Source organism: Pseudomonas subflava (genome assembly GCF_023823685.1).
GTDB lineage: Bacteria > Pseudomonadota > Gammaproteobacteria > Pseudomonadales > Pseudomonadaceae > Aquipseudomonas > Aquipseudomonas subflava.
In genome coordinates this window covers 281,383-396,725 of sequence record NZ_JAMXBF010000005.1, presented here as the reverse complement: position 1 = coordinate 396,725, position 115,343 = coordinate 281,383, and the positions used below count along the sequence as shown (strand labels likewise).

The following is a 115,343-nucleotide window of genomic DNA, read 5'->3' as shown; positions in this document are numbered from 1 at the left end:
CCTTGAATTTCTCTTCCGCGGCCTTGTCATCTGGATTGCGGTCGGGGTGGTACTTCATCGCCAGGCGGCGATAGGCCTTCTTCAGGTCCGCCTCGCTGGCGCCGCGCTCCACACCGAGCACTTCGTAAAAGTCACGTTTGGCCATAAATCCTCAACACCTTTGATTCACAGGCTCCAGACACGCCAACGCGGGAGCAAGCCCCCGCGCGGAGAATCGCCGACCGCGCGAAGCGGCCGGCTGGCACCTCAGTAAGCGGGAGCTTACTTGTTGTCCTTGACCTCTTCGAACTCGGCGTCGACCACGTCGTCACCGGCGTCCTTGGCCTCATCCGCGCCCTGGGCGGCAGCGCCCGGTTGCGGCTGCTCGGCGTACATCTTCTGCGCCAGCGGGGTGGTGGCCTCGGACAGGGCATTGATCTTGGCCTCGATCTCGGCCTTGTCGTCGCCCTTCAGCGCGGTTTCCAGATCGCCGATGGCCTTCTCGATGGCCGCCTTCTCGTCGGCCGTGGCCTTGTCACCGGCCTCGGTGACCATCTTGCGAGTGGCGTGGACCAGACCGTCGCCCTGGTTGCGGGCCGCGGCCAGCTCCTCGAACTTGCGGTCTTCCTCGGCGTTGGCCTCGGCGTCACGCACCATGCGCTCGATCTCGTCGTCGGACAGGCCAGAGTTGGCCTTGATCACGATCGACTGCTGCTTGCCGGTGGCCTTGTCTTTGGCGCCGACGTGCAGGATGCCGTTGGCGTCGATGTCGAAAGTCACCTCGATCTGCGGCACGCCACGCGGCGCCGGCGGGATCTCGGCCAGGTCGAACTTGCCCAGCGACTTGTTCTGTGCGGCCTGCTTGCGCTCGCCCTGCAGCACGTGGATGGTCACGGCGCTCTGGTTGTCGTCGGCGGTGGAGAACACCTGCGACTTCTTGGTCGGGATGGTGGTGTTCTTCTCGATCAGCGGGGTCATCACGCCGCCCATGGTCTCGATGCCCAGGGTCAGCGGGGACACGTCGAGCAGCAGCACGTCCTTGACGTCACCGGCCAGCACGGCGCCCTGGATGGCGGCACCGATGGCCACCGCTTCGTCCGGGTTGACGTCCTTGCGCGCCTCCTTGCCGAAGAACTCGGCGACCTTCTGCTGCACCAGCGGCATGCGAGTCTGGCCACCGACCAGGATCACCTCGTCGATGCTGCCCACGTCCAGACCGGCGTCTTTCAGCGCGATGCGGCACGGCTCGATGGTGCGGGACACCAGTTCCTCGACCAGGGCTTCCAGCTTGGCGCGGGAAATCTTCACGTTGAGGTGCTTCGGACCGGTCGCATCGGCGGTGATGTACGGCAGGTTGACGTCGGTCTGCTGAGCGGACGACAGCTCGATCTTGGCCTTCTCGGCGGCTTCCTTCAGGCGCTGCATGGCCAGGGGATCGCCCTTCAGGTCAATGCCGGATTCCTTCTTGAATTCGTCGGCGAGGTAGTCGATCAGACGGATGTCGAAGTCTTCGCCGCCGAGGAAGGTGTCACCGTTAGTGGCCAGCACCTCGAACTGGTGCTCGCCGTCGACTTCGGCGATCTCGATCACCGACACGTCGAAGGTACCGCCGCCCAGGTCGTAGACGATCACGGTGTGGTCGCCCTTGGCCTTGTCCATGCCATAGGCCAGCGCGGCCGCGGTCGGCTCGTTGATGATGCGTTTGACGTCCAGACCGGCGATGCGACCGGCATCCTTGGTGGCCTGGCGCTGGCTGTCGTTGAAGTAGGCCGGCACGGTGATCACCGCTTCGGTTACGGTCTCGCCCAGGTAATCCTCGGCGGTCTTCTTCATCTTCTTCAGCACTTCGGCGCTGATCTGCGGCGGCGCCATCTTCTGGCCCTTCACTTCCACCCAGGCGTCACCGTTGTCGGCCTTGGCGATCTTGTAGGGGACCATCTTGATGTCTTTCTGCACCACGTCTTCCTCGAAGCGGCGGCCGATCAGGCGCTTAACCGCGTAGAGGGTGTTGTGCGGGTTGGTCACGGCCTGGCGCTTGGCGCTCTGGCCGACCAGGGTCTCGCCGTCGTTGGTGTAGGCGATGATCGACGGGGTGGTACGCGCACCCTCGGCGTTCTCGATGACCTTGACGCTGCCGTTTTCCAGGATGGCGACGCAGGAGTTGGTGGTCCCCAGGTCGATACCGATGATTTTGCCCATGTTCACTGTCTCCGAAACTCTGTCTTTAACCTTGAGTACGTCGCGCCTTGTCGCGCGCCGTCAGCTAATGAATCGCTTGCCTTGTAGATGGGGCCGTTACCGACTATTTCAAGCCTGCTCGTCGATCGAAGGCTGCGGTGCCAGCGGCGCCTTGCTCACGACCACCATGGCCGGACGCAACAGACGGCCGCTGAGCAGGTAGCCCTTCTGGAACACCTTGAGCACGGTGTTCGGCTCGACGTGGGTGCTCTCCTCCATCGCCATGGCCTGGTGATGCTCGGGATTGAACGGTGTGCCGTGCGGGTCGACCGCCTCCAGCTGATGCCGCTTGAGGGTGTCCTGGAACAGCTTGAGGGTCAGTTCCATGCCCTCGCGCATGGCCTTGCTCGCCTCGTCGGCGGCGCTGGTCATCTCCAGCCCGCGCTCTAGGCTGTCGACCACCGGCAGCAGGTCGTTGGCGAACTTCTCCAGCGCGAATTTGTGCGCCTTCTCCACATCCTGCTCGGCGCGGCGACGCACGTTCTGCAGGTCGGCCGCCATGCGCAGGGACTGATCCTGGGCCGCTGCCAGTTGCTCCTCGAGGGCCTGCACGCGTGCCGCCGCCTCGTCGCCGACGGCCGCTTCGGGCGCCAGTTGCTCTTCCGGGGTCGGGTTGTCCAGGTTCTGCTCGTCTGCCATTGGGTCCTCCTGTGATTGCTCGGCGGGTTCTGACCCGCGCTTCTTGCCGCCTATATGGGGGCCACGCACAAGGTTTCAAGGGTTATTGCCGCGGCAAAACAAAACACTGTATAAATACCCAGCACAAATTATCGAGGTCGCTCTCCATGCTGGTGCACCTGTCCATCCACAATTACGCTATCGTCGAACACCTGGATCTGGAGCTGGAACGCGGCATGTCCGTGATCACCGGCGAGACCGGCGCCGGCAAGTCGATCATGCTCGATGCCCTCGGCCTGGCCCTGGGCGACCGCGCCGACAGCGGCGTAGTGCGCCCCGGCGCGGACAAGGCCGACATTCTCGCCAGCTTCGATCTTGAGGACATCGCCGAGGCCCGCGCCTGGCTCGCCGAACGCGACCTGGACAACGACGGCCCATGCATCTTGCGCCGCGTCATCACCAGCGAGGGCCGCTCGCGCGGCTACATCAACGGCGCGCCCTGCCCGCTCGGCGACCTCAAGGCCCTGGGCGAGCTGCTGATCGATATCCACAGCCAGCACGAGCACCAGTCGCTGCTCAAGCCCGACACCCATCGCCGCCTGCTCGACGAATATGCCGGCAGCCAGGAGCTGGCGCGCCAGGTGCAGCTGGCCGCCCAGCGCTGGCGCCAGACCCGCCAGGAGCTGCAGCGCCTGTCCTCGACCGGCGACGAGCAGCGCGCCCGTCACCAATTGCTCAGCTACCAACTGGAAGAGCTGGAGAACCTGGCCCTGGGCGACAACGAACTGGAACAGCTGGAGCAGGACCACAAGACCCTGAGCAGCGCCGAACAACTGCTCGGCGCCTGTCGCCAGGTCCTCGAGCTGTGCAGCGAGAGCGACGCCGGCAACGTGCTGTCGGCACTCACCGCCAGCCTCAACCGGCTCAGCGGTTTCACCAGCCAGCCGAGCGCGCTGGGCGAGGCGACCAACCTGCTGGCCAGCGCACAGATCCAGGTCGAGGAAGCGGTCGGCGAACTGAATCGTTTCGTCGATCACTTCGACGCCGATCCCCAGCGCCAGCAGCAGATCGAGGAACGCCTGGACGCCATTTACAGCTTGGCGCGCAAACACCGCGTACAGCCCTTCGAACTGGCCGAACTGCAGCAGCGCCTGCTGGAAGAACTCGAGAGCCTCAATGCCGACGACGAGGCGGTCGAGCGACTCGGCGAAGAGCTGGCCGCCTACGCGCGTCACTATCAGGAGAAGGCCGCCGAACTGAGCACCCTGCGCCATCAGGCCGCCGAACGCCTGGCGAGCGCCGTGCAGGTGGAAATGCAGGATCTTGGCATGCCCGGCGGCCGCTTCAACATCGAGCTGTCGACCGCCGGCAGCGACGAGCCGCAGCCGCATGGCCTCGAACAGGTCGAGTTCCTGGTCAGCGCCAACCCCGGCCAGCCAATCAAGTCGCTGGCCAAGGTCGCCTCGGGTGGCGAGCTGTCGCGCATCAGCCTGGCCATCCAGGTGATCACCGCGCAGACCTCACGCGTGCCGACCCTGGTATTCGACGAGGTGGACGTCGGCATCGGCGGCCCCACCGCCGAGGTGGTCGGCCAGTTGCTGCGCCGCCTCGGCGAGCGCGGTCAGGTGCTGACCGTGACCCACCTGCCGCAGGTGGCGGCGCAGGGTCACCAGCATCTGTTCGTGCACAAGGCGCGCGGCAAGGACAGCACGCAGACGGCAGTGGCCAACCTGACGCCGGAAGGCCGAATCGAAGAGATCGCGCGCATGCTCGGCGGCGTCGACCTCACCGAGGAATCCCTGGCCCACGCCCGCAAGATGGTGACCAAGGCCCAGGCCTGAGCCACAGCCACAAAAAAAGGCGCCCCGCAGGGCGCCTTTTTATTCGGTTGAACCTGCGCTTATTTCTTCTTGCGCACGTACAGCACCAGATTGTGGTCGACCAGCTCGAAACCGTGCTGCTTGACGATCTCTTTCTGCAGCTTCTCGATCTCCGGATCGAAGAACTCGATCACCTCACCGGAATCCACGCAGACCATATGGTCGTGGTGGCCACTGTCGGCGAGCTCGAACACGGCGTGACCGCCGTCGAAATTGTGGCGTTCGACCAGGCCGGCGGCCTCGAACTGGGTGAGTACCCGGTAGACGGTGGCGAGGCCCACGTCTTCGCCGGCCTCCATCAGCGCCTTGTACACATCCTCGGCGCTCATGTGGCGCTGGCCGGAGGTGGCCGAGTCGAGCATTTGCAGAATTTTCACACGCGGCAGGGTGACCTTGAGGCCAGCTTTGCGCAGTTCGTTGTTTTCAACCATGGTCGGCTTTCTCGTGGTTGCTGCTTCGCAGCTCCCGTTTATGCGGGTATGATCGGGGTTTAATTTGCCCAGCCAAGATAGTGGAAGTCACCCACCGATGCAAAACACCAAGCTCTTGCTGCCCAGCCTCACCCTCGTGGGTCTGTTCGCACTCGCCGGCTGTTCGTTTCCCGGGGTCTACAAGATCGATATCCAGCAGGGCAACGTCGTTACGCAGGACATGATAGACCAGTTGAAGCCCGGAATGACCCAACGCCAAGTGCGGTTTATCATGGGCAACCCGCTGATCACCGATACCTTCCATGCCAAGCGCTGGGATTACCTGTACAGCATCCAGCCGGGCGGTCGTCAGCGCTATCAGGAGCGCGTGAGCCTGATGTTCGACGGCAACGACCAGTTGATCGGCCTGGCCGGCGACTTCATGCCCGGCGTCAGCCGCGACCAGGAAATCATGGGCGAAGGCAGCGACACCAACGTGCAGCAGCCGCAGACCGAACAACCGACGGAAGAACCGGCCAAGCCGGGTTCCCTGCTGGAGCAGATCCAGGACGAAGTGGACGCCGCCGAGCCCATCCCGGTGCCGATCCCCGAGCCGCTCGACCCGCAGCCGCAGTAAGCGCGGCGCCCAGAAAAAAGCCCGGCCAGTGCCGGGCTTTTTCATGCCTGCCGATTCATTCACCCTGCTGCGCCGCCCGGGCCCGCGCGGCCCTCGCCTTGCGCACTTCCTTGGGGTCGGCCAGCAATGGCCGGTAGATCTCCACCCGGTCGCCCGCCTCGAGCAGCCGCTCCTCCGGCTTGGCGACGAGCTTGCCGAATATGCCCAGCGGCGCGGCAGCCAGATCCAGGCCGGGGAAATGACCATCCAGCCCCGAGCGCAACGCCGCCTCGCGCACCGTGGTGCCTACGGGCACGCTCAGGCGCAGCAGCACCTGCTCACCGGCCAAGGCATGCGCAACCTCGACTTCGATATCAGCCATGCAGCTGCTTGGCCCGCTGACAGAAGGCGTCGACCATGGTGTTGGCGGCCTGGGTGAAGAGCGGGCCGAGGGTCGCCTTGACCAACGGGCCGGCGTAGTCGAAGGTCAGATCGAGGCTGATCTTGCAGGCCTTGTCGCCGAGCGCCTTGAATTCCCACAGACCATGCAGTTGAGAGAACGGGCCCTCGACCAGACGCATCTCGATGGACTTGCCCGGCACCAGGCGGTTGTGGGTGCTGAACTGCTGGCTGATGCCACCCTTGGCCACCGTCAGGGTGGCGCGCATCTCGCTCTCGCTGGCCTCCAGCACCTCGGCCGCCGCGCACCAGGGTAGGAACTGCGGATAGCTGGCCACATCGTTGACCAGGTCGAAGAGGGCCTGCGCCGGATAGGGCAACAGGGCCGAGCGTTGGATGCGGGTGCTCATCAGCCTTGGATTCCTGAAACTGCTGCGCCGCACTGCCGACGCCACGGAGCGCGCATTGTGCGGAATTCGACCTGCCCCCTCAAGCGCACCTGTCGCCAGGTTCGCGCCGACTCCCTATAATGCGCGCCCTATGGCTAAACAGAAAAAGCATCCCACCGGGACCATCGCGCTGAACAAGAAGGCGCTGCACGACTACTTCATCGAACACAAGTTCGAGGCCGGCCTGGTCCTGTCCGGCTGGGAAGTGAAGAGCCTGCGCGCCGGCAAGGCGCAGCTGGTAGACAGCTACATCCTGCTCAAGGATGACGAAGCCTGGCTGATGGGCTGCCACATCACCCCGCTGAAGACCGCCAGCACCCACGTCATCGCCGATCCGATCCGCACCCGCAAGCTGCTGCTTAACAAGCGCGAGCTGGACAAGCTGTTCGGCTCGGTGCAGCAGAAGGGCTACACCTGCGTAGCCCTGTCGATCTACTGGAAAGCCCACCTGATCAAGTGCGAGATCGCGCTGGCCAAGGGCAAGAAGGACTTCGACAAGCGCCATACCGAGAAAGAGCGCGACGCCAATCGCGAAGTCCAGCGCGCCATGCGCAGCAAGGGCAAGGACGAATAAGACAAAGGGCGGATCATCCGCCCTTTTTTTCTGGCCCGCATCTCCGATGCAAACGGCCATGCCGCGAGCGTTCGAGCCCGCCCTTACAATCCCTGCCGACGCTGCGACCGCTCCAGCCGCTTGGCCTCCTGCTGCGCCTCGGCCAGCACCTCCTGCACATAGTGGATGTGGTGATTGGACAGCTCGCGGGCTTCGCCCGCGCGGCGCTCGATGATCGCCTCGTACAGCGCCCGGTGCTGCTCGCGCAGCCGCTCGCGGGTCTCGCTGCGCTGCAGGTACATGCCGCCGATGTTGGTCACCACGTTGTGCTTGAGCAGGTCGAACAGGCCGCGGATGGTGTGCAGCAGCACGGCGTTGTGGCTGGCCTCGGCAATGGCCAGGTGAAAGCGCGCATCCGCCGCGCCCTCCTCGGCCCGGCTGGCCTTGCTGTCCGGTGCGTAGCAGCGCTGCAGTTCGTCGTAGGCGGCGCGCAGGCGCTCATGATCGACCGGCGTGGCGCGCTGGGCCGCATAGAAGGCGCAGGAGCCCTCCAGCGTGTGGCGGAACTCCAGTAGGTCGCGCTGGGCGTCCGGATTGCTCTCCAGCAGGTGCAGCAGCGGGTCGCTGAAGGTCGAGCCCAGCCCTGCCGCCACATAGTTGCCGCCACCCTGGCGGCTGACCAGCAAGCCCTTGGCCACCAGCTTCTGGATCGCCTCGCGCAGCGATGGCCGCGACACGCCGAAGCGCTCGGCCAGTAGCCGTTCCGCCGGCAGGCGTTCACCGGCCTTGAGGGCCCCCTCGAGAATCATCGTTTCCAGCCGTTCGACGATGTCGTCCGACAGGCGGCGCTGCCGCACCTGACCGAATGTCATACCACTTTCACCTTAAATTCCCAGCACGCCGCAGCTTGTGCCACGGCATTTGCCGGGCAGCCTAACCAGCCCCGCCCGGCGCCACAAGCAGCGCGGCGCGAGCACCCTACTCGACCAAAGTCGCAGACAGACAAATTGACACGACCGAAGTCAGGCTTTTACCCTGAGCGCCTGACTTTGTAAATTGGTATTACCAATTATCCCAAAGTCATCGAGTCGCTCGATCTGCCGCCGCCGGGCCAGAAGCCTGAGGACCACCGAGCGCGAGGCACCTCCAAAAACAATTAGGGAGCCACCCGCAATGCAAACCTGGCAACAGCTCTATACCCCGCTCGGCAGCCTCGGCCTGTCGGCGCTCGCCGCACTGATTCCGATCATCTTCTTCTTCCTCGCCCTGGCCGTGTTCCGCCTCAAGGGCCACATCGCCGGCACCATTACCCTGGCGCTGTCGCTGCTGGTGGCGATCTTCGCCTTCGGCATGCCCGCCGAGAAAGCCTTCGCCGCCGCCGGCTACGGCTTCGCCTACGGCCTTTGGCCAATCGCCTGGATCATCGTCGCGGCGGTGTTCCTCTACAAACTCGCGGTCAAGAGCGGCCAGTTCGAGGTGATCCGCAGCTCGGTGCTGTCGATCACCGATGACCAGCGCCTGCAGGTGCTGCTGATCGGCTTCTCCTTCGGCGCCTTCCTCGAAGGCGCGGCCGGCTTCGGCGCACCGGTGGCGATCACCGCCGCCCTGCTCGTCGGCCTCGGCTTCAACCCGCTGTACGCCGCCGGCCTGTGCCTGATCGCCAACACCGCGCCGGTGGCCTTCGGCGCCCTGGGCATCCCGATTACCGTGGCCGGCCAGGTCACCGGCATCGACCCGTTCAAGATCGGCGCCATGACCGGCCGCCAGCTGCCGCTGCTGTCGATCATCGTGCCGTTCTGGCTGGTAGCGATGATGGATGGCTGGAAAGGTATCAAGGAAACCTGGCCAGCCGCGCTGGTCGCCGGTGGCAGCTTCGCCGTCACCCAGTACTTCACTTCCAACTTCATCGGCCCGGAACTGCCGGACATCACCTCGGCCCTGGTCAGCCTGATCAGCCTGACCCTGTTCCTCAAGGTCTGGAGCCCGCGTCGCGCCGAAGACAGCGAAGTAGTCAGCGTCTCCGGCGGTGCCGCCACCCTGGGCGGCTTCGGCGGCCAGAGCGGCGCCACCCCGTCGCCGTACAGCTTCGGCGAGATCCTCAAGGCCTGGTCGCCCTTCCTGGTGCTGACCGTGCTGGTCACCATCTGGACCCTCAAGCCGTTCAAGGCCATGTTCGCCCCGGGCGGCGCGCTGGAGAGCTTCGTCTTCCTGTTCGCCATCCCGCACCTGGACCAGCTGGTACTGAAAGTCGCGCCAATCGTCGCCAACCCCACGCCGATCCCGGCCGTGTTCAAGCTGGACCCGATCTCCGCCACCGGTACCGCGATCTTTTTCTCGGCACTGATCTCCATGCTGATCCTGAAGATCGACCTCAAAACTGGTCTTACCACTTTTAAGGAAACCTTCATCGAGCTGAAGTGGCCGATCCTGTCCATCGGCATGGTGCTGGCCTTCGCCTTCGTCACCAACTTCTCCGGCATGTCCACCACTATGGCCCTGGTCCTGGCTGGCACCGGCTCGCTGTTCCCGTTCTTCTCGCCGTTCCTCGGCTGGCTGGGCGTGTTCCTGACCGGCTCGGACACCTCGTCCAACGCCCTGTTCGGCTCGCTGCAAGCCACCACCGCGCACCAGATCGGGGTCAACGACACCCTGCTGGTAGCGGCCAACACCAGCGGCGGCGTGACCGGCAAGATGATCTCGCCGCAATCCATCGCCGTGGCCTGCGCTGCCACCGGCATGGTCGGCAAGGAATCCGACCTGTTCCGCTTCACTCTCAAGCACAGCCTGATCTTCGCCACCTTCGTTGGCCTGATCACCCTGGTTCAGGCCTACTGGCTGACCGGCATGCTCGTGCACTGAGGACATTCGGATCTGCTGCGCGTCGGCGATACAGCGTTAGACATGGCCTCGGGCTGCTCATTTACAGCTCGTAAACTCCGCGCCCTCGGCCATGTCTGCCTTGTCTCGCTCTAGCTCGCGAGATCCGTCCGCAACATCGTTGTTCCCATTTTCCAATGGATGAGAAGCCAATGATCATCTCCGCCTCCACCGACTACCGCGCCGCCGCCCAACGCCGGCTGCCGCCGTTCCTGTTCCACTACATCGACGGCGGCGCCTACGCCGAGTACACGATGCGGCGCAACGTCGAGGACCTGGCCGGTATCGCCCTGCGGCAGCGCGTGCTGAAGAACATGTCCGAGCTGAGCCTGGAAACCGAGCTGTTCGGCGAGAAGCTGGCCATGCCGCTGGCCCTGGCCCCGGTCGGCCTGACCGGCATGTACGCCCGCCGCGGCGAGGTGCAGGCAGCCAAGGCGGCGGCGGCCAAGGGCATCCCCTTCACCCTGTCCACTGTCTCGGTCTGCCCGATCGAGGAAGTGGCGCCGGCCATCGACCGGCCGATGTGGTTCCAGCTCTACGTGCTGAAGGACCGCGGTTTCATGCGCAACGCCCTGGAGCGGGCCAAGGCCGCCGGCGTCACCACCCTGGTGTTCACCGTCGACATGCCCACTCCTGGCGCGCGCTACCGCGACGCCCATTCCGGCATGAGCGGCCCGAATGCAGCCGCACGGCGCATGCTGCAAGCCGTCACCCACCCGGCCTGGGCCTGGGACGTGGGCGTACTGGGCAAGCCGCACGACCTCGGCAACATCTCCACCTACCGTGGCAATCCCACCGGCCTTGCCGACTACATCGGCTGGCTGGGGGCCAATTTCGATCCGTCGATCTCCTGGAAGGACCTGGAGTGGATCCGTGAATTCTGGGACGGCCCGATGGTGATCAAGGGCATCCTCGACCCCGAGGACGCCCGCGACGCCGTGAAATTCGGCGCCGACGGCATCGTCGTGTCCAACCACGGCGGCCGCCAGCTCGACGGCGTGCTGTCCAGCGCCCGCGCCCTGCCGGCCATCGCCGACGCGGTGAAGGGCGAGCTGAAGATCCTCGCCGACTCCGGCATCCGCACCGGCCTCGACGTGGTGCGCATGCTCGCCCTCGGCGCCGACGGCGTGATGCTCGGCCGCGCCTTCGTCTACGCCCTGGCCGCCGCCGGCGGTGCGGGTGTGAGCAACCTGCTCGAGCTGTTCGAAAAGGAAATGCGCGTGGCCATGGTCCTCACCGGCGCCAAGTCGATCGCCGATATCAGCCGCGACTCGCTGGTGCGTGAACTGGGCGTCTGACGCCCAGCCCTCCACGCCCTATCAGGGCGTGGAAACACTGCGAGTGCACACCAGCGCCGCAGTGCAGCCAGGCGGGCATGCCCGTCCGGTGTAGCCGACAATAACAAGCAGGGCCGCCACAAGCGGCCCGCACCTACCGTGATACATGGAGCACGCATGAGCCTGCCCGCCGCCTTCCTCGCCGAAGTCCACCGCCTGATCCCGCGCGAGCGCCTGTTCGACGACCCGCTGTCGACCCTGGCCTTTGGCACCGACGCCAGCTTCTACCGGCTGATTCCCAAGCTAGTAGTGCGCGTCGAGTCCGAGGCTGAAGTGGTGCACCTATTGGAGCTGGCCAGCGCCGAGCGCGTGCCGGTGACCTTCCGCGCCGCCGGCACCAGCCTCTCCGGCCAGGCCATCAGCGACTCGGTGCTGATCGTCCTCGGCGACAGCTGGAACGGCCGCGACATTCGCGCGGGCGGCGCGCAGATCCGCCTGCAGCCCGGCGTCATCGGCGCCCAGGCCAACGCCTGGCTTGCCCCGCTGGGGCGCAAGATCGGCCCCGACCCGGCCTCGATCAACGCGGCGAAGATCGGCGGCATCGTCGCCAACAACTCCAGCGGCATGTGCTGCGGCACAGCGCAGAACACCTACAAGACCCTCGCCGGCCTGCGCGTGGTGCTGGCCGACGGCAGCGTGCTGGACAGCGAGGACGCCGCCAGCATCGCAGCCTTCCGCGCTCGCCACGGTGCCCTGCTCGATCAGCTGGCCCAGCTAGGTCGAGAAACCCGCGCCAACATCGCGCTGGCCGACAAGATCCGCCACAAGTACCGGCTGAAGAACACCACCGGCTTCTCGCTCAACGCGCTGGTCGACTTCGACGAGCCGCTCGACATCCTCAACCACCTGATGGTCGGGTCGGAGGGCACATTGGGCTTCATCAGCGCGGTGACCTACGACACCGTGCCGGAGCACCCCCACAAGGCCAGCGCGCTGATCGTCTTCCCCGATGTGGAGAGCTGCTGCCAGGCCGTGCCGCTGCTCAAACAGCAGCCGGTCTCTGCGGTTGAGCTGCTCGACCGCCGCAGCCTGCGCTCGGTGGAGAACATGCAGGGCATGCCCGAATGGGTGAAGCGCCTGTCGGCCGGCGCCTGCGCCCTGCTCATCGAGTCGCGCGCCGCCAGCCAGTCACTGCTGCACGAGCAGATCGACCGGATCATGGCCGCCATCGCCCACTTCCCGGTGGAGAAGCGGGTCGACTTCAGCGAGGACCCGCTGGTCTACAACCAGCTGTGGAAGATTCGCAAGGAGACCTTCCCCGCCGTCGGCGCGGTGCGCCAGACCGGCACCACGGTGATCATCGAGGACGTCACCTTCCCGGTGGAGCGCCTGGCCGAGGGCGTCAACCGCCTGATCGCGCTGCTGGAGAAGCACCGCTACGACGAGGCCATCCTGTTCGGCCACGCCCTGGAGGGCAACCTGCACTTCGTCTTCACCCAGGGCTTCGACGATCCGCTGCAGGTCGCGCGTTACGAGGCCTTCATGCAGGACGTGGCGCAGCTGGTGGCGGTGGAGTTCGGCGGCGCGCTCAAGGCCGAGCACGGCACCGGGCGCAACATGGCGCCCTTCGTCGAACTGGAGTGGGGCGGCGAGGCTTACCAGCTGATGTGGACCATCAAGCGCCTGTTCGACCCGCTGGGCATCCTCAACCCGGACGTGGTGCTGTCGGATGATCCGCAGATCCACTTGAAGAACCTCAAGCCCCTGCCGGCCGCCGACGAGATCGTCGACAAGTGCATCGAGTGTGGCTTCTGCGAGCCGGTGTGCCCGTCCAAGGGGCTGACCCTGACGCCGCGTCAGCGCATCGTGATCTGGCGCGATATCCAGGCGCGCAAGCGTGCCGGCATCGACACCACCGAGCTGGAAGCGGCCTACCACTACCAGGGCGTGGACACCTGCGCCGCCACCGGCCTGTGCTCGCAGCGCTGCCCGGTGGGCATCAACACTGGCGACCTGGTGCGCAAGCTGCGCGCCCGCGACGCCGGGCATGCCGGCGCGGCCACCTGGCTGGCCGGCCATTTCGCCACGACCCTGCGCGGCGCGCGCCTGACCCTGCGCCTGGCCGACGGCGCACGACGCCTGCTCGGCGCACCGCTGCTGGGCAAGACGGCGCGGGCCCTGCACGACAAGGCAGGGCTGCCACTGTGGACGCCGGCCATGCCGCAGGCGGTGCAGCCGATCCGCTTCACCGCGCCGAGCCGCGACGAGCGACCGCGGGTGGTGTACCTCGCCGCCTGCGTGTCACGCGCCATGGGCCCGGCGTTCGGCGATGCAGAGCAGACGCCGCTGATCGACAAGACCCGCGCCCTGCTGGAGAAGGCTGGTTACCAGGTGGTGTTCCCGGACGATCAGGACAACCTGTGCTGCGGCCAGCCGTTCGCCTCCAAGGGCTACGCCGAGCAGGCCGCCGCCAAGCAGCGGGAACTGGTCGACGCCCTGCTCGCCGCCAGCCGCGGCGGGCTCGATCCGATCTACTGCGATACCAGCCCCTGCATCCTGCGGCTGGTGCAGGAAGGCCTGGATGAGCGCCTGCGGCTGTACGACCCGGTAAGGTTCATCCGCGAATACCTGCTGGAGCGTCTGGTCTTCACGCCGCAGGACAAGCCGGTGGCCGTGCATGTGACCTGTTCCACCCAGCATCTGGGCGAGGCCCAGGGGCTGATCGATATCGCCAGGCGCTGCGCCCGAGAAGTGGTGATCCCGGAGGGCATCCACTGCTGCGGATTCGCCGGCGACAAGGGCTTCACCACGCCGGAACTGAACGCCCACTCGCTGCGCAGCCTCAAGGACGCGGTGCAGCTCTGCGAGGAAGGCATCTCCACCAGCCGCACCTGCGAGATCGGCCTGTCGACCCACAGCGGCATCGACTACCACGGCCTGGTCTATCTGGTGGACCGGGTGACCCGGGCAAAAAACTCTGAACCGAGCCCGCACTAGCTCAGTCGACTGCATACGGGCCCGCTACGGGCTCGCTTCGACGACTGAAGAGGAGAACCTCGATGAAGCGTACTGCCCTGATTTTCGCCTGTGCCCTGGCCGCCTCGCCGGCATTCGCCAACGACGACCTGTGCACCACCAACCTGCAGAAAATCGATGACAAGATGGCGTCCGAGACCGCTCTGGGCGAAGCCATGAAGCAGCAGATCACCGACCTGCACAAGCAGGCCAAAGACGCGCAGCAGGCTGGCGACGTAGAAGGCTGCGCCGGCTACGCCGGGCAAGCCGTGACCCTGCTGGAGAAGTCGTCCAAAGGCGACGGCCCGGCTCAGTAACGGTCGCAGAGCCGGCGACAAAGCGGGCGCCACGCCCGCTTCTATACTGAGTCCACCTTCCCAGGAGGACTCACCATGCGCCGGCTCTTTCTTGTCTGCTCCACCCTGCTGCTCAGCACATCTCTGTGGGCCATGCACTGCCCGCAGGACATGGCCAAAATCGACGAAATGCTCAAGACCGACCCGCCGGCCGACGCCGAGGTGCTGGCCGAAGTGCAACGCCTGCGCGCCGAGGGCGAGCAGTTGCACAAGGATGGCAATCACAGCGAGTCGGTGAAGGTGCTGGACGAGGCGCTGAACCTGCTGCAGGCCAGCGAGTAGTCAGCCCCGCTCGCCCAGCAGCGTCAGCGCGAGCTGGCGCAACTGCTGCAGATCCACCGGTTTCAGCAGGCTTGCACGGGCGCCTCTGGCCCGGGTTTCCGCCAGCAATTCCTCATCGGCCGCGGCGCTGACCACCAGCACCGGCACGCCGGCCAGTCGCGGTTCGCCGCGCATGTATTCCAGCACCTCCAGTCCGCTGCCGTCCGGCAGATCGAGGTCCAGCAGCACCAGCGCCGGCGTTTCTTCGGCCAGCTGCAGCAGCGCCCGGCGCACCGAGCCCGCTCCGCCCACCACGGCGATGTCGCGCAACCCTTCCTGCAGCACCCGCAGACAGGCCGGGTGGTCCTCGACGCACAACACGCGCGCCAGCGGCTGGCGCCTGGGCTGTTCGGCCGGCGGCAGGCTCTCGTCCGCCGCATGCGGCTCGGCGGCGCTGGGCAGTTCGATCCAGAAGCGGCTGCCCAGGCCGACATTGCTGGAAAAGCCCATCTCGCCGCCCATCAGCTCGGCCAGCTCGCGGCACAGCACCAGGCCGATGCCGGTACCGGGAATGTTGGAGTTTTCCCGCCCCAGACGCTGGAACGGCTGGAACAGCTGGGCCTGCTGCTCCGGGCTGAGCCCCGGGCCGCTGTCGTCCACCCACAGGCGCACGCCACCGGCACGCACTTCGTAGCCCAGGCGCAGCAGTCCCTGCGGGCTGTTGTACTTGATCGCGTTGGACAGCAAGTTGAGCAGCACCTGGCGCAGGCGCCGCGGGTCGGCCAGCACGAACAGCGGCGGGTGCGCCTCGGCCTGCACCTGCAGCTGCAAGCGACGCTGCTGCACCTCGGGCTGGATCAGCTCGGCGCAGCCGCGCAGAAGCGGACCGATGTCCACCGGCTGCAGTTGCAGCTGCTGCTGACGGCTCTCGATGCTGGAGAGGTCGAGGATGTCGTCCACCAACGAGGTCAGGTGGCGGCTGGCGAGCACGATCTCCCGCGCGTATTCGGCCTCCTGGCGCCGCTCGTTGTGGTCCTGGGCTTCCAGCTCGATCAGCTGGGCGAAGCCGTGGATGGCGTTGAGCGGCGTGCGCAGCTCGTGGCTCATGCTGGACAGGAAGCGGCTCTTCGCCTGGCTGGCCGCCTGGGCCTCCAGGCTGGCGCGGCGCAGCTCCTCCTGCGCCTGCTTGAGGCGGGTGATGTCGACGTGGGTGCCGGCGGCGCGTATCGCCCGGCCCAGCTCGTCACGCTCGATCACCTTGCCGCGGCTGAGCAGCCAGGCGTATTGCCCGCGAGCGTCGGCGTAGCGGTATTCGGCCTCGAAGAAGTCCTCGGCGCTGTCGTCGGCCATGCTCAGGCGCAGGTGGCGTACCCGCGGCAGGTCGTCCGGATGCACGCGCTGGTTGAATTCGGCGAATGGCATGCAGTCGCCCGGCAGCCCGAAGCGCCGCACGAAGCGCTCGCTGATGCGAATGGTCAGGCTCGCGGCGTCCACTTCCCAGAGGCTCTCGGTGGTGCTTTCCAGCACCAGCTCCAAGGTGCGCTGCACATTCAGCCGGCTCTCGTCGCTGTCCTGCAGCTGCTGACCGGCGTGCTGCACCTCGACGGCCATCTCGGCCATTTCGGCGATCACCGTCGGTGGCGCCGCCGGCCTGCGCTCACCAGCCACCAGGCGGCGCATCATGCCGACGATGCCGGTGATCGGCTCGGCCAGTTCACGGCTCAGGCGCCGCGAGCGCAGCCACATCCAGGTGCCGAACAGCAGGTAGAACAGCACCAGCCCGGCGATCAGCAGGTAGCCGATGATTTGGTACTGCTCGGCCAGGCGATTGGTCTCGCGGAAGATGTTGGCCTCGTCCACCACCAGCAGCAGACGCCAGCCCGTCTGCGGAATCTCGCTCCAGGCCATCAGCTGGCCGCGGCCGCCCAGCTGCACCTCGACCACGCCGTGGGGCTTGGCCGCCATGCCGTCGAGCAGCGGGCGCAGCCCCTGCTGGCGATCCAGCTTGAAGTCGGCCGGCTTGAGCACCTCGCGGCTCACCGCCTCGGCGTAGGAATAGCTGGTCAGCTCGCGCAGGCCGAAATCCTTCTCCCCCGCCTCCGGCAGGGCCATGATCGCGTTGTCGCGGCCCACCAGCAGCGCGTAGCCCTGCCACGGCACTTGCAGGCTGCCGATTTCGGCGAGCATCCGGCCCACGGTCACGTCCAGGCCGGCGACACCCTCGAGGAAGTCGCCGAGGTACACCGGGGCAATCGCCGACATCATCCAACCCTGCCCGGCCGGGTCGAGGTAGACCTCGGTCCACACCGTGCTCCGCTCGGGGTTGTGCTTGCCGTCGGCCAGGTAATAGAAGTTGTACTGCGGGATGACCATGTCGTGCGGGTACTGCTGCAGCACGTCGAAGTACGGGTAGATGCGGTTGTAGCTGTCCCAGCTGTTGAAATAGACCGCCGCCACCAGCGGGTCGGCCTGGCGGATCGAGCGCATCAGCGGGTCTACCCGCGACAGGCGCAGGGCCTTGTCGCGGTCCTGCGCGACTGTGGCGGAGGAATAGAAGGAAGCGGCGCGGCCATCGTCGCTGCGGCTGTGGAACACCCCTTGCGCTGTGAGGGCGTGGCGCTGGCGCTCCTGCTCGTCCGGCTCGAAGCGACGGTCGCCGAGAGCCTCGGCCACGGCGTCGCGATAGACGCCGACCTGCGCCTCGATCGCGCGCAGGCGGCTGTCGATCACCTGGCCCTCGCGCCGCACGGCGCTGTCCAGATCCTGCAGCGCGCTGGTCTGCAGGTAACCGATCTGGGACTCGCGTATCGACTCGTTGGTGTAGAGGTAGACGCCGATCAGCACCGACTCCACCAACACCAGCGGGATCAGCGCACTCCTCAGGAAAGCTCGCCAGATCCAGCGGCGCAGGGGCTTGAGCGGTGCGGGCGGCATCCAGTGCTCCTCGAATTCTACTCTGCAGAGAATGGCACACGGCCAGCGAACGGCCAGCCTGGCCGGGCATTGTAAGGGCAGAACGGCGGTCGACGCAGATGAACCTTTGCCGTACACTGCGCGTCCAACCTCGCAAGACCCGTTCTGGGGCCGATTAGGATTCGACGCCGGTAACAAAACTTGAGGGGCATGCCGAGTAGGTGACAGTTCTCGTAAATCCGCTGCCACAACTTCATAGTTGCCAACGACGACAACTACGCTCTGGCCGCCTAAGGGCGCCAGCAGACCCTAGGGGATGCCTGTAAACCCGAAGATTTGGTCTGTCAGATAGAACAGGATCGCCGCCAAGTTCGCTGTAGACGTAACGGCTAAAACTCATACAGCTCGCTCCAAGCGCCCTGCCACTCGGGCCGCGAGGAGTTAACTCAATAGAGATGGCTAAGCATGTAGAACCGATAGCGGAGTCCTGGCGGACGGGGGTTCAAATCCCCCCGGCTCCACCAAACAAGCCCCTGAAAAGCCTAGTGTTTTTCAGGGGTTTTTCTTTGGATGTCGAAAATTAGTCGAAGCTAAGGGAGGATCAGGAACCAGCGCTACGGCGCCAAATGGGCTCAAAGAAGCTCTTGATGGCCGGCTCGGTATGCCTGGAGTTCAGCACTCCTTCGCAGATCCTTGCGAAAACGCCTCCATCCATTGCCTCTCTCGGAACAAGAATCTGGCCTTGGACACCACGCTCGATCTTTACAGCCTCTTCAATCCGAGCCTTCCGATACACCACATAACTGTTCTGAGTGATGAAGGGATGATCGCCCGGATAAAGCAGACAGGCAGGATCATGGGGTCTCCCCTGCTTTACCCTTGAGATGCTAACGAGCAGCACCAATCGCGCCAAGGTGACGGGATCGTTAAGAAGTATGAATAAATGCTTTAAATCTGGCTGTTGCGGCGTTCCGGAAGGCACTAAAACAGTCGCCCGGCGAGTAACAAAGAACATTAAAGCCTCGCGAATAGCTGATCCATGCTGTGGTGACTTTCGAGCTCTTCTTGAACGGCATAAGCCTCATCTGGAGCACGCCCCAAAGCCTCGAGCACATCTTTGTACTCAATGGGATACGACGAGCCGCTCGGATCCTTCCACTCAGCACAGCGATCATGCGTGTAATCGCGGAGAGCCCACTGATCCATCTGACCAAACTGGGCTTGGACCTCAGCCAAAATCTCCAGATCAGCCTCACTAAGGCGATCCAGTCCAGAGGCTTCACAGTCTTTCAATGAAAGCATGTGGCCGGCACGATCAGCGACCCAGCAATCCCATCCGCCTTCCTGCGAACGAATAGCGCCGTTCATTAATTCCAAGGTTCTAGAGAGTACCGGTCCATGCGGCATCGAAACCATACGATCACCTGACATAGGCATTTCATATAGATCCAAGGCACGCCGGTCAGCCAAATAAAGCAGCTTCATCAGCTTGATGATGGGCAGAGGCCCGCCATTCCTTGACAGAAAAAAGGCAGCCATCTGAGCAACCTTTTGCTCATTGAACGCCATCATTAACTCCTCTCACTGGGGCAGCAGTTGCTGCTTGCCCACAAGCTATGCACAGAGATATCCACAGCTTAGACCACATTGGGGCGCGATTATCCATGTAGTAATCGACTGATTCAATCGTCAGTTGAGTCATGTATAACGTTTTTTCGCCAACGGTCTAAAAAGCAGCCAAGGGGCCAAATCTCAAAGCATCTGCTAAATGATCAGGCGCCAGATGCGCATAGCGCATAGTCATCGCTAGGCTGGAGTGACCCAGGATTTTCTGCAGGGTGAGAATATTTCCGCCGTTCTGAATGAAGTGGCTGGCAAAGGTGTGCCGCAGAGAGTGTGCGGCCTGCCCTTTCGGTAACTGTATGGTGGTTCTGGCCAGAGCCCTGCGGAACGAAGTAATGGCCGAGTTAGGCTGGCCATGCTGTTTCCAATGGCGAATTACCTTGGCCTCCAACTCGGCCGTGATCGGTACCGACCGCACCTTGCCACTCTTAGTCCCGCTGAAGGTGATCACTGCATTACGCAGCCCGGTCGGCCTCAGTTTCTCAGCCTCAGACCAACGCGCACCAGTGGCCAGACAGATCAGAGTGATGATTTCGACGTGTGGGTTATCGCAGCCGCTGCGGATAGTCTCCAGCAGCTCGGCAATCTGATCATTCGTCAGCCAGGAAAGCTCTCGCTCCTGAATCTTGAGGGGCTTCACCAGGGCGAGCGGATTGGCGTAGTCGATAACGCCCAAGCCCCGCAGTTCGTTGTAGACCGAACGCAGATACCCCAGCTCATTGTTGAGGGTCTTGGGCGACGTGCCCTCCCATAGCCTTAGGCGCCGATCATGGGCATACGCCTGCGGGTCCAGCTTGGCGGCTTGGGGGTTGCGCAGGCGCTTGGCGACCAAATCCAACTTGGAACGGCGGCGCTCCCCATCCCGCAACGAATGCCCGTGCAGATCGAACCATGCAGCTACCAGCTCGGTTAAGCGGCGGGTGTCGGTCGGTTTGGGGGACCAGCTCGGGTTATCCACTACCTTGGCGCGGCAAGTAGCCTCGAAGCGCTGAGCCTCTGCCTTGGTCTTGAGCGTCTTGCGGAAGCGCTTTCCCTTGATGGGCTCTACATCGACCTTCCAACGGCCGTCCGGTAGTTGCTCAATGGCCATCTAGACGGCTCTCCCCCAGCGGACATGGCGCTCTTCCAAGAGGTCGCGGATGTGGTGATAGATGTCGAGCGTGGTCATATGCTTGGCGGCGTAGTGGTCGCGGATCACCGGCCAGCATTCCCATTCGGTGAGCCGCTTAAACGCCTTTTTTGCGCCCACCCTTTCCCTTGCCAGCAAGCTGACGAAGTTGCCCAAGAACAGCTCGACGTTCTTGCCGGAGAAGCCGCGAGCGGTCTTGTAATGGCGCTTGTAGAAGGTGTCTTCCAGCAGCGAATCGGCGGCGATATCGACTCGCACATCGTGACGCAGCAGGGTCCAGATGGCCTCATAGCGGCCGGGGCGGGCTTGTAGGCGGAACTGGCTCAGACCGTAGCGCCATAGGCCGTCGAGGTGACCAGCGAAGGCGGAGAAAGAGCGTGTGTCGATCAGCACGCCGGAATGAACGTCGACGGAGCCGGAAGCAAATTGCTGGATGATCGAGTGGTGATAGCGCAGCTCGATGCGCCAAACGTCTTGCTCCGGGTTGTAATTATCGGGGTCGCCCTCGTCGAAGCTGTCGCGGCGCTTCCAGACGCCTTCCCAGTAATCAAGCTTGTCGGTGGCGCGGGCTTGCTCGGTCTTGTTGTAGATACAGAGCTGGATGCCACCAGCGGAGCCAAACATAGAGGTTTCACCACGGCCGTACACGCTGGCCTTGGTCGCCCAGGAAATCTCATTGATGCCCGAAATATCCCGGTGCGCGCGCGCTTTGCAGTGCATACGCGCCATCAGATCGGACGGCGGTTGCCAGCCTTGCAGGTCTAGCGCCAGGTGCACCGCGCATTGGTTAACTTCGAGGTGAGTCAGTACCTCTTGGGCGTAGAAATCCATCCGAGCTTGCAGGCGCTCGGGACTTAGGGCGTCGATGGCATGGGGTGACACCTCGATTTTGAGGTGAGGGCCGATGGCGTCTTGCTTGGCGTTGAAGTTCTTCACCAGCAGGACGAAGCCGAGGTCTGCATTCTGGAGCTTGTATTGGTAGCCAGAATCACGGCCGACGCGACCGGAGTGCCAGCGCTGGCCAGCAAAGTCGACAATGACGCCGGGGGTCTCGAATAGCGCCATGATCTCCGGGCGGATCAGCCCCCGGTACAGCTGGCGGACCGTATCCACCCCGCAACGCAGCAGGCGGACTTTCGAAAGGTCGGTGAGGATGGCAGTGTGGTCATCGAAAAAGAGCCTGCCGGTGGCAGATTCTTGGAATTGCTGATCGACTCGCAGTTGATCCTTAACGCTCATCTCTTTTCACTCCAAAACGGCACGAATTGAAACTCGGTAATTGGGTTTATCTGACGTGTTACAGGGGCGTCCCCGCGCGCCCTTTAGCGCGCATGCGCCCAGCGCATTGCGCGCTTAAAGGGCCACTCGCTATGCGCTCCCCTATCACCACAGGAAGCGTTCCTTTTCATAGGGCACGACCACCACAGACGAACCCTTGGGAGCGCCTTCCAGGGAGCTGGCAATGGTTTGCTCGAGCTGTTTGGGTGGCGGCTGCCTACCGGTGAGCGCGGGGTTTTCGAGCTGCTGCGGGTCGGGTTTGGCGGGGTCGAAGTAACCCTGTTGAACCACGTTTTTGCAGAAGGAGAACGACGTTTTGTGCCACGTACCCTGCTGGGTGTAGCACTCGCAGATATAGGCTTTCTCTGCCGCCCTAACGACCCTGTACCGCTTGCTGTTGCGCTCGATGTAGCCCTCGTCGGAACTCATGACGCAGGAAAGCTTGGGGTAGGTCTTGGGCTTGGTTAACTCGTCATAGATCGGTGCCGAGCTGGGCACATCGGGTATGCGCGGGGTGCGATCAGCGAGGTACTTTTCTAGGGTGTTGGCCTTCTTGTCGCCGGAGGCGGTGGCCGGGGTGATGAGGGAACCTACCGTATCCTTGACCTGCTGTACGGCGCTGGGCGCGCTTTCGGCGGGCTGCGCCTGCTGGGCTTTGCCTTCCTCATAGCGGTCATAGGCGCGGTACACCATGAAGGCAGCAGCAAGCATGGCAGCCACGGCAAACAGCATCTTTTTCGGGGCCTTGAACTGGAAGTGATGCTTGGCCTGGGTGCTGGTGTAGACGCCGAAGTACTTCTTATCGAGCCGCACGGTGCGCTTGTCGGCGTCCTTGAAGCTGCTTTTCAGCTCGACCTTTTCGATCACCGCTTCGGACTCGAAGCGGAGCAGCTGCTGGGACTTGAAGACGCGCCAGTAATGCACGTGGCCGTTGCACAGGCGGCGCAGGTGGACGTCGAGGTAACGCGGGTCCTGGGTGATCAGATGCACCTCGAAACCATGGTGACGCATGGTTTCGAAGCGGGTGATGTGCTCGGGCGGCCGGTTGCGAGGATCACGCACGCCGAACCACCCTTGCGCCTCGTCGATCACGGCGATGGAATCCTTGGGCAGATCGAACCACTTGTGCGGATCGTCGAAGGGAAACCAGCTGGCTTTGAGCAGTTCGGGTTTAAGGCCGGTGATGTTGAAGAAGTAGACCGTGCGGCCTTCTTCTAAGGCCTTCTTATCCACCTCGCGGATGGTGTTCAGGGTCTTACCGTGGCCGGGCTTACCAGTGCGGATGTAGAGCATCGGGCGGCCTCCTTAAGCTTCGATGGAGGTGCCGCCCGGCTTGCGCCAGACCTGAGCACGGCGACGGTCCTGAGCCTTGTTGATGCCGGCCAGAACGAGGCGGGTAGTCACCGCGGCGAAGTAAAGATTGATAGCGATATCAATCTTGGCCAGCCCCAGAATCTGCTGAATCTCCAGGGAAGAACCGCTGAGCTTGGAGGTGACGTAGTTCATCGCCACCTCAAGCAACGCGTTGTAGCCGACATAAGACACAAAGCCGATGCCGATCACTCGGAACAGCCAGCCCACAAGCGGCTGAACCATCATGAAGACCAGTTGCGCAGCCCATAGCCAAAACGCTGGCATCACTCACCCCCTGCGGCACGGCCGATGTAGATGGCGAAGAACACCCCAGCCGCCGCGACGATCAGGTAACTGAGGTCCGAGGCGAACTGACAGATGGATTCGTAGGAAAACTGGAAGGTGCGGCCGCCACCCGTGGTGAGGTGGAAGGTCTTAGGAGGCGGACAGCTCGACGGAAGAAAGCGGGTGCCCTCGTCGAAATAGCTAGCGATATCAACCTCTTCGTCCTCTTCCATCTTGTAATCAGGGTTGTCGAGGAAGTCGGCGATATCGTCTTTCTGCCCAGGGAAGTTAGTAGCCGCCTCGCCGTTGCACTTCATTTCCTTTTCAAGGCGCAGCTGAGCGCAGGCAATGGCATCGCCCTCGCAGATCAACGGCTGATCGCAGCCGAGGCCACCGGCGGAGCCGTTATCACCGCCACCGCCGTCACCGCCGTCGCCTGGATCGGTTCCACCATCACCGCCATCACCACCACCGGGATCAGTGGGATCAGTGGGGTCAGTGGGGTCAGTGGGATCAGTCGGGTCCGTGGGGTCGGTAGGGTCCGTTGGGTCAGTGGGATCAGTTGGGTCTGTGCAGCCCTCTGCGCTCGGATCAGCCTCGCAAGGATCAGGATTGTCCTCCGGCGGAGGCGGAATCTCCGGCATAGGCTCCATATCGGCGGTACTGCAAGCTTGCCCCGTCAGAACATATGCCAGATTGGCGAAGATGATTTCGTACTTGGGGTCCGTGTCTGGCTGCCCGAAGAAGTCATCACCTGTGCCACCGGGGTCAGCATCGCCGATACACCCGGAGAAGCAGTAGTTCAGAGGCTGGGCATAGCCGAAGGAGGAGAATGTTGAATCATTATTTGTTTCTTGCCGGCCCAGGGGCCAAGTCAGGGACGTAGACGTACCAACCTCGCAATCTTTTGAGATCACCCGAGGGGACACGCCACCTACAACGAAACCGTTAACGCGAGTCCCACCAAATTGCGAAGGGTCTGAATAGCGGTAGAAGCAAGACATGTTGCCGTCTGCATATACACCCTCAACCACGCCATTGGGGCCGACTAAGGGGTAGTCAGACTCTGGCGCCAGAGAGGCACAAGCGTCATTGGCGTTGAGGTGGAAGACCTCGGGATGAATGTTGGTTGAATACGTCGCTGCACCCCAGGACATTGGCGACAGCAGCAACAGAAAGAGGCAAGCCTGACGCGGTGACATAGCTACACCCGCCCGAAGAACAGCGCCCACAAGGCGGCCACTGTGACGATGAGAACGAACCATTCTTGAGACATGGCAGTTACTTCCAGCTGGATAAGAAAACCCCGCCGGAGCGGGGTTGTTCTTGCCCGGCACGGGACCGTGACGAGCTCGCTTACAGGGCGCGACGCATGTAGCCGAAGGCGGCAGCCGCGACGATGACGGCGAACACCGCCCAGCCGATGGTGTTCACGTCGGTCTTGGCGGTATCGAGGGCCTCGGTGGCTTCGGCCGGGACGGCGGCGTACACGGCATTACCGAAGGCCAGGGCGCCGGTAGCGATGGAGCCCACCAGCAGGCGGGAGCGGGATACAGCGTTTTTGGCTTGTTGCATGGTCATTACCTCTTGAGTGCTTTTTTCAGGACTAGGAAGCCGAACACCACGGCAAACAGAGCAATTGCTTCGCCTTGCAGCTCGGCCACGTCGTCCCAGGTCAGGGCAGACCCGTAGAGGGCCTGCATTTCCTCTTGGGTCAGGCTGACCAGAGTCCCGGTGCAGAGGGGTTCACCCGCCGCTCCGACACTCCAGTCGCCTTCACACGCGAGGAAATTCATAGGGGGCTCAGGCAGCGCGGGCAGGCTTTAATCAGCTGCCAGTTACGCTCAGGGGCGCAGCGCTGGCAGTGATTGCAGAAGATCCGAACCATCTGAGCCGCCCCTTAATCAGGACTTGGCCGGATCAGCCGAAGGGGCCGGCTTGTTGGGCTGCGGAGAAACTGCCGCAGTGGTGCGGGCCTTCACTGGCTCGATATGTAGGGCGAGATTTTTGCCCTTGTTCTGGCCGCCGCGATCCACCTCGAAGGTGATGCGGACCAGCTCCAGGGGCTGGAAGTGAGCGCCAGCGGCGAAGACCTCGTCGGCCTGATCGTCAGCGACGGCCATGCCGATGATGGAGAGGCCGTGTTCGGTCTTGCCATCCGGCTCATCGCCATAGAAGACCTTCACGTATTTAGCGTCTTCCATTTCGGTCTTTTGGGTGCCCAGGAATGCGACTTCCATAGTGGAACGTGCCATGTGTGTTACCTCGCTTGTGGTGCGCCTGATTGCGCGGTTTGCCTTTCAGCAGGCCGAGCGGGTCCACACGGGCGAACTTTTCAGTTTTTCGCCCGAGGGGTTTTCTCGGTATGCCGGGGGTTTACAACTCGGCCGATGCGCGGGCCGTTATCGCGTCAAACACCAAGGGCCACGGCCCTTGTCATCCCGTGTCGCCACCGTCTCCCGCGACTGGCGGGCCAGTCACGGAAGCCAGCGGCGATGGCTTGTCGGTGAGCTCGCGATACGAGGCGAGCAGGTCATTGAACTCGCGGACTTGCTGGGTCAGCAGAAAATGCCGGTGCAAGACATAGCGGACCACTTGCAGCATCAGCACAGTCCAGATGATCAGCACGCCCGCATAGAGAATTCCGACATAGGCGCTCATTGGCTCAGCTCTCCAACTCGAACGGCTTGCGGATTGGAACGAAGGGCGTTGGATTGCCCGAGTCGTAAATAACGTTCCAGTACTGCGGGGGCCGGCGCGGTGGCGTGTGTTTCGCGCAAGTAAAAGCCGGTGTCGCCTTCCAGATTCCATCGACCTTGGCCACAGATGCGGGGCGGCATTGGTCGCAGGGTATGGATGGGGAGCGCTCGGGTTCCGGTGCGCGACGGGACCAGCAGACAGAGCAGTCGCAGGTTTCGGCATGCGGTAGCCGCTGGTAGCTGTTGAGAGAGGGCATTCAAGCGGTCCACTCCTGTTCCAACAGCCAGGAGCGAAGCAGGGCGCTGTTCACCATGCGCAGCTTGCCGAGCTTCACCGAGGGGAGAACGCCGCGATACACCCAGGCGCGAGCAGTGCCAAAGGTGATGCCGTTGCGGTCGGCCCACTTCTCTATGGTTTCTACATCCTGTTGCGGCCCTGCGATCTTGCTGGGCTCCAGCTCTTCCAGTTCCATGCTCGTTCCGTCACTATTCGTTGCAGAAATCAGGCTCTTCATATGGCCATAGTCCATATGGACATTATCCATATCAGTGCGCCTATGGCAATAGTCCATAACGAGTTTTTTTCATGCCGGAAGGAATGGCCGAGAGGGCCCACCTATTGCTGAGCCAAACCAGCCTCAAAGAGCTGGCAGAGGTGAATAGTAAGGACTACGTTCGCTGGCAGAGCATCAAACGGGGCAAGGCTAGGTTTGGGGCGGAGGAACTAGAGGTGCTAGGGAAAAGATACCCTCAGTACCGATGGTGGCTTATGACCGGTGAGGTCATGCCTGACAAAGGCCAGCTGAGCCCGCAGTACGAGCAGGCCAATTCAAACTTGCCCAATCAAAACGCGGGATAGCGATTACTCAGGAAATAGCTAGGCGCTGGTATTCCCGAAGGACGGGCGGCGAAAAGGACTGAATCATGCGAGTGGATGACGAGGACGTTTACATTCCACCCAGGCCCAAGGAGCGGAGCAGCTTCGAATGGCTTGGCATCATCACCCTAGCTATTGTGCTGGGTACCTTCATAACTGATGGCATCCGACTCTTGGCAGCAAATGCCTGGATGAACTACCAGTTTGAGCAATTGGCAGAAGAACTTCGAAGCAGCAGGGCTGAGGCACGGCAACAGGCCGAAGTCAGACGAGAAGAGCTACGTGCTCAAGAGTCTGAGAGGAAAATGCAGTCGTACGAATGCCGGTTCTGGTGGGAACAACATCAGGCCAATCCTAATGCCAAAAATAACGCGAAGAAAATGCAAAGTTGCGGCGAATAAGGAGCATGTATGAGCGAAGTTAAGAGCCCAAAGGTTTTTATCTCCTACAGCTGGAGCGGGATAGATCACCAAGAATTTGTTAAGGAATGTGCTGAGCGTTTGGTATCTGACGGCATAGAGGTTGTCCTAGATATTTTTGATCTCCGAGAAGGAGACGACAAATACGCCTTCATGGAGTCAATGGTTACTGATGATACTGTAACCCATGTGCTGATCATGAGCGATAAAGCTTATGCAGAAAAAGCTGATGCGCGCAAAGCAGGCGTCGGAACTGAAAGCCAGATCATATCTAAACATGTATATGAGAAAGTAGCGCAATCAAAATTCATTCCTATCATATGCGAGCGTGATAGTGAGGGGAGAGCCATTACCCCTACATTCCTTCAGTCTAGAATTTCGATTGATTTTAGCTCGCCAGAAAAGGTTAATGAAAATTGGGAGAGGCTTGTGCGACTTCTGTTTGGTCGCCCAGAGCATACAAAACCTCAACTAGGCAAGCCGCCAGCATACATAACCGGCGAAGCGCCGGTTTCCGCAGCTGCCATCAGCGCCAAATTCAATACATTGAAGCAGGCGATACTCCAAGAAAAGAAGCGAATAAGTCATTATCGTCGAGATCTCATAGATGAATGCGTGAAGCATGCAGACAAGTTTAGAATAAGAGAGCAAAAACAAATTACAGGCGAAATGGTGCTTGGAGATTTGCGGGCGTTGAAGCCGGTTAGAGATTACTTGCTGGAATGGGTTCTGCTTGAAAGCGATTATGACGCCTCCAACGAATTCAACGAGGCACTAACCAGTACCCTGGAAAAGCTACTAGAACTAAAATCGCGACCCGAAGAGATAACTCAATGGAATGACAACATGCTTGAGGCGCAGCGTGTTTTCGTTTATGAGACATTCCTATACATAGTTGCCGCTCTCATTAAGACCAAATCTTTTGAAAGCTTACATGAAGTATTCTTTACATCTTATTTGTTACCAGACACAGAAGGATACGGCGAAAATAGATTCGATGATTTCACTCGATTTTATGGCTATTCTGAAACACTTCAAATACTAGCAGAGCCCGGTAGAAAGCTGAGCAGTCCGGCTGCTGCATATATAAAACAATCAGCAGACAGGGAATCAATTTCGTTTCGCTCGATAATGGAAGCAGAAACCCTTATTCTAATGATTGCCTTCATGAAACAGATTCGTTGGTTCCCTCAAACTCTTTACTACGCTGGATATCACGGTAAATTTGAGCTTTTTAACAGGGCTCAATTCAAAAAGCATTACAAAAATATTGCTACGATTACTGGCTATGAGGACCCTCGTGCACTTGAGCTAGAGGTTCGACTTGGGCATGATCAAGCTCGCCCGAATAACTGGAATAATTTTTATATGATTAATTTCCTCGAGCTCATGAACATTCAAGAGCTAGGGAAGTATTAATGTGTTTTGGCATTCCAGCTCTGACATATGGCTTACGATTTTATGGAGGAGGCGTAAGTGTCGAAAATGTGTCGAAATTACTGTGCCAGATAGTGAGGATTCGAGACGATGTCCGTCTGCAGAGCCGCGTATTGAGCGAATTTGAGACGTAACGGAACGGCAAAAACAGGGTTCAAATCCCCCCGGCTCCACCAAATCAGAACACCAGAAGCCCTTGATCGTCAGATCAGGGGCTTTTGCTTTCCAGCTTCCGCGTTTGCCAACGGCCGCCACCGCCCCCAGAAGCGGCGGTTGTCGAGCGCCTCGGCCTGCCATACACGCGATCTCTAGCCCTGCTCGGCCATCGACTCGACGATGCGGCTGCGCAGCCAGCGCTCTGCCGGGTCGCCGTCCGTGCCCTCGCCCCAGACCATCGACAGGTCGGAGGTCACGGTGGGGAATGGCGGGTCGTCGGCGCGTAGCTGGGTGCCTTCGATGAGGGCGGCGGCGGCGTAGTCCGGCACCGAGGCGAGCAGGTCGGTGCCGGGCAGTATCGAGCGCAGGCCGCCGAACTGGGGCACGGCCATCACCACGTGGCGCGAAGCGCCGACCCGCGCCAGGTCGTTGTCGATGTTGCCGCTGAGATCGCCGGAGAACGACACCAGCACGTGGGGCCGCGCGCAGAACTCGTCCAGGGTCAGCGGGCCCGGGCGGTCGTCGCCGCGCAGCACCTTGACCTTCATCTCGCGCAGCCGGCGGCGCTTGGCGTTGGCCGGCAAATCGGTGGTGTAGCTGACGCCAACGGAGATTTCCCCGGACGTCAGCATCGGCGTCATCAGCAGGAAGTGCACGCGGCGCACCACCAGCACCACGTTCGGCGCCTCTGCGCGCAGCTGGCGGACCAGCTTCGGGAACAGGCCGAACTCGGCGTCGTCGGAGAGGCCGATGCGGAACGTGGCGCGGTCGATGCCGGGGGTGAACTCCCGCGCGCGGCTGACCGCGCAGGAGATGGTGTCCATCGCCGGCTGCAGCTCACGGAGGATCACCAGGGCCCGCGCGGTCGGCTCCAGATGGCGGCCGTTGCGCACCAGCAGCGGGTCGTTGAACAGCTCGCGCAGGCGCGCCAGCGCCGCGCTGACGGCCGGCTGGCCGAGGAACAGCTTCTCCGCGGCGCGGGTCAGGTTGCGCTCGAACATGAGGGTCTCGAAGACCACCAGCAGGTTCATGTCGACGCGGCGCAATTCGTTTCGGTTCATCGCAAGGCCTCCCTGTGCATCCAGTTAAGCAGCCGCCATCGCTGCGCGTCACGGCAGTCAACCCCGCTGCCCGGCCGCGCGGCGATTTTCCACATACGGTTGCCCAGCGAAACATCATTCGTTTTGAGAGCAGCTATCACGCGGATTGAGTTCTGCCGCCGCTGGGCACGGCCGGAACATCGGCTCCAGGGCCTGCTCGGCCCGGACCAGAGGACCAACGAATGAACAATAAACCTCAACCCCGCCCCATCGCCTACGGCCCCCGCTCCGTGGCAGCCGCGCCGCACGGGCGTCGACGAACACCCCGCCAGCAGCCGCCGACGCCCCCGCGGGCCATCGCCCGGCCCACGACCTTCGCTCTGTCATGACTTCGGGAGAATTCACCATGAAACAGCACATTCTGATCATCGGCGCCGGCTTCGCCGGCCTGTGGAGCGCGCTCAGCGCCGCCCGCCTGCTGGACCTGAACGGCCGCCGCGATGTGGACATCACCCTGCTCGCCCCCCAGGCCGAACTGCGCATCCGCCCGCGTTTCTACGAGCCCGAGGTGCACACCATGTTCGCCCCGCTGGACGCCCTGCTGGACGTCGTCGGCGTGCGCTTCGTCCAGGGCAGCGCGACGCTGATCGACGAGCAGGAGAACAGCGTCGGCTACACCGACGCCGCCGGCGTCGCACGGAGCCTGCGCTACGACCGCCTCGTCCTCGCCACCGGCAGCCACCTGAGCCGGCCGGCCGTGCCGGGTCTCGACCGGCACGCCTTCGATGTCGACCAGATCGAATCGGCCACCCAGCTGGAGCGTCACCTGCAGTCGCTCAAGGACCGCCCCGCCAGCGCCGCGCGCAACACCGTGGTGGTGGCCGGCGGCGGCTTCACCGGCATCGAGACCGCGACCGAGATGCCGCAGCGCCTGCGCGCGGTACTGGGTGAGGATACGGACATCCGCGTGATCGTCGTCGACCGCGGCCCGCAGATCGCGGCGGTGATGGGCGACCAGATCCGCGTGCCGATCATCGACGCCTCCAAGCACCTGGGCATCGAGTGGATCGTCGGCACCGGCGTGGCCTCGCTCGACGACAAGGGGGTCAACCTCTCCGACGGCTCGCGCATCGACGCACAGACGGTGATCTGGACGGTCGGCTTCCGCGCCAGCGCGCTGACCGAGCAGCTGAGCAGCGTGCGCGACGCCCAGGGCCGGCTGCACGTGGACGCCAACCTCAAGGTCTTCGGCCAGGCCAACGTCTTCGCCGCCGGCGATGTGGCCTACGCGGCCACGGATGACCTGGGCAACTTCGCGGCGATGAGCTGCCAGCACGCCATCGCCCTCGGCCGCCACGCCGGCAACAACGTCGCGGCCGACCTGCTGGGCCTGGCGCCGACGCCCTATCGCCAGCCCAAGTACGTGACCTGCCTGGATTTGGGCGCCTGGGGCGCGGTGTACAGCGAGGGCTGGGATCGCCAGGTCAAGCTGGTGCGCCAGCCGGCCAAGGAACTCAAGACGCAGATCAACACGCAGTGGATCTATCCGCCGGTGGCCGACCGCGCGACGGCGCTGGCGGCGGCCGACCCGATGATCCCGGTCGCCTGATCGCCGATCCGGCCGGTGCCGTTGGCGCCGGCCAAACCGCTCCCTGTGACTTCCCCGCGGCCGCTCCGCTGGCCGGGGGACGCCATTGCCTGTCGTAACGACCCGAGAATGGAGAACGACCATGACCGCTCACCTCACCACCTTCAGCTCGCACGACGAAACCACCCGCTCCGCCCCCGTCGAGGAACTGGTGCCCTCCCGCTATGCCCTGCGCCTGGGCGACATCGACGTGATGGTCATCAGCGACGGCGTGCTGCCGCTGCCGACCGAGACCATGTCCACCAACGCCGACCCGGCTGCGCGCGCCGCCTGGTTCAAGGACATGCACCTCGGCCCGGACATGTTCGACTGGGCCCTCAACGTGCTGGTCGTCCGCAGCGGCGAGCAGATCGTGCTGGTCGACGCCGGGCTCGGCGGCCAGTTCCCCGGCTTCCCCGCGCCGGCCAGTTTCCCAAGCGCCTGGAAGCCGCGGGCATCGACCTCGGCGAGGTCACCGACGTGATCATCACCCACATGCACATGGACCATATCGGCGGCCTGCTCGTCGACGCGGTGAAGCAGCGGCTGCGCCCGGACGTGCGCATCCATGTCACGGCCACCGAAGTGGCGTTCTGGGACACCCCCGATTTCGCCCAAACCGCCATGCCGGCGCCGGTGCCCGACGTGCTGCGCGCCACCGCCCAGCAGTTCATCGCGCATTACCGCGGCAACCTGCACATCTTCGACGACGAGCATGAGGTGGCGCCCGGCGTGGTCGCCAAGCTCACCGGCGGCCATACCCCGGGGCACTGTATCGTCTACGTGAATTCGGGCGGCGAGCGCCTGACGTTCGCCGGCGACGCGCTGTTCCCGGTGGCCTTCGACCACCCGGACTGGCACAACGGCTTCGAGCACGACCCTGAGGAATCGGTGCACGTGCGCGTGCGCCTGCTGCGCGAGGCGGCGGCCAGCGGCGAGCTGTTCGTCGCCACCCACCTGCCCTTCCCGTCCGTGGGCCGGGTGGCGGTCGAAGGCGACGCCTTCCGCTGGATCGCGGCGTTCTGGGACTACTGATCGGGCGCCGCCCCGGGGCCATGGCCCGGCCCGGGGCGGCGCGGCCGTCAGTACTTGCCGACCGCGTTGAAGAACCAGCCCTGGCTGCGGTACGACAGGTCGGTGAGGTCGTCGCTGAAGTCGCTGAAGTTGTAGCCCACGCCCGCCTTGAAGTGATTGCCGAAGTGGCGGTAGACGCCGACCAGCATGCCGGTGCGGCTGTCCTTGGCGGCGAACTCGTCGCGGCGGCGGATCTCGGCCATCAGGTCCCACTTCTTCACCACGTGCCAGTCGACGCGCGCGGCGATCAATTGGCCGCGGCTGTCGAACCAGTCCGCCGAACTGTCGCGGCTCATGCGCAGCTCGCTGAGGCGGTAGGCATACTTGCCGCCGACGCTCCAGCGCTCGCTGAGGTCGTAGATACCGTCGATGGCGAACACATGGCTGCGCTGGGCGTAGTCGACCGTGCTGCCGGTGGCGTTGGACACCTGGTCTGGCGGCGGCAGGTCCGCCAGGTAGGTGTACTTGGCCAGCAGGTTGAGGCGGTCGTTGAACACCGGCCGGTAGGCGTAGCCGAGCGAGGCCTCGACGAAGTCGCCGTCGAAGTAGTCGCCGCGGTCGGAATCGCCCACGGAAAAGTCCAGCTTGCCGATGAAGCGCCAGTCCGGGTTGACCTTGTAGCTGAGGTTGTTGCGCATCAGCCACACGCTCAGGTCCTGCACATCGCTGCTGTCCTCGCGGTATTCCAGACGGCTGGCGTAACGCAGGTCGCCATTGCTGTAGCCGACCTTGCCGCCGATGGCGCGACGTTTCAGGGCGTAGTCGGTCTCCTCGTTGAAGGTGCCGAATTCGGTGGTGACGCCGTAGCTCCAGTGGTCATCGGGGGCGAAATCCAGGCCGTAGCCCTGGATCAGGCCAGCCTGATCGCCATGCTGCACGCGCTGCTCGGCATACACGCTGGTGCTGTCGGTCCAGCGCGAGCGGGCGCCGGAGACGAACTGCCCGGTGCGGCCGCTGCCCTCCAGGCCGCTGCGGCTGGCGAAGCCGTCGTCGCTGCGGTCGCTGTCCAGCTCGTAGTTGAGGTAGACGTTGGTGCGGTCCGAGGCGTCGTAGCCGACGCCGGCCTTGGCGCCGACACCGAGGTTGCCACCGGACAGCTCGCCGTTCAGCGAGGTGCGCTCGTTGAGGCGATAGTCGCCGCCGACGCCCAGGCGGTTGTTGGCCTGGCGGCCGCCGTCGCGGCTGACCGTGCCCTGGCCGAAGCCGTACACCGACCAGTCTTCCTCGGCGTGGTACAGCGCCTGGACCAGCGCGTCGTTGCGTTCGCCCTCGTCGTAGTTGCCGCTGTCGTAGCCGGCGTAGGTGCCGGTGTAGAAGTTGCGGTACGAGCCGCCGTAGGTCTGCCGGTCGTTGCGCAGGCCGGCGGACAGGCGCCAGGCGTCGCTCAGGTCGTAGGCGACGATACCCTCGGCGGCGCGGCGCGAGCGGCCGCCGTCCTCCTCGGTCTGGTCGGCCTTCAGGGTCAGCTCCGTCTTCTCGCCCAGGGGCGCGGTATAGCTGCCGCCGACCTGATCGCTGGCCAGTTCGGACAGCCGCCCCGGCGCCGAGAAGCCGGCGTCGCGGCTCTCGTAGTAGAAGGTGCCGCGGCCTTCGGCGTCCTCGACCACGTCCTTCAGGTCGAAGGCGGTCTCGATGCGATTGGCGCGCGCGCGCGAGTCGGTACCGGCGACTTCCTGGCCGAAGCCGAAACCGCCGTCGTAGGAGAATCGCTGGTCGAGGCTGTCGCCTTCGCTCTGCGCCGACTCCAGCTTCATCCAGGTGCCTTCGCTGTGGCGCAGCAGCAGGTCGCCGCCGCCCAGGGTCTGGTCTTCGCGCCCGGTCTGCTCCTGCATGCTGCCGGTAACGCCGACGCGCACCTTGTCGTTGACCCAGTAGGCCGCGCGACCGCCATAGGCGAGGTCGTCGAGCTGTTCCAGGCCCGGCGAGTATTCGTAGCCGACCACCAGGAACGCCGGGTTGCCGGACAGGCTGCCGCCGGAGCGGATCAGCGTGCTGCCGTCGGCGCTGGCCGACAGCGGCTGGGTGAGCATCACCCGCCCCTGCAGCGAGTTGATCTCGTAGTCGATGCCGGCGACCAGGTCCTCGCTGTGCAGCACCAGGCCGGAGTCCTTGTCGCGCACCTCGATGCGCACGCGCTCGCTGCCCTCGGTGATGTCCTGGTGGCGCAGGTAGTAGAGCGAGCCGCCGGTGCCGCGGAAGTCCTCGCGGGCCGAGGCGGTGCCGGGTTCGGCGGCGAAGCCCTCGACCTGCAGGCGGCGTTCGCCGAAGGCGGTGAAGGCGTCGTCGCGGTAGCGCACCTGGGCGCCGTACAGGCTGCGGTCGATCTGGGTCAGCTCGGTCTCGCGGATCTGCTCACGGAAGTTGCCCCACATGGCGTGGGACTTCTCGTCCTCGACCTTGACGTAGAACTTGCCGCGGGTCGGCGCGTCCTCGACCAGGGTCGAGTCATCGCCGAAGGTCGCCCAGCCCTTGTCCGAGTCGGAGCTCATGCGCCGCAGGAACTCGCGAGGGTCCTTGTCGTTGAAGTTGCTGAACAGGCTGTCCGCCGGTTCCTCGCCGGTGTCGACGCTGCCGGTGATGGTGTATTTGCCGTCGACCTTGCCCTTGGTATAGAAGGCCAGGCGCCCGTCGGCGTAGAGCGCGTCGTCGTAGTAGCGATCTTCCTGGGTGACCAGGCGCGCCGGGCCGCTGGTGTCCTGCTGGCCGACGGTGAAGTCGGCGATGGCCACGGTGAACCAGTCGTTCTGCGGCAGGCGCAGGTCGCGGCGATAGATGCGGCCCTTGCCCTGCCCGTCGAGCACGGCCACTTCCACGGTGTGCAGGCCGCGCGGGATGATCTGCGCGGCAGCGAAGGTGCCGCTGCCGTCCACCGGCACCGGGCGGCCCATGACGAACACGTGCTGGCCGTCCTTCACCTGCTTGCCGTTGACGGTCACCGTGCCGCCGGCCACCGGGATGCTGTGGCGCTGCAGGCGGTTGCCGCCGTAGCCGGCGAGCAGGTCGGCCGCGATGTCCGCATCGCTTTCCTCGGGCAGCTCGCCGCGCGCCACATTGAGCACTTGCACGCTGGTCTCGTCGTAGCGCCCTTCCTTGTCGTACACGCGCAGCTGGTAGTAGACCCGCTCCGGCGTGTCGGCCGGCGGCGTCCAGCTTGCGCCGAGCCGCTCATCGAGGGCGATGGTGTGCAGCACCTGCGGCTCGCCGAACACGCGCTTCTTGCCGAGGATGCGCACCTCGGCGCGGTCGATCCAGTGCAGGTAGTTGCTGTAGCCGCTGAAGGTCAGCGGCTCGCCGATGCGCGCCACGCGAGCGCCAGACACCAGATTCAGACGCGGCTGCGCCGACAGGTTGTCGAAGCGCACCTGCAGCAGGTCCTGGGCCAGCGCCACGTCGACGCAGCGCTGGGCGTCGGCGCTGCCCGCGGCGTTGGTGGCATCCTGCGGCTGGCCGTCGACGCTGATGCGGAACGGTGCCATGCCCTGCTCGGCGACGCTGCCCGGTGCGCAGGCCGGCGCCTTGGCCGGCGTGCGGACCACTGCCTCGTCATACCAAATTTCCACTTCCACCCGGCGGTTCAGCGCCCAGGCCTCGGGGCTGTCGCCGGGCACCAGCGGCTCGCGGGGGCCGCGGCTGTCCAGCAGGATCTGCTCGGGCTTGAGGTTCAGACGCTGGCGGAATATCTCGCCCACTTCCTTGGCGCGCTGCAGGCCGAGGCCCTGGTTGTCGTCGTAGATCGCCTGGCTGCGTGGCGACAGGCGCTGCGGGTCGGTATGACCGATCAGGCGCAGGCGCAGGTTGCGCTTGCCGGCCATGCGCTCGACCAGTTTCGCCAGGGCATCGCTGTCGCGCGTCGGCACGGCCGAGCGGCCGGAGGCGAAGCGCACCACCGGCAGGCCGTCGCGCAGCATCACGGCGCTGACCTCTTCGTCGCCGACGGCGACCAGCTGGTCGCGCTCGCCGAGGGCGCCGTCGAGTTGCCAGAGGATCAGCCGCTCGCGCGGCAGCTCGCGCTCGGCGTTGGCCGGCAGCGCCGGCAGGCCGCCCGCGGTGAAGGGTCGGCGCTGCAGCAGCGACTCGTCCTCCATCGCTCCGCGCGGGCCCTGCAGGCCGCAGCCCTTGCCCGCTTCGCAATGTTCGGCGGCGATCGATACGGCGACGGCCAGGGGGTTCAGGGTCAGCGCGGCGATGCCGCACGCCAACAGGTTACGCATGCTCATCGGATCACCTCCACGCTATCGGTCGCCGGTACGATTTCTTCCTCCAGTTGCAGGTCGTAGCAGCAGTCGTGGGGCTCCCAGTGCTCCTTGATCCAGTCCTTCACATGGCCGACACGCTCGCGCGCATCGCTCACCTCGCTGTCCACCGGCATGCGGTAGGCGATGCGCAGGATCGACGGCTCGGCGTACAGCAGCACCAGCACCTCGTCGAGGCGCGCCTGGTACTGCGCGGTCAGCGCGTTGTGGGCATCGAAGGCCTCGCCGCTCAGGTCCAGCCGCACCACGCGGTGGATGCTGGCGCCGAAGTTGGCCTTGACCAGGCGACCCTGGGTCATGCGCACCACGCGCGGGTTCTCGGTGACGATGCGGTAGCCGCTCGGCAGCGTGCGTTCGTCGACCTTGAGGATGAAGTTGCTGCCGCGCATCTCGCTGGGCACGTCGGCACAGGCGATGTGGTAGCGGCCGTACTCGTCGGTGGTCACCAGCCAGCCGCGCGGCGTGGCCAGGCGCACGCCGGGCAGGCCGGGCTCGCCCTGGTCCTGGTAGCCATTGCGGTTCTGGTCGTCGAAGACCTTGCCGATCAGGTCCGAGCAGTCGAACGTCGGGTCGGCGACCACGCGCACGCTGGCGGTGGCGACGTTGGACACGCGCGCGTCGGCGATCATGTTCAGCGCCCAGGTCTGGTTGACGTACTCGTTGAAGCCGACGCCGGAGCCCACCACCAGCAGCAGCTTGACGGTCAGCACCTGGCCGCCGCCGAGCGTGCGGTCCGGCCAGCGCAGGCGCCGGCCCTCCACCTGCGGCTCAACCGGCACGCCCTCGATCTGCGCGGAGTTCTTCACGTACTTGAAGCCCGGCGGCATCTGGTCCTCGATGGCGATATTGGCCAGCGAGGTGGACAGGGTGTTGCGCGCGGTCAGTACGTAGGGCACCAGCTCGCCGCGGGTCACGTTGACCTTCGGCGTGTTCTTGGTCATGACGATGGCGCCGCCGAGGATCGGGTCGATCGGGATGTGGTTGTTGACCACGTCGGCCGAGGCCGCGCCGAGTACGAAGCTGTAGTAGTACTGGGTGCTGCCGTGGCCCGCGGCGAGCCCGGCCGAACTCACCGGGCAGGTGGCCGCGTCGTGCGGGTCCACCGCCTCGGCCGGCGGCTGGTTGCTGGTCTGCACCAGCGCGGGGTCGGGAATGGCGGTGACGTTCAGCGTGTTGTTGCACGCCGGGATCAGCGCGGACGGCCCCTGCACGTAGCCCGCCGGCACCGTGACGCTGAGTGTGTAGGTACCGGCCGGGGCGCTGGAGAGCAGGAGGAACTGGTACAGGCCGTCGGCACCGGTGGTCTGCTGCAGCGAGCCGCCCAGCACCTGGGAGGCATCGAAGCCGGCCGGACCGCTGATGTTGACCACGGCGCCGCGCACCGGCTGGCGGCTGATGGCGTCATACACCACGCCGGCCGGGTCGATCGGCAGGCTCTGTTCGACGACGTTGTGCCCGGCGCTGATGGTGATGTTCTTCAGCGTGCCGTCGCGGTTGTCCGCACCCGCCGGGTTGCCCGGCCCGGCTGTGCCCGGGGTGTGCGCGGCGCCCTGCTCGTTGGGCACCGGGCGACCGAACAGCGTGCCGGTTTCCGGGTGACGGAAGCGCACTTCGTAGCCGTTGCCCGGGGTCAGGTCGGAGAAGGCGTAGGCGCCGTTGGCGTCGGACTGGGTGGTGGCGACCACGCTGCCGCCGCGCAGCAGCTCGACGGTCCAGCCCGGCAGGCGGGTCTCGCCCGGATCGAGCACGCGGTCGTGGTTGCCGTCGAACCACACGGTGCCGGACAGCCCCGGAATGGTGACCTCGGCGAACCAGTTGTCGACCGACAGGTTGTTGCCGGTCAGGTCGATGCCGGCGATCCGGCTCGGCCCTTCGCTGACCGTGCCGCCGGCGCTGCCTGCGGTGGTTGAGCCGTTGATCAGCCCGCTCGGCTGGTTCGGCTGCAGCAGCTCGTAGTTGCCCGCCGGCAGGCCGACGAAGCTGAAGGTGCCGTCGCTGGCGGTGACGGTGCTGCGGTTCACCGGGTTGCCGTTGATGTCCACGCCGCTGAGCACCACGGTCTGCCCGCCCAGGCCGCGGTCGTTGCTGCCCGGCTCGCCGTCGGTGTCGCGGTCGTGGAAGACCTGGCCATAGATGCTGCGGCCATTGACGATCTCGGCGAAGTCGTTGCCCTCCGAGGCGTAGCCCGGGGTCAGGACGATGCCGCCGATGGCGCTGGGCACGTTGCCCGGCGGGGTGGCGCTGGGCGTGCCGCTGGCGCTGTTGCCGGGCACGGTCTGGCCGTTGGCGGTGCCGGCCGGCTGGGTCGGCTCGGTGACGCTGTAGGTACCCGGCTGCAGGCCCTCGAAACGGTACTGGCCGGCGCTATTGGTGGTGGTGGTCGCGGTCACCGGGCGGTTCTGCCAGTCGGTGCCACTGAGGGTGACGGTCACGCCGGCCAGGCCGGCATCGCCGCCCTGGCGAACGCCGTCGTTGTTCTGGTCGATGAACACGCTGCCGGCGATGCTGGCCGGCAGCACTTCGGGAAAGTCGTTGCGCTGCGAGCCGCTGATCTCGCCCGCAGCGCCATCGTCGTTGAGGACGATGCCCTCGATCTGGCTGCTGGTGGCCGTGGCGTTGCCGGCGCTGCCCGGCGTGCCGCTGCTGCCGTTGGCCGGGGTGATGACGCCGGATACCGGCTGGGCATTCAGCGTGCCGGCCGGCTGCGTGGCCTGGCACACCGAATAGGTACCCGCCGGCAGGCCGGCGAACAGGTAGTTGCCCGCCGAGTCGGTCGTCGCCGGGTTGAGCAGGCCGTTGATGCCGCTGACCGGCGTGCCGCCGGCGCAGGTGGCACCGCTGCGCAGCTCGATGGCGACGCCACGCAGCGGGTCGTCGGTACCGGCCTGGTAGGTGCCGTTCTGATCGTTGTCCAGGTACACCCGGCCGGAGACGAAGCCCTGGGTGCTGACGCGTAGCGTGGCGTAGGCCGGCTGCGGGTTGTCGCCCAGGTCGGTCTGCAGCGCGCCCGCGGGGATCTCGTTGGTGTGCTCGCCGGCGGTGTCGGCGGTGACGTCCACCTCGATGGTGCAGCCGCCACTCGGCACCACGGTGCCGTTGGCCAGGCGCACCAGGGTGGCGCCGGCGCTGGCGGTGACGCTACCCGTCGGGCAGCTGCCGGCGACATTGGGCAGCGCGGCGACGCGTACCTGGCCGGGGGAGTCCGGCAGGTTGTCGGTCAGCGCGGCCGTCAGGGTCATGGCCGCCGCGTTCGGGTTGTTGACGAAGATCGTCAGGCGGGAGATGCCGTTCTGCGCGATCACCGCCGGGGCGAACTGCTTGCTCACGGTCGGCGGGCTGGTGATCACCAGGCGCGCGCGGGTCGGCTCGGCGTTGCTCACGCCCTCGAAGCTGGTCACGCCGCCGGCCTCGATGGTGTTGGTGTAGGTACCGGCGATGTTGCTCAGCACCGCCACGCTGACGGTGCAGTTGCCGTTGCCCGCCAGGTTGCCGCCGGCCAGGCGCACCGAGGTGCCGGACGGCGAGGCACTGACGCTGCCGCCGCAGGTGTTGCCGATGGCGGGGATCTGCGCCACCACCAGGCCGGTGGGCAGGCTATCGAGGTAGGCCACGCCAGTGAGCGGCGAGCTGTTCGGGTTGTCCAGGCGAATGCTCAGGGTGTACGGCGTGCTGGCGGTACCACTGGCGGTGCCGGTGGTGAAACCGGTCGGGTCGCCGGCATCCAGGGTGCGCTGGGCGATGGCCTTGTGCACGACGATGGGCGCCTTGACCCGCAGGGTATCGCTGGTCGGGTCGTTGTTGCTGATCGGGCTGCCGCCCGCGGTGGCGGACACGCTGCTGGCCGGGATCAGGTTGAGGTAGTCGCCCTGGGTGTTCGACAGCACGTCGATTTCCACGAAGCAGCTGGCCGGCGCGGCGCTGCTGCCCGCGGCGATGCTGCCGCCGCTGATGGTCACCTGGCCGGCGCCGCTGCTGACGCTGCCCTGGCAGGTGGTCAGCGCGTTGGCCGGGCTGGCGGTGGTCAGGCCCGCCGGGAAGGTGTCGGTCAGCGCCAGGTTGGCGATCGGCTGCGACGTCGGGTTGTAGAAGGTGATGCGCAGGCGCGAGCGCTCGTTGGGCTGCACCACCTTGGGGGTGAACTGCTTGGTCACGCCCAGGCCGGTGCTGGTCTGCAGGCTGCTGGAGGCCGGCGCGGCATTGGTCACGCCCTGGTCGGTGGTGATCGCCCCGGCCGGAACGGTGTCGGTCACCGTGCCGGTGCTGACCATGGTGACGTCGACGGTGACGGTACAGGTCTGGCCAGCCGCCAGGCTGACGTCGCTGAGGCTGAACGAGGTGGCGTTCGGGTTGGCGCTGACCACGCCGCCCGGGCAGGTGGTCACGGCGTTGGGCACGCTGGCGATGCGCTCGCCGGTGGGCGTGCCGCCGGCCAGGCCATTGCCGGTGAAGTAGTTGCTCAGGTCGAGGTTGGTCAGGTCCAGGCTGCCACTGTTGAACAGGGTCAGGGTCAGCTGGGTGACCGCGCCCGGCGCGGCGACGCTGGCGCTGGCGTGGTTGACGCCGACGGTGACGCCGCCGCCGCTGGCGTTCTGCAGCGTGGCGCCGAAGGGGGTGACGTTCTGCACACCGCCGGCGGCGGTGAGCTGGCCGGGGGCGATGCTGTTGACCCAGTCGCCGCCGCCGCTGGCGGTGACGTCGAAGATCAGCTCACAGGTGCTGTTGCCACCGATCTGCGCACCCGTCATGCCCACCACCGAGGCGCCCGGCGCGGCGTTGACCAACGGCGAGCCGGCACAGGTGGAATAGGCATTGGCGGGAGTGGCCACGGTCATGCCGGCCGGCAGGTTGTCGGTGATGGCCACGTCGTTGAGCACGCCCGCCTGGCCGTTGCTCAGGCTGAGAGCAACGGTGGAGCGGCCGCCGGGCTGGATGCGGTTGGGGGTGAAGGACTTGGCACCGCTCAGCGCCGAGAGGAAGTTGATGGTGGCAACCACCTCGGGGCTGGTCAGGGTGTCGGTGGTGCCATCGGCGTAAGTCTGCGTGGCGCTGGCCGAAACGCGATTGTCGTACTGGCCGGCGGCGCCGCTGACGTTGACCCGCAGGCGGCAGCGACCAGCATCGTCCAGACCGCCACCGGCACGGGCCGGGACGGTGGCGCCGGTGAGCGTCACCTGGTTGCTGCCGGGCACCGCGGTAATGGTGCCGCCGCAGGTGCTGGAGGCGCTGTTCGGCGAAGCGACCAGCATCGGCGTGCCGTTGCTGCCGGTCGGCAGGTTGTCGGTGAGGCTGACGCTGGTCAGCGGCTGGGCGGACAGGTTGACCAGCTCGATGGTCATGGTCGCCGCGGTTCCCTCGGGCTTGGAGCTGGCGTCGAACCTCTTCTCCACGGTCAGCACGCTGCTGCTGACGCTGAACTGCGACTCGCTGGAAGTGTGGTTGCAGATGGTGCCGCCCGGGGCGCACACGCCACCGGCGGGGATCTCGTTGACGATGGCGCCGGCGGGCGCGCCGGCCGGCACCATGGCCCAGAAGGTCACGGCGCAGCTCGCCGGGTTGCCGGACGTACCTGCCGGCATGTCGAAGGTGAACACCGGGTCGCTGGCGCTGCCGCCGAGCGCGAGCCCGGTGCAATTGCTGCCGCTCAGCAGCGGCGCCGGCTTCTGCGGCAGGTTGAGCAGCAGCATGCCGTTGGGCAGGTTGTCGGTGAGCGCCACGCCCGCCTGCGGGCTGGTCGAGTAGTTGCGCGTGGTGACGACGAAGCGCACCGGGTTGCCGGGGGTGACGATGGACGGACGGCTGGTCTTCTCCACCAGGAACTGGTCGACCACGTTGACCGAGGCGCTCACGCCCTGGCTCACCACGTCTGCCGGGCTGATCACGCTCACGTCCCCGACGGCGATGGTGTTGGTGAAGGACTGCGGCGTGCCGGCCACCGCCAGGTCGGCGGTGTAGGGCACGGTGATCACGCAGTCGCCGCCGGCGGCCAAGGTGCCGCCGCTCATCTGCAGGGTGGAGGTGCCGACGCCGCCCAGGCCGGTCAGGCTCGAGCCGGCGCTGCAGTTGGCGGTCGGCGTGCTGGTGATCTCCAGCAGGCCCACGCCGCCGTCGATGGCGTCGCTGAAGCTGCCCAGGGTCATGCTGCTCAGTGGGCTGGCGTTTCTCAGGGTGATGCTCAGCTCCGCTTCCTGGCCCTTGGCCACGGTGGCCGGAACGAATTCCTTGGACACCCGCAGCGGCGCGGTGACGGTCAGGCTGGCCGTGGCGTTGCTCGGTGGCACCAGGCCGCGACGGTTGGCGAAGTCGGTGTTGCGGTTGACCAGGTTGTTGACGCTGGTCGAGTAGGCGCTGTCGGAGCCGTCCGCCACCACCAGCACGCTCAGGGTGCAGGCACTGTTGGCGGCGATCACGCCACCGACGGCGCTGATCTCGGTGTCGCCTGCCACGGGAGCGAAGGTCGGCGGCGTGGCGCCGCAGCTGACCTGCGCATCGGGCCCGTCCGGGTTGCTGGCGGTCACCGAGGCGACGCGCAGGCCGAAGTCGCCGAGGCGGTCGCGAATGGCGAAGGCCGGCGTGTCGCCGGCGCCGTTCAGCGGCAGCGGCTGCGAGGCATTGTTGGTGATGGTGAGGGTCAGCCGGGTCGGCTGGTCGTCTTTGACGATGGTGCTGGGCGAGAAGCTCTTGCTGATGCTCGGCGCGGACAGTGTGTTGAAGTTCAGCGACTGCTGCGCCGGGTCGGCGTTGCTCACCGGGTTGCCGGCATGCTCGCCGGTCACCGAGCCGGCGGGGATCACGTTGGTACCGTTACCGCTGAGGCTGGTGACTTCCACGACGATGTCGCAGTAGCCGGCCTCGGTGCCGCCGTTCACGGCGGGGATGACACCGCCGCTGAGCGAGAAGCTGCTGCTGCCCATGGGCGCGTTGAGGATGCCCTGGAACGGCACGGTGGCGCCGGCGCCGTCGCGGCATTCGGTGGAGACCACGCCGTTGCCGGCCACGCGAAAGCCCGCGGGCATGTTGTCGGTGAAGCTGACATTGGTGATGTCGCCGCTGGCGAAGCTGTTGGTCAGGTGGATCAGGAAGCCATCCACGTCACCGACGAACTTGGGATCGGCGAAACCCGCCGCGCGGGTCTTGCTCACCCCGAGGTCGGCATTGGCCGCCAGCGGCAGCAGGCTCAGACCTACCCAGACACTTCCCACCAGCACCTGTAACAGGCGCTTCCTGCGAACGGAACCAGACACCACGACGCCCCCTGCGGTTGCGCAGTGCGCCTGTCGTGACTCCGCCGCCGCGCCTACCCCGCCATGGCGGGTACGCAGCATCGAAGCATTCCAAGACACGTCCCCGGCTGCGGACGCTCCCTGTCTGTGGACGACAAGCTCACTGACGTCAAAGAAAGGGCGGCAGATTGGGGATGGCGGGAAACGGCAACAAGCCGGGCCGGTGGGAACCAGCGTTGCACTCAGCGATGCGTGCATCCGCCCGGGCAAAGCCGCGGAATCAGGAATGCGCAGCGGATCGAACGGAGCGGCGTGCGCAGCCTGGCCGGGCGCCGGACCGCGCCGGGGGAGCGACCTTTGCCGCAGCGGACGCGTTGCGCGGGCGCCGCCGCCCCGCGCCGGCGGCAACCGACGGGCGGCAGGAAACTACCAGCGGGTGCGCAGGGTCATGCCGACGCTGCGCGGGTCGCCGGTCAGCACGCCGTAGTCGCCGGCGCCGAGCTGGGCGTAGACGGCGGTGATGTACCCCTCGTCGAACAGGTTGCGCGCCCACAGCTCGGCCTCCCAGCGGCGGTCGGCCTGGCGCAGCCCCAGCCGCAGGTTGGTCAGGGTATAGGTCGGCTGGTAGCTGCCGGCGCCGCCTTCCAGGCTGCCGTAGTAGCCGGTGCGCAGGCTGTGGTCGACGGCGCCGAACAACTCCAGGCCGTGCTCCAGCGGGTGGCGATAATCGACGCCCGCCGTGGCGCTCCACTCCGGCGCGTTGAACAGGCGCTCGCCGCTCAGGTCGCACGACCACTGCGCGCTCTCCGGTGAACAGGGCGCGTTATCGAAGTCGCGGTAGCGCGCATCGCTCCAGGCCACGCCCAGGCGCAGGTCGACCCGCTCGCTGGCGCGCAGCAGACCGTCCAGCTCGATGCCGCGCAGGCGCACCTTGCCAACGTTGATCAGGTTGTCGCGGATCGGCGGCGCGTACTCGTTGACCGGCGCGCGGTTGGTCAGCGCCTGGTAGTCGTCGACATCGGCCTGGTACAGCGCCAGGTCGAGCATGAGACGGTCGCCCCACAGCGTGCTCTTCAGGCCGACCTCGATGGAGGTCACCCGCTCGGCATCGAAGGTCGGCTCGACGTTCGGCCCGACCACGTCTAGGTTGATGCCGCCGGCCTTGTAGCCGCGCGACCAGCTGGCATAGCCGAACAGGTCGTCGCGGAACTCGTAGCCGAGCGCCAGCTGCCCCGAGAGATTGCTCTCCTCAATGGAGTCGCGCCGGTAGTACTCGCCGCCCAGCGTGGTGTCGCGCAGCAGCGCACCGCCGATCTGCGAGACCAGGTCCGGCCCCAGCGGCGCCAGCCCGGAAACGCTACGCGACAGCCAGCCCTGCTTGCGCTCGCGGGTATAGCGCAGCCCCGGGGTGATCGACAGGCGCTCGGTGGCATGCCAGGTGACCTGGCCGAACGCCGCGCGGCTGTCGGTGCGCTGCTCGCCATCGAAGGCCTGATGGGCGCCTTCCAGCAGCGAGGGCGGGATCATGCCGGGGGTGATGCCGAGCAGGTCGATCTCCGGGCGGTCGCCGAGGAAGAACGCCGCCGCGTCGTCGCCGAAACGCACGCCGACCTCGCGGTTCAGCTGCTGGCGCAGGTAGTAGAGGCCCACCACATAGTCGAGGTGTTCGTTGGGCGAGTCGGCCAGGCGCAGTTCCTGGCTGAACTGGTGGTGGTCGAGCTGCACGGCGACGTTCTCGGCGATGGACAGCGCGGTGCCGTCGCCGTCCTGGTCGGCATCGTAGGTCCAGTCGCGGTAGCCGGTGACGCTGGTCAGGGTGGCGCCACTGTCGAGGATGCGGTTGAGCTCCAGGGTGACGCCGGTCTGCAGGGTCTTGATGGTGTTCGGCTGGTCCTGCTGCACGCGCCGCGCATAGGGGTCGATTGGCAGCTGGCGGTAGCCGACGAAGGCCGCCCGCTCGCGGGTCGCCTGGCTGAAGTTGCTGGCGGTGAAGACGTTGGTCTGCTCGTCCTGCCAGGCGTACTCGCCGATCAGGCGCGCGCTGAACGCCTCGCTGGGCGTCCACAGCAACTGGCCGCGCAGACCCTGGCGGTTCTGCTCGCGCAGCTCGCTGCCGTCGTAGAGGTTGTCGACGATGCCGTCGCGCTCGGCGTCGTAGGCGGTCAGGCGGCCAGCCAGCACGCCATCGACCAGCGGCCCGGACAGCGTGCCGCGGTACTGGCGCAGGCCGTCCTGGCCCAGCGACACCTCGCCGCTGCCCTCCGGCGCGAAGGTCGGCATGCGGCTGCTGATGTTGACGGTGCCGGCCGAGGTGTTCTTGCCGTACAGGGTGCCCTGGGGCCCGCGCAGCACCTCCACGCGTTCGATGTCGACCAGGTCGGAAAGCGACATGCCCTGGCGCCCCAGGTACACGCCATCGAGAAACACGCCGACGCTGCCGTCGATGCCGTCGTTGTAGGTGCTGGAGCCGAGCCCGCGGATGCCGTAGCTGGTGTAGCGGGCGTTGGGCACCGACACCAGCAGGCTGGGCACGCGCTGCTGCAGGTCCTCGGTGCGGAACAGGCCGGCCTCGGACAGCGCCTCGCCGTCCAGCGCGTTGAGGGCGATGGGCACGGTGCGCGCCGGCTCCTCGCGATGGCGGGCGTTGACCGTCACCTCGTCGAGCGTCAGCGCCGCGTCCGGCTCGGCTCCCTCCGCGGCCGCCGGCGCCGCAGCGAGTGCGAGCAGCCAGCACAGGGGACGGGAATAGCGCGCGGAGCCGTGGGCGAACGACAAGGTCATACCTCGGAAGATGGGTCGGTGGCCGCCTGGCGGGCCGGTGAAGGCGACAGCCGCTCGACCAGGGCGAGCAGCTCGGCGGCGCTGGAGGGTTTGAGCAGCACGGCGTCGAAGTGCAGATCGTCGGGCTGGTCCGCGGGCCGCTGCGGCGGCGCGGAAGAATAGAGTAGCACCGGCAGCGCCGGCCAGCGCCGACGCACCGCCGCCAGCAGCCACCAGCCGTCCTCGCCGGGCATCACCTGGTCGCTGATCAGCAGGTCGCAACCGCCGCTCTCCAGCAGCTGCAACGCGTGGCGCGCATCGGCGGCCGCGGTCACGTCGAAGCCGTAGCCGCCGAGCAGGTCGGCCAGCCATTCGCGGTTCTGCTCCACGTCGTCCACCAGCAGGATGTGGCGACCCTCGCCGTCGACCCGCAGCGCCTCGCCCTCGCCGAAGGCCAGGTCCAGATCCTCCTTGCCGGCCAGGGCGAAGGTCGCCTCGAAGCTGAAGCGGCTGCCGCGGGTGCGCGCCTCGTCGAGGGCCAGGGCACTGCCCATCTGCTGCAGCAGCTCGTTGACGATGGACAGCCCCAGGCCGCTGCCGACGTAGCGCTCGGCATCGCGCCCGCGCCAGAACGGCTGCAGCAACTGCTTGCGCTCCTCGGCGGGAATGCCGATGCCGGTATCGCTGACACTGAAGCGCAGGCGCACGCTCTCGGCGTCACCGTCGACGCGCTGCACCTCGAACAGCACCTGACCATCGCGGGTGAACTTGGCGGCATTGGCCAGCAGGTTGACCAGCACCCGCCGCAGGCGCCGGAAGTCGGCCTGCACCAGCGCCGGCAGCGCAGCGTCGAGGCGACATTCGAAGGCGTTGTTCTGTTGCGCGGCGAGGAAGCCCGCCTCCTCTTCGATTTCGCGCAGGAAGCCGTAGAGATAACCGGGCGCCAGGATGATCTCGAGCTGGTGCAGCTCGGTGCGGGAGAACTCCAGCAACTCGTCGATTAGCTCCAGCTGCTGGCGCGCGTTGCGCTCGATCTTGCGTGGCACGTCCTGCGCCGCTTCGCCGGGCATCAGCCTCGCGTAGTTGACGATGCTGACCAGAGGCGAACGCAGGTCGTGGCTGATGCGCGCCATCAGCAGGCTGCGTGCCTTGAGCGAATCGCGCAGCTGCCGGGTACGGGTCGCCACCGTGCTCTCCAGCCGCTCGTGCTCGGCCTTCTGCTGGTTGTCCAGGTCGACCAGGGCGCGGCGCTCGCGCTCGCGGCTGCGGCCGACCTCCAGCACCAGAGTGCAGGCCAGCAGGAACAGGCCCGGCAGGGTCGACGACAGGCTCAGCTTGTCGCCCACCGACTGCCAGGGCACGCCCGCCACCGCCAGCAGGCGGATCAGCCCCTGCAGCATGAGCAGGCCGCAGACCAGGTACACCAGCCAGTTGTAGGACAGGCCGCGACGCCAGCCCGCCAGCAGCGTCGCCGGCACGAGCAAATATGCCACCGGGCGCACCTGCTCGAACAGCGCCCGCCCCTGGATATTGTCGACCAGCATCCACAGGTGGCAGGCGATGATCGCCAGCAGGAACATCCCATACGCGACGCCCAGCGCCCGCGGCAACCGGCGCACCTCGAGCAGCACCCACAGGTACAGGACGAACAGGCCGTACTGCACCAGGCCCAGCAGCCACATCAGTTCGGTGGACACCGGCAACAGCGAGGGGAAATAGACGAGGTAGCCGTTGACCATGCTGACCAGCAGCGCGTAGGTCAGCACCGACGTGGCATGCACCACCAGCAGGCGCGAGCGCAGCATCCAGCCGACCACGAAGCTGAAGGGCACCAGCAGCAGAGTCATGCCCAGCGTCAGGCCGTCCACCAGATAGGCGTGCTGGCGGTGTTCGAGAAGGCCCAGCTCGGAATGCAGCTGCGGCTCGATGATCACCGTCGAGGTGCTGGCGATGCGCACCAGTACCTCGAGGGTCGCGCTCGCCTCCAGCTGCAGCGGGAAGGTGGGCTGGCGCGCGGGCGCCGGCCACTGCTCCAGCGGATAGCGGCTGCCGGCGCGCAGGCTCTGCCAACCCTCGCCCTGGTGCAGGAACACCTGGGTGTCGGTCAGACGCGGGTCGCCCAGGGTCAGCCAGCGCTCGCAGCCCCGCGCCCCGCCGTCCAGCTGCAGGCGCAACCAGAACGCGGAACGGCTGTAGCGGCGCGGCAGGTTTTCGCGGGTGGCCGCAACGAACGCGCTGCCGGGCAGCGCGGCGACTTCATCGACCGTCAGCGCGGCACCTGGGTCTTCCAGCAACTGCGCGCGGCCGGCCAGGTCCAGGCGCTCGGCCTCGCAGGCCGGTTCGGCCCGGGCCAGACCGACGGCCAGCAGGCAAAGCAGGCCGAACAGCCATTGCGCGTACCGCATCAGTCCGCGTCGCCCCGGGCCTGCTGGCGATACTGGCTGGGCGTCACACCCTGGCGCTCGCGGAACGCAGTGGTGAAGTTGCAGGCACTGCGAAAGCCGATCAGGTCGGCGATGTCCTGCACGCTGAGCGCGCTGTCGGCGAGCAGCTCCTGGGCCTTGCGCAGGCGCGCCTCGCGCGCGTAGGCGAAGACGGTGAGGCCGAGGTTGTCGCGGAAGATGCCGGACAGCCGCTTGTCGTGGGTGCCGACGCGCCGGGCGATCTCCGCCAGCGATGGCAGCTCGGCCAGGTTCTGCGCGATGAGGCGCATCGCCGCGCGCAGGATGACCTGATCGGCCTCCTGCGACTGCCCGCCCGCCTCGACCGGGGCGGCAACCTCTTCCCGCCAGGCCAGCTGCAGGTGAATGCGGATGCGCGCCAGCACTTCCTCGACGGCGAACGGCTTGAGCACGTAGTCGACGCCGCCCAGGCTCAGGCCTTCCACCCGTTCTTCGAGGGCACCGGCCGAGGTCAGGAAGATCACCGGCACGCGCTGGGTGGCCGGCGCCTCGCGCAGCAGCCGGCAGAGGGTGAAGCCGTCCATGCCGGGCATGCGCACGTCGAGAATGATCAGGTCCGGCTGCAACGCCAGCGCCCGCTGGTAGCCCTGGCGCGCATCATGGGCGATGGTCAGCCGCCAGGACTCGGCGCGCAGCGCGACCAGCAGGGTGCGGATGTCTTCCGGCGTGTCGTCGATGACCAGGATGTGCGGAACGGGGTTACGGGGCGTATCGACCTTCATGTCCAGTACGGCCTTGCTGCGGTGTGCCTTCGCGCCACCGACTCCGCCTGGGCAAAGCCATTGTCCGCTCGAGCAAAGTCACCACTGAAAAAGGGGGCATAAGATAGCGCAACAAGCCCCGGCGCGGCACGGACAGTCCGTCGCATGGCGGCAACCCAGCTTCCCATTTGACGGTATGCACATGCTCCAGGCCCACCTGCTCAGCGATCTGTACTGGTTCACCTGCGTGATCGAGGCCGGCAGTTTCTCCGCCGCAGCGCAGCGCACCGGCAGTGCCAAATCCAGCCTGAGCCGGCGCCTGGCCCAGCTCGAGCAGCAGCTGGGTGTGCAGCTGGTGAACCGCTCGAGCCGCGCCTTCTCGCTGACCTCGGTGGGCGAGGAGGTCTACCGCCACGCGCTGGACATGCTGGCCGCCGCCGACGCCGCCGCGCACAGCGCGCAGAAGACGCTCGCCGGCCCCAGCGGCCTGCTGCGCCTGGCCGCGCCCGGCATTCTCTCTGCCTGGCTGTTCGACGGCCTGGCGGATTTTCGTGCCCGCCATCCGCAGGTGAGCTACGCGCTGACCCAGGCCGACGGCCAGCTCGAGCTGCGCGCCCAGCGCCTCGATCTCTCCCTCAGCCTGGGCAGCGTGCCGCAGGACAGCAGCGACGTGGTGGCCCGGCCGATGGCGCAGCTGCGCAACCTCATCGTCGGCAGCCCGGCCCTGGTCGAACGGCTGGGGCATCCTTCCCGCTGCGCGGCGCTGGACGACGAGGCGCTGCTGACCCTCGGCTCCCTCGCCGCACCGCTGGCGTGGCCGCTGGAACACGGCCCACGGACCATCGCCAACCCGGCCTTCTGCGCCGATCACCTGGGCGCCGTGCGCGACGCGGCCCGAGCCGGCCTGGGCCTGGCGTGCCTGCCCGCCTTCGCCTGCCGCGACGACCTGGCCGCCGGCACGCTGGCGCTCGCCTGCCCGGAGGATCGCCCGGCGCCGACCACGCTCTATGCGCTGACGCCCTCCCACCGCAGCATCACCCAGACCACGCGTTATTTTCTGGAACATCTGCGCCTGCGCCTGTCGAACTCCGAGCAAGACGACATGCAGCCGGCCGGAGCATCCGCCGCTCGGCCGTGACCCCGGAGACGACGCCCGGCGGCATGGCCGGGCCGCACTGGCCGGCTGACCCGATACCGCCACGGGACCGCAGCCATGAGCGACCTCGACAAACTGCTCGAAGCCCTGGACGACCTGGCCGCGAAGGCCGAGGACGCGGTGCTCGCCACCGTGGTGAAGGTGGAAGGCTCGGCCTACCGGCGGCCCGGCGCGCGCATGCTCATTCCGCAGTTCGGCGGCGCCGTCGGCACCGTCAGCGGCGGCTGTCTGGAGAGCGATCTGGCGAAGAAGGCCTGGTGGCTCACCGAAGGCGGCCAGCCGATCGTGCGCACCTACAGCACCGGCATGGCCGATGACGAAGTCGGCGAGGAAGAGGAACTGACTTTCGGCCTGGGCTGCAACGGCACCGTGCATATCCTGCTGGAGCGGGTGCGCGCCAGCGGCCCGCTGCTGCCGGCGAGCCTGCTGCGCCGAGTGCGCACGGAGGGACGCCCCGCCGCGCTGGCGACGGTGATCGGCGGCGCCGATGCGCTGATCGGCGCGCGGGTCGCGCTTTCACCGGCGGGCGAGCTCCAACTGGGCGCTGGCCGCGCCGCCCTCGCCGAGTTGCTGACCGACGACCTGCACGCCGCCTTCGAACGGCGCCGCACCACCCTGCACCGCTATGCCTCGGACGAGGGCGAGATCGAAGTGCTGATCGAATACCTGGCGCCGCCGCGCAAGCTCGTCGTGTTCGGCGCCGGACACGACGCCCAGCCGCTGGTGGCAATGGCCCGCCAGCAGGGCTGGCAGGTGACGGTGATCGACGCACGCAGCCACTTCGCCCGGCGCGAGCGCTTCGCCGGCGCCGACCAGGTCCTCCACCTGGCGCTGCCCGCGTCGCCACCCGCCGAGCTGATCGCCGGTGCCGCGGTGATCGTCATGTCGCACAGCTACGCGCAGGATCGCCACTGGCTGGCCCAGACTCTGAATCTCGACCCCGCCTACATCGGCCAGCTCGGCCCCCGCAGCCGCACCGAGCGCCTGCTCGACGAGATCGACGGCAGCCGCGTGACGCCTGCGTTCGCGCGCCTGCACTACCCGATGGGTCTGGACATCGGCGGCGACACGCCGGAGAACGTGGCGCTGTCGGTATTGGCAGAAGTCACCGCGCACTTCAACGGCCGCAGCGGCGGAGGGCTGAAGGAGCGCGCCGCGCCCATCCATGACACGGAGCCGATGCTGGCGCACGGGGCGTCGAGCATGGCCGGTGCCTGAGTCCCTGCTGCGGGCGGGCGAGCGGCGCGCAGACGTCATGCGCCACACCGACGACAGGATGCGGAGGCGCCGAACATGAGTGAGCCAGTCGCGCTTACCCCAACCGCCGCTCTGATGCTCGCCGCGGGTTATGGCCGGCGTTTCGGCAGCGACAAGCGCACGGCCGATCTCGGCGGCGCCAGCCTGCTCGGCGCCAGCCTGGCGCTGCCCTGTTCGATGCTCGACGAGGTGTGGATCGTCCTTCGCCCGGACGACCACTCCTCGGAGCTGGGCTTGCCCGAGCACGTCAATGTCGTGCAGCACGCCGACACCGCGCTGGGCATGGGTCACAGCCTCGCCGCCGGCGCGCGCCGGTTGAGCCGCGAGTCCAGCGCGGACTGCCTGGCGCTGTTCCTCGCCGACATGCCGCAGATCAGGCGCGCCACCCTGGCCACGCTGCTCGCGCTCGCCTCGCCGACGCGCATCGTCGTGCCGACCTGCGCACAGCGCCGCGGCCACCCGGTGCTGTTCGGGCGCGCATTCTGGGCGCCGCTGTGCGAGCTGTCCGGCGACCAGGGCGCCAGGAGCGTGCTGGCGCGCTACGCCGACGCCGTGGAGCTGGTCGAAACCGGCGACCCCGGCGTGCTGCTCGATGTCGATCTGCCGCAGGATCTGCAGCACCTTCGCGGTGCTGATTCGATGGGTTGAACGGCCGGCACGGCCCGCCCCTCCAAAGCAGGGACCGCCCGGTCCCGCCACCAGGGAGCACGCACATGAGCAGACCCACCGAACCGAAGGACAAGACCCCGCAGACCCACGAGCCGCCGGCCGAAAACGAGCAGCCGGACGAGGACATTCCCGGCGAGCAGCCGCGCAGTCGCTCGAACGAAGGCGACCCGCTGAACGCGCCCAACTGAGCCTTTTCGCCGCCGCCGCGAGCGACGCGCCGGCGGCGCAACTCCACCGCGCCCGGAACTGGCGCGCAGGCGGCAGCGCCGTCGCAACAAGGCTGGAGCCTATGGCGATCACCCGAATCCTCGTGTCTTCCATGCTGCTGGGCGGGCTGCCGCTGACGGCCCAGGGCTTCGAATTCGCCGGTTACGCCCGCGGCGGCTGGGGTGGCTCGGAAGGCGGCGGCACGCAATCCTGCTTCCAGCTGCCCGGTGCGCCGGCGAAGTACCGCCTGGGCAACGAATGCGAGCAGTACGCCGAGCTGGAAGGCAGCCAGGCGCTGTACGAAGGCGTCGACGGCACGCGCCTCAAGCTCGACGGCATGGTCTCGCTGTACAACGCCTACGGGCATGCGCCGACCTTCACCGGCGAACACGGCGACGCACGCCTGCCGCAGCTGTGGATGAGCCTCTCGCTGCCCGCGCTGCAGGGCGGCTCGCTATGGGCCGGGCGGCGCTACTACAAGCGCCACGACATCCACATCAACGACTTCTACTACTGGAACCCGAGCGGCACCGGCTTCGGCCTCGAGGACTACCGCCTGGGCGGGTACACCCTGAGCTACGCGTTCTCCCGCGAGGACAACATCCACCAGCCGGACAAGGCCAATCGCCACGACTTCAACGTCGGCAACATCGTCACCAACCCCGGTGGCGCGCTGGAATTCGGCCTCGGCTACATCCAGCGCGGCCAGGTGGAGAACGCCCACAGCGGCTGGTCGCTGTCCGTGGAGCACAAGCAGAAGGACTTTCTCGGCGGCGAGAACCGCCTGGTCGCCCAGTACGGCGTCGGCCCGGGCATCGGCCTCGGCGGCACCGGCGATCTGCGCGCCGACCGCGACGTGCGCAGCTGGCGTCTGCTGGAGTCGCCGCGCTGGCAGCTCACCCCGCGCTTCGGCGGCATGCTGCTGGTGGCCCTGCAGCGCGACGAACGCGCGAACGGCGGCGACCAGACTTGGTATTCCGCCGGCGTGCGGATGAGCTACGCCTTCAGCCAGCACTTCAAGCTAGTCGGCGAGATCGGCCACGACCGCGTCGAGACCGAAACGGATGGCACGCGCAGGCTGAGCAAGTTCACCATCGCCCCGACCCTCTCGGTGGGTCCGGGCTTCATGCAGCGCCCCGAGGTTCGCCTGTACTACACCTATGCCCGCTGGAACCGCGCCGCCCAGCGCGCGGCACCGGCTGGCAGCGCGCTGTCCGCCAGCGGCGCGTTCGACGATGCGCTGCACGGCTCGAACGTCGGCGTGCAGGTCGAGACCTGGTGGGGCGGCTGAGGCCCTGCACGGGTCCGACGAGGCAATCCGCGAACACAATTCGCTAGCCCGCTGCATCGCCCACGCGCCATCGTCGGAAGCGCCCGCCGCGTCGATCCCTGGGGCGCGCAGCGGCCCCAACATCGTGCCGCCCCGCTGAGTGCCTTCGCCGGAGCCCTGGCCAGCCTGCTAACCGACGAACGAACCGTCGATTTGCTGAATCGTTCTGCGTCCGACCTGCTCATAAGTTCTAAGCAGACACCGGAGCGAACTATGAACTTGGAGCCGGATGAACTCGCTGCATGGGATCTGTATGCGGCCGCAGCGGTTGGCGCTGTGCACGCGCTCGTGGCCAACGACTCGTCTCTCGCGCCGCCTTCCATCGACCCACCCATGCCGATTGCGGACGTCGCCGCCAGCGCCGCCGCCATCGCCGATGCCCTGATCGCCGAGCGCCGGCGGCGCCTCGGCAAACACCCCATCGACCGACAACCTTGAGGTGCCTCATGCAACCGGACAGCCAACTCGAAGCCATGCGCGAACAGCGCAACCAGGCCCAGGCGGAACTGGAGCGCTTCCTGCTCGAGCAGTACCCCATCGACAACCCGGAGAAGGCCCTGGGCGTGGCCGCCCGCACCCGCGCGGTGACGCAGATCGAGGACCACATGCGCGACCACGCGCTGCATCACGATCAATAGGCGGCGACGCTCACAGCCCCATCAGCGACAGCATCAGGAAGGTGGCGAACAGCACGAAGTGGGTCATGCCCTCGATGGCGTTGGTCTTTCCGTCGTAGAGATTGAGCCCGGCCACCACCAGGGTGATGAACATCATGCCGGTCTGCAGCGGCGTCATGGCCATGCGGAACGGCTGGCCCTGATACAGCGCCAGCGCCTCGATCACCGGCACCGTGAGGATGACGGTGGACAGCGAGGCGCCGAGGGCGATGTTGATCGCCGACTGCATGCGGTTGCTCAGCGCGGCGCGCAACGCGGTGAGGATCTCCGGGCTGGCGGAGATGGCCGCCACCAGCAGCGCCGGCAGCATGGCCGGCACACCGCTGCCCTCCAGACCGACATCCAGCGCCTTGGACATCACCTCCGCCAGCGTGCCGATCAGCACCACGCCGCACACCAGCAGTGCGATGGCGCCGCGCGTGCTGCCGGGCGCCGTCTCCTCGGCCGCCTGTGGCTGCTGCCGGCGCACCGCGTAGTTGTAGCTGAAGAAGTAGCTGTGCTGGCCGGTCTGCATGCGCAGGAACAGGGCGTAGAGGGTGACCATGCAGCCGATGGTGAACAGCGAATACACGCGCCACTGCTCGGCCGGGATCAGCTCCGGGATGACCATGGAGATGCCCACCGCGGTGAGGATCATGGTCACGTAGGTCTTGCCCGAGTCGTCGTTGTACTGCTGCTCGCCGTGCTTCAGACCGCCGAGCAGCGCGGCCAGGCCGAGGATGCCGTTGAGGTCGAGCATCACCGCCGCGTAGATGGTGTCGCGGGCCAGGGTCGGTGAATGGTTGTGGCTGATCATGATGGCCAGGATCACCACCTCGACCAGCACCGCGGACAGCGTCAGGATCATGGTGCCGTAGGGCTCGCCGACCTTCTCGGCGAGCACCTCGGCGTGGTGCGCCACGCGCAGCGAGACGCTGACGATGGAGAGCAGGAGCACCAGCACGGTCGCCCCGGCGAGCGCCCGGCCGCCGCTCAGCAGAAGGTGTTCCAGCGGGTACACCAGCAGCGCCAGGAGCAGGGCGATGAGCAGGAATTTCTCGTCTTTGAGCAGGCGCATGGCGGCATCCGTTTCAGGCGGGCGACCGAGCGGCGGCCCACCCTGTGCCTGACAGCGCAGGCTCCGCGGGTGTTCCCGCTGCCGCCGGCGCGCAGGCGGCGAATGGCGCCCAACTTTATGCCGGTCGGGGCGGTCAAGCCTTCATGGAGGGCGCGACATGCCGCTCCGATGGTCGGACGGTGGACCGCGCGAGGAGAACGAGATGATCGACGACGAGCAGATCCGCGCACGCGCCTACGCGCTGTGGGAACAGGCCGGACGCCCCGAGCGCCCGGCCGAGGACTTCTGGCACCAGGCCCGCGAGCAGCTGCGCGGCGAACGCGACACGGGCGACGACGATGCCGAGTCGTTCAGCGGCGGCATCGAGAGCAGCGTGGCGCCGCCCGGGCCGAACCGCGCCGCGGACTAGGGCGCCGGCATCATCCGTAGCAGCGGCGCGTACTCGGCATGGCTGACCGGCGCCAGGCCGGTGGCGCCCTGGGAGGCGAAGAAATCGGCGAGGCCTTCCTGGTTCTCGAGCATGGCGCGGCGAATGCGCGCCTTGTACTCGTCGCACAGGCCGCCGCTGAACACGTAGGGGTCGTAGTAGATGCGCTCGGAGCGCCACAGCACGTTGAAGGTGTCGCGGCTGATGCGGCCGCTGTCGAGGTAGGCGTCGGCGCGTACGCTGGCGACGAACGCGGCGTCCACCCGGCCCTCCAGCAATGCGTCCAGCGATTTGTCGTGGGAGCCGGAGTAGACCACCGAGCCGAAGAACTTCGACAGCGGCATGCCGACCTGCGCGGAGAACTCGGCGTTGGGCACCACGCTGCCGGAGGTGCTGGCCGGGTCGCTCAGCGCGCCGCGCTTGCCGCGCAGCGCCTGCAGGTCGGCGGCGACGGCGCGGGGCGCCAGCAGCAGCGCCTGGTAGTGGTGCCCGGCCGGGGTGAAGTGGCCCTGGCCGATGGACAGGCTGGCGAAGGGTTCGACGCGCGGGTCGCGCCGGTGGGCCAGCATGTAGGAGGCCGGGCCGAGCCAGGCGATGTCCACGCCGCCCGAGACGATGGCATCGATCACGCTCTCGTAGGACGACGCCGGCACGATGTGCGCCGGTATGTCCAGCGCCGTGCCCAGGCGCTGCAGCAGCGGCCGGTATTCGCGCATCAGCACGTCCATGCTCTTCTTCGGGATCACGGCGATGCGCAGGCTGCTCTGGGTGCATTGGGCCTGGGCCGCGCCGGTGATGCCGAGGGCCAGCAGCGCGCCGGCCAGTAGCTTCATTGCTCGCATGCGATGGTTACCGAATCGATGAAGGGAGGGTATTCGCGCAGCTGCGCCGCGGGCAGCGGGCGGCTGAAGTGGTAGCCCTGGGCGAAGTCGCAGCCGGCCAGGCGCAGGTAGACGACCTGCTCGCGGGTCTCCACGCCCTCGGCCACCACCTCCAGGCCCAGGCGCTTGGCCAGGATGATGGTGGACGAGACGATGGGGCTGTCGTCGTGGCTGTTGGACAGCTGGGCGATCAGCGAGCGGTCGATCTTCAGGCGGTTGAGCGGCAGCGACTGCAGGTGCGAGAAGCCGGCGTAGCCCTGGCCGAAGTCGTCGAGGCCGACGCCCAGGCCGGCCTCGCGCAGCCGGCGCAGGTGCTCGATGCCCTGCCCCTCGTGGTCCAGCACCGTGGTCTCGGTGATCTCCAGCTCCAGGCGCCGCGGCTCCACGCCATGGCGGCGCAGTTCGTCGAGCAGGCGCTCGCTGAAGTCGGCCTGGCGCAGCTGCAGTGGCGACACGTTCACCGCCAGGCAGGCCTGCACGCCCTGCACCTGCCAGCGCGCCAGTTCCTCGCAGGCCAGGCGCAGCACCTCCCAGCCGAGGGCGACGATGAAACCGCTGCGCTCGGCCAGGGAAATGAAGCGGTCCGGGTAGAGCAGGCCGAACTCCGGGTGGTGCCAGCGCACCAGCGCCTCGTAACCTTCCACACGCATCGAGTCGAGGCGGATCTGTGGCTGGTAGTGAAGGACGAACTGGCGCTCCTTGAGGGCCACGCCGAAGGCCTGCTCGAGGGCGAACTCGGCGATGTCCACGGTGTTCAGCGAGGGGTCGAAGAAGCGGTACTGGCCTCGCCCGGCCTGCTTGGCCGAGTACATGGCGGCGTCGGCGCAGCGGATCAGCTCGTCCACCGCCTGGCCGTCGCGCGGGCAGATGCTCACGCCCACGCTGGGGCTGGTGTTCAGCTCGTGCTCGTCGAGCGCGTAGGGCGCCGAGAGTTTCTTCACCAGCGCACGCACCCAGGCGTCGATCTGCTCCTCGCTGCGCTCGCCGGCCAGCAGCACGACGAACTCGTCGCCGCCGAAACGCGCCGCCTCGTCGCCCGGCTCCAGCGCGCGGCTGATGCGCCCGGCCACGGCCTGCAGGAGCAGGTCGCCGACCTTGTGGCCGAGGGAGTCGTTGATCGACTTGAAGCGGTCCATGTCGATGAACAGGATCGCCATCAGCCGACGCCGGCCACGCTGCTCCGCCAGCGCCCGCCCGGCCACTTCCATGAACTGGCGGCGGTTGTGCAGGCCGCTCAAATGGTCGGTGGCGGCCGCATGGCTGCTGCGCCGGTGCTCTTCCTCCAGGCGCTGGATCAGCTGCTGGTTGACCTGCTGCGCCTGCTCGAGGGCGCTGAAGGCCTCCTGGCGCTTGCCCAGCACGCGCCAGGTCCAGACCAGGCCGCAGAGGATCAGCAGGGTCATGCTCAGGTTCAGCCACAGCTGGCGGCCGTAGGTGAGCCGCGACGAGCTCAGGATCTCCTCCGCCCGCTGGCTCACGGTGACGCTGAAGCCGCGCGGCGCCACTCGGCGGAACAGGCTCTGGTATTCGCCGCCCTCGGCGCCGAACTGGCTGAGCCGGCCGGACACCTCGGCGTTGTCCGGCAGCGGCGGGTGCAGCTCCGCGCCGGCCACCACCACGCCGCTGCGGCTGATCCGCAGGCGCTCGTGACCGCCGCCGTCGAGCAGGCGCATCAGACCGCTGCCACCCAGGTCGATGTGCTGGAACAGCACCGCGAGATAACCGATGTCCAGCTGCACCAGCAGGATGCCCTCCAGCTCGCGCATCGCCGGGTCGCCCAGCGGCAGCAGGAACGGCAGGCGCCAGTCCGGCCGGCCCGGTTCCTGCGTGCCGGGCAGCACGCGCGGCAGGAAGGGTTTGAAGCCGTAGCGGTGGATGTGCTCGTCGAGCTGCGCCAGCCACGGCGCCGGCAGCCGCAGTGGCTCGTCGGGATGGCTGGCGGTGAGCACGCTGCCGTCGCGGTCGTACAGGCTCATGCGCTTGAGCACCGGGTCCTCGGCGAGCATGCGCACCAGGGTCCAGTTGCCCTCGTCCTGGTCGCGGCGGGCCACCCGGCCGATGGCCTGGGCACGATCCACCAGTTGGCTGAGGTTTTCCGCGGTGATGGTCGCCAGGTTGAGGTGCTCGGCGGCCTTGGCGGCGAGCGCTTCCTGGCGGGACACGGCCTTCTGCTGAAAGTACAGGCCCCACAGGAACATCAGGGTGACCGCGCTTAGCGAGAGGAGCAGGAACTGCAGAAAATTGAGAGAGGAGAAGAACCGGCGGATCACTGCTTTTTCATTCCAGCCGCGGAGTGATGGCAAATTACTACCACCAGATGACACTTATGTGACCGAAAAGACCGCCCGGTCCGCCTCCGCGCACTGTCCGACCGGCGGCTGGCCGGCGGCGCGCAAGGCGCAGCCGGCCGTCGCGTCTAGGGCTTGGAATACGGCGGGTACTGCTCGCCCGGCGCCCGGCGCTGGTCGTCGACTTCCGGGGCGTCGGGGACCCGCGGCGCGCCCGGCGGGTCGATCTGCGGGTCGGCGAGGTCCGGGGAGTCGGGGTCGAACCCCAGCTCCGGGTCCACCTTGCCCTGCTCCTTGGCGCCGTCGCGGTCGCGGTCGCCGTCGCCGTCGCGCGGATAACCCGGCAGCCCGCGGCTGTCGCCGGGGGTGTCGCGTTTCGGCCATTGCCTCTCGTCGCCGACGGGGTCGGTCGCGCTGCTGTGATGCGGCTTCATGAATCACCTCCGGTTCAGCGTGCGTTCACTGTTGTGGACGACCCGCCGGCCGCCAAGGTTCACCCACTCGGGCGTACGGCATGGCGGCGGCGCGAACCAAGCGGCGGCCGCGCCGGTCTGTACAACATACCCTCCAGGCAAGCGAATCCATGACCGGCACCCTGTTATCCCTGGGCAGCATCAACGCCGACTTCCAGGTACGCGTCGACGCCCCGCCCGGCGACGCGGAAACCCTCCAGGCCCACCAGTTCTCGCGACTGCCGGGCGGCAAGGCCGGCAACACCGCCTACCTGGGCGCGCTGTTCGGCATGAACAGCCACCTGCTCGGCCGGGTCGGCGACGACGAGCTGGCGCGCCAGGCCCTGGCGCCGCTGCGCGAGGCCGGCGTGATGCTGGACGGGGTGACTTGTTCGCGCAACGAGTCCACCGCCGTGTCGATGATCACCGTGCCGCCGGACGGCAAGAAGCAGATCGTGCTGGCCGGCAACGCCAACGAGGACTGGGACGAGGACGCCATCGCCCGCATGCTCTCGCGCATCGTCGAGGCACCGCGGCCCTGCTACCTGGTGGCGGACTACGAAATCCCCCGCGAGGTGGTCGACCGCGCGCTGGCCTGCGCCCTCGAGCACCAGGTGCCGGTGGTGCTCGATCCCTCGTTCGCCGCACGCATTGACCTGGCTCGCCTAGAAGGCATCGCCGCCATCACCCCGAATGTCGAGGAGGCCAGCACGCTGGTCGGCAGCAAGGTGGAGACCCCGGAGCAGGCGGCCGACGCCGCGCTGCGGCTGCGCCGCCACGGCGTGGGCCTGGCCTGCATCAAGCTGAGCGACGGAGGTGCGGTGGTGGCCGGCGCGGACGGCGTATTCCACGTACCGTCGGCGAAGATGGAGGTGGTCGACAGCACCGGCGCCGGCGATGCCTTCACCGGCGTGCTGGCTATCGCCCTGCTCAAGGGCCTGGCGCCGCTGGACGCGGTGGCCTGGGCGGTGGCGGCCTCGGACCTGGCCGTCACCGGCTACGGCTCGCAGCCGGCCTACGCGGCGCCGGAGCGCGTCGAGGAGCACGCCCGCCAGCGCCGCGCCCAGGCGAGACCGCTGCGTGACTGAGCTGGTCTTCGAGCACTTCGACCCGCGCGACGAGCGCCGCCGCGAGGCCCTGTTCGCGCTGGGCAACGGCGTGCTGTCGTGGCGCGCCAGTGCTCCCGAGGCCGCCTTCCGGCCGCGCGGCGGCCAGCATTACGCGGGGCTGTACCGGGCCGGCTGGTATGACGATGCGCTGCGTCTGGTCAACGGCGAGGCCGTGCGGCTCGAGGCGCTGGTCAACCTGCCCGACCCGTTCGGCCTGAGCGTTTCCATCGATGGCCGCCAGTGGTTCGAGGGCGCCTGCGACAGCTACCGGCAGGCCCTCGACCTGGACCACGCGGTGCTGCGCCGGGAGCTGCAAACGAGCCTCGGCGGACAGCGCCTGCGCCTGCGCGAGGAGCGCTTCCTCAGCCTCTGCGACCCAACCCTGGCGGTGCTGCGCTGGACCCTGGAGGTGCCTTCGTCGGTGTCCGGTCTGCACCTGCGCTCGCGGCTCGACGCCTCGGTGGGCAACGAGCTGGTCGAGCGCGACCGCCCCTACGAGGGACGCCGCCTGGAGGTGCAGGCCTTCGAGCACGACGCGAGCGGCCGGGCGGCGGTCCTCGCGCACCTGCCGGCCTGCGGCGCACGCGTCGGCGTGGCCTGCCGCCTGAGCGCATCGGCCGCGTTGCACTGGCAGACGTCGGTGGAAAGCGAACGGCTGCAGCAGGAGGCCTACTGGCAGGCCGACGGCGAGGTGCTGGTGCTGGAGAAGCGCGTGCGGGTGAAGGTCGACGACGAACTGCCGCCTTCGCTCGCAGAGCTGATGGACGACTTCGCGCAGGAGCCTTACGAGTCGTTGCTGGCGCAACACGCCCAAGCCTGGGAGGAACGCTGGGCCACGTCCGACACCGCCTTCGCCGACTCCTCGCTGGCCACGCCGTTGCGCCTGAACATCCTCCACGTGCTGCAGACCATGCCGCCGCTCGGGCGCGACTGCGACCAGGGCTTTCCGCCGCGCGGCTGGCACGAGGGCTACTTCGGCCAGATCTTCTGGGACGAGATGTTCGCCTTTCCCTTCCTTGCCAGCCGCTTCCCCGAGGCCAGCCGCCAGCTGCTGCACTACCGCCACCGGCGGCTCGGCGCCGCGCGCCAGGCGGCCCGCGAGGCGGGTCGGCGCGGCGCGATGTTCCCCTGGCGCAGCGCCCGCAGCGGCACCGAGCAGACGCCGCCGTACCGCAAGAACCCGCTCTCCGGCCGCTGGATGGCCGACCCCACCTGCCTGCAGCGGCACATCGGCGCGGCGGTGGTCTATGACGTCTGGCAGCACTACCAGATGACCGGAGAGTTGGCCGTGCTGGCCGGGGAAGGCGGCGAGCTGATGATCGAGATCGCGCGCTTCTGGGCCAGCGCCGCGACCTTCGACGACGCCCTCGGGCGCTACGCGATCCGCGGCGTCATCGGCCCGGACGAATACCACAACGCCTACCCCGGCAATCCGCGGCCCGGGCTGGACAACAACGCCTACACCAACCTGATGGCCGCCTGGGTGCTGTGCCGCGCCGTCGACCTGCTCGAGCGCCTGCCGGACGACCACGCCCAGGCGCTGCGCCGACGCCTGCAGCTGGACGCCGCCGAGCCCGGGCACTGGGACGAGATATCGCGGCGCCTATACCTGCCCTTTCTCGCCGACGGCGTGCTCAACCAGTTCGACGGCTACGAACGCCTGCTGCCCGCCCCCGACGACTGGCTGAACGGCGAGCACGAGCGCCTCGACTGGTGGCTGGAGGCCCGCGGCGACTGTTGCGACCGCTACCAGCCGACCAAGCAGGCCGACGTGCTGACGCTGCTGCACCTGTTCCCCCCGCACGAGTTGCGCGAGCTGTGCGCGCACCTGGGCTACCGCTTCGACGAGACGGCCATGCGGCGCACGGCGGATTACCACATGGCGCGCATCGCCCACGAGTCGAGCCTGTCGAAGATGGTCTGCGCCGGCGCCCTCGCCCACCTCGACCCCGAGGCCTCCTGGCAGCAGTACTGCGGCTGCCTGCGCACCGACCTGGAGTCGCCGCCGGACGGCGGCACCCAGGAAGGCGTGCACCTGGGCGCCATGGCCGGCGCGCTCGACGTGCTGCAGCGCCACTACCTGGGCATCTACCCGGGCCCCGACGCACTGCACCTGCGCCCCGCCGCTCCGCCCGCGCTGGACGACGTCACCCTCGGCTTCCTGTTCCACGGCCAGCGCATGCTCGTGCACCTGCGCGATCGCCGCCTGACCCTGGAGCTGGCTGCCGGCGCCGCGCCCGTCGAGGTGTGCCACGCCGGCGGGCGCGTGCGCCTCACCGCCGGCGAACGGCTGACGCTGGACTGCCCGGCGGTGAAACGCATCGATCCATAGCCGGGCCGCAACGGCTTTGGTTTTCCGGATGTTGCACGGCGGCAATCTCCGCTGGTCCTGACGGCCGCGCCGCGGCATCCTCCCGCTCGCCGATTCGCCTGGTCACGGCAGACCGAACACAGCAAGGATCCATCGCCCCGCAGCACCCCGGTGCCGTGCAGGGCGCGGCGGCCGCCCCCGCGCGCCGCTGGCGATTCTTTCCGTCATACAACTTTCGCGCCCGCCTGCTACAAGAGGCGCCGGTATCGACTCCGCCCATGGCGCGGGTCATTCACCCGGCCCCGCTTGTTGTCGCGAGCCGCCCCAGGCCTCCGCTGGAGGCCAGACCAGGAGAAGCACCCATGCTCGCATTGGCGAAGCACTTCATGATCCGAGGCATCCGCGTGCCCTACCAGGCGGCACTGCTGTGCGTCCTCGTCGTCTGGAGCCTGTATTTCATCCGGACGGAGCATCTGGACGACCGACTGTACTTCTGGATGAAGACCCACTGGAACAGTGCGCAGTGGCACGACAAGTCCGTGTGGCTGCCGGCCTATCGCGTCGAGGTGGACGCCAAGGTGGTGCCGGGCATCGCCAACAACCTCTCCGGGCTCAGCTTCGACCCGGACCGCGACCTGCTCTGGGCCGTGACCAACGGCCCCAACCTGCTGCTGGCCATGAGCCTGGATGGCGACGTGGTCGGGCGCTACCCGCTGGAAGGTTTCCACGATGTCGAGGCGGTGTCCTACCTGGGCGACGGCATGGTCGCGGTGGTCGAGGAGCGGCGCCAGAACATCGTGCCGATCCGTCTGCCGCTGACCGACGCCGGTCGCCTGGCCGGCGACCGCACGCTGCATCGCCATCACTACCAGGGTTTGCAGCTGGCGCTCGGCAAGGAGGACAACAAGGGCTTCGAGGGCCTGGCCTACGACCTCAAAGGCGATCGCCTCTACGTGGCCAAGGAACGCGACCCGCGCCAGCTGCTGGAGATCACCGGCATCCGCCAGAGCCTCGACAGCGCCTTCTCGCTGCAGGTGAAGGACCTCTCCGAGGCGGTGCGCGACAAGGTGTTCGCCACCGATCTGTCATCGGTGGTGTTCGATCAGCGCAGCGGCCACCTGGTGCTGCTCAGCGACGAGTCGAAGCTGCTGATCGAGATGACCGACCAGGGCCAGGTGGTCAGCTTCCGCTCGCTGCACGGCGGCTCCGCCGGCCTGCACGAGGGCATTCCCCAGGCCGAGGGCGTGACCCTGGACGACCAGGGCCGCCTGTACCTGATCAGCGAACCCAACCTGTTCTACCGCTTCGACCGTTCCTGACGGTCGAGCGCGACGGCGCCCTGCGCGCGTCGTGCTCAGCGCAGCAGCAGCAACGGTCCGGTCGAGGTGCGCAGCATGCTGGTGGTGGTGCTACCCACCAGGAACTGGCGAATGCGCGAGTGCCCGTAGGCCCCCATCACCAGCAGATCGATGCCGTGCTCGGCCTGGTAGGTGTGCAGCGCGGGTTCCACATCGCCGGCGCGGATGGCCGTGTGCACGCGGTGGCCGGCACTCGCCAGCACCGCGCAGGCGGCCTCCAGCTGCGCCCAGTGGTCGCCGGTGTCGGCACCGACCATGACCAGGTGGATCGGCAGGTCGCGGGTCAGCGGGCTCGCCGCCAGCATCTCTACGCCCTTGCGCGCCGTCGCGCTGCCGTCGAAGGCCAGCATGACGCTCTGCGGCGGGCGGAACGTGCCGCTGGTGACCAGCACCGGGCGGTGCATGATGCGGATCACGCTCTCCAGCTGGCTGCCCACGTGCTGGCCGAGGCCGCCGCTGGACTCGCCCTGGCGGCCGATCACCAGCAGGCGGGTTTCGCTTTCCAGGTCGCGCAGGTTGCCCAGCAAATCGCCATGGCGCTGCCGACAATCGGGCTGCGCCACACCGGCGGCCACGGCGCGCTCCCTGGCGGCCGCCAGCATGATCCGGCCCTGCTCCAGCAGCAGCTTGCTACGCCGCTCGTCGAGGCTGACCAGTTCTTCCAGCAGATGCTCGCGGCTGCCCAGGCCGATGCTGCCACTGAGGTCGGCCGCGGCCGGGTAGCGCTGTTCCAGGACATGCAGGAAAGCCAGCGGCGCCGCGAGGCGCAGGCTGGCCCAGGCGGCGTAGTCGCACACCGCCGGTGCGCAGGCGGAACCGTCGATGCAGGCGATGACGTGGGTCATGGCGTTCTCCTTGTCAGTGGTCCATGAGCCGGTCGATGGCGTCGGGTTTGTCGTGCACGCCGAAGCGGTCGACGAGGGTGGCGCTGGCCTCGTTGAGCCCCAGCACTTCCACCTCGGCGCCCTCGCGGCGCAGCTTGATCACCGCCTTATCCAGCGCGGCGACGGCGGTGATGTCCCAGAAATGCGCGCGGCTCAGGTCGATGGTGACCTTGCGCACCGCCTCGCGGAAGTCGAAGGCGGCGACGAACTTCTCGGCGGAGCTGAAGAACACCTGGCCGGTCACCCGGTAGGTGCGGTGCTCGCCGGAGGCGTCGAGCTCGGAGCCGACGTGAAGGTAGTGACCGATCTTGTTGGCGAAGAACAGCGCCGCCAGCAGCACGCCGACCAGCACACCGTAGGCCAGGTTATGGGTGAAGACCACCACCACCACGGTGGCGATCATCACGATGTTGGTGGACAGGGGATAGCTGCGCAGGTTGCGCAGCGAGTCCCAGCTGAAGGTGCCGATGGACACCATGATCATCACCGCCACCAGCGCGGCCATGGGGATCTGCCCGACCCAGTCGCTGAGGAACACCACCATCAGCAGCAGCACGGCGCCGGCGATGAAGGTGGACAGGCGGGTGCGACCGCCGGATTTCACGTTGATGATCGACTGGCCGATCATCGCGCAGCCGGCCATGCCGCCCATCAGGCCGGCGGCGATGTTCGCCACGCCCTGGCCCTTGCACTCGCGGTTCTTGTCGCTGGGGGTGTCGGTGAGGTCGTCGACGATGGTCGCGGTCATCATCGACTCGAGCAGGCCGACCACGGCCAGCGCGGCCGAATACGGGAAGATGATCGCCAGCGTCTCGAAGGTCAGCGGCACCTCGGGCCACAGGAACACCGGCAGGGTGTCCGGCAGCTGGCCCATGTCGCCGACGGTGCGGATGTCCAGGCCTAGCACCATGGCCACGGCGGTCAGTGTGAGGATGCACACCAACGGCGAGGGGATCACCTTGCCCAGCTTGGGCACGTAGGGGAACAGGTAGATGATGCCGAGGCCCGCCGCCGTCATGGCGTAGACGTGCCAGGTGACGTTGGTCAGTTCGGGCAGCTGGGCCATGAAGATCAGGATCGCCAGGGCGTTGACGAAGCCGGTGACCACCGAGCGCGAGACGAAGCGCATCAGCTCGCCCAGCCTGAGGAAGCCGGCGAGGATCTGCAGCACGCCGCACAGCAGGGTCGCCGCCAGCAGGTATTCCAGGCCGTGGTTCTTCACCAGCGTGATCATCAGCAGGGCCATGGCGCCGGTGGCGGCGGAGATCATCCCCGGCCGGCCGCCGACGAAGGCGATGACCACGGCGATGCAGAAGGAGGCGTAGAGGCCGACCTTCGGATCGACCCCGGCGATGATGGAGAAGGCGATGGCCTCCGGGATCAGCGCGAGGGCCACCACGAGCCCCGCCAGCACATCGCCGCGCAGGTTCGAGAACCAGTTCTGTTTGATTGTCTGCAACATCGGACTATCCAAGGCAAAGGACGCGCCGGCACCAGGCCTCAGCGGAGGCGTGCCGGGATACGTCGGTTCGAGTTGTGGGTATTACGGATCAGGTGTGGTGACGGCAGCCGGGCTGCGGACACGCAGGCGCGAGTCCGCAGGCAGGAGCGCGGGCTCGGCAGGAGGGGGGCGGTGCGCTATGGCGGCGTGGGCAGCCAGGCGGAGTGCTGAAGGATCATGCTGTCGACGGGGTCGGTAAGCGGAAGTCGGCGGGCAAGGTACCACAGCGCTCCGCCGCGTGCGACCGCGAATTGCCCGACGTTCGGTGCACAGTTGTAAATTTTCCCTGAACGCTTCGCTTGTAAGGCTATCTGACACCGCGTGTCGCCCTGCGACGCACAGGAAGCCACTACTCATACGTTCGGGAGCCTCGCATGAAAGCCGCAGCCTTCGCTTCGCTCGTCCCCGCTCTGCTGTTGACCGGCGTCTGCCACGCCGATGTGTTGTCGTTCAAGGTGGAGAACGATGTCTTCTCCGGCGGCCGGGATGGCCACTACACCAACGGCATCGAGGGCTTCCGCGCCTTCGAGCCGGAGGCCGGGCACTGGACCCGCAACCTGGCCGGCGTGGTACCCGGCTGGACGGCCGAGGACCTGACCTTCTCGGCCTACCGCTTCGGCCACCAGATGTACACGCCCGAGGAAATCGAGCGCGAAGAACTGCAGGAAGACGACCGCCCCTACGCCGGCCTGCTGTTCGGCGGCGTCACCCTGTTCGCCGCCCGGCAGCTGGACGGCCACCGGGAGACCGACACCCTCACCGTCGACGTCGGCCTGGTGGGCCAGGGCGCCGGCGGCAAGCGCCTGCAGCGCGCCGTGCACGACGTGACCGGCAGCGACGCCCCGGAAGGCTGGGACCACCAGCTGGAGAACGAGCTGTTCCTCAACGTCGGCTACGAGAAGCGCTGGTGGCAGCAGCACCGCCTCGGCGGCCTGGAGCTGGAATACGGCCCCAGCGTCGGCGGCGCCCTCGGCAATCTCTACAGCTACCTGTCGACCGGCGCCGGCGTGCGCCTGGGTCACGGTCTGTCGCGCAGCCTCAGCCAGCCGCTGGTCACGCCCTCGCCCACCGGCGTGCCCTACTTCAAGCCCGATGCCGGCTTCGGCTGGTTCGTCTTCGCCAACCTCGAGGGCCGCTACATGGCCCACAACATGCTGCTGGACGGCAACACCTTCCGCGACAGCCACTCGGTCGACCGCGAGCCCCTGGTCGGCGACGCCCAGCTGGGCCTGGCACTGACCTGGGACCGCTGGCAGCTGTCGTTCGCCAACGTCTGGCGCAGCAAGGAGTTCGAGGGCCAGAACGAGCACGACCAGTTCGGTTCGCTGAGCCTTTCCACCTGGCTGTGACCCTCACGCCCGGTCGATCCAGAGTGCGCCTGCGGGCGCACTCTTCGTTTCGGCGCCAGCCATTCCATAACGGCATGGCCCGCATCGTACTGTTGTATTACTTGCGTCCGGAGGGCCGCGGATAGCATCGGCGCACTTGTCCTGCCGATGAGAACAATAAAGTGAACCTAGGAAAGATCATCAGCCGCAGCGCGCTGTACTGGCCCGAGCACGAAGCTCTGGTCGACGCCCGCCAGCGCATCACCTTCGCTCAGCTCGAGCGCCGCACCAACCGCCTGGCCTCCGGCCTGCAGGCCCTCGGCCTGGCGGAGGGGTCCCACGTGGCGATCCTCGCCCTCAACCGCGTGGAACTGGCCGAGGCGGAAATCGCCTTCTACAAGTCGGCCATGGTCAAGGTGCCGATCAACGCGCGCCTGTCCCTGGACGAGATCATCCAGGTGCTCAACGACTCCCACAGCCAGGCGGTGATCGCCGACGGCCGCTTCGCCGCCGCCCTGCATGCGCGCCGCGGCGAGACTCCGCGCCTGCGCTGGATCGTCTCCCTCGACGACGATGCCGGCGACGCCAGCTACGCCGCCGTGCTGGAACGCGGCAGCGAGGCGCCGGTACAGGCCGACCCGGCCGACGACGCCCTCGCGGTGCTGCACTACACCTCCGGCAGCTCCGGCGTGCTCAAGGCCGCCATGCTCAGCTTCGGCAACCGCAAGGCGCTGATCCGCAAGAGCATCGCCAGCCCGACCCGCCGCGCCGCCCCCTGCGACGTGATGGCCCACGTCGGCCCGATCACCCACGCCAGCGGCATGCAGATCATGCCGCTGCTGGCCGTCGGCGCCTGCAACCTGCTGCTGGAGCGCTACGACGACCAGTTGCTGCTGGAGACCATCGAGCGCGAGCGCGTCACCCGCCTGTTCCTGGTGCCGGCGATGATCAACCGCCTGGTGAACGTGGCCGACGTGGAGCGCTTCGACCTCTCCAGCCTGCGCCTGGTGATGTACGGCGCCGCGCCCATGGCGCCGGCCCTGGTCAAGCGCGCCATCGCCGTGTTCGGCCCGATCCTGGCCCAGGGCTACGGCGCCGGCGAGACCTGCTCGCTGGTCACCGTGCTCACCGAGCAGGACCACCTGATCGAGGGCGAGGACCAGGGCCGCCTGGCCTCCTGCGGCCGCTGCTATTTCGAGACCGACCTGCGCGTGGTCAACGACGCCTTCGAGGACGTGAAGCCCGGCGAGATCGGCGAGATCGTGGTCAAGGGCCCGGACATCATGCAGGGCTACTGGCAGGCGCCGGAGCTGACCGCCGAGGTGATGCGCGACGGCTACTACCTCACCGGTGACCTGGCCACGGTGGACGAGCGCGGCTACGTGTTCATCGTCGACCGCAAGAAGGAGATGATCATTTCCGGCGGCTTCAACGTGTACCCCACCGAGGTGGAGCAGGTGCTCTACACCCTGCCGCAGGTCTTCGAGGCGGCGGTGGTCGGGGTGCCCGACGAGCAGTGGGGCGAGGCGATCCGCGCGGTGGTGGTGCTCAAGCCGGGCGAGACGCTCAGCGCCGAGGACATCATCGAGCATTGCGGGCGCTCCCTGGCCGGCTTCAAGAAGCCGCGCGCGGTGGACTTCGTCCAGGAGCTGCCGAAGAACCCCAATGGCAAGGTCGTGCGTCGCCTGATCCGCGAAGCGTACTGGCAGAACAGCGAACGCCGCATCTGAGGAGACGGACATGATCCAGCCAAGTGAAAAAGCCGCCCGCCTGATCGAGGGCATCAACGCCTTCGCCCGCGACGAACTGGCCCCGCTGGCCGAACGCGAGGGCATCACCTGGGGCGAGCCGGTGGCCAAGCCGCTGCTGCGCGACATCTGGCGCCGCTCCTGCGAGCTCGGCTTCTACAACGCCATGCTGCCGGAGGCCCTCGGCGGCGCCGGCCTGGGCGTGGCCGACCTGTGCGCGCTGAAGGAGGCGGCGGTGCTCACCGGCTCGCCGCTGGCGCCGCACATCCTCGGCGAGCTGTCCGGCCCTCCGCGGGTCGGCCACCTGTTCAAGGTCGCCAACGACTACCAGGTGGAGAACTTCCTGAAGCCGATCTGCCGCGCCGAGAAGGCCGTGTGCTTCGCCCTCACCGAGGCCGAGGCCGGCTCCGACGCCGCCGCCCTCGGCACCGAGGCGCGCCTGGACGGCGACCACTACGTGCTCAACGGCGCCAAGCGCTACATCTCCGGCGCGCCCTATGCCGACCTCGCCGTGCTGCTCGCGGTCACCACCCCCGGCCGCGGCCCGCAGGGCATCTCGGCGTTCTTCGTCGACCTGCACGCCGAGGGCGTCAGCGTCGACAGCGACTACTCGGTGATGTCCGGCGGCGGCGCCCACGGCAATATCCTGCTCAAGGACGTGCGCGTACCGGTACAGAGCCGTATCGGCGACGAGGGCCAGGGCTTCAAGCTGGCCATGGGGCGCATCACCCTCAACCGCCTGCTGCATTGCCCGACCATGCTCGGCATGGCCGGCCTGGCGCTGAACCTGTCGCTGGATTACGCCCGCACGCGCAAGCAGTTCGGCCAGCCGATCGCCATGTTCCAGTCGATCAACCACATGCTCGCCGACATGGCCACCGAGCTGTACGCGGCGCGCAGCATGATGTACGCCACCGCGGCCAACAACGACGCCGGCGGCGACATCAAGGTGCAGGCGCCGATGTGCAAGCTGTACGCCTCGGAGACCGCCTTCCGCATCATCGACCGCGCCGTGCAGATCCACGGCGGCGCCGGTCTGATCAAGGGTCATCCGGTCGAATGGCTGTTCCGCGCCAGCCGCATGATGCGCATCCTGACCGGCACCAGCGAGATCCAGCGCAACACCATCGCCAAGGGCATCCTGATGCCCGCCTGAGGCATTGCCGTACCCCGTCCGCCAGGGAAGCCGGACGGGGCGTTCACAACAACAAGAGAGCATTCCCCATGACCCGAGAAGAAACGGGCTTCCGTCCGCGCAGCGCCTGGACCATCGCCTTCCTGCTGGCCTTCATGATGCTGGTCAACTTCCTCGACAAGGTGGTGATCGGCCTGGTCGGCGTGCCCATGACCCAGGAACTGGGCCTGACCCCGACCGAGTTCGGCCTGATCGGCGGCGCCCTGCACTGGCTGTTCGCCGTGTCCGCGGTGGTCGGCGGTTTCCTCGCCAACCGCCGCCCGACCCGCACGCTGTTGCTGGGCATGGGCCTGTTCTGGGCGCTGATCCAGCTGCCCATGCTGTTCGCCAGCTCGCTGTGGATGATCGTCGCATGCCGCGTGCTGCTCGGCATCGGCGAAGGTCCGGCCTCGCCGGTAGCCGCCCACGCCCTGTACAAGTGGTTCCCCGATGACCGCCGCAGCCTGCCGGTGGCCCTGCTGCACTCCGGCAGCGCCATGGGCCTGCTGGTGGCCGGCGCGATGATCCCGTGGATCAGCCTGAACTACGGCTGGCGCACCAACTTCGCCGTGCTCGCCGTGATCGGCCTGATCTGGTGCGCGCTGTGGCTGCTGCTGGGCCGCGAAGGCACGCTGGACAACCTGCGCGCCGGCCAGGTGGCGACCGACACCCGCCGCGTGCCCTACCGCCGCCTGCTCGGCGACGGCAGCGTGCTCGGCAACTACGCCTGCCACTTCGCCGCCAACTGGTCGCTGGCGCTGACCCTGACCTGGGTGCCGAGCTACCTGGAGATCGGCCTGGGCATCGACCCGCTGGAGACCGGCCACATGTTCGTCATGTTCGTGCTGGTGACCACGCCGCTGAGCCTGTTCATGGCCTGGCTGTCGCAGCGCCTGATGCGCCGCGGCGTGCCCTCGCGCCTGGCGCGCGGCGCGTTCGTCTCGGCCTGCCTGATCGCCGGCGGGCTGTTCTCCGCCTCGCTGATGCTCACCGAGCTGTCGGTGACCACGCGCATCATCGCCCTCACCCTGAGCGGCGGCCTGGCCCTGGTGATGTATTCGGTGGGGCCGGCGATGCTCGCCGAGTTCACCCCCAGCAGCCAGCGCGGCGGCATCCTCGCCATCGGCAACGCCGTGGCCTCGCTGGCCGGCCTGTCGGCGCCGGTGATCACCGGCCTGCTGGTGCACGGCGCCGGCGCCACTCACCCGGACGGCTACGCCCAGGGCTTCATGGTCTGCGGCATCGTGATGATCGTGGCCGGGCTGATCGGCCTGGTGGCGATGAACCCGCAGCGCTCCCTCGAGCGCCTGGCTCAGGACGACGCGCCGGCACTCGCCTCGCGCGCCTGATCCTCGTCGGCGCCACGCTCGATCAGGCTGCCGCGCCAGCGCCCGGTGCGCACCGCATCCAGCAGGATGCCGCGCACCAGGTCGCGCATGCACGACGCGGCGAACGACAGCGGCTTGTGCACCGAATGGGCGATGGACACGGTGCGAGTGATGCGCGGCTCGACGATCAGCCGCGCCGCCGTGGGCTGGAACAGCTCCTCCAGCGGCGGCCAGTTGCTGATGGTCGCCGCCAGGCCGCTGCGCACCAGGCTGGCGATACCCGGCGCCGACTGCTGCTCGTAGGCCACGTTGAGCACCACTCCCGTCTCCATCGCCGCCTGTTCGATACGCCGGCGCAGGTGCAGCGCCCGCGGCGCCATCACCAGCCGCGTGGCCGCGGCCTCCGCCAGGCTGATCGGCGCATCGTCGCTCAGGGCATCGCCCTGCCCCACCCAGTACAGGTCCTCGGTGAAGATCGGCTCCGCGGCCACGTGCTCCAGCTCCTCGGCATTGGGCACCACGCCGAAGTCCACCTTGCCCAATTCGATGGCCTGGCCGCCTTCGCGGGTCAGGCCGTCGCACACGGTCAGCGCCACGCTGGGGAACTTCTCCGCGGCCCGCGCGATGATCTCCGGCAGCAGCAGCGCCGAGGCGGTGGCCGGAATCGAGATGGCCACGTGGCCCTTGGGGTCGCCGCGGGTCGAGGCCAGTTCGTCCTTCACCGAATCGAGCTTCTGCACCACCGAGCGCGCCACCTCGTAGAGGCGCCGGCCGGCGTCGGTCAACGCCACACCGTCGTGCTGGCGCTCCAGCAGCTGCATCTGCAGCTCGCTCTCCAGCAGGCCGATCTGCCGGCTCAGCGCCGGCTGGGCGATGAACGCCCGGCGGGCGGCCGCGGAGAAGCTGCCGGCCTCGGCAATGGCGATCAGATAACGGAGCTGCTTGAGGGTCATGCGGTTCTCTCTGGGCCATGCCGAAGCGTTATGGCTTCCATCCGAAGACACTATTTGTGGGGCTTTTCGAGGGTCCCTAGTATCCCTGAAACACTAGGACGAAGGGAGTATCCGCAACTCGACGTAACAGTGCAGAACAATAAGTAATGCCGTAGCAAACCCCTTTCGAGCGAATCATCCATTCTGCCGAATGCCAGCGTTCCACTCCCGGTGGAGCGGGGTCTGCTTCGCCCGCGAACTTCGCGGCTTGTTGTCCTCTGCGCGTGAAATCCGATTCTCACTCGACAACAAAGAGGACAATGAGTGATGAGATTCAGACTGCACGGTTTGCTCAAACCGCCTTATCTCCTGCTGCCCCTCAGCTGCATGATCGGCAGTGCCATGGCGGTGGATTTCCAGCTCGGTGAAATCGACGGACAGCTGGATTCCTCGCTGTCCATCGGCACCAGCATCTCCACCGCCAACCCCGATCCGGACCAGCTGAACAGCGCCACCGGCGACGACGGCCGGCGCAACTTCCGCTCCGGCGACGCCTTCTCCGGCATCTTCAAGGGCACCCACGACCTGCAGCTCAGCCACGGCGACTTCGGCGTGTTCCTGCGCGGCAACTACTGGTACGACTACGTCCTGCGCGACCGCGACCAGCGTTTCAAGGACGTCGAGGACAACAACCGCAAGCTGTCGGCGAAGTCCGCCGGCGCGGAGCTGCTCGACGCCTTCGTCTACTACAACTACGACCTCGCCGATCAGCCGGGCTCGGTGCGCCTCGGCCAGCAGGTGGTGAACTGGGGCGAGAGCACCTTCATCCAGGGCGGCCTCAACGTGGTCAACCCGTTCAACCTGTCGGCGCTGCGCCGGCCGGGCTCGGAGGTGAAGGAAGGCCTGGTGCCGGTGAACATGTTCTACGTCTCGCAGAACCTCACCGACGCCCTGTCCACCGACTTCTTCTACCAGCTCGACTGGGAACAGACCCAGCTCGACAACTGCGGCACCTTCTTCTCCAGCAACGACTTCCTCGCCGATGGCTGCGACGGCCTCGACGTGGGCAGCGTGCTGAACGGCGTGCCGCTGGCGGTGGCGGCGCTGACGCCCTATGGCGTCAATCTCACCGACGAGGGCATCCGCATTCCGCGGGCCAAGGACCAGGACGCCCGCGACGGCGGCCAGTGGGGCGTCTCGCTGCGCTGGTTCGCCGCCGAGCTGGACACCGAGTTCGGCGCCTACGTGGCCAACTACCACAGCCGCCTGCCGTACATGGGCACCATCAGCAGCCCGTTCTACAACAGCGCCGTGTTCGGCAACGCGCTGGACAACGCCCTGCGCCTCGGCACCTCGCACTACCTGGCGCAGTACCCCGAGGACATTCGCCTGTACGGCCTGTCGTTCTCCACCAACCTGGACACCGGCACCGCGCTGCAGGGCGAGCTGAGCTACCGGCCGAACATGCCGATCCAGCTCAACGGCACCGACGTGATCCAGTCGCTGCTCAACGATCCGGCGCGCTCGCCGCTGGTGGCCGAGGGCATCCGCTCGCCGGAGGCCAACACCCTGTTCAACGGCTACCGGCGCAAGGAAGTCACCCAGGCCCAGGTCACCGCCACCCATTCCTTCCCCCAGGTGCTGGGGGCGGACCAGCTGGTGCTGGTGGGCGAGGCCGCGGCCACCTGGGTCGGCGGCCTGGAAGGCACCTACGGCCCGCGCTACGGGCGCAACGGCACCTACGGCAACGGCGTGCTGGTCGGCGGCAACTGCGAGTCCGTCTCGCGTACCCCCGAGCACTGCAACGACGACGGTTTCCTCACCCGTTTTTCCTGGGGCTACCGGATGCGCGCCAGCCTGAGCTACCCCAACGCGGTGGCGGGCATCGACCTGCGCCCCAACCTGTCGTGGCAGCACGACGTGGACGGCAACGGTCCGGGCGAGGGATCGGCCTTCAGCGAGGGTTCCAAGGCCATCAGCGTCGGCCTGGATGCCTCGCTGAACAACACCTACAACGCCAGCCTGGCGTTCACCGACTTCATCGACGGCGACTACGGCACCCGCGGCGACCGCGACTACGTGTCGATCAGCCTCGGCGTCAACTTCTAAGCGGAGTACCTCATGAAACAGACCCACAGCCTGCTGCGTGGCGGCGCACTGTTCTGCTCCCTGCTGCTGACCGGCAGCGCCCTGGCGGCCGTGTCCGCCGACGAAGCGGCCAAGCTGCAAGGCAGCCTGACCCCGATCGGCGCCGAGCGCGGCGCCAGCAGCGACGGCAAGATCCCGGCCTGGAACGGCGGCCTGAAGACCCCGCTGCAGTTCGCCGCCAACGGCACGCCGCTCGACCCGTTCAAGGACGAGCAGCCGCTGTTCAGCATCGACGCGAGCAACTACGAGCAGTACCGCGAGCAGCTCAGTCCGGGGCAGATCGCCCTGCTGCAGCGCTTCCCGAACAGCTTCCGCCTGCCGGTGTACCCGACCCACCGCTCGGTCGCCGTGGAGCACAGCACCGCGCAGGCGGCGGCGCGCAACGCCATCACCACCCGCCTGGTCAACGACGGCAACGGCCTGGAAGGCTTCGCCGGCGTGGTCGCCTTCCCGCTTCCGCAGAACGGCCTGGAAGTGCTGTGGAACCACCTCACGCGCAGCCGCAACGCCAGCTCCAGCCTGACCAACGACAGCGCCGCGCCGCAGAAGGACGGCAGCTACACCATCATGACCACCCAGCAGTACTTCACCCGTCGCGACGCGGTGCAGGGGCTGGAGCCGGACGAGGCGCGCAACATCCTCTACTACTACAGCCACAAGATCACCGCGCCGTCGCGCATGGTCGGCGAGGTGGTGCTGGTACACGAGACCCTCGACCAGATCGCCGAGCCGCGCCTGTCCTGGCTCTACAGCGCCGGCCAGCGCCGCGTGCGACGTGCCCCGAGCATCGCCTACGACACCGCCGGCCCGACCACCGCCGGCCTGCGCACCGCGGACAGCCGCGACATGTTCAACGGCGCGCCGGATCGCTACGACTGGAAGCTGGTCGGCAAGAAGACCCTCTACGTGCCCTACAACAGCTATCGCCTGGCCTCGCCGGAGCTGAGCTACGAGGAGCTGATCCAGCCCGGCCACGTCAGCCCGGAGGCCACCCGCTACGAGCTGCACCGCGTCTGGGAAGTGGTCGCCACCCTCAAGCCCGGCATGCGCCACATCTACAGCAAGCGCCATTACTTCATCGACGAGGACACCTGGGCTATCCTCGAGGCCGATCACTACGACAGCCGCGGCGAACTCTGGCGGGTGGGCGAGGCTCACAGCTTCTACCACCCCACCGGCAAGGCCGCCGTGAATGCCATGGAAGTGACCTACGACCTCAATAACGGCCGCTACATCGCCTCGGGGCTGACCAACGAACAGCGCCAGCCGTTCGACTTCGGCTACCAGGCCAGCGCCTCCGACTACTCGCCGGGTGCCCTGCGCAGCAAGGGCCTGCGCTGATCCCCGCCATCACGGTACGCCATGAGCACTCCCGAGACCCCCGCGCCACGCAAGCCGCTCTCCCAGTCCCTGCTGGGAGGCGAGGAGCCGGACCCACGCTTCACCCTGGCCAACGAACGCACCTTCCTGGCCTGGATCCGCACCTCGCTGGCCCTGCTCGGCGGCGGCATCGCCGTCGAGACCTTCGCCGGCGAGGCCTTCGGGCCCCAGCTGCGGCTAATCATCACCCTCAGCCTGCTAGCGCTGAGCATCCTGGTCAGCGCCGGCGCCTGCCTGCGCTGGCTCTCGGTGGAGCGCGCGCTGCGTCATCGCCGCGCCCTGCCGTTGCCGGTGCTGGTGCCGCTGCTGGCGCTCGGCTGCTGCCTGGCGGCGCTGGTGCTGGCCGGGCTGTTCTGGCCGCGCTGGCATGGCTGACGGGCCGGTCGACGCCGGCCTGCAGGCCGAGCGTACCGAGCTGGCCTGGCGGCGCACGCAGATCTCGCTGCTGGTGATCGCCTGCCTGGCCCTGCGCGACCAGGACCCGCCGCTGGTGCTGATCGCCGTGGGCACCGCCGGCATTCTCTGGCTGCGCCAGGGCCGGCGCTACCAGCGCAGCCTGGCGATGCTGCGCGACGAGCGCGGCCGTGCCCGCCTGCGCACCGTGCTCGGCACCAGCCTGGCGCTGCTGGCGATGGCCCTGCTGGCGATGTTCAAGGCCGTGACCACGGCACCCTTCTGACGCATTCCCACCGGGCTCGACGGCCCGGACACACGGAGACCACGACCATGATCACTCCTGCGGAGCGGCACGCCCGTGCCCGGCATTTCTCTCAACCCACGGGGAGCGCACGCCCATGAGACTCGGCAAGAAGACCCGCTGGAGCCTCGGCCTCGTTGCCATCGTCCTGCTGTTGGGCGGCCTGGCGACCCACCGGGTGCTGCAGCAGGCGCGGGAAACCGCTCAGGCCTACCTGTTCGCCTATCCGCTGGTGCTGATGGAGCTGACCAAGCAGCACCAGAAGCTGCTCGGCACCACCGCCATCAACGGCTTCCGTCATAGCCGGCGCTTCCCCGACGCGCGCTTCAACAGCGTGGTGTCGCCCAACGTCGACACCCTCTACAGCATCGTCCACTTCGACCTGCGCCGGGAGCCGGTGGTGATGAACATCCCCGACACCGCCGGGCACTACTACATGATGCCGATCATGGATGCCTGGACCAACGTGGTGGCCAGCCCCGGCACACGCACCATCGGCAGCGGCGCGAAGACCTTCCTGGTGGTGGGGCCGACCTGGCGCGGCGAGGTGCCGGCCGGCATGGAGCCGATCCGCATCCCCACGCAGATGGCCTGGATGATCGGCCGCATCAAGAGCCGCGGCCCCGCGGACTATGCCGAGGTGCACGCCCTGCAGGACCGCTTCCGCCTGATGCCGCTCAGCGCCTGGCAGGGTCGGCCTCAGACGCCGGTGCCCGTGGCCATGGCCGAGCTGCCGCCGCTGGACCGCGCCAGGGGGCCTGACCGGCAGCTGGCCGGCTGGAGCCGCGCGGCCTTCTTCGGCGCCTTCTGCCACCTGCTGGGCGACAACCCGGCCCGCGCCGAGGATGCGCCGATGCTCGCACGCATCCGCGCCGCCGGCCTGCTCGACGAGGGTTGCGCGTTGCAGCAATCGCCGCTGCAACGCCTCGGCAGCGCGCTCGGCTATCGCAAGGCCGTGGCCCTGCTGGAGGACAGCAAGCGCCTGATGGGCGAAGGCAAGACCCATCACGGCTGGCGCATCGGCTACGAACTGGGCGAGTACGGCACGCGCTACCCGCAACGCGCGCTGGTGGCGAAGATCGGGCTGGGCGCCAACGCCCCGGAAGACGCCATCTACCCCAGCCTGCACACCGATGCCGAAGGCCGCCCGCTGTCCGGCGAGAGGCGCTATGTGCTTCACTTCGCCGCCGGACAGCTGCCCCCGGCGCGGGCATTCTGGTCGCTGACCCTGTACGACGAGCGCCAGCTGCTCTCGGCCAACCCGCTCGACCGCTACGCCCTCGGCGACCGCAACGACCTGCACTACAACCCGGACGGCTCGCTGGACATCCTCGTGCAGCACGAGGCACCGACCGACGAGGCGCAACGCCGCAACTGGCTGCCGGCGCCGGAGGGCCGCTTCAACCTGTTCCTGCGCCTGTACTGGCCCGAACCCGAAGTGCTGGAACGCCGCTGGCTGCCGCCGGCGATCCGTACCCTGCCCTGATCGACGCCCGTGGGCTGCGCCATGCTTGGCCTGACGTACGCGATCAACCCAAGCATGTCGGATGCAGCCCGCCACGGTGCGCACGGCGCACCCAACCTGCGCCTTTCGCTCTCGAGACAATCTTTAGCAAGGCGCACGACCGTAGGGTGCGCCGCGCGCACCAGTCGTGCCCGACCTGAACACGCATACCGGGTGCAGTCCTCCATGGTGGGCGGCGTCCCCTGCGGCCTCCGCTTTCAGGACGATCTTTCCGCAAGGCCACGCTACCGTAGGGTGCGCTATGCGCACCAGGCATGCCCGACCTGGGCACGCATGCCGGGTGTAGTCCGCCATGGTGCGCACGGCGCCCCTGCGGCCTCCGCTCTCATGACGATCTTTTCGCAAGGCCACGCGACCGTATGGCGCGCCATGCGCACCAGGCATGCCCGACCTGGGCACGCATGCCGGGTGTAGTCCGCCATGGTGCGCACGGCGCCCCTGCGGCCTCCGCTCTCATGACGATCTTTTCGCAAGGCCACGCGACCGTATGGCGCGCCATGCGCACCAGGCATGCCCGACCGAGGCACGTTCGCCGGATGAAATCCGCCACGCTGCGCACGGCGCACCCTACCTGCGCCCTCCGTGCTCACGACAGTCTTTCGCAAGGCGCAGGACCGTAGGGTGCGCCATGCGCACCAGTCGTGCCCGACCTGAACACGCATACCGGGTGCAGCCCGCCATGGTGGGCACGGCGTCCACTGCGGCCTCCGCTCTCATGACGATCTTTTCGCAAGGCCACGCGACCGTATGGCGCGCCATGCGCACCAGGCATGCCCGACCGAGGCACGTTCGCCGGATGAAATCCGCCACGCTGCGCACGGCGCACCCTACCTGCGCCCTCCGTGCTCACGACAGTCTTTCGCAAGGCGCAGGACCGTAGGGTGCGCCATGCGCACCAGTCGTGCCCGACCTGAACACGCATACCGGGTGCAGCCCGCCATGGTGGGCACGGCGTCCACTGCGGCCTCCGCTCTCATGACGATCTTTTCGCAAGGCCACGCGACCGTATGGCGCGCCATGCGCACCAGGCATGCCCGACCGAGGCACGTTCGCCGGATGAAATCCGCCACGCTGCGCACGGCGCACCCTACCTGCGCCCTCCGTGCTCACGACAGTCTTTCGCAAGGCGCAGGACCGTAGGGTGCGCCATGCGCACCAGTCGTGCCCGACCTGAACACGCATACCGGGTGCAGCCCGCCATGGTGGGCACGGCGTCCACTGCGGCCTCCGCTCTCATGACGATCTTTTCGCAAGGCCACGCGACCGTAGGGTGCGCCATGCGCACCGGGCTTGCCCGACCGAGGCACGTTCGCCGGATGAAATCCGCCACGGTGCGCACGGTGCACCCTACCTGCGCCCTCCGTGCTCACGACAGTCGTTCGCAAGGCGCAGGACCGTAGGGTGCGCCATGCGCACCCGGCATGCCCGACCGAGGCACGTTCGCCGGATGAAATCCGCCACGGTGCGCACGGCGCACCCTACATGCGCTCTCCGATCTCAGGACAATCTTTCGCGAGGCGCACGACCGTAGGGTGCGCCATGCGCACCAGTCGTGCCCGACCTGGACACGTATACCCGGTGCAGCCCGCCACGGTGCGCACGGTGCACCCTACCTGCGCCCTCCGTGCTCACGACAATCTTTCGCAAGGCGCACGATCGTAGGGTGCGGCGCCATACGCCCCCTAGGCCTACACCCGGACAAACGAACGCCCCGCCCGGTGCGCACCGGGCGGGGCGTCGTGTTTGTGCCTCAGGGCGTGACCAGGTTGAACTGCGGGTTCGCTTCGTCCAGGCCGCCGAGCAGCTTGAGCAGCTTCAGGCGGCCGCCCTCGATCTCGATGTCGCCGACGGTGGCCTCCTTGAGGAAGCCGGTTTCCTTGAGCGCGATGCGGTCGAGCAGGGCCTTGGTCATGCTCAGGTCGACGTCCGCCTCGGCGTGGCGCGAGCCCTTGCGGTGAGTCAGCACGCCGTTGCGCAGGGTCAGCGCGTATTCCTCGCCGAGGTCGGTGAAACGCCAGTTGATGCGCAGGTCTTCCTGGGCGGCCTTCATCGCGTCGATGCGCACCGCCAGGTAGTCGAAGAACATGCTCGGGGTCAGCGCCCGCACCATGTCCGGCGCGCCGTTGCGCGCGCGGGCCTCGGCCACGCCCTGGCGCAGCTCGTGGGCGCCGCTCAGGTACACGTTGCGCCAGGTGGCGTTCTCGCTCTGGTAGCCGAGCTGCTCCAGGGTGTCGGCCTGCAGCTCGCGCGCCGCCGCGTTGTCCGGCTCGGCGAACACCAGGTGATTGAGCAGTTGCGCCGCCCAGCGGTAGTCGCCGTCGGCGAAGGCCTGGCGGGCGGTCTTCAGCACCGCGTCGGCACCGCCCATGGCGGCCACGTAGCGACGGCCGGCGTCCTCCGGCGGCAGCGGGTCGAGGTTGGCCGGGTTGCCGTCGTAGAAGCCCATGTAGCGCTGGTACACGGCGCGCACATTGTGGCTGAGCGAGCCGTAGTAGTCGCGGCTGTACCACTTGTTGGCCAGGCGCGGCGGCAGCGATTCCAGCTTGGCGGCGATCTCGGTCGGAGTCAGGCCCTGGTTGATCAGGCGCAGCGTCTGGCTGTCGAGGAAGGCGTACATGTCGCGCTGGTCGGCCAGGTAGTCGCGGATCTTGCCGCCGCCCCAGGTCGGCCAGTGGTGCTGGGCGAACAGCACCTCGGCCTCGTCGCCGTAGCGCACCAGGGCGTCATCCAGGTAGTGCGCCCAGATCTTCGCGTCTCGCACCAGGGCGCCGCGCAGGGTCAGCACGTTGTGCTGGGTGTGGGTGGCGTTCTCGGCCATGCACAGGGTCTTGAACTGCGGGAAGTACATGTTCATTTCCGCAGGGGCTTCTGTGCCCGGAGTGAGCTGGAACTCGATCTTCACGCCGTCGACCACGTGGCTCTCCAGCGGCTCGGCGATCAGCTGGGTCGGCGCGATCAGGGTCACGGTGGCGTTGGTCGGCGTGCCCTTGCCGAGGCCGGAGTCGACCTGCCCGCGCTCGCCGCGCGGCAGCAGCGCGCCGTACATGTACTGGGCGCGGCGCATCATCGCCGGGCCGGCCAGCACGTTCTCGCTGACGGCGTGCTCGTAGAAGCCCTCCGGGGCGATCACCGCGACCTTGCCGGCCTTGACGTCGGCCTCGTCGATCACCCCGCGCACGCCGCCGAAGTGGTCGACGTGCGAGTGGCTGTAGATCAGCGCCACCACCGGCTTGCGCGGGCGGTGCTTGTAGTACAGCTCGAGGCCGGCGCGGGCGGTTTCGGTGCTGATCAGCGGGTCGATGATGATCAGGCCGCTGTCGCCCTCGATGATGGTCATGTTCGACAGGTCCATGCCGCGGACCTGGTAGACCCGCTCGCGCACCTCGAACAGGCCGGCGATGTTGTTCAGCTGGGCGATGCGCCACAGGCTCGGGTTGACGCTGGCCGGGGCGTTGCCGTCGAGGAAGTTGTAGGCCATGCGGTTCCACACCGGCTTGCCGTCGGCATTCTCGATGACGCCGGTGAAGGGCTCGATCAGCCCGCGGCGGGCATCGTCGAAGTCGGCGCGGTCGTCGAACGGCAGGCGCTGCAGCCAGGCCTGGTTGCGCTCGCGGGTGGTCTCGGTGGCGGGCTTGCCGGCGGCCGGCGGCTCGGCGTGGGCAGCGGAAACGAGGAGCGCCAGAGCGAGGGCGCTGAGACGGAAGCGGGACATGACGGGACTCTTTGTCTTGTTGGAATGGGTCGCCGCCCGACTCTAGAGAGCCCGACCGGCGATGGCCAATACCAGACTCGCATGCCCCCCATACCCGACTGCAATGGCGCGTCCCGCCGGCGCGCCGTCAGCCGGACAGGCTGGGCCGCTCGAAGTCGTCGTCGATCATGGGCTGCTGCGGCACCAGGCCGTAGCGGAAACTGCGCAGGTTCTTTTCGATGCTGAGCCGCACCCGGTGCTCGGCGCCGCATTCGCCGCACGCCACCAGCAGGTTCTCGGTGGCCTCACGGGGCTTTCGGATCGGTGCTTCGCACCGCAGACACTTGAACATTTTCGATTACCTCCCGGCTGCACCGGGTTCTTTCACGGACCATGCCACTGTCGAAAAGACTGCGCCCCGGCGGCAAAGGTGCAGGCTTTTTTGCAGCCTTTCGTCGCCCGCCGGGACTGTCTGCGGCCACATGTGCCGCGTTGCGTCAGCGAGGCGGCGGCCGGGCCGTTGGTGGAACCCTCGTCGCCGCCCGCCAGTCTCCCGTCCATTCCCAGCCAACGGAGACAGACCATGACCACCATGCAAGCCGCGCGCATCGACCGCTTCGGCAGCCCCGAGGTCATCCACCTCGAAACCCTTCCCGTGCCCCGCCCGCAGGCCGACGAGGTGCTGGTGCGGGTGGCCGCCGCCGGCATCGACCCGGTGGACTACAAGATTCGCCAGGGCCACCTGCCGATGATCGGCGCAGACCAGCTGCCGCTCACCCTGGGCCGCGAGCTGGCCGGGGTCGTCGCGGCGGTGGGCGACGGCGTGATCGGCTGGCACGAGGGCGACCGGGTGTTCGCCATGAGCGGAGACGAGGGCAGCTATGCGCACTACGCGCGGGTACCGGCGGTACATCTGGCGCGCGTGCCGGACGGCCTCGACCTGGAGCTGGCCGCCGCGGTGCCGCTGGCCGCCCACACTGCCTGGCAGGCGCTGTTCGAGCATGGCCAGCTGGAGCCGGAGGAGCGCGTGCTGATCCACGGCGGCAGCGGCGGCGTCGGCCATTTCGCCATCCAGCTGGCCAAGGGCCGCGGCGCCACGGTGTGCGCCACCGGCTCGGCGGCGAGCCAGGAGTTCATCCGCCAGCTCGGCGCCGATCGCGCCATCGATTATGAGCGCGAACGCTTCGAGGACCTGGGCGAGTTCGACCTGGTCATCGACCTGGTCGGCGGCGAGACCCAGCGACGCTCCTGGGCAGTGCTGGCGCCGGGCGGCCGCCTGGTCTCGACCCTGGAGGATCCGGACCTGACGCTGCCGGAGGCGCAGGGCAAGGTCGGGCGGTTCTTTCTGGTTCAGCCCTCGGGCGAACAGCTCGCCGAGATCGCCGCGCTGATCGAGCGCGGACAGCTCGCGCCGCATGTGGACGCGCGTTTTCCGCTGCAGCGCGCGGCGGACGCCCAGCGCCATCTCGAAGAGGCCCACGTCGAGGGCAAGGTGGTGCTGGTCATGGACCACGCCGGACGTTGACCAGGGCCAGCGCCGCCAGGCTGATGCCGGCGCCGAGCGCGGCAAGGGCCATATCCTTCTGCGCGTCCCAGGGGTCTTCCTGGGTGGCGAGGAAGGCCTCGGCCTGGTCGTCGCCCAGGTAGGCGCCGCCGACCCACTCGATCAGCTCGTAGATCGCCGAGGTGGACAGCACCAGGTGCCAGGCGACGAACAGCAGCCAGGCACCGCGCAGCGGCGTGAGCCGCGCCAGCACCTCGCGGATCGGCAGCACGAAGAGCAGTCCGTAGCTGAAGTGCACCAGGCGGTCGTACTGGTTGCGCCGCCACTCCATGGCCTGGTCCAGCGATTGCCCGGAGAGCTGCCGAGCCCACTCGTCGTAGGGCACCTCGGCATAGGTGAAATGGGCGCCCAGCTCGTGCACGCCGAACAGCAGGAGCATGGCGAAATAGGACTGCGCCGACAGCCGCCACCAGTGCCAGGCCAGGCTCAGCCCCGCCAGCAGCGCCACGGGCAACATGTTTTCCAGCATCCAGCCCGCGCGGTCGTGGGGCTGGATGCCGGAGGCGACCAGCATGGCGAGGGCCGCGGCCAGCATGACCAAGGCCCAGCGCGGCGAGCTGGCGGTGGGGTAGGTGGAAACGTCCGAATGCATGAGAACTCCCTGCGCCGTTTCGCTTGAGAGGGCGCGACGCGAGCCTGCGTTCAACGCCTTTTCGGTGCCATCAGGGCTTCAGCATGCTGCGCGAGGGTTCCCGGGCCAGGGCCTGCTGCAGCTCGTCGGCGCCGGGCGTGCCCTTGGCGATGGCCTGCTGCAGGTGTTCGGCGTAGGTGTCGTTGCGCTTGGGCGGCAGCAGCGGCTCATTGGGGTCCACCACCGCCTCGACCAGGCCGGCGCCCTCGCAGGCCAGCAACGCCTCGGCAACCTCGACGCTGTGCGCCGGGTCCTCCACCCGCCAGCTGCGCAGGCCGCAGGCCTCGGCGGCCTTGGCGAAGTCGATGGGCGTGAGGTCGCACTCGGTCTCCTGGTTGCCGAGGAACATCATCTGCTCCCACTTGATCTGCCCCAGGCTGTTGTTCTTGATCACCACCAGCTTGATCGGCAGGCGGTAGCGGGTGATGGTCACCAGCTCGCCGAGCAGCATGCTCAGGCCGCCGTCGCCGGTGAAGGCGACCACCTGGCGGCCGGGGTGCACCAGGGCGGCGGCGATGGCGTAGGGCACGGCGCAGGCCATCGAGGCCAGCAGGCCGGAGCCGCCGTACAGCTGGCCGGGCTTGGCCTCGACATAGCGGGCCATCAGCCCGGTGTTGTGGCCGGAGTCCCAGACCACGATGGCGTCCTCGTCCAGGCGGTCGCCGACGTCGCGCACGATGCGTCCGGGCGGCATCGGCGTGGCCTGGCGCTCGCAGGCCTCGCGCAGCAGCGCGCGCCAGTCACGGTAGCCCTGCTGAGCGCGTTCGAGAAAGCGCCGGTCGGCCTTGCGCCGCAGCAGGCGATTGAGCTGCTCCAGGGTGGCGCGGGCATCGCCGGCCAGGCCCACCTCCACCGGAAAGCGCAGGCCAATGCGCGTGGGGTCCAGGTCGATCTGCACACCGCGGGCCTGCTCCGGCTTGGGGTAGTACTCGATGTAGGGGAAGGTCGAGCCGACGATCAGCAGGGTGTCGCACGCCTCCATCGCCTCCTGGCTCGGGCGGGTGCCGAGCAGGCCGATGCCGCCGGTGGTCAGCGGATGCCCGTCGGCCACCAGGCCCTTGCCGAGCAGCGCCTTGACGATGGGCGCGCCCAGCAGCTCGGCGGTCTCCAATAGCAGGTCGGCCGCGTCCAGCGCGCCCTGGCCGGCGAGGATGGCCACCCGCTCGCCAGCATTGAGCAGCTCGGCGGCGCGCTCGATGCCCTCGGCCGGGCAGCGTGGCAGCGGCACCCGGGCCAGCGACACGTGATGCTGCACGTTGCGGCTGGACGGCGCGTCGTCCGCCTCCTTCTCCTCCTGCACGTCCACCGGCACCGCCAGGTGCGCCACGCCGCGCTGCGCCAGTGCGTGGCGGCAGGCCAGGGTGGCGGCGTTCTCCATGTGCCGCGCGCCCATCACCCGCGCCGAATAGGCGGCCACGTCCATGAACAGGCGGCAGTGGTCGATGTCCTGCTGGGTGTAGCTGTCGCTCAGGTCGTGGTAGGGCGAGCCGGTGATGGCGATGACCGGCGCACGGTCGAACTTGGCGTCGTACAGGCCGGTGAGCAGATGGGTGCCGCCCGGGCCGGTGGTGGCTAGGCAGCAGCCGAGGCCGCCGCCGAACTTGGCGTGGGCCACCGCGGCGAAGGCGGCGGACTCCTCGTGGCGGACCTGGATGAAGCGCACCTTGTCGCCGTGGGTGCGGATCGCCTCCATGATGCCGTTGATGCCGTCGCCGGGCATGCCGTAGATGGTGTCGACGCCGAAGGCGATCAGCGTCTCGATCAGGATGTCTGCGCCGTTGCGGGCCATGGGGAGTCTCCGGCCGGGCGCGTCAGGCGCCCTGGCCCCAGTTCATTTCCAGGCCACCGTCGATGACGAAGTTCTGGCCGGTGATGTAGTCGGCGTGCGGGCCGGCCAGGTACAGCGCCAACTCCGCCACTTCCTCAGGTCGCCCGGGGCGCTTCCAGGGAATATTGGGCAGCTCCTCGGCGCGCCGTTGCGGATCGTCCAGGCGCGCCTGGGTCATCGGCGTAGCGATCAGCCCGGGGGCGACGGCGTTGACGTTGATCCGCAGCGGCGCCAGCTCCAGCGCCAGGCTGCGGGTCATGGTCAGCAGGCCGCCCTTGGCCGCGCCGTAGGGCACGTTGCCAGGGCTGGGAATCGAGTCGTGCACCGAGGTGATGTTGATGATCCGCCCGCCGCCGCCCTCGGCCTGGCGCAGGCGCACGAACTCGCGCGAGCAGAGGAACGGCCCGCGCAGGTCGACCCGCAGCACCTTGTCGAAGTCGTCCGCGCTCAGGTCGACAAAGGCCTTGCTCATGCCGATGCCGGCGTTGTTGACCAGCAGGTCGGGCGTGCCGAGCTGCTCGACCACCGTCTTGAACAGGCCGACCACGCTGCCCTCGTCGCCCACATCGAGCTGCCGCAGCAGGCTGCGCCGGCCATGGCTCGACACCGCCTCGCTGGTGGCCTGGGCGCCTTCGCGGTCGCTGTGGTAGGTGATGGCCACGTCCGCACCCTCGCGGGCGAAGGCGATGGCCATGGCCCGGCCCATGCCGGAATCGGAACCGGTGATGATGGCGATACGCCCGCTGAGTGTGCCCATGGCTGCCTCCGAGAATGGAACCTATGGCTAGTGACTCGGCCCGGCGGCAAAGGGTTCGGCCCATCGTCGCCAGCGCACCGGCGGTTGCCTGAACTCCGGCCGCGGCGGGCGAATCCTAAAGGCGTCATCTCCTGTCATCCGAGGCAGCCTTGGCCAAGCTCCGCATCGCCACCTTCAACATCAACGGCATCCAGTCGCGGCTGCCCGCCCTGCTGGCCTGGCTGCAGCGCGAGGCGCCGGACATCGTCTGCCTGCAGGAGCTGAAGGCCGACGACCGCAAGTTTCCCGCCGACGACATCCGCGCCGCCGGCTACGGGGTGATCTGGCGCGGGCAGACCTCGTGGAACGGCGTGGCGATCCTGGCCAGGGGCCTGGAGCCGCTGGAGATCCGCCGCGAACTGCCGGGCGACCCCGCGGACAGCCAGAGCCGCTATCTGGAGGCCGCGGCCCATGGCGTGATCGTCGGCTGCCTGTACCTGCCCAACGGCAACCCGCAGCCGGGGCCGAAGTTCGACTACAAGCTGGCCTGGTTCGAACGCCTGATCGCCCACGCCGATTCGCTGCTCACCAGCGGCCACCCGGTGGTGCTGGCCGGCGACTACAACGTGGTGCCGACCGACCGCGACATCTACAACCCGCGCTCCTGGCGCAAGGACGCCCTGCTGCAACCGGAGAGCCGCGCCTGCTACCAACGCCTGCTCGACCAGGGCTGGACCGACGCGCTGCTGCAGTGCCATCCCGAGCAGCCGCCGTTCACCTTCTGGGACTACTTCCGCCAGCACTGGCAGCGCGACGCCGGCCTGCGCATCGACCATCTGCTGCTCAGCCCGCAATTGGCCGACGATTTGCTGGACGCCGGCGTCGACCGCTGGGTACGCGGCGAACCGCGGGCCAGCGACCACGCGCCGACCTGGGTCGACCTGCGCCAGCGGGCACGCCCATGAGCGCGCGCACGCAGAAGGAGCTGATGCTGGCCGGCGAGCTGTACGTCGCCGACTGTCCCGAACTGGCCGCCGATGCCCGTCGCGCCGCCGAGTGGATGGCCCGCTACAACGCCAGCGGCTGCGAAACCGCCGAGACGCGGCGCGCGCTGCTAGCCGAGCTGTTCGCCGAAGTGGGCGCCAACGTCAACCTGCGTCCGCCGTTCCACTGCGACTACGGCTACAACATCCACCTGGGCGACGGCGTGTTCATGAACTTCAACTGCGTCATCCTCGACGTGGTCGCCGTGCACATCGGCGCCGGCACGCAGATCGGCCCCGGCGTGCAGATTCTCACCGCGGACCACCCGCGCGACCCGGAACTGCGCGCACGCCAGCTGGAGTTCGGCCGACCGGTGCGCATCGGCGCCAACGTGTGGATCGGCGCGGGCGCGCTGATCCTGCCCGGCGTGACCATCGGCGACCACGCCCTGGTGGGCGCCGGCAGCGTGGTGACCCGCGACGTGCCGCCGCGTGCCACGGTGGTCGGCAATCCTGCCCGGGTGCTCGCCGCTCGTAGCCCTTCCGCGTGAAAGTGGAATTGCCTCGCACCTTGTCTGGCTAGCGCTTCACAGCCCGGCGCAACGGCTGGCGAAACGGCGCCGCAAGCGGGAATTAGCGCTGGACGGGGTAAGCCCAGGGGCGTACAAACGAAACCAGGCGGTCAACGAAGATCGCTGCTCCCACACTCCCGCCAAGCCCAGATTGCCGCCGCTGTAGCGCAACCGCCCCCAGCTTCGCTGAAGCCGATCAGGAACGTGGAAAACCCTTGCGAGCCGCCGGAACCGAACAGATCCCGGAGGCGCTCACACAGGAGCACGCTCATGGGCCTGGTCTACCATGCCGATTTCGAGGTGCCGCTCTGGCTGGACGAGGACCCGCTGCAGCTCAAGGTCCTCTGCCACGGTCGCCAGATCGTTTCCGTTTGCGTTTTGTTCGGCGACGTCATTCAGGCGATGTACTACCCCAATGCCCCCTTCGTCCATGGCCCCGAGACGCTCGAGCGGCTGTGCCGCCTGGCCATCGCCCAGTTCCAGCAAAGCAACCTGCACCTGTTCCGACGGGAACGGAGCGACGCTCCGCGCCGGCCGGCCTATCTGCTCGACCTCGGCGCCATTCCCTACGAGGGGGTATTGCTGAGCCACACGCCCGGGGCCGCGCCGCCCGCGATGCTAGGCATGTCGGCCAGCCAGCCCCTGTAGCGCAGTCGCGATGACAGCATGATGTCATCGCGACTGCGGTCATGGTGACAACACCCCTCGCAAGCCGTTGATTCGAGAGGCCTCGACGCCTGGCACGGAAACTGATCCTGCCCCGGCATCCAGACGTTTCTCCTACGGGGTGATCCATGCTTTTCGTCAGCACCAGCCGCCACCAGGCGCTCATCACCGAACACCAGGCCGCCCTCGCCCGCCTCGCCGAGCAGGAGCGTGACAACCTCGCGCTGCGCGAGGCGCTGCAGGCCCAGCGCGAGGACGACACCCTGCACGACGACCTGGCCTTCTACCGCGGGCTGTCCGGCAACCTGCTGAAGTTCGGCCGCTCCATCACCCACATCGGCGACTCCTTCGGCTACCTCAACGCGCGCCTGGACGACAACAACCGCCGCGCCCAGGAGGTGGCCGGCGCGGCGATCCAGAACAAGCTCAAGTTCGGCCAGCTGCAGGAGGAATCCCAGCGCATGGAGGACGGCCTGGCCGGTCTCAACCGGCGCATCTCCGAGCTGGTGCAGCGCGCCGGCGAGATCGACCGCATCGTCGCGCTGATCGGCAACATCGCCAATCAGACCAACCTGCTGGCGCTCAACGCGGCCATCGAGGCGGCGCGTGCCGGCGAGTCCGGCCGCGGCTTCGCCGTGGTAGCCGGCGAGATCCGCGACCTGGCAGAGAAGACCGCCAGCGCCACCCAGGACATCGTCCGCGAGACGGCGGACATCCAGAACGTGATCCGCACCGCGCAGCAGGAGATCCAGGAACACACCGGCAGCGCCCGCCACTTCCACGCCATGACCACCGAGGCCAGCGCCGCCATGCTCGAGGTCCATGGCCAGGCCCAGCGCATGCACCACGAGATCGGCCGCTCGTTCTTCCGCGCCGGCATCGAGCAGGCCAACCTCGCCGAGCTGTCGCTCAAGGCCTCGGTCTACGAAGCCATCCTCGGCGGCGACGGCGACACCCACCTGCCCACCGAAGAGGAATGCCTGTTCGGCCGCTGGTACTACGGCCAGGGCAACGCCGAGCTGCAGGGCAACCGCGAATTCCGCCTGATCGAACAGCCCCATGAACAGGTTCACCGCAGCGGCGCCGAGGCCATCGAGGCCTTCGCCGCCGGCCGGCTGGAGGTCGCCCTGCAGCGCCTGGCGAGCATGGAGGACGCCAATCTCGAGGTGATGCGCATCGTCGGCCGCGTGCTGGCCGAGCACGACAAGGGCCTGGCCACGCCGGAGCGCCCACGCCTGCGCGCGGTGTGACCCTTACTCGACCGGCGAGAAGCGGTCGCGGCTGTTGGATAGGTGCAGCCAGACCGCCGCCCGCGCCGCCTCGCCGTCGCGGCGACGGATCGCCGCCAGGATCGCCTCGTGCTCCAGGTTGGCGAGGAAGGCGTGGCGGGCCAGGTTGTCGCCGGCGCGCTCGTTCTGGCCGATGCGCTTGCGCGGAATCATCGACTCGCCCAGGTGCGACATGATCTCGACGAAGCACGGATTGCCGGTGGCCTCGGCGATCAGCAGGTGGAAGCACCGGTCCGCCTCGGCGCAGCTGTCCCCCGCCGCCGCCAGGTCCTGATAGTCGTCCAGCGCCCGGCGCATGGCCGCCAGTTGCTCGTCGCTGCGCCGCACCGCGGCCAGCGCCGCGGCCTGGGCTTCCAGGCCCATGCGCAGTTCGAGGATGTCGCGTACGCCGGTGGCGGTGTCCAGCCCCAGGCGCAATCCCTCCGGCGCCGTGCGCGCCAGCACGAAGGTGCCGATGCCGCGCCGCGTCTCCACCAGCCCCGAGGCCTGCAGCTTGGAAAGCGCCTCGCGCACCACCGTGCGGCTGACCCGGTGCTCGTCCACCAGCAGGTTTTCCGAGGGCAGCTTGTCGCCCGGCTTGAGTTTGCCCAGCAGGATGCGCTGGCTCAGCTCGCTGACCAGGTCATGGGCAAGGCTGTGGCCGCGTTTGAGCGGGGCTTCGGGCGGGAGCGGGGCGACGGTCATGGCGAGTCTCCGGAGGCGGTATGACAAGTATCGCCACGCCGCGACGGACTCGACAAGGCAAACTTGTATTACAAGTAAAAAATATGGCCCTTTTAGGCTGATCAAGATCGCCTCACCGCCTGCGCATGAAGGCTGATTTTATCGGCACAATACCGCCACAAATGTCGATTTATCTGCTTGTATAGCGCCATTTTCCTTGACGAAATCCACTTGTCATACGACCCGGAGCGCTCCTAAGATCGGCGCCATCGACATGTCATACAAGCATGCCGTCCGGCCCCGACAAGAATCCAAGAAGGCTGTGCGATGAATCCTCAAGAACTGAAATCTGTCCTCTCTTCCGGGCTGCTGTCCTTCCCGGTCACCGACTTCGACGCCGCCGGCGACTTCCGCGCCGACACCTATGCCCGCCGCCTGGAATGGCTGGCGCCCTACGGCGCCAGCGCCCTGTTCGCCGCAGGCGGCACCGGCGAGTTCTTCTCCCTGGAGCCGAAGGAATACAGCCAGATCGTCAAGGTCGCGGTGGACACCTGCCGCAACCAGGTGCCGATCCTCGCCGGCGCCGGCGGCCCCACCCGCCAGGCCATCGCCTATGCCCAGGAGGCCGAACGCCTCGGCGCCGCCGGCATCCTGCTGCTGCCGCATTACCTGACCGAGGCCAGCGAGGCCGGCCTGATCGCGCATGTCGAGCAGGTCTGCCGCGCCGTCGACTGCGGTGTGGTGGTGTACAACCGCAACGTCTGCCAGCTGAGCGCCGAGGGTCTGGAGATCCTCGCCGAGCGCTGCCCGAACCTGATCGGCTTCAAGGACGGCATCGGCGACATCGAGTCGCTGGTGCAGATCCGCCGCCGCCTCGGCGAGCGCCTGACCTACCTCGGCGGGCTGCCCACCGCCGAGGTCTACGCCGCGGCCTACAAGGCGCTGGGCGTGCCGGTGTACAGTTCGGCGGTGTTCAACTTCATCCCGCGCACCGCCATCGAGTTCTACCAGGCCATCGCCGCCGACGACCACGCCACCGTGGCGCGGCTGATCGACGATTTCTTCCTGCCCTATCTCGACATCCGCAATCGCTGCGCCGGCTACGGCGTGAGCATCGTCAAGGCCGGCGCCCGCCTGGTCGGCCACGACGCCGGCCCGGTGCGCGCTCCGCTCACCGAACTGACGCCGGAAGAGAACGAGCGCCTCGCCGCGCTGATCGACCGACTCGACCCGCAGTAAGCCTTCGATCGCGCCGGCCCGCCGGCGCAACCCGCACAACAACAATTAGTGGGAGTTCCGACAGTGACCGACACCCTACCCCGTACCGACGAGGCGCTCGCCAGCGCCGTGGCCAAGGTCAAGCGCCACGTGCTGCCGCTGTTCGTCATCATGTTCATCGTCAACTACATCGACCGCGTCAACATCGGCTTCGTCCGCCCCTATCTGGAGAGCGACCTGGGCATCGGCGCGGCCGCCTACGGCCTCGGCGCCGGCCTGTTCTTCATCGGTTACGCGCTGTTCGAGGTGCCCTCCAACATGCTTCTGCAACGGGTGGGTGCGCGCGTCTGGCTGACCCGCATCATGTTCACCTGGGGCATCGTCGCCACCTGCATGGCCTTCGTGCAGAACGAAACCCAGTTCTACATCCTGCGCTTCCTGCTCGGCGTGGCCGAGGCGGGCTTCTTCCCCGGGGTGATCTACTACTTCACCCGCTGGCTGCCGGCCGCCGAACGCGGCAAGGCCATCGCCATCTTCCTCAGCGGCTCGGCCGTGGCCTCGCTGATCTCCGGGCCGCTGGCCGGCGCGCTGATGCAGATCCAGGGCCTGAACATGCACGGCTGGCAGTGGATGCTGTTCATCGAGGGCATGGCCTCGGTGGTGCTGTGCTTCTTCGTCTGGTTCTGGCTCGACTCCAAGCCGCAGGACGCCAAGTGGCTGTCGGCCGACGAACAGCAGGCGCTGGTCGAGGCCATCGACCATGAACAGCGCGAGCGCGAGGCCGCCGGCACCATCAAGACCTCGTCCTGGGCGCTGCTCAAGGACCGCCAGATCGTGCTGTTCTGCCTGATCTACTTCTGCATCCAGCTGACCATCTACGCCGCCACCTTCTGGCTGCCGAGCATCATCAAGAGCATGGGCGGCCTGAGCGACATGCAGGTCGGCTTCCTCAACTCCATCCCCTGGCTGATCTCGATCCTGGCCATGTACGCCTTCGCCGCCTGCTCCGCGCGCTGGAAGTTCCAGCAGGCCTGGGTGGCCGCCGCGCTGGTGGTCGCCGCCGTCGGCATGTTCATGTCCACCACCGGCGGCCCGGTGTTCGCCTTCGTCGCCGTGTGCTTCGCCGCCATCGGCTTCAAGTCCGCCTCGGCGCTGTTCTGGCCGATTCCCCAGGGCTACCTGGACGCCCGCATCGCCGCGGCGGTGATCGCCCTGATCAACTCCATCGGCAACCTCGGCGGTTTCGTCGCCCCCACCACCTTCGGCCTGCTGGAAGAACAGACCGGCTCGATCCAGGGCGGCCTTTACGGCCTGGCCGTGACCTCGGTGCTGGCCGCCATCGTGGTGTTCTTCGTGCGCACCAAACCCCGCTCCGCCGCCGATGCCACGCACGCCACGGCGCTGAACCAGACCCACTGAGCCTTACGGAATCGCATCATGACCCTCCAGACCCACGCTCCCGCCTTCGACCGCGCCGCCTCGCCCGTACTCGATACGCCCGTCGTCACCGAGCTGCAGGTGGTGCCGGTGGCCGGCCACGACAGCATGCTGCTCAACCTCAGCGGCGCCCATGGCCCGTACTTCACCCGCAACGTGGTGATTCTGCGCGACAGCGCCGGCAAAGTCGGCGTCGGCGAAGTGCCCGGCGGCGAGCGCATCCGCGAGACCCTCGAGGACGCCCGCCAGCTGGTGGTCGGCCAGCCCATCGGCCACTACCAGCGCGTGCTCAACGCCATGCGCCAGACCTTCGCCGCGCGCGACGCCGGCGGCCGCGGCCTGCAGACCTTCGACCTGCGCATCACCATCCATGCCGTCACCGCCATGGAGGCCGCGCTGCTCGACCTACTCGGCCAGCACCTCGGCGTGCCGGTGGCGGCGCTGCTCGGCGAAGGCCAGCAGCGCGACGCGGTGAAGATGCTCGGCTACCTGTTCTACATCGGCGACCGCGGCAAGACCGACCTGCCCTACCGCGCCGAGCCGGAGGCCGACAACGACTGGTTCCGCGTGCGCCACGAGGCGGCGATGACCCCCGAGGCGGTGGTGCGCCTGGCCGAGGCGGCCCACGCCCGCTACGGCTTCGCCGACTTCAAGCTAAAGGGCGGCGTGCTGCGCGGCGAGGAGGAGATCGAGGCGGTCACCGCCCTGGCCGAGCGCTTCCCCGAGGCGCGCATCACCCTCGACCCCAACGGCGCCTGGTCGCTGAAGCAGGCCGTGGCCCTGTGCCTCGACCAGCACCGGGTGCTGGCCTACGCCGAGGACCCGTGCGGCGCCGAGAACGGCTATTCCGGGCGGGAGGTGATGGCCGAGTTCCGCCGCGCCACCGGTCTGCGCACCGCCACCAACATGATCGCCACCGACTGGCGCGAAATGGGCCATGCCATCTCCCTGCAGTCGGTGGACATCCCGCTGGCCGACCCGCACTTCTGGACCATGGCCGGCTCGGTGCGCGTGGCGCAGATGTGCCACGACTGGGGCCTGACCTGGGGCTCGCACTCCAACAACCACTTCGACATCTCGCTGGCGATGTTCACCCAGGTGGCGGCCGCCGCCCCCGGCGAGATCACCGCCATCGACACCCACTGGATCTGGCAGGACGGCCAGCGCCTGACCAAGGAGCCGCTGCGCATCGAGAATGGCCACGTGAAGGTGCCGGAGCGTCCGGGGCTGGGCGTCGAGCTGGACCTGGACCAGTTGGCCAAGGCCCACGAGCTGTACAAGGGCATGGGCCTGGGCGCCCGCGACGACAGCGTGGCGATGCAATTCCTGATCCCCGGCTGGCGCTTCGACAACAAGCGTCCCTGCCTGGTGCGCTGAGGCCTAGAGCAGCCCCAGCTGCGGGTCGATCAGGCTGGCGAAGTCGCTGCCCACGAAGGGCAGGATGGCGTCGGCCACCGGCTGCAGCTGGCGGCTCACGTAGTGGTCATAGTCGATGGCTCCGCGCCGCGTTTCCAGCGGTTCGGGGCCGGCGGTGGTGATCAGGTAGCTGATCCACGCGCCGCGCTGGTACTGCCGCGGGCGGCCCAGGCGGTCGTTGTGCTCGTCGGCCAGGCGCGCGGCGCGCACGTGCGGCGGCACGTTGCGCTCGTAGTCGTCGAGCCGGCGACGCAGGCGCTTGCGGTAGATCAGCAGCTCGTCCAGTTCGCCGGCCAGGGTGCGGCGCACGTACTCGCGCACATAGGCCTCGAACGGCTGGCGGTCGAAGATCAGCCGGTACAGCTCCTGCTGGAAGCGCTGGGCCAGCGGCGACCAGTCGGTGCGTACCGTCTCCAGTCCCTTGAACACCATCTCCTCGCTGCCGTCGGCGCGCCGCACCAGGCCGGCGTAGCGCTTCTTGCTGCCCTCCTCGGCGCCACGCACGGTGGGCATCAGAAAGCGCCGGTAATGGCTCTCGTACTGCAGCTCCAGCGCGCTCTCCAGGCCCATCTCATCGCGCAGGTGCTCGCGCCACCACTGGTTGACCTTCGCCACCAGCGCGCGGCCGATGCGCCCGGCGTCCTCCTCGGCGTGCTCGTGGCCGAGCCAGACGAAGGTGGAGTCGGTGTCGCCGTAGATCACCCGGTAGCCCTCGGCCTCGATCAGCTCGCGGGTGCGCTTCATGATGGCGTGGCCGCGCAGGGTGATGGACGAGGCCAGGCGCGTGTCGAAGAAGCGGCAGCCGCTGGAGCCGAGCACGCCGTAGAAGGCGTTCATGATGATCTTCAGCGCCTGCGACAGCGGCGCGTTGCCCTCGCGCTTGGCCGCCTCGCGGCCCTGCCAGACCCGCTCGACGATGGCCGGCAGGCAGTGCCGGGTGCGCGAGAAGCGCGCGCCGCGAAAGCCCTCCACCGAATGCTCGTCGTCCGGCTCGCGCAGGCCCTCGATCAGGCCCACCGGGTCGATCAGGAAGGTGCGGATGATCGACGGGTACAGGCTCTTGTAGTCCAGCACCAGCACCGATTCGTAGAGCCCCGGCCGCGAGTCCATGACGAAGCCGCCGGGGCTGGCCTGGGGCATCTTCTCGCCCAGATTCGGCGCCACGAAGCCGGCCCGGTGCATCGCCGGCAGGTACAGGTGGGTGAAGGCCGCCACCGAGCCGCCGCTGCGGTCCGCCGGCAGGCCGGTGGTGGCGGCGCGCTCGAGCAGGAAGTCGATCAGCCGGGTGTGCGCGAAGATCCGCGTGACCAGCTCGCAGTCCTTGAGGTTGTAACGCGCCAGGGCGGGCTTGTCCTCGGCGAACATGCGGTTGATCTCGTCCATGCGCGCATAGGGTGTGTCGATCGCCTTGCCCTCGCCGAGCAGGGTCTGCGCCACGTTCTCCAGGCTGAACGAGGGAAAGCTCCAGGTGGCCGAACGCAGCGCCTCGATGCCGTCGATGATCAGCCGCCCGGCCGCGGCGGCGAAGAAGTGGTTGTGACTGCCGTGCTCGCGCCACTCCATCGCCTCGCCGCCGCGGCCGAACAGCAGAGGCACCTTGAGCTCCTGGGCCTGGCGCTGCAGCACGCGCAGGTCGAACTGCACCAGGTTCCAGCCGATGATGGCGTCCGGGTCGTGCTCGGCCAGCCAGGCGTTGAGCCGCTCCAGCAGCTCGGCGCGGCTGGCGCAGTAGGCCAGGTCGAAGTCGACCTCCGGGGCCACCTCCGGCGCCTCGCCGAGCATGTACACCTGGCGCTGGCCGCAGCCCTCCAGGCCGATGCAGTACAGCTCGCCACGCTCGCTGGTCTCGATGTCCAGCGACACCAGGCGCAGCTTCGGCCGATAGGCCTCGTTGGGCTTCATCCGCCCATCGAGCAGCGTGCCGCGCTCGTCCGGCGTACCGGCGAACCACACCGGCGCGGTGATGAAACGCTCCATGAGAAAGCGCTCCGGCGGGCGGATGTCCGCCTCGTAGACGTCGACGCCGGCCTGGCGCAACTGCTTGTCCAGCTTGATCAGCTGGCGCTGGGAGCGGCAGTACAGGCCCAGCACCGGGCGCTGGCGGAAATCGCGCAGGCCCAGCGGGCGCAGCTCCACGTCGCGCTCGCTGTGCAGCAGCGCCTCGGCACGCTCGCGCTGCACGGCGGGGACGAAGGCTACCGATGTCTGCGGCGGCAGGCGCAGGCGCCGCGGGCCGGCATCGCTGGCCAGCCAGTACTCGACTTCGGTGCCGGCGGGTGTGTCGTGCCAGTGGCGGGTCAGGACGAAGCCCTGTTGCAGATCCACGCGGTCGTTCCGGAAAAGACGTTATCGTCCGCGATTCTACTGGGCCGGGGTCGCCCGCGTCCGGTCCTCTACAGCAGCGACTGCTGGCGCGCCGGCGTCAGCACGCCCTCCAGCTCCAGCAGCGCCTGCTTGCGGTGCAGGCCGCCGGCATAGCCGGTGAGCTTGCCGTCGGCACCGATGATGCGGTGGCAGGGCACGATGATGGCGATGGGGTTGACCGCGTTGGCCCTTCCGACGGCGCGCGCCGAGGTGTTGCGCTGCAGCTTCAGGGCCAGGGCGCCGTAACTCAGGGTAGTGCCGTAGGGCACCTGGCGCAGGTGGTGCCAGGCCTCGTGCAGGAAGGCATTGCCGAGCGGCGCCAGCGGCAGATCGAAGACCCGGCGTTGACCGGCGAAGTACTCGCCCAACTGGCGGGCGACGGGCGCCACGGCGGCCGCGTCGCGCTGCAGCGCCAGGCCGCGCCAGACCAGCGGCTCGCACAGCGCGTCGTCGAGGAACTCCAGGCGCTGCAGGGCGCCCTCGGCGTCCACCAGGGCGATCAGGGTGCCCAGCGGCGTATCGATCAGATCGCCGCGTGCCGATATCGGTGTGCTCATGGGGTTCTCCTTGGCAACGGGCCTGGCAGCGGGCCGGGTGCCGACTATCGCGCCGCCGTCGGCGCCGATCAAGTCACAGGCCGTACTTGCTCCGCAGCGCCTGCACGGCCTCGGCCTCGCGCTGCAGAAAGGCATCGAAGCGGCGGATCAGCTCGGGATGGCGAATGCTGGAGAGGTGATAGTGGCTGTCGCGCAGCGGCAGCAGCGTCGGCTCGATCACCAGGCTGTCGGACCTGCCCTGGCGCTCGAGGTGGAAGCGTGCGACCTGCCGGGCCATGTTGGCGGCGTCGATGTAGCCGGCCAGGGTCATGCGGATCAGCCCCTCCGGGTTCGGCGCCTCGTGAATGTTCACCCGCCCGGCGGCGATGTCCTCGCGGAACTTCCACGGCGTGAAGCCGCGGACGAACCCCAGCCGCCGAAAGCGCTCGCGCGGCTCGCCCATCCGCGAGGGCAGCACCAGCATGGCGTCCTGGAACTGCAGCAGCGGCCGCGAATAGGCGATGCCCTCGGGCTTGTGCTCGGCCTCCCAGCGCGGGTTGTCGGGAAACACCAGGTCCAGCCGCCCGCCCCGGTACTCGCGCAACAACCGGCGCACCGGCAGCACCACATAGGTCAGGCGCAGCCCCTCCTTGGCGGCGAACAGGTCCAGCACCTCGCGAGCATAGCCGCGGTAGTGCCAGTCCGGCGGCGCGGCCGAGTAGATCGGGTAATAGTCGACGTCCTCGACGCCCAGGCGGTATTCGCGCACGGCCTCGGCGCCCGGCGCAGACGGGGCGAAGAGGAGGCACAGCGAGACGATCAGGACACGGAGCGGGGCGGGCATCGGCGGCGACTGCGGGTATCGATCTGCGCAGTGTAGGCCCAAGCGACCTGAACGGGGCAGACGCGGCGCGGGTCTAGGTACAAAGAATTTCACCGGAGGCCATCCCGTGTTCACCCGCGTCGCCCTGCCCGTGCTCCTGCTCATGATCGCTCCGCTCGCCCAGGCCGAAGAGGCGCTGCGCATCACCCAGCTGCAGCGCTGCGGCGACCTGCTCGCCGACAGCCCCGAGTACTGCCTGCGCGCCAACGGCCTGGCCGAGGGCGAGCTGCGCGTGCACCTGGGCGACAAGACACTGGATGCGGCGCGGGTGCGTCGCGATGGGCCGACACTGCGCCTGAGCCTGCAACAGGGTCCTGGTGTACCGGTTTGGCTGGAACAGGGCGAGCGGCGCAGCAACCCGGTGTGGCTGTCGCGCGGGCGCAGCCAGGTGGTTGCCGCCGGCCCCGATGAGGTGGCGAAGAACATGGACGGCCTGACCACCTACCTGGACCTGGTCGGCCTGCTGATCGAGGAGAAGCACGACGGCCGCGAGGAAGCCGAGCGCCTGGCCGCCAAGTACGGCGCCAAGGTGGTCGGCGCCATCGCGCCGCTGAATGTCTTCCAGCTGCGCCTGCCGGCCAAGGACCTGGTGCAGCGCGATGCACTGCTGCTGCGCCTGGGCAGCGAGGCCAGCGTGGACGCGGTGATCGTCGAGGAGTCCGCGCCGGAGAAGGGCGAGGAAGGCGAGCGGCAAGAGGTGCCGAGCGGGCCGAGCGAGCCGAGCGACGACGAGTGGGCGGCCAACCGCTTCGCCGACGCGGTGAACTACTACCGCCGCCGGGTACCGGCGAAGCAGGCGCCGATCCCGACCACGCCGGTGCGCATCGGCGTGATCGAGCGCAATGTCGACTTCGACGCGCCGGACTTCGCCGATTACCTGGGCAACTGCCGCCCGCAGCGCCGCACCTGCCTCTATGCCCGCGACGCCGACAAACCGGACAACCACGGCAGCACGGTGGCCGGCATCCTCGCCGCCCATCACCAGCGCGGCGGCAACAGCGGCTTCCTGCAGGCGCTGGACGACGCCGGGCCGGGCTTCGAGGTGATCGTCGAGCGCAATTCCGACGCCGGCATCATCGCCAACGTCGCCGCCTCGGTGAACCTGGTGGAGGACGGCGCGCGGGTGCTCAACTGGAGCTGGGGCATCCACCGCGTCGGGGCGAAGAACGTCGAGGGCGACGAGGTCGACTCGCTGATCCGCTCGGGCCTGGCCATGAGCGGCTACGAGGAACTGCTGGAAGAATTCTTCCTGTGGCTGCGCCGCGAGCACCCGGACGTGGTGGTGATCAACTCGGCCGGCAACGGCGCGGCATTCTCCGGCACCGACGAATACCGCCTGCCCTCCTCCTTCATCACCGACCAGTTGCTGGTGGTCGGCGGCCACCAGCGCAGCCAGAAGAGCGGCGTGGGCGTGGACGACCCGGAATACGTGATCAAGCGCAGCTCGTCGAACATCGACATGCGCGTGGACATCACCGCCTCGGCCTGTGCCCACGCCTCCACACTCGGCGAGGGCGAACGCGGCGAGGCGCACTGCGGCACCTCCTACGCCACGCCGATGGTCACCGGCGTGGTGGCGGCCATGCTGTCGATCAACCCCGAGTTGCAGCCGGATCAGCTGCGCATGCTGCTGCGGCGCAGCGCCATGACCATCGGCGGCGACTACGACTTCGAGCCGATGGATGCCGAGGACCTGACCGCGCCGATCCTGCCGTCCGAGCGCAACTATGAGCTGGACGACAAGGACGTGGGCCGCTCGGCGCGCCTGGACATGCAGAAGGCCCTGGACCTGGCCGTGCAGAGCCGCGACCGGGTGCGCTGACGCCGGGCAAAAAAAAGCCCGCCGGGGGGAGCGGGCACAGGAGGGAATAAAGGGGCAGCCGGGGCTGCCAAGGGCGCCAGGTTGGCGCAGGAGCAGACGGGGCAGAGGGATCAGTGCAGGCGCAGGCGCTGTTCGTAGTGGCGCTTGGCATCCTGGGCCAGGTCCGGCGAAACGAACGGGCCGAAACGTTGCTCGCCGTCTACCAGCACATACCAGCAGGCCAGGTGACCGCTGGTGCGCAGCGGCTCGGGGACGGCGCTGCCGATCATGGACATGATGTCTAGGCGGGGCATTTCGGTGATCTCCTCTGAACGTGGGATCACTCTAGGGCGCCGCCCCGGCGGGCAGAAATCGCTGTTCTCGATAGTGCCTATGAGCCGCAGCGATAGCGTCGCTAGCACCCGTGACGCGCGGCGCTGGCCTGGACGATGCGCTGCGCCGGCACGCGCAGCTGGGCCAGCAGATAGTCGGCGAATTCCGGGGCGTAGTCCTGGCTGGCGATGGCGCGGGCCATGCAGGTCAGCCAGGCCTCGGCCTGGTGGCCATCGATCGGCCAGCGGGCATGGAAGCTGGGGATGGCGATGCTGCCGTACTTCTCGGCGAACAGCCGCGGGCCGCCGAGCCAGCCGCTGAGAAAGCAGGTGAGCTTGTCGCGCGAGGCCTCCAGGCTCTCGGGATGCAGGGCACGCAGCTCGGCCGCCTCGGGCAGCTCGTCCAGGAAGCGGTAGAAGTCGTCCACCAGCCGCCGCAGCCCGTCGAGACCGCCCGCGGTCCGGTAGGAAGCATCGCCCTCGCCGTAACGCTCGCCCATGCATCACCTCCGAAAAAGGCCGGCATTCTAGCGCCGACCACGCAATGGGGCATTGCGCCTCGTCAGTGCAACGACAGCCCGCCGATGGGCGAAGTAGCGCAACTGCGGGTCGCATCCTCGACCTTATCGGCCGGCGCGGCCGGTGTAAGCTGTGACCAGTAAGTCAGCGGAGCAACTCTTTACATGGCCCTCAGCGTTTTCGACCTCTTCAAGATCGGCATCGGTCCCTCCAGCTCGCACACGGTCGGCCCGATGCGCGCCGCCGCGCGTTTCGTCGAGGGCCTGCACCGCGAGGACCTGTTCGAGGCCACGGTGGGCGTCAAGGTCGAGCTGTACGGCTCGCTCGGTGCCACCGGCAAGGGCCATGGCAGCGACAAGGCGGTATTGCTCGGCCTGGAAGGCGAGCAGCCGGACAGCGTCGACACCTCGACCATCGAGGCGCGCCTGACGGCCATGCGCGCCGGCGGCGAGCTGAAGCTGGGCGGCGAGAAGGCGATCCGCTTCGTCGAGAAGGAACACCTGGCGATGATCCGCAAGCCGCTGGACTACCACCCCAACGGCATGATCTTCCGCGCCTTCGATGCCGCCGGCCTGCAGATCCGTTCGCGCGAGTACTACTCGGTGGGCGGTGGTTTCGTGGTGGACGAGGAGGCCGCGGGCGCCGACCGCATCGTCGAAGACAAAACCCCCCTCGCCTACCCGTTCAAGACCGCCAAGGAGCTGCTCGGCCAGTGCGCCGAACACAACCTCTCCATCAGCCAGCTGATGCTGGCCAACGAGGCGGCCTGGCGGCCCGAGGCGGAGACCCGCGCCGGACTACTGAACATCTGGCAGGTGATGCAGGACTGCGTGACCGCCGGCTGCCGCAACGAGGGCATCATGCCTGGCGGCCTCAAGGTGCGCCGGCGCGCCGCCGCGCTGCACCGCCAGCTCAGCCAGAACCCCGAGGCCAGCCTGCGCGACCCGCTGACGGTGATGGACTGGGTCAACCTCTACGCCCTGGCGGTGAACGAGGAAAACGCCACCGGCGGCCGCGTGGTGACCGCGCCCACCAACGGCGCGGCCGGCATCGTGCCGGCGGTGCTGCACTACTATCGGCGCTTCGTGCCCGGCGCCTCGGACGACGGCGTGGTGCGCTTCCTGCTCACGGCCGCGGCCATCGGCATTCTGTACAAGGAAAACGCCTCGATCTCCGGTGCCGAGGTCGGCTGCCAGGGCGAGGTCGGCGTGGCCTGTTCGATGGCCGCCGGCGCCCTGTGCGAGGTGCTCGGCGGAACCATCCAGCAGGTGGAGAACGCCGCCGAGATCGGCATGGAACACAACCTCGGCCTGACCTGCGACCCGGTCGGCGGGCTGGTTCAGGTGCCGTGCATCGAGCGCAACGCCATGGGCTCGGTGAAGGCCATCAACGCCGCGCGCATGGCCCTGCGCGGAGACGGCCAGCACTTCATCTCGCTGGACCGGGTGATCCGCACCATGCGCGAGACCGGCGCGGACATGAAGAGCAAGTACAAGGAAACCGCCAGGGGTGGACTGGCGGTCAATATCATCGAGTGCTGAGCACCTGTTTACGATCTGCTGCGCGTCGGCCATGCGTCGTTAAAAACAAGCCGGGCACGGCGTCTCGAAATGCTCATTTACACTCGTGAACTCCGCTTCCTCGCTGTTTTGACCCGCCGCAGGCTGTTACCAACGTTGCGCCTAGCCTGGCTCCAGCTCGCAAGATCCTAAAAACAGGTTCTGAAACTCCCGCCTCACTCGGTGCGGAAGCGCACCACCAGCTGCTTGAGCGCGCTGCTCAGCTCGCGCTGCTCGTGGGAATACTGCTCCACCTCCATCGCCTGACCGGATACCTGGCTCACCGCGTCGTTGATGGCGACGATGTTCTGGTTGATGTCCTCGGTCACCAGGTGCTGCTCCTCGGTCGCCGTGGCGATCTGCATGGTCATGTCGCGGATCATCTGCACGGCGTTTTCGATGTTCTCGAACGCGCCCATCACCTCGCTGGCCTGCTCGATGGCCTTGCCGGACTCGGACAGGCTCTGGTCCATGGTCGACGTGACCTCGGTGATGCGGCTGACCAGCAGGTTGAGGATGTTGTTGATCTCGCCGGTGGAATCCTGGGTGCGCTTGGCCAGGTTGCGCACCTCGTCCGCCACCACGGCGAAGCCGCGGCCCTGTTCGCCGGCGCGGGCCGCCTCGATGGCCGCGTTGAGCGCCAGCAGGTTGGTCTGCGCGGCGATCTGCTGGATGGTCGAGAGGATGTTGTTGATCACGCCGGTGGAATCCTGGGTGCGCTGGGCCAGGTTGCGCACCTCGTCCGCCACCACGGCGAAGCCGCGGCCCTGTTCGCCGGCGCGGGCCGCCTCGATGGCCGCGTTGAGCGCCAGCAGGTTGGTCTGCGCGGCGATCTGCTGGATGGTCGAGAGGATGTTGTTGATCTCGCCGGTGGAATCCGGGGTGCGCTTGGCCAGGTTGCGCGCCTCGTCCGCCACCACGGCGAAGCCGCGGCCCTGGTCGCCGGCGCGGGCCGCCTCGATGGCCGCGTTGAGCGCCAGCAGGTTGGTCTGCTCGGCGATCTGCTGGATGGTCGAGAGGATGTTGTTGATGCTCACCGTCTCGCGTTCCAGCTCCTGAATCACTTTGCTCGACTCGAGGATGCTGGCGCCGAGCTTGTTGACCCCGGCGGTGCTGCGGGCGATCACCTGCTTGCCGTTGTGCGTCGCCTCCAGGCCCTGCTTGGAGGCATCGGCCGTGCGCACGCAGGTCTGCGCCACCTCGTTGGCGGCGGACGACATCTCGGTGACCGCGGTGACGATCTGCTCCACCGCGCTCAGCTGCCGCTGCAGGCCGGCGGCCATGGCCGTGGTGCGCTCGTTGGTCTGGCTGGAAACGCCGTGCATGCTGATGGCGTTGTCCTTGATCATCTTGATCATCGACTGGGTCGACTCGATGAACTGGTTGAACCAGGTGGCCAACTCGCCGGTTTCGTCGCGGCTCTGCAGGTCGAGGCGGCGGGTCAGGTCGCCCTCGCCCTGGGCGATGGTGCGTAGCCCGTCCTTGACCAGATTGATCGGCGTGACGATGCGGTTGGCGATGACCACCCCGGCCAGGCCGAACAGCAGCACCAGCACGGCGGAAACGCCGAGGGTCAGCCAGGTCAGCTCGTGGGCGCTGGCGAAGATCTCGTCAGTCTGCATGAAGCCGATGAATTTCCAGCCCAGCTCCGGCGAGGTGTAGACGTTGGCCATGTAGTCGACGCCGTCGATGTTCACCTCGATCAGGCCGTTCTCGGTGCTGGCGATGGTCTTGAAGTAGTCGCCCGGCAGTTCGCTGAGCTTCTTGAAGTTGTTGTCCGGCTGGCGGCCGTCCACCAGCAGGGTGCCGCTGCTTTCCACCAGCATGAAGAAGCCGGTTTCGCCGAAGCGGATCTTCTGCGTCATGTCGGTCAGCGACTTGAGCGACACGTCCGCGGCCACCACGCCGGCGAAATTGCCGGCCTGGTCCTTGAAGCCCTTGAGCACCGAGACGTAGACCGCGTCGTCCGGCTCCCAGTAGTAGCCGTCGCGGCGGGTCAGGGCGAAATTAGCGTCACGCCCCATGCCGTACCAGGGGCGCTGGCGCGGGTCCCATTCGCCGTACTCGCCGGTGCCCGGCCACTCGATGTAGCCGCCCGCGGCATCGCTCATGTAGACGTAGCCGAAGGTAGGGTTGTTGTTACCGATGCCGGAGAAGTAGTCGAAGATCTGCTTCTCGCGCCCGCCCTTGGCGGTGGCCACCTCGGAAGGCTTCTGCTTGTCGCCGAAATAAGTGCTCAGCTCGCCGCCGCTGGTGTCGCGCACCGCGGGAAACTCGGCCATGGCCGACACGGTATGGCCGACGGCGTCGAAGAAGGTGACGAAGGTGTTGTCCACCAGGCGCACGTCCAGGCTGCTGGATTCGCGAAAATGGGTCTCGGCCTGTTCGGTCACGTTGCGAATGGTCAGCAGCGCCACGATCAGCACGGGGACCAGGGTTGCGATCAGAAAACTCGCCAGCAGTTTGCTCTTGATACTCATGCAGGGAAGGCCTTTGACTAATGATCGGTGGGGCGGACACGGCATCGCTTCGCCGCCGCAGAGGCGCGATTTCATACTAGGTAACGGCCTGTGGCTTGAACAGTTGAGCACCCTCCCGAAGCAGCGAGGGCAGCAGCACAGACGCCCGCGTAGGGTGCGCCATGCGCACCGAGGCAACGGCGCGGAAGCCAATGGTGCGCGCGGCGCACCCTACCGATTGCCCGAGCGCGAGGCCGTATCGCCCACCGCCTGGATGCCCGGCCAGGCCGAGGGCTTGACAGCTCCGGTAGGCTGAATGAAGAAGCGCGCCGACCGCACGCCCTGCCCGCCCATCGCGCCACACAAGGAACGCACCGTGAACAGTGACGAAATCAAGGCTCTCTTCGACCAGCAGGCCGCCAGCTACGACGAGCGCTGGGCGAAGACGGCGCCCATCCGCGAGGCGCTGCATTTTCTCCTCGAGGCGGTATTCGCCGGCCTTCCCAAAAACGCCCGGCTCCTCTGCATCGGCGCGGGCACCGGCGAGGAGATCAGCTATCTCGCCCGGCGTTTTCCCGGCTGGCACTTCACCGCCGTCGAGCCGTCGGGCGCGATGCTCGATGTCTGTCGGCGCAAGGCCCGGGAGGAAGGCTTCGAGGCGCGCTGCCAGTTCCACGAGGGTTACCTGCAGTCGCTGCCGGAGCTGTCGCCCTTCGATGCGGCCACCGCCTTTCTGGTCTCGCAGTTCATTGTCGCGCGGGAGGAGCGCATCGGCTTCTTCCGCGACATCGCGGCGCGGCTGCGCCCCGGGGCGATCCTGGCCAGCTCGGACCTGGCCTCGGACGTGAGTTCGCGCGAGTACACCGCACTGCTCTACACCTGGATGAACATGATGCTGGCCGCCGACATTCCCGCCGCCGGCGTGGAACAGATGCGCGCGGCGTACGCCAGGGACGTCGCGGTGCTGCCGCCCGACCAAGTGGAGAAGATCATCGCCGCGGGCGGTTTCGATCTGCCGGTGCGTTTCTACCAGGCCGGCCTGATCCACGCCTGGTTCTCCAGGCGCGCCGGCTGACGGCTAATCCTCGAAACGCCCGCTAGAGTCCCGGTCCCGCTCGTAGCGATGGGCGAGCGGGAACGGCGGCAGCCCGGGCTCGCGGCGGACGGTCCAGCTCTCGTAGGTCGGTTTGAAGCGGCCGGGCTCGTCCAGCGAGCCGAGGTACACCTCGACCTCGTCCGCGGTGCGGGCGAACACCGACGAGCCGCAGCGCGGGCAGAAGAAGCGCCCGGCGTAGTCCCGCGTTTCGCCCTCGATGGTCACCGCCTCCTCGGGGAATATCGCCGAGGCGTGGAACAGCGCGCCGTGGTGCTTGCGGCAGTCGAGGCAATGACAGAGGCCGACCCGGTACGGCCGGCCCGACGCCACGAACCGCACATCGCCACATAAACAACCGCCGGTGAATCGCTCCATCTCGCGTCTCCTCTCGGTTGGCCGGCGCCGCTGCCAAGGCGGCAGCGGCGGGCGGCGTCACTGGCGCAGCCGATAGCCGGTCTTGAAGATCCAGCTCACCACCAGCACGCAGGCCAGCAGGAAGCCGAGGATCATGCCCACGCTGAGGGCGAGGTTGACGTCGGCCACCCCGAAGAAGGCCCAGCGGAAGGCGCTGATCAGGTACACCACCGGGTTGAACAGGGTCAGTTTCTGCCACAGCTCCGGCAGCATGCTGATGGAGTAGAAGCTGCCGCCGAGGAAGGCCAGCGGGGTGACGATCAGCGCCGGCACGATCTGCAGTTTCTCCCAGCCATCGGCCCACACGCCGATGATGAAGCCGAACAGGCAGAAGGTGATCGCCGTCAGCACCAGGAACGCCAGCACCCAGAACGGGTGGGCCACCTCGAAATCGACGAACAGCCGCGAGGTGGCGAAGATGATCAGGCCGAGCACCACCGACTTGGTCGCCGCCGCGCCGACATAGCCGACCAGGATCTCGAAGAACGACACCGGCGCCGACAGCAGCTCGTAGATGGTCCCCGAGTACTTGGGCATGTAGATGCCGAACGAGGCGTTGCCGATGCTCTCGGTGAGCAGCGCCAGCATGATCAGACCGGGCACGATGAAGGCGCCGTAGCTGACCCCGTGCACCTCGGTCATGCTCGAGCCGATGGCCGAGCCGAACACCACGAAGTACAGCGAGGTGCTGATCACCGGGGTGGCGATGCTCTGCAGCAGGGTGCGCCAGGTGCGGTGCAGCTCGAACAGGTAGATGGACTTGATGGCTTGCAGGTTCATGCGCGCTCCTTCTCGTGCACCAGGCTGACGAAGATGTCTTCCAGCGAGCTCTCGCTGGACTGCAGGTCCTTGAAGTCGATGCCGTGCTGGGCCATGTCCTTGAGCAGCTCGGCGATGCCGGTGTGCTCGCGCTGGGCATCGAAGGTGTAGACCAGCGCGTGACCCTCGTCGGCCAGCTCCAGGCCGTGGCCGGCCAGCTCGGCGGGCACTCTCGCCAACGGGTGCTTGAGCTGCACGGTGAGCTGTTTCTTGCCGAGCTTGTGCATCAGCACGTCCTTGTCCTCCACCAGGATGATCTCGCCCTTGCGGATCACCCCGATGCGGTCGGCCATCTCCTCGGCCTCCTCGATGTAGTGGGTGGTGAGGATGATGGTCACGCCGCGCTCGCGCAGGCGGCGCACCATGTTCCACATGTCGCGGCGCAGTTCCACGTCCACGCCGGCGGTGGGCTCGTCGAGGAACAGGATCGACGGCTCGTGGGAGAGCGCCTTGGCGATCATCACCCGGCGCTTCATGCCGCCGGACAATTCGAAGATCTTGGCGTCGCGCTTGTCCCACAGCGACAGGTCCTTGAGCACCTGCTCCAGGTACCGCGGGTCGGGCTTCTTGCCGAACAGGCCGCGGCTGAACTTGACCGTGGCCCAGACCGTTTCGAACACGTCGTTGACCAGCTCCTGGGGCACCAGGCCGATGGCCGAGCGCGCCGCGCGGTAGTCGGACTTGATGTCGTGGCCGGCGACCCGCACCCTGCCCTCGCCCGGATTGACGATGCCGCAGATGATGCTGATCAGAGTGGTCTTGCCGGCGCCGTTGGGGCCCAGCAGGGCGAAAATCTCGCCCTTGTGGATGTCCAGGTTGATGTTGCTAAGGGCCGGATGGCCGGACTTGTAGGTCTTGCTCAGGTTCTCGACGGAAATCACCGATTCCACGGTTGCTCCTTAGCCAGGCAGTCAAAACAGGAGCCATGTCCCCATCGCCTCGCTCGCGCACTTCAGCGCGGTGTGGAGCGGCGCGTACGGCTCGGGACATCAGCCGATCAGGGGCGATTGTACGCCGATCAGCTCACCTCCACGCGCATGCGCAACTGTTGCAGGCCCTGTTCGAAGTCGCCGCCGACCATCTTGTCCATGTCGAACACCAGGCCCATGGCCTTGCCGACGAAGCCGTTGCGGCCGGTCATGCTCCAGCTCACCCGCGTGCCGCTGGCTTCGGGCTGGAAGCTGAACTCAGCCAGGTTGGTGGCGCGAAAGGGCTCGAGGAACTCCAACTGGATCAGCACCCGCTCGCCCGGCTCGCTCTCGAGGATGGTCGCGCTGCCCTTGCCCACCTGCTTGTTGCCGGCCCAATGCTGGACCGCGCCCACGCCCTGCTCGGCGCCTTGGTACTCCACGCGCATGGCCGGGTCGCGCCGGGCCCAGGGCGACCAGTGCGGCCACTGGTGAAAATCGTTGACCTGAGCGAACAGCGCCGCCGGCGGCGCCTGGATCAGTGCCGAGCGCTGCACCCGGAACTCATCCGGGCGGCTGGCGACGAACACCGCCAGGCCGGCGATCAGCAGTACGACGACGATCAGAATGGTCATGCGCTTCCTTCCTTGCATTGTGGTTGTCTCCCGTTCCTCTTCCGCGCATGGGCGGGAGGTGTCAGCTCAATGGCAGCCCTCGCCGGTAGCCCGGACGATCTACTCCCTCTCCCGTTCACGGGAGAGGGCCGGGGAGAGGGTGCGCGGTTCGTGCCCTCTCCCCCAGCCCCTCTCCACCGTGGGAGAGGGGAGGCAGCCCGTGGCGTTCCCTCTCACCGTAGCCCGGATGCACTCCGGGTAAACCTGCCGCGACGTTCCCGGATACGATCCGGATAAACCAGTCGAGGGCATTCCCGATTTCATCCGGGCTACTGCTCCAGCCTCAGGGTTGCAGCTCGAACAGCGCCTGGCCGCTCTCGGGATCGAAGGGCGCGGAGAAGTGGTCATGGACGATGCGCCACTGGCCGCCGATCCGGCGATAGCCCTGGGTCACGCGCATCCAGCAGCTGTGCGTATTGCCCTCGGCATCAGTGCCGCCGCAATGGCAGAGGAAGTGGCCGAAGCCGACATCACCCTCGCCCCACTGTTGCAGCTGGTGCACCTCGAAGGTCATCGGCCCCTGGCACATCTCCAGGCACTTCTTCCAGTGCGCCTTGTAGACCTCGCGGCCCTTGAACTGCAGTTGCAGGATGGCATCGAAGGCCAGCAGGTCGTCGCTGTAGTGGCCGAGGATGGCGTCGACGTCGCGGGCGCGGTTGGCCGCTTCCCAGCTGTCGGTCAGGGCTTTCAATTCGCTGTGGGCAGTGCTCATGGAATGTCTCCTCCGGAAGTTGAGCCGCTCAGGCGCAGCAGTCGTGGCGGGCCGGCGCGGCGCCGTCGTATTCGTCGTGCAGGCGGGTCCACATCAGGCCCTTGCCCTCCAGGTCGACCATGCCGTCCCAGCCCTCGCCGCGGCCGAACGGCGTCAGGTCGAGGTAGTGGAAGGTGTTCATCAGCATGTCCAGGCCGCGGCCATAGGTGGAATAGGTGTGGAACACCCGCTCGCCGTCGCGCAGGAACACGCTGGCGCCGGGCTGCTCGCCCTTGACGTGATAGAGCTGCCCCAGGCGTTCCAGCTCGGCCTTGTCGCGGTAGTTGTATTCCACCGGGGCCTGGCTCTCGTCGAGGGTGACGTGGAAGTCGTAGTTGAAGCGGCTGCCGAACGACGAGTACCACGGCAGGTCCCAGCCCATGCGTTTTTTGAACGCCTCCAGCTCCTCCAGCGGCGCGTTGGAGACCATCACCAGGCTGGTGTCGCGGGCATGCAGGTGGGCCAGATGGCCGATGTTGTCGGCCACCAGCGAACAGCCGTCGCAGCCCTCGCCTTTGTCGCGGTGGTACATGAAGTGGTAGACGATCAGCTGGCGCCGCCCGGCGAACAGCTCGGCCAGGCCGACCTCGCCTTGCGGCCCGGTGAAGCGGTAATCCGCCGTGATCTCGACCATGGGCAGCGCCCGGCGCTGCCGGTTCAGCGCGTCGCGCTGGTGGGTCAGGGCCTTCTCCTGCTCCAGCAGATCGAGACGTGCGGCCAGCCATTCCTCGCGGCTGGCGACTTTCGGGTATTCAGGATTCATTGCGGTTCCTCCTCGTGGCGGCACGGCGGCAGCCGAGCCACAGGCCAATGCCGCCGGCACCGGCGACGCTGGCGCCACCCAGAGCCAGGGCGGCCAGACAGAACGGGCACACGACTTCAGCCCTCGAGTTGCAACTGGCGCACCGGGCGCACCTCGACGCTGCCGACCCGCGCGGCCGGGATGCCGCCGGCGATCTGCAGCGCCTCGTTGAGGTCGCGCGCCTCGATCAGGTAGAAGCCGGCCAGCTGCTCCTTGGTTTCGGCGAAGGGGCCGTCGGTGATGCTCAGCTTGCCGCCGCGCACGCGCACCGTGGTGGCGGTGGCGACCGGCTCCAGCGGCTCGGCGGCCAGCAGGCGGCCGCTCTGCTGCACGGTCTCGGCATAGTCGAAGCACTCCGGATCGCGCGGGCTCTCCGGCAGGCTGTGCAGGAGCTTCTCGTCGCTGTAGATCAGGCACAGGTATTTCATCGCTCTCCTCCCTGGCAGCGGAAATCGCTGCTGTCATCCTCTGGTCGAGCGGCGCATCGGCATTTCGACAGGGCCGCGAAAAAAATCTTCAGGCGCCCGGCAACTCGGCCAGGCGGCGTTCGAGAAACTGCCGGTCGGCGCCCTGCTGGCTCAGCTGCAGGGCGCGCTGGTAGGCGGCACGCGCCTCGCTCCAGCGACCCAGGCGGCGGTTCAGATCGGCGCGGGCCGCGTGGGCCAGGTGGTAGTCGGCCAGCTCACCGCGTTCGAGGATGGCCTCCACCTGATGCAGCCCGGTCTCGGCGCCGTCGCGCATGGCCAAGGCCACCGCGCGGTTGAGCTCGATCACCGGCGAGGGTGCAGCGCCGAGCAGCACGTCGTACAGGCCGACGATCTGCGCCCAGTCGGTCGCCTCGACGCTCGCCGCCTCGGCATGCACGGCGGCGATGGCGGCCTGCAGGCAGTAGGGGCCGATTTCGCCGGAGTCGAAGGCCGCCTTGATCTGCGCCTCGCCCTCGACGATCAGCGCACGGTCCCACAGGTCGCGGTCCTGTTCCTCCAGCAGCACCGGCTGGCCCTCGGCATCGCTACGCGCGCCGCGCCGCGACTCCTGCAGCAGCATCAGCGCCAGCAGGCCACGCACCTCGGATTCCGGCAGCAGCTCACAGAGCAGGCGACCGAGGCGGATGGCCTCGGCGGACAGGTGCTGGCGGGTCAGCTCGTCGCCGCTGCTGGCGAAATAGCCTTCGTTGAACACCAGGTAGACCACCCGCAGCACCGCCTCCAGGCGTTCGGGCAGCTCGCGGCGGCCCGGTACTTCGTAGGGAATGCGCGCGTCGCGGATCTTGTTCTTGGCCCGCACGATGCGCTGGGCGATGGTCGGCGGCGTGGCCAGGAAGGCGCTGGCGATCTCCTCGGTGGTGAGGTCGCAGACCTCGCGCAGGGTCAGCGCCACCTGGGAGTCGGGCGCCAGGGCCGGGTGGCAGCAGGTGAAGATCAGGCGCAGGCGGTCGTCTTCCAGATGCTCGCCATTCCAGGCATCGCCGCCGGCCGGCTCCTCGACATCGTCGAGGGCCTGGAAACGCGCCTGGCGGCGCAGCTGGTCGATGGCCTTGAATCGTCCGGCCGATACCAGCCAGCCACGCGGGTTGGCCGGCACACCCTGCTCGGGCCACTGTTCCATGGCGGCGCGGAAGGCTTCGTGCAGCGCCTCCTCGGCCAGGTCGAAATCGCCGAGCAGGCGGATCAGGGTGGCCAGCACCCGGCGGGATTCCTCGCGGTACAGGCGCTCCAGCGCTGTTTCTACGGGCTTGTTCTGGCGATCCATCGGCGCGTCCGTCGGTACGGTAGACCCCAGAGCCTAACCACTGCGGTGCCGATCTGCACTCCGCGCGACCGGCGGGCGCTCAGCGGCGCTTGGTATTGGAGCGCAGCTTGTAGCGTTCGCCGGGGTGGATCAGCCGTGCGTAGCTGATCAGGTGCTCGTCGGACCAGGTGCGGCGGATCATCGACAGGCAGGGCGAGGCCGGGTCGATAGCGAGCCAGGCGGCGGTCTGCGCATCGACCAGCACGGCCTCGACCACGTGCTCGACATCGGAGATCGGGCAGCTGGCGACCAGCACCTCGTTGGGCGTGTGCAGGGCGAAGTCGCTGTCCAGGTAGTGCGGCACCCAGCGCGGGTTGACGAAGCGATCCTCCAGCTGGATCGGCACGCCATCCTCGCGGTGCACCAGGATGCTGTGGAACACCTGGGCGCCCAGGCGTAGGCCGAGGCGCAGGGCCACCTCGTCGTCGGCCTCGATGGCCTCGCAGCGCAGCACGTCGTTGCTGTAGGCATGGCCGCGGGCGCGTACCTCGCTGGCGATATTGAGCACCTCGTGCAGCGAGGACTCGGCCTTGCGGTCGGTGACGAAAGTGCCGAGGCCGGCCTGGCGCACCAGGTAGCCCTGTTGCACCAGGTTGTTGATGGCCTTGTTGGCGGTCATGCGGCTGACGGCGAAATCGCGGGCCAACTGCTCTTCCGGGGGGATCTGGTGGTTGACCGGGTAGGCGCCGCCGTGGATGCGCTCGAGGAGGAAGTCCTCGATCGCCTTGTAGCGCGGGGTGGTGCTGGTCACGGCGGCTCCTTGGAAATGCCCGATGGTGGCGGATGATAGCGGAGCTTGGCGGCTCTCTCCCACTCGTGGGCCGGCCCTCTTCGGTGGGCGGGAGAAGGAGTAAGCCTGTAGCCCGGATGAAATTTGGGGCAC

Annotated in this window: 96 protein-coding genes, 1 other RNA gene and 4 pseudogenes (1 of these 101 running past the window's edge); 45 read left to right on the top strand and 56 right to left on the bottom strand. The window is 67.4% G+C overall.

What is annotated here, in order from left to right:
- The 3 genes from dnaJ to grpE all read right to left on the bottom strand — a co-directional run.
- Positions 1-145: the 5' end (the start) of a molecular chaperone DnaJ gene (gene dnaJ, locus NF616_RS08525; RefSeq protein ID WP_252272801.1), read on the bottom strand. 986 nt of this gene lie to the left of the window's left edge; 145 of the gene's 1,131 nt are visible here — the first part of the coding sequence; the start codon lies at positions 143-145; the stop codon falls past the left edge of the window.
- A gap of 116 nt (positions 146-261) precedes the next feature.
- Entirely contained in the window at positions 262-2,178 is a 1,917-nt protein-coding gene (gene dnaK / locus NF616_RS08520; protein WP_252272800.1) for a molecular chaperone DnaK, read from the bottom strand.
- 108 nt (positions 2,179-2,286) lie between these two features.
- A complete protein-coding gene (gene grpE, locus NF616_RS08515; protein ID WP_350493486.1) occupies positions 2,287-2,910 on the bottom strand; it encodes a nucleotide exchange factor GrpE in 624 nt (207 codons plus the stop codon).
- Between the two features lie 92 nt (positions 2,911-3,002).
- Between grpE and recN the strand changes: the two genes are divergently transcribed.
- Positions 3,003-4,676 carry a DNA repair protein RecN gene (gene recN, locus NF616_RS08510; RefSeq protein WP_252272798.1) on the top strand — a complete coding sequence of 558 codons (1,674 nt, stop codon included), beginning with the start codon at positions 3,003-3,005 and terminating at the stop codon, positions 4,674-4,676.
- 59 nt (positions 4,677-4,735) lie between these two features.
- Here recN and fur read toward each other — a convergent pair whose 3' ends face one another.
- A complete protein-coding gene (fur, locus tag NF616_RS08505) occupies positions 4,736-5,146 on the bottom strand; it encodes a ferric iron uptake transcriptional regulator (RefSeq protein WP_137971020.1) in 411 nt (136 codons plus the stop codon).
- A gap of 97 nt (positions 5,147-5,243) precedes the next feature.
- Here fur and NF616_RS08500 point away from each other — a divergent pair, with 97 nt between their 5' ends.
- Positions 5,244-5,762 (top strand): outer membrane protein assembly factor BamE, encoded by a 519-nt coding sequence (locus tag NF616_RS08500; protein WP_252272797.1) that lies wholly within the window; start codon positions 5,244-5,246, stop codon positions 5,760-5,762.
- A gap of 55 nt (positions 5,763-5,817) precedes the next feature.
- On the opposite strand, the gene NF616_RS08495 is transcribed toward NF616_RS08500, so the two are convergent.
- Both NF616_RS08495 and NF616_RS08490 read right to left on the bottom strand, forming a co-directional pair.
- The gene (locus tag NF616_RS08495) at positions 5,818-6,123 is read right to left on the bottom strand and encodes an RnfH family protein (RefSeq protein ID WP_252272796.1); all 306 of its coding nucleotides are present in this window, start codon (positions 6,121-6,123) and stop codon (positions 5,818-5,820) included.
- Complete coding sequence (locus tag NF616_RS08490) at positions 6,116-6,550, bottom strand: type II toxin-antitoxin system RatA family toxin (RefSeq protein WP_252272795.1); 435 nt, start codon at positions 6,548-6,550, stop codon at positions 6,116-6,118. Before NF616_RS08490 ends, NF616_RS08495 begins: the two co-directional genes overlap by 8 nt.
- A gap of 130 nt (positions 6,551-6,680) precedes the next feature.
- On the opposite strand from NF616_RS08490, the gene smpB reads away from it, so the two are divergent.
- Positions 6,681-7,163, top strand: a complete 483-nt coding sequence (gene smpB / locus NF616_RS08485) for an SsrA-binding protein SmpB (RefSeq protein WP_252272794.1) — start codon at positions 6,681-6,683, stop codon at positions 7,161-7,163.
- An 83-nt stretch (positions 7,164-7,246) separates the two neighbouring features.
- On the opposite strand, the gene NF616_RS08480 is transcribed toward smpB, so the two are convergent.
- Positions 7,247-8,014, bottom strand: a complete 768-nt coding sequence (locus NF616_RS08480; RefSeq protein ID WP_252272793.1) for an FCD domain-containing protein — start codon at positions 8,012-8,014, stop codon at positions 7,247-7,249.
- A gap of 301 nt (positions 8,015-8,315) precedes the next feature.
- Here NF616_RS08480 and NF616_RS08475 point away from each other — a divergent pair, with 301 nt between their 5' ends.
- From NF616_RS08475 to NF616_RS08455, 5 genes are all read left to right on the top strand, one after another.
- On the top strand, positions 8,316-10,001 hold the full coding sequence (locus tag NF616_RS08475) for a lactate permease LctP family transporter (RefSeq protein ID WP_252272792.1): 1,686 nt from the start codon (positions 8,316-8,318) through the stop codon (positions 9,999-10,001).
- 170 nt (positions 10,002-10,171) lie between these two features.
- The gene (gene lldD, locus NF616_RS08470) at positions 10,172-11,317 is read left to right on the top strand and encodes an FMN-dependent L-lactate dehydrogenase LldD (RefSeq protein WP_252272791.1); all 1,146 of its coding nucleotides are present in this window, start codon (positions 10,172-10,174) and stop codon (positions 11,315-11,317) included.
- A 156-nt stretch (positions 11,318-11,473) separates the two neighbouring features.
- Positions 11,474-14,293 (top strand): FAD-binding and (Fe-S)-binding domain-containing protein, encoded by a 2,820-nt coding sequence (locus NF616_RS08465; protein WP_252272790.1) that lies wholly within the window; start codon positions 11,474-11,476, stop codon positions 14,291-14,293.
- Positions 14,294-14,355: 62 nt separating this feature from the next.
- On the top strand, positions 14,356-14,628 hold the full coding sequence (locus NF616_RS08460) for a PA2433 domain-containing protein (RefSeq protein ID WP_252272789.1): 273 nt from the start codon (positions 14,356-14,358) through the stop codon (positions 14,626-14,628).
- Positions 14,629-14,703: 75 nt separating this feature from the next.
- Entirely contained in the window at positions 14,704-14,949 is a 246-nt protein-coding gene (locus NF616_RS08455; protein ID WP_252272788.1) for a PA2433 domain-containing protein, read from the top strand.
- On the opposite strand, the gene NF616_RS08450 is transcribed toward NF616_RS08455, so the two are convergent.
- Positions 14,950-17,862, bottom strand: a complete 2,913-nt coding sequence (locus NF616_RS08450; RefSeq protein WP_252272787.1) for an ATP-binding protein — start codon at positions 17,860-17,862, stop codon at positions 14,950-14,952.
- A gap of 146 nt (positions 17,863-18,008) precedes the next feature.
- On the opposite strand from NF616_RS08450, the gene ssrA reads away from it, so the two are divergent.
- Positions 18,009-18,365: a transfer-messenger RNA gene (gene ssrA, locus NF616_RS08445) on the top strand.
- A gap of 77 nt (positions 18,366-18,442) precedes the next feature.
- Here ssrA and NF616_RS08440 read toward each other — a convergent pair.
- The 13 genes from NF616_RS08440 to NF616_RS08380 all read right to left on the bottom strand — a co-directional run bounded on the left by NF616_RS08440 (position 18,443) and on the right by NF616_RS08380 (position 26,681).
- Complete coding sequence (locus NF616_RS08440; RefSeq protein ID WP_252272786.1) at positions 18,443-18,856, bottom strand: hypothetical protein; 414 nt, start codon at positions 18,854-18,856, stop codon at positions 18,443-18,445.
- Positions 18,856-19,410, bottom strand: a complete 555-nt coding sequence (locus NF616_RS08435; protein ID WP_252272785.1) for a Panacea domain-containing protein — start codon at positions 19,408-19,410, stop codon at positions 18,856-18,858. The genes NF616_RS08440 and NF616_RS08435 overlap by 1 nt, the downstream gene beginning before the upstream one ends.
- Before the next feature lie 157 nt (positions 19,411-19,567).
- Positions 19,568-20,554: a phage integrase gene (locus tag NF616_RS08430; RefSeq protein ID WP_252272784.1), complete on the bottom strand. Its 987-nt coding sequence runs from the start codon at positions 20,552-20,554 to the stop codon at positions 19,568-19,570.
- Positions 20,555-21,832 (bottom strand): hypothetical protein, encoded by a 1,278-nt coding sequence (locus NF616_RS08425; protein ID WP_252272783.1) that lies wholly within the window; start codon positions 21,830-21,832, stop codon positions 20,555-20,557.
- A gap of 144 nt (positions 21,833-21,976) precedes the next feature.
- Positions 21,977-23,164, bottom strand: a complete 1,188-nt coding sequence (locus tag NF616_RS08420; protein ID WP_252272782.1) for a zonular occludens toxin domain-containing protein — start codon at positions 23,162-23,164, stop codon at positions 21,977-21,979.
- A gap of 12 nt (positions 23,165-23,176) precedes the next feature.
- Positions 23,177-23,509: a DUF2523 family protein gene (locus tag NF616_RS08415; RefSeq protein WP_252272781.1), complete on the bottom strand. Its 333-nt coding sequence runs from the start codon at positions 23,507-23,509 to the stop codon at positions 23,177-23,179.
- A complete protein-coding gene (locus NF616_RS08410) occupies positions 23,509-24,711 on the bottom strand; it encodes a virulence factor TspB C-terminal domain-related protein (RefSeq protein WP_252272780.1) in 1,203 nt (400 codons plus the stop codon). Before NF616_RS08410 ends, NF616_RS08415 begins: the two co-directional genes overlap by 1 nt.
- A gap of 154 nt (positions 24,712-24,865) precedes the next feature.
- On the bottom strand, positions 24,866-25,084 hold the full coding sequence (locus tag NF616_RS08405) for a major capsid protein (RefSeq protein ID WP_252272779.1): 219 nt from the start codon (positions 25,082-25,084) through the stop codon (positions 24,866-24,868).
- A gap of 5 nt (positions 25,085-25,089) precedes the next feature.
- Positions 25,090-25,305, bottom strand: a complete 216-nt coding sequence (locus tag NF616_RS08400) for a hypothetical protein (RefSeq protein ID WP_252272778.1) — start codon at positions 25,303-25,305, stop codon at positions 25,090-25,092.
- Positions 25,306-25,413: 108 nt separating this feature from the next.
- Positions 25,414-25,764, bottom strand: coding sequence for a hypothetical protein (locus NF616_RS08395; protein WP_252272777.1), 351 nt, complete (start codon positions 25,762-25,764; stop codon positions 25,414-25,416).
- 181 nt (positions 25,765-25,945) lie between these two features.
- A complete protein-coding gene (locus NF616_RS08390; RefSeq protein WP_252272776.1) occupies positions 25,946-26,170 on the bottom strand; it encodes a hypothetical protein in 225 nt (74 codons plus the stop codon).
- A 4-nt stretch (positions 26,171-26,174) separates the two neighbouring features.
- Positions 26,175-26,465: a lysogeny maintenance protein PflM gene (gene pflM / locus NF616_RS08385; protein WP_252272775.1), complete on the bottom strand. Its 291-nt coding sequence runs from the start codon at positions 26,463-26,465 to the stop codon at positions 26,175-26,177.
- Complete coding sequence (locus tag NF616_RS08380; protein ID WP_252272925.1) at positions 26,466-26,681, bottom strand: DNA-binding protein; 216 nt, start codon at positions 26,679-26,681, stop codon at positions 26,466-26,468.
- 451 nt (positions 26,682-27,132) lie between these two features.
- On the opposite strand from NF616_RS08380, the gene NF616_RS08375 reads away from it, so the two are divergent.
- Together NF616_RS08375 and NF616_RS08370 are read left to right on the top strand one after the other, a co-directional pair.
- Positions 27,133-27,486, top strand: coding sequence for a hypothetical protein (locus NF616_RS08375; protein ID WP_252272774.1), 354 nt, complete (start codon positions 27,133-27,135; stop codon positions 27,484-27,486).
- Positions 27,487-27,495: 9 nt separating this feature from the next.
- Positions 27,496-28,923 (top strand): SEFIR domain-containing protein, encoded by a 1,428-nt coding sequence (locus NF616_RS08370; protein WP_252272773.1) that lies wholly within the window; start codon positions 27,496-27,498, stop codon positions 28,921-28,923.
- A gap of 326 nt (positions 28,924-29,249) precedes the next feature.
- Here the strand turns inward: NF616_RS08370 and NF616_RS08365 are convergent, their stop codons facing one another.
- Complete coding sequence (locus tag NF616_RS08365; protein WP_252272772.1) at positions 29,250-30,158, bottom strand: LysR family transcriptional regulator; 909 nt, start codon at positions 30,156-30,158, stop codon at positions 29,250-29,252.
- A 385-nt stretch (positions 30,159-30,543) separates the two neighbouring features.
- Between NF616_RS08365 and NF616_RS08360 the strand changes: the two genes are divergently transcribed.
- Together NF616_RS08360 and NF616_RS08355 are read left to right on the top strand one after the other, a co-directional pair.
- Entirely contained in the window at positions 30,544-31,746 is a 1,203-nt protein-coding gene (locus NF616_RS08360) for an NAD(P)/FAD-dependent oxidoreductase (protein ID WP_252272771.1), read from the top strand.
- 121 nt (positions 31,747-31,867) lie between these two features.
- Positions 31,868-32,799, top strand: a pseudogene (locus NF616_RS08355) (MBL fold metallo-hydrolase).
- Positions 32,800-32,846: 47 nt separating this feature from the next.
- Here NF616_RS08355 and NF616_RS08350 read toward each other — a convergent pair.
- From NF616_RS08350 to NF616_RS08330, 5 genes are all read right to left on the bottom strand, one after another.
- Entirely contained in the window at positions 32,847-37,055 is a 4,209-nt protein-coding gene (locus NF616_RS08350) for an OmpA family protein (RefSeq protein ID WP_252272770.1), read from the bottom strand.
- Complete coding sequence (locus NF616_RS08345) at positions 37,052-44,332, bottom strand: DUF7933 domain-containing protein (RefSeq protein ID WP_252272769.1); 7,281 nt, start codon at positions 44,330-44,332, stop codon at positions 37,052-37,054. Before NF616_RS08345 ends, NF616_RS08350 begins: the two co-directional genes overlap by 4 nt.
- Before the next feature lie 405 nt (positions 44,333-44,737).
- Positions 44,738-47,086, bottom strand: coding sequence for a TonB-dependent receptor (locus tag NF616_RS08340; RefSeq protein ID WP_252272768.1), 2,349 nt, complete (start codon positions 47,084-47,086; stop codon positions 44,738-44,740).
- A 2-nt stretch (positions 47,087-47,088) separates the two neighbouring features.
- On the bottom strand, positions 47,089-49,476 hold the full coding sequence (locus NF616_RS08335) for a 7TM-DISM domain-containing protein (RefSeq protein ID WP_252272767.1): 2,388 nt from the start codon (positions 49,474-49,476) through the stop codon (positions 47,089-47,091).
- A complete protein-coding gene (locus tag NF616_RS08330; protein WP_252272766.1) occupies positions 49,476-50,255 on the bottom strand; it encodes a response regulator transcription factor in 780 nt (259 codons plus the stop codon). Before NF616_RS08330 ends, NF616_RS08335 begins: the two co-directional genes overlap by 1 nt.
- 181 nt (positions 50,256-50,436) lie before the next feature.
- Here NF616_RS08330 and NF616_RS08325 point away from each other — a divergent pair, with 181 nt between their 5' ends.
- The 7 genes from NF616_RS08325 (at position 50,437) to NF616_RS08295 (ending at position 55,491) form a co-directional block, all read left to right on the top strand.
- On the top strand, positions 50,437-51,372 hold the full coding sequence (locus NF616_RS08325; RefSeq protein WP_252272765.1) for a LysR substrate-binding domain-containing protein: 936 nt from the start codon (positions 50,437-50,439) through the stop codon (positions 51,370-51,372).
- Between the two features lie 75 nt (positions 51,373-51,447).
- A complete protein-coding gene (locus tag NF616_RS08320; RefSeq protein ID WP_252272764.1) occupies positions 51,448-52,608 on the top strand; it encodes an XdhC family protein in 1,161 nt (386 codons plus the stop codon).
- Between the two features lie 75 nt (positions 52,609-52,683).
- Entirely contained in the window at positions 52,684-53,295 is a 612-nt protein-coding gene (locus tag NF616_RS08315; RefSeq protein WP_252272763.1) for a nucleotidyltransferase family protein, read from the top strand.
- 65 nt (positions 53,296-53,360) lie between these two features.
- Positions 53,361-53,504: a hypothetical protein gene (locus NF616_RS08310; RefSeq protein ID WP_252272762.1), complete on the top strand. Its 144-nt coding sequence runs from the start codon at positions 53,361-53,363 to the stop codon at positions 53,502-53,504.
- A 101-nt stretch (positions 53,505-53,605) separates the two neighbouring features.
- Positions 53,606-54,814 carry a maltoporin gene (locus NF616_RS08305; protein ID WP_252272761.1) on the top strand — a complete coding sequence of 403 codons (1,209 nt, stop codon included), beginning with the start codon at positions 53,606-53,608 and terminating at the stop codon, positions 54,812-54,814.
- Between the two features lie 252 nt (positions 54,815-55,066).
- On the top strand, positions 55,067-55,291 hold the full coding sequence (locus tag NF616_RS08300) for a hypothetical protein (protein ID WP_252272760.1): 225 nt from the start codon (positions 55,067-55,069) through the stop codon (positions 55,289-55,291).
- Positions 55,292-55,299: 8 nt separating this feature from the next.
- Positions 55,300-55,491 carry a hypothetical protein gene (locus tag NF616_RS08295; RefSeq protein ID WP_252272759.1) on the top strand — a complete coding sequence of 64 codons (192 nt, stop codon included), beginning with the start codon at positions 55,300-55,302 and terminating at the stop codon, positions 55,489-55,491.
- A 10-nt stretch (positions 55,492-55,501) separates the two neighbouring features.
- Here NF616_RS08295 and NF616_RS08290 read toward each other — a convergent pair whose 3' ends face one another.
- On the bottom strand, positions 55,502-56,587 hold the full coding sequence (locus NF616_RS08290; protein ID WP_252272758.1) for a calcium:cation antiporter: 1,086 nt from the start codon (positions 56,585-56,587) through the stop codon (positions 55,502-55,504).
- Between the two features lie 157 nt (positions 56,588-56,744).
- Here NF616_RS08290 and NF616_RS08285 point away from each other — a divergent pair, with 157 nt between their 5' ends.
- Entirely contained in the window at positions 56,745-56,996 is a 252-nt protein-coding gene (locus NF616_RS08285) for a DUF2934 domain-containing protein (RefSeq protein WP_252272757.1), read from the top strand.
- Here NF616_RS08285 and NF616_RS08280 read toward each other — a convergent pair.
- The 3 genes from NF616_RS08280 to NF616_RS08270 all read right to left on the bottom strand — a co-directional run bounded on the left by NF616_RS08280 (position 56,993) and on the right by NF616_RS08270 (position 60,617).
- Positions 56,993-57,856: a phosphate/phosphite/phosphonate ABC transporter substrate-binding protein gene (locus NF616_RS08280; RefSeq protein ID WP_252272756.1), complete on the bottom strand. Its 864-nt coding sequence runs from the start codon at positions 57,854-57,856 to the stop codon at positions 56,993-56,995. The two genes, NF616_RS08285 and NF616_RS08280, sit on opposite strands and share 4 nt — an antisense overlap.
- Positions 57,844-60,165, bottom strand: coding sequence for a putative bifunctional diguanylate cyclase/phosphodiesterase (locus NF616_RS08275; RefSeq protein ID WP_252272755.1), 2,322 nt, complete (start codon positions 60,163-60,165; stop codon positions 57,844-57,846). The genes NF616_RS08280 and NF616_RS08275 overlap by 13 nt, the downstream gene beginning before the upstream one ends.
- A 146-nt stretch (positions 60,166-60,311) precedes the next feature.
- Positions 60,312-60,617 (bottom strand): DUF6021 family protein, encoded by a 306-nt coding sequence (locus NF616_RS08270; protein ID WP_252272754.1) that lies wholly within the window; start codon positions 60,615-60,617, stop codon positions 60,312-60,314.
- 149 nt (positions 60,618-60,766) lie between these two features.
- Here NF616_RS08270 and NF616_RS08265 point away from each other — a divergent pair, with 149 nt between their 5' ends.
- From NF616_RS08265 to NF616_RS08255, 3 genes are all read left to right on the top strand, one after another.
- Positions 60,767-61,723 carry a ribokinase gene (locus NF616_RS08265; RefSeq protein ID WP_252272753.1) on the top strand — a complete coding sequence of 319 codons (957 nt, stop codon included), beginning with the start codon at positions 60,767-60,769 and terminating at the stop codon, positions 61,721-61,723.
- Positions 61,716-64,076, top strand: a complete 2,361-nt coding sequence (locus NF616_RS08260) for a glycoside hydrolase family 65 protein (protein WP_252272752.1) — start codon at positions 61,716-61,718, stop codon at positions 64,074-64,076. The genes NF616_RS08265 and NF616_RS08260 overlap by 8 nt, the downstream gene beginning before the upstream one ends.
- A 341-nt stretch (positions 64,077-64,417) precedes the next feature.
- Positions 64,418-65,374, top strand: coding sequence for an SdiA-regulated domain-containing protein (locus NF616_RS08255; RefSeq protein ID WP_252272751.1), 957 nt, complete (start codon positions 64,418-64,420; stop codon positions 65,372-65,374).
- A gap of 35 nt (positions 65,375-65,409) precedes the next feature.
- Here the strand turns inward: NF616_RS08255 and NF616_RS08250 are convergent, their stop codons facing one another.
- Together NF616_RS08250 and NF616_RS08245 are read right to left on the bottom strand one after the other, a co-directional pair.
- A complete protein-coding gene (locus tag NF616_RS08250) occupies positions 65,410-66,258 on the bottom strand; it encodes a universal stress protein (RefSeq protein ID WP_252272750.1) in 849 nt (282 codons plus the stop codon).
- A 13-nt stretch (positions 66,259-66,271) separates the two neighbouring features.
- Positions 66,272-67,759 carry a SulP family inorganic anion transporter gene (locus NF616_RS08245; RefSeq protein WP_252272749.1) on the bottom strand — a complete coding sequence of 496 codons (1,488 nt, stop codon included), beginning with the start codon at positions 67,757-67,759 and terminating at the stop codon, positions 66,272-66,274.
- Positions 67,760-68,172: 413 nt separating this feature from the next.
- Between NF616_RS08245 and NF616_RS08240 the strand changes: the two genes are divergently transcribed.
- From NF616_RS08240 to NF616_RS08225, 4 genes are all read left to right on the top strand, one after another.
- Positions 68,173-69,147, top strand: a complete 975-nt coding sequence (locus NF616_RS08240; protein ID WP_252272748.1) for a lipid A deacylase LpxR family protein — start codon at positions 68,173-68,175, stop codon at positions 69,145-69,147.
- Positions 69,148-69,308: 161 nt separating this feature from the next.
- Positions 69,309-70,856, top strand: a complete 1,548-nt coding sequence (locus NF616_RS08235; RefSeq protein ID WP_252272747.1) for an AMP-binding protein — start codon at positions 69,309-69,311, stop codon at positions 70,854-70,856.
- Positions 70,857-70,866: 10 nt separating this feature from the next.
- Positions 70,867-72,030, top strand: a complete 1,164-nt coding sequence (locus tag NF616_RS08230) for an acyl-CoA dehydrogenase family protein (protein ID WP_252272746.1) — start codon at positions 70,867-70,869, stop codon at positions 72,028-72,030.
- 68 nt (positions 72,031-72,098) lie between these two features.
- Positions 72,099-73,397, top strand: a complete 1,299-nt coding sequence (locus NF616_RS08225; protein WP_252272745.1) for an MFS transporter — start codon at positions 72,099-72,101, stop codon at positions 73,395-73,397.
- Here the strand turns inward: NF616_RS08225 and NF616_RS08220 are convergent.
- The gene (locus NF616_RS08220) at positions 73,361-74,329 is read right to left on the bottom strand and encodes a LysR family transcriptional regulator (RefSeq protein ID WP_252272744.1); all 969 of its coding nucleotides are present in this window, start codon (positions 74,327-74,329) and stop codon (positions 73,361-73,363) included. The two genes, NF616_RS08225 and NF616_RS08220, sit on opposite strands and share 37 nt — an antisense overlap.
- Positions 74,330-74,695: 366 nt before the next feature.
- Here NF616_RS08220 and NF616_RS08215 point away from each other — a divergent pair, with 366 nt between their 5' ends.
- The 5 genes from NF616_RS08215 (at position 74,696) to NF616_RS08195 (ending at position 80,019) form a co-directional block, all read left to right on the top strand.
- Complete coding sequence (locus NF616_RS08215) at positions 74,696-76,417, top strand: DUF1302 domain-containing protein (protein WP_252272924.1); 1,722 nt, start codon at positions 74,696-74,698, stop codon at positions 76,415-76,417.
- A 12-nt stretch (positions 76,418-76,429) separates the two neighbouring features.
- Positions 76,430-77,797, top strand: a complete 1,368-nt coding sequence (locus NF616_RS08210) for a DUF1329 domain-containing protein (RefSeq protein ID WP_252272743.1) — start codon at positions 76,430-76,432, stop codon at positions 77,795-77,797.
- A gap of 21 nt (positions 77,798-77,818) precedes the next feature.
- Positions 77,819-78,211 (top strand): YidH family protein, encoded by a 393-nt coding sequence (locus NF616_RS08205; protein WP_252272742.1) that lies wholly within the window; start codon positions 77,819-77,821, stop codon positions 78,209-78,211.
- Positions 78,204-78,515 (top strand): DUF202 domain-containing protein, encoded by a 312-nt coding sequence (locus NF616_RS08200; protein ID WP_252272741.1) that lies wholly within the window; start codon positions 78,204-78,206, stop codon positions 78,513-78,515. Before NF616_RS08205 ends, NF616_RS08200 begins: the two co-directional genes overlap by 8 nt.
- 115 nt (positions 78,516-78,630) lie before the next feature.
- Complete coding sequence (locus NF616_RS08195) at positions 78,631-80,019, top strand: DUF1254 domain-containing protein (protein WP_252272740.1); 1,389 nt, start codon at positions 78,631-78,633, stop codon at positions 80,017-80,019.
- Positions 80,020-81,808: 1,789 nt separating this feature from the next.
- On the opposite strand, the gene NF616_RS08190 is transcribed toward NF616_RS08195, so the two are convergent.
- Positions 81,809-83,770, bottom strand: a complete 1,962-nt coding sequence (locus tag NF616_RS08190; RefSeq protein ID WP_252272739.1) for an alkyl/aryl-sulfatase — start codon at positions 83,768-83,770, stop codon at positions 81,809-81,811.
- A 127-nt stretch (positions 83,771-83,897) separates the two neighbouring features.
- The gene (locus NF616_RS08185) at positions 83,898-84,101 is read right to left on the bottom strand and encodes a hypothetical protein (protein WP_252272738.1); all 204 of its coding nucleotides are present in this window, start codon (positions 84,099-84,101) and stop codon (positions 83,898-83,900) included.
- A gap of 231 nt (positions 84,102-84,332) precedes the next feature.
- On the opposite strand from NF616_RS08185, the gene NF616_RS08180 reads away from it, so the two are divergent.
- Complete coding sequence (locus NF616_RS08180) at positions 84,333-85,274, top strand: NADP-dependent oxidoreductase (RefSeq protein ID WP_252272737.1); 942 nt, start codon at positions 84,333-84,335, stop codon at positions 85,272-85,274.
- Here the strand turns inward: NF616_RS08180 and NF616_RS08175 are convergent.
- The 3 genes from NF616_RS08175 to NF616_RS08165 form a co-directional block, all read right to left on the bottom strand.
- A complete protein-coding gene (locus tag NF616_RS08175; protein ID WP_252272736.1) occupies positions 85,252-85,905 on the bottom strand; it encodes a DUF2238 domain-containing protein in 654 nt (217 codons plus the stop codon). The two genes, NF616_RS08180 and NF616_RS08175, sit on opposite strands and share 23 nt — an antisense overlap.
- 70 nt (positions 85,906-85,975) lie before the next feature.
- Positions 85,976-87,733, bottom strand: a complete 1,758-nt coding sequence (locus tag NF616_RS08170) for a thiamine pyrophosphate-dependent enzyme (protein ID WP_252272735.1) — start codon at positions 87,731-87,733, stop codon at positions 85,976-85,978.
- 22 nt (positions 87,734-87,755) lie between these two features.
- Positions 87,756-88,529 carry an SDR family oxidoreductase gene (locus tag NF616_RS08165; protein ID WP_252272734.1) on the bottom strand — a complete coding sequence of 258 codons (774 nt, stop codon included), beginning with the start codon at positions 88,527-88,529 and terminating at the stop codon, positions 87,756-87,758.
- A 149-nt stretch (positions 88,530-88,678) separates the two neighbouring features.
- On the opposite strand from NF616_RS08165, the gene NF616_RS08160 reads away from it, so the two are divergent.
- The 5 genes and pseudogenes from NF616_RS08160 (at position 88,679) to NF616_RS21395 (ending at position 91,979) form a co-directional block, all read left to right on the top strand.
- Complete coding sequence (locus NF616_RS08160; protein WP_252272733.1) at positions 88,679-89,473, top strand: exodeoxyribonuclease III; 795 nt, start codon at positions 88,679-88,681, stop codon at positions 89,471-89,473.
- A complete protein-coding gene (locus NF616_RS08155; RefSeq protein ID WP_252272732.1) occupies positions 89,470-90,042 on the top strand; it encodes a sugar O-acetyltransferase in 573 nt (190 codons plus the stop codon). Before NF616_RS08160 ends, NF616_RS08155 begins: the two co-directional genes overlap by 4 nt.
- A gap of 291 nt (positions 90,043-90,333) precedes the next feature.
- On the top strand, positions 90,334-90,711 hold the full coding sequence (locus NF616_RS08150) for a hypothetical protein (protein WP_252272731.1): 378 nt from the start codon (positions 90,334-90,336) through the stop codon (positions 90,709-90,711).
- A 146-nt stretch (positions 90,712-90,857) separates the two neighbouring features.
- Positions 90,858-91,526 (top strand): annotated as a pseudogene (locus NF616_RS21400) (methyl-accepting chemotaxis protein); the annotation flags it as partial.
- On the top strand, positions 91,515-91,979 hold the full coding sequence (locus tag NF616_RS21395) for a CZB domain-containing protein (protein WP_434091877.1): 465 nt from the start codon (positions 91,515-91,517) through the stop codon (positions 91,977-91,979). The pseudogene NF616_RS21400 and the gene NF616_RS21395, both read left to right, overlap by 12 nt.
- Positions 91,980-91,982: 3 nt before the next feature.
- Here NF616_RS21395 and NF616_RS08135 read toward each other — a convergent pair whose 3' ends face one another.
- Positions 91,983-92,702, bottom strand: coding sequence for a FadR/GntR family transcriptional regulator (locus NF616_RS08135; protein WP_252272730.1), 720 nt, complete (start codon positions 92,700-92,702; stop codon positions 91,983-91,985).
- Between the two features lie 306 nt (positions 92,703-93,008).
- On the opposite strand from NF616_RS08135, the gene kdgD reads away from it, so the two are divergent.
- From kdgD to gudD, 3 genes are read left to right on the top strand one after another with little or no spacing between them, the layout of a single operon-like run.
- Complete coding sequence (gene kdgD / locus NF616_RS08130; protein WP_252272729.1) at positions 93,009-93,920, top strand: 5-dehydro-4-deoxyglucarate dehydratase; 912 nt, start codon at positions 93,009-93,011, stop codon at positions 93,918-93,920.
- A gap of 48 nt (positions 93,921-93,968) precedes the next feature.
- On the top strand, positions 93,969-95,318 hold the full coding sequence (locus tag NF616_RS08125; protein ID WP_434091873.1) for an MFS transporter: 1,350 nt from the start codon (positions 93,969-93,971) through the stop codon (positions 95,316-95,318).
- Between the two features lie 18 nt (positions 95,319-95,336).
- Positions 95,337-96,713, top strand: a complete 1,377-nt coding sequence (gene gudD, locus NF616_RS08120; protein ID WP_252272728.1) for a glucarate dehydratase — start codon at positions 95,337-95,339, stop codon at positions 96,711-96,713.
- A gap of 3 nt (positions 96,714-96,716) precedes the next feature.
- Here the strand turns inward: gudD and NF616_RS08115 are convergent, their stop codons facing one another.
- From NF616_RS08115 to NF616_RS08105, 3 genes are all read right to left on the bottom strand, one after another.
- A complete protein-coding gene (locus NF616_RS08115; RefSeq protein WP_252272727.1) occupies positions 96,717-99,077 on the bottom strand; it encodes a DNA polymerase II in 2,361 nt (786 codons plus the stop codon).
- A gap of 68 nt (positions 99,078-99,145) precedes the next feature.
- Positions 99,146-99,673, bottom strand: a complete 528-nt coding sequence (locus NF616_RS08110) for a methylated-DNA--[protein]-cysteine S-methyltransferase (RefSeq protein WP_252272726.1) — start codon at positions 99,671-99,673, stop codon at positions 99,146-99,148.
- A gap of 73 nt (positions 99,674-99,746) precedes the next feature.
- Positions 99,747-100,496 (bottom strand): substrate-binding periplasmic protein, encoded by a 750-nt coding sequence (locus NF616_RS08105; protein WP_252272725.1) that lies wholly within the window; start codon positions 100,494-100,496, stop codon positions 99,747-99,749.
- A 142-nt stretch (positions 100,497-100,638) separates the two neighbouring features.
- Between NF616_RS08105 and NF616_RS08100 the strand changes: the two genes are divergently transcribed.
- Entirely contained in the window at positions 100,639-102,357 is a 1,719-nt protein-coding gene (locus NF616_RS08100; RefSeq protein ID WP_252272921.1) for a S8/S53 family peptidase, read from the top strand.
- A gap of 110 nt (positions 102,358-102,467) precedes the next feature.
- Here NF616_RS08100 and NF616_RS08095 read toward each other — a convergent pair whose 3' ends face one another.
- Both NF616_RS08095 and NF616_RS08090 read right to left on the bottom strand, forming a co-directional pair.
- Positions 102,468-102,650, bottom strand: a complete 183-nt coding sequence (locus NF616_RS08095; protein ID WP_252272724.1) for a hypothetical protein — start codon at positions 102,648-102,650, stop codon at positions 102,468-102,470.
- A 101-nt stretch (positions 102,651-102,751) separates the two neighbouring features.
- Positions 102,752-103,168, bottom strand: coding sequence for a group II truncated hemoglobin (locus NF616_RS08090; RefSeq protein WP_252272723.1), 417 nt, complete (start codon positions 103,166-103,168; stop codon positions 102,752-102,754).
- Between the two features lie 183 nt (positions 103,169-103,351).
- Between NF616_RS08090 and NF616_RS08085 the strand changes: the two genes are divergently transcribed.
- On the top strand, positions 103,352-104,728 hold the full coding sequence (locus NF616_RS08085) for an L-serine ammonia-lyase (RefSeq protein ID WP_252272722.1): 1,377 nt from the start codon (positions 103,352-103,354) through the stop codon (positions 104,726-104,728).
- 194 nt (positions 104,729-104,922) lie between these two features.
- On the opposite strand, the pseudogene NF616_RS21390 reads toward NF616_RS08085, so the two are convergent.
- Positions 104,923-105,777 (bottom strand): annotated as a pseudogene (locus NF616_RS21390) (methyl-accepting chemotaxis protein); the annotation flags it as partial.
- 345 nt (positions 105,778-106,122) lie between these two features.
- A pseudogene (locus NF616_RS21385) lies at positions 106,123-107,226 on the bottom strand (cache domain-containing protein); the annotation flags it as partial.
- Between the two features lie 355 nt (positions 107,227-107,581).
- Here NF616_RS21385 and NF616_RS08075 point away from each other — a divergent pair.
- Positions 107,582-108,280 (top strand): class I SAM-dependent methyltransferase, encoded by a 699-nt coding sequence (locus NF616_RS08075; protein ID WP_252272720.1) that lies wholly within the window; start codon positions 107,582-107,584, stop codon positions 108,278-108,280.
- 3 nt (positions 108,281-108,283) lie between these two features.
- Here the strand turns inward: NF616_RS08075 and NF616_RS08070 are convergent, their stop codons facing one another.
- From NF616_RS08070 to hutC, 9 genes are all read right to left on the bottom strand, one after another.
- Positions 108,284-108,676, bottom strand: coding sequence for a GFA family protein (locus NF616_RS08070; RefSeq protein ID WP_252272719.1), 393 nt, complete (start codon positions 108,674-108,676; stop codon positions 108,284-108,286).
- A gap of 57 nt (positions 108,677-108,733) precedes the next feature.
- Positions 108,734-109,495 carry an ABC transporter permease gene (locus tag NF616_RS08065; RefSeq protein WP_252272718.1) on the bottom strand — a complete coding sequence of 254 codons (762 nt, stop codon included), beginning with the start codon at positions 109,493-109,495 and terminating at the stop codon, positions 108,734-108,736.
- Positions 109,492-110,424 carry an ABC transporter ATP-binding protein gene (locus NF616_RS08060; RefSeq protein ID WP_252272717.1) on the bottom strand — a complete coding sequence of 311 codons (933 nt, stop codon included), beginning with the start codon at positions 110,422-110,424 and terminating at the stop codon, positions 109,492-109,494. The genes NF616_RS08065 and NF616_RS08060 overlap by 4 nt, the downstream gene beginning before the upstream one ends.
- Before the next feature lie 128 nt (positions 110,425-110,552).
- Positions 110,553-111,077 carry an SRPBCC family protein gene (locus NF616_RS08055; protein WP_252272716.1) on the bottom strand — a complete coding sequence of 175 codons (525 nt, stop codon included), beginning with the start codon at positions 111,075-111,077 and terminating at the stop codon, positions 110,553-110,555.
- A gap of 322 nt (positions 111,078-111,399) precedes the next feature.
- Positions 111,400-111,828 (bottom strand): YybH family protein, encoded by a 429-nt coding sequence (locus tag NF616_RS08050; RefSeq protein ID WP_252272715.1) that lies wholly within the window; start codon positions 111,826-111,828, stop codon positions 111,400-111,402.
- A 28-nt stretch (positions 111,829-111,856) separates the two neighbouring features.
- Positions 111,857-112,630: a DUF899 domain-containing protein gene (locus NF616_RS08045; RefSeq protein ID WP_252272714.1), complete on the bottom strand. Its 774-nt coding sequence runs from the start codon at positions 112,628-112,630 to the stop codon at positions 111,857-111,859.
- Between the two features lie 116 nt (positions 112,631-112,746).
- Complete coding sequence (locus NF616_RS08040; protein WP_252272713.1) at positions 112,747-113,097, bottom strand: YciI family protein; 351 nt, start codon at positions 113,095-113,097, stop codon at positions 112,747-112,749.
- Between the two features lie 88 nt (positions 113,098-113,185).
- A complete protein-coding gene (locus NF616_RS08035) occupies positions 113,186-114,421 on the bottom strand; it encodes an RNA polymerase sigma factor (protein ID WP_252272712.1) in 1,236 nt (411 codons plus the stop codon).
- A 79-nt stretch (positions 114,422-114,500) separates the two neighbouring features.
- Positions 114,501-115,211 (bottom strand): histidine utilization transcriptional repressor HutC, encoded by a 711-nt coding sequence (gene hutC / locus NF616_RS08030; RefSeq protein WP_252272711.1) that lies wholly within the window; start codon positions 115,209-115,211, stop codon positions 114,501-114,503.
- Positions 115,212-115,343: the final 132 nt, after the last annotated feature.

Coding starts and splice junctions, on each gene's coding strand:
- dnaK (WP_252272800.1), bottom strand. CDS start 2,178: ATGGGCAAAATCATCGGTATCGACCTGGGGACCACCAACTCCTGCGTC.
- recN (WP_252272798.1), top strand. CDS start 3,003: ATGCTGGTGCACCTGTCCATCCACAATTACGCTATCGTCGAACACCTG.
- fur (WP_137971020.1), bottom strand. CDS start 5,146: ATGGTTGAAAACAACGAACTGCGCAAAGCTGGCCTCAAGGTCACCCTG.
- NF616_RS08500 (WP_252272797.1), top strand. CDS start 5,244: ATGCAAAACACCAAGCTCTTGCTGCCCAGCCTCACCCTCGTGGGTCTG.
- NF616_RS08495 (WP_252272796.1), bottom strand. CDS start 6,123: ATGGCTGATATCGAAGTCGAGGTTGCGCATGCCTTGGCCGGTGAGCAG.
- NF616_RS08490 (WP_252272795.1), bottom strand. CDS start 6,550: ATGAGCACCCGCATCCAACGCTCGGCCCTGTTGCCCTATCCGGCGCAG.
- smpB (WP_252272794.1), top strand. CDS start 6,681: ATGGCTAAACAGAAAAAGCATCCCACCGGGACCATCGCGCTGAACAAG.
- NF616_RS08480 (WP_252272793.1), bottom strand. CDS start 8,014: ATGACATTCGGTCAGGTGCGGCAGCGCCGCCTGTCGGACGACATCGTC.
- NF616_RS08475 (WP_252272792.1), top strand. CDS start 8,316: ATGCAAACCTGGCAACAGCTCTATACCCCGCTCGGCAGCCTCGGCCTG.
- lldD (WP_252272791.1), top strand. CDS start 10,172: ATGATCATCTCCGCCTCCACCGACTACCGCGCCGCCGCCCAACGCCGG.
- NF616_RS08465 (WP_252272790.1), top strand. CDS start 11,474: ATGAGCCTGCCCGCCGCCTTCCTCGCCGAAGTCCACCGCCTGATCCCG.
- NF616_RS08460 (WP_252272789.1), top strand. CDS start 14,356: ATGAAGCGTACTGCCCTGATTTTCGCCTGTGCCCTGGCCGCCTCGCCG.
- NF616_RS08455 (WP_252272788.1), top strand. CDS start 14,704: ATGCGCCGGCTCTTTCTTGTCTGCTCCACCCTGCTGCTCAGCACATCT.
- NF616_RS08450 (WP_252272787.1), bottom strand. CDS start 17,862: ATGCCGCCCGCACCGCTCAAGCCCCTGCGCCGCTGGATCTGGCGAGCT.
- NF616_RS08440 (WP_252272786.1), bottom strand. CDS start 18,856: ATGTTCTTTGTTACTCGCCGGGCGACTGTTTTAGTGCCTTCCGGAACG.
- NF616_RS08435 (WP_252272785.1), bottom strand. CDS start 19,410: ATGGCGTTCAATGAGCAAAAGGTTGCTCAGATGGCTGCCTTTTTTCTG.
- NF616_RS08430 (WP_252272784.1), bottom strand. CDS start 20,554: ATGGCCATTGAGCAACTACCGGACGGCCGTTGGAAGGTCGATGTAGAG.
- NF616_RS08425 (WP_252272783.1), bottom strand. CDS start 21,832: ATGAGCGTTAAGGATCAACTGCGAGTCGATCAGCAATTCCAAGAATCT.
- NF616_RS08420 (WP_252272782.1), bottom strand. CDS start 23,164: ATGCTCTACATCCGCACTGGTAAGCCCGGCCACGGTAAGACCCTGAAC.
- NF616_RS08415 (WP_252272781.1), bottom strand. CDS start 23,509: ATGCCAGCGTTTTGGCTATGGGCTGCGCAACTGGTCTTCATGATGGTT.
- NF616_RS08410 (WP_252272780.1), bottom strand. CDS start 24,711: ATGTCACCGCGTCAGGCTTGCCTCTTTCTGTTGCTGCTGTCGCCAATG.
- NF616_RS08405 (WP_252272779.1), bottom strand. CDS start 25,084: ATGCAACAAGCCAAAAACGCTGTATCCCGCTCCCGCCTGCTGGTGGGC.
- NF616_RS08400 (WP_252272778.1), bottom strand. CDS start 25,305: ATGAATTTCCTCGCGTGTGAAGGCGACTGGAGTGTCGGAGCGGCGGGT.
- NF616_RS08395 (WP_252272777.1), bottom strand. CDS start 25,764: ATGGCACGTTCCACTATGGAAGTCGCATTCCTGGGCACCCAAAAGACC.
- NF616_RS08390 (WP_252272776.1), bottom strand. CDS start 26,170: ATGAGCGCCTATGTCGGAATTCTCTATGCGGGCGTGCTGATCATCTGG.
- pflM (WP_252272775.1), bottom strand. CDS start 26,465: ATGCCCTCTCTCAACAGCTACCAGCGGCTACCGCATGCCGAAACCTGC.
- NF616_RS08380 (WP_252272925.1), bottom strand. CDS start 26,681: ATGGAACTGGAAGAGCTGGAGCCCAGCAAGATCGCAGGGCCGCAACAG.
- NF616_RS08375 (WP_252272774.1), top strand. CDS start 27,133: ATGCGAGTGGATGACGAGGACGTTTACATTCCACCCAGGCCCAAGGAG.
- NF616_RS08370 (WP_252272773.1), top strand. CDS start 27,496: ATGAGCGAAGTTAAGAGCCCAAAGGTTTTTATCTCCTACAGCTGGAGC.
- NF616_RS08365 (WP_252272772.1), bottom strand. CDS start 30,158: ATGAACCGAAACGAATTGCGCCGCGTCGACATGAACCTGCTGGTGGTC.
- NF616_RS08360 (WP_252272771.1), top strand. CDS start 30,544: ATGAAACAGCACATTCTGATCATCGGCGCCGGCTTCGCCGGCCTGTGG.
- NF616_RS08350 (WP_252272770.1), bottom strand. CDS start 37,055: ATGAGCATGCGTAACCTGTTGGCGTGCGGCATCGCCGCGCTGACCCTG.
- NF616_RS08335 (WP_252272767.1), bottom strand. CDS start 49,476: ATGCGGTACGCGCAATGGCTGTTCGGCCTGCTTTGCCTGCTGGCCGTC.
- NF616_RS08330 (WP_252272766.1), bottom strand. CDS start 50,255: ATGAAGGTCGATACGCCCCGTAACCCCGTTCCGCACATCCTGGTCATC.
- NF616_RS08325 (WP_252272765.1), top strand. CDS start 50,437: ATGCTCCAGGCCCACCTGCTCAGCGATCTGTACTGGTTCACCTGCGTG.
- NF616_RS08320 (WP_252272764.1), top strand. CDS start 51,448: ATGAGCGACCTCGACAAACTGCTCGAAGCCCTGGACGACCTGGCCGCG.
- NF616_RS08315 (WP_252272763.1), top strand. CDS start 52,684: ATGAGTGAGCCAGTCGCGCTTACCCCAACCGCCGCTCTGATGCTCGCC.
- NF616_RS08310 (WP_252272762.1), top strand. CDS start 53,361: ATGAGCAGACCCACCGAACCGAAGGACAAGACCCCGCAGACCCACGAG.
- NF616_RS08305 (WP_252272761.1), top strand. CDS start 53,606: ATGGCGATCACCCGAATCCTCGTGTCTTCCATGCTGCTGGGCGGGCTG.
- NF616_RS08300 (WP_252272760.1), top strand. CDS start 55,067: ATGAACTTGGAGCCGGATGAACTCGCTGCATGGGATCTGTATGCGGCC.
- NF616_RS08295 (WP_252272759.1), top strand. CDS start 55,300: ATGCAACCGGACAGCCAACTCGAAGCCATGCGCGAACAGCGCAACCAG.
- NF616_RS08290 (WP_252272758.1), bottom strand. CDS start 56,587: ATGCGCCTGCTCAAAGACGAGAAATTCCTGCTCATCGCCCTGCTCCTG.
- NF616_RS08285 (WP_252272757.1), top strand. CDS start 56,745: ATGCCGCTCCGATGGTCGGACGGTGGACCGCGCGAGGAGAACGAGATG.
- NF616_RS08280 (WP_252272756.1), bottom strand. CDS start 57,856: ATGCGAGCAATGAAGCTACTGGCCGGCGCGCTGCTGGCCCTCGGCATC.
- NF616_RS08270 (WP_252272754.1), bottom strand. CDS start 60,617: ATGAAGCCGCATCACAGCAGCGCGACCGACCCCGTCGGCGACGAGAGG.
- NF616_RS08265 (WP_252272753.1), top strand. CDS start 60,767: ATGACCGGCACCCTGTTATCCCTGGGCAGCATCAACGCCGACTTCCAG.
- NF616_RS08255 (WP_252272751.1), top strand. CDS start 64,418: ATGCTCGCATTGGCGAAGCACTTCATGATCCGAGGCATCCGCGTGCCC.
- NF616_RS08250 (WP_252272750.1), bottom strand. CDS start 66,258: ATGACCCACGTCATCGCCTGCATCGACGGTTCCGCCTGCGCACCGGCG.
- NF616_RS08245 (WP_252272749.1), bottom strand. CDS start 67,759: ATGTTGCAGACAATCAAACAGAACTGGTTCTCGAACCTGCGCGGCGAT.
- NF616_RS08240 (WP_252272748.1), top strand. CDS start 68,173: ATGAAAGCCGCAGCCTTCGCTTCGCTCGTCCCCGCTCTGCTGTTGACC.
- NF616_RS08230 (WP_252272746.1), top strand. CDS start 70,867: ATGATCCAGCCAAGTGAAAAAGCCGCCCGCCTGATCGAGGGCATCAAC.
- NF616_RS08225 (WP_252272745.1), top strand. CDS start 72,099: ATGACCCGAGAAGAAACGGGCTTCCGTCCGCGCAGCGCCTGGACCATC.
- NF616_RS08220 (WP_252272744.1), bottom strand. CDS start 74,329: ATGACCCTCAAGCAGCTCCGTTATCTGATCGCCATTGCCGAGGCCGGC.
- NF616_RS08215 (WP_252272924.1), top strand. CDS start 74,696: ATGATCGGCAGTGCCATGGCGGTGGATTTCCAGCTCGGTGAAATCGAC.
- NF616_RS08210 (WP_252272743.1), top strand. CDS start 76,430: ATGAAACAGACCCACAGCCTGCTGCGTGGCGGCGCACTGTTCTGCTCC.
- NF616_RS08205 (WP_252272742.1), top strand. CDS start 77,819: ATGAGCACTCCCGAGACCCCCGCGCCACGCAAGCCGCTCTCCCAGTCC.
- NF616_RS08200 (WP_252272741.1), top strand. CDS start 78,204: ATGGCTGACGGGCCGGTCGACGCCGGCCTGCAGGCCGAGCGTACCGAG.
- NF616_RS08195 (WP_252272740.1), top strand. CDS start 78,631: ATGAGACTCGGCAAGAAGACCCGCTGGAGCCTCGGCCTCGTTGCCATC.
- NF616_RS08190 (WP_252272739.1), bottom strand. CDS start 83,770: ATGTCCCGCTTCCGTCTCAGCGCCCTCGCTCTGGCGCTCCTCGTTTCC.
- NF616_RS08185 (WP_252272738.1), bottom strand. CDS start 84,101: ATGTTCAAGTGTCTGCGGTGCGAAGCACCGATCCGAAAGCCCCGTGAG.
- NF616_RS08180 (WP_252272737.1), top strand. CDS start 84,333: ATGACCACCATGCAAGCCGCGCGCATCGACCGCTTCGGCAGCCCCGAG.
- NF616_RS08175 (WP_252272736.1), bottom strand. CDS start 85,905: ATGCATTCGGACGTTTCCACCTACCCCACCGCCAGCTCGCCGCGCTGG.
- NF616_RS08170 (WP_252272735.1), bottom strand. CDS start 87,733: ATGGCCCGCAACGGCGCAGACATCCTGATCGAGACGCTGATCGCCTTC.
- NF616_RS08165 (WP_252272734.1), bottom strand. CDS start 88,529: ATGGGCACACTCAGCGGGCGTATCGCCATCATCACCGGTTCCGATTCC.
- NF616_RS08155 (WP_252272732.1), top strand. CDS start 89,470: ATGAGCGCGCGCACGCAGAAGGAGCTGATGCTGGCCGGCGAGCTGTAC.
- NF616_RS08150 (WP_252272731.1), top strand. CDS start 90,334: ATGGGCCTGGTCTACCATGCCGATTTCGAGGTGCCGCTCTGGCTGGAC.
- NF616_RS21395 (WP_434091877.1), top strand. CDS start 91,515: ATGACCACCGAGGCCAGCGCCGCCATGCTCGAGGTCCATGGCCAGGCC.
- NF616_RS08135 (WP_252272730.1), bottom strand. CDS start 92,702: ATGACCGTCGCCCCGCTCCCGCCCGAAGCCCCGCTCAAACGCGGCCAC.
- kdgD (WP_252272729.1), top strand. CDS start 93,009: ATGAATCCTCAAGAACTGAAATCTGTCCTCTCTTCCGGGCTGCTGTCC.
- gudD (WP_252272728.1), top strand. CDS start 95,337: ATGACCCTCCAGACCCACGCTCCCGCCTTCGACCGCGCCGCCTCGCCC.
- NF616_RS08110 (WP_252272726.1), bottom strand. CDS start 99,673: ATGAGCACACCGATATCGGCACGCGGCGATCTGATCGATACGCCGCTG.
- NF616_RS08105 (WP_252272725.1), bottom strand. CDS start 100,496: ATGCCCGCCCCGCTCCGTGTCCTGATCGTCTCGCTGTGCCTCCTCTTC.
- NF616_RS08100 (WP_252272921.1), top strand. CDS start 100,639: ATGATCGCTCCGCTCGCCCAGGCCGAAGAGGCGCTGCGCATCACCCAG.
- NF616_RS08095 (WP_252272724.1), bottom strand. CDS start 102,650: ATGCCCCGCCTAGACATCATGTCCATGATCGGCAGCGCCGTCCCCGAG.
- NF616_RS08090 (WP_252272723.1), bottom strand. CDS start 103,168: ATGGGCGAGCGTTACGGCGAGGGCGATGCTTCCTACCGGACCGCGGGC.
- NF616_RS08085 (WP_252272722.1), top strand. CDS start 103,352: ATGGCCCTCAGCGTTTTCGACCTCTTCAAGATCGGCATCGGTCCCTCC.
- NF616_RS08070 (WP_252272719.1), bottom strand. CDS start 108,676: ATGGAGCGATTCACCGGCGGTTGTTTATGTGGCGATGTGCGGTTCGTG.
- NF616_RS08065 (WP_252272718.1), bottom strand. CDS start 109,495: ATGAACCTGCAAGCCATCAAGTCCATCTACCTGTTCGAGCTGCACCGC.
- NF616_RS08055 (WP_252272716.1), bottom strand. CDS start 111,077: ATGACCATTCTGATCGTCGTCGTACTGCTGATCGCCGGCCTGGCGGTG.
- NF616_RS08050 (WP_252272715.1), bottom strand. CDS start 111,828: ATGAGCACTGCCCACAGCGAATTGAAAGCCCTGACCGACAGCTGGGAA.
- NF616_RS08045 (WP_252272714.1), bottom strand. CDS start 112,630: ATGAATCCTGAATACCCGAAAGTCGCCAGCCGCGAGGAATGGCTGGCC.
- NF616_RS08040 (WP_252272713.1), bottom strand. CDS start 113,097: ATGAAATACCTGTGCCTGATCTACAGCGACGAGAAGCTCCTGCACAGC.
- NF616_RS08035 (WP_252272712.1), bottom strand. CDS start 114,421: ATGGATCGCCAGAACAAGCCCGTAGAAACAGCGCTGGAGCGCCTGTAC.